At 37.9% G+C, this 115,343-nt stretch carries 113 protein-coding genes and 1 pseudogene (2 of these 114 cut by a window edge); 78 read left to right on the top strand and 36 right to left on the bottom strand.

What is annotated here, in order from left to right; all coding sequences use genetic code 11:
* The 5 genes in view from lysS to ATCC51562_RS08150 are tightly spaced (at most 13 nt apart) and all read left to right on the top strand, a layout consistent with a single transcriptional unit that may run on beyond the window.
* A protein-coding gene (gene lysS / locus ATCC51562_RS08170; RefSeq protein WP_235044201.1) for a lysine--tRNA ligase crosses the window boundary here: on the top strand, positions 1-504 show its 3' portion. 1,005 nt of this gene lie to the left of the window's left edge; 504 of the gene's 1,509 nt are visible here — the last part of the coding sequence; its start codon lies beyond the left edge, outside the window; its stop codon occupies positions 502-504.
* Positions 501-1,745 carry a serine hydroxymethyltransferase gene (locus ATCC51562_RS08165; protein WP_021091587.1) on the top strand — a complete coding sequence of 415 codons (1,245 nt, stop codon included), beginning with the start codon at positions 501-503 and terminating at the stop codon, positions 1,743-1,745. Before lysS ends, ATCC51562_RS08165 begins: the two co-directional genes overlap by 4 nt.
* A complete protein-coding gene (locus tag ATCC51562_RS08160) occupies positions 1,745-2,287 on the top strand; it encodes a DUF1882 domain-containing protein (RefSeq protein ID WP_021091718.1) in 543 nt (180 codons plus the stop codon). The genes ATCC51562_RS08165 and ATCC51562_RS08160 overlap by 1 nt, the downstream gene beginning before the upstream one ends.
* Positions 2,288-2,300: 13 nt before the next feature.
* Positions 2,301-3,146 carry an SPOR domain-containing protein gene (locus tag ATCC51562_RS08155; protein WP_021091873.1) on the top strand — a complete coding sequence of 282 codons (846 nt, stop codon included), beginning with the start codon at positions 2,301-2,303 and terminating at the stop codon, positions 3,144-3,146.
* Positions 3,143-3,931, top strand: a complete 789-nt coding sequence (locus ATCC51562_RS08150) for a shikimate dehydrogenase (RefSeq protein ID WP_021091794.1) — start codon at positions 3,143-3,145, stop codon at positions 3,929-3,931. Before ATCC51562_RS08155 ends, ATCC51562_RS08150 begins: the two co-directional genes overlap by 4 nt.
* Positions 3,932-4,052: 121 nt before the next feature.
* On the opposite strand, the gene ATCC51562_RS08145 is transcribed toward ATCC51562_RS08150, so the two are convergent.
* On the bottom strand, positions 4,053-5,108 hold the full coding sequence (locus tag ATCC51562_RS08145) for a TRAP transporter substrate-binding protein (protein WP_021091622.1): 1,056 nt from the start codon (positions 5,106-5,108) through the stop codon (positions 4,053-4,055).
* A gap of 90 nt (positions 5,109-5,198) precedes the next feature.
* On the opposite strand from ATCC51562_RS08145, the gene pyk reads away from it, so the two are divergent.
* Positions 5,199-6,650 (top strand): pyruvate kinase, encoded by a 1,452-nt coding sequence (pyk, locus tag ATCC51562_RS08140; RefSeq protein WP_035167580.1) that lies wholly within the window; start codon positions 5,199-5,201, stop codon positions 6,648-6,650.
* Between the two features lie 645 nt (positions 6,651-7,295).
* On the opposite strand, the gene dnaJ is transcribed toward pyk, so the two are convergent.
* Complete coding sequence (dnaJ, locus tag ATCC51562_RS08135; protein ID WP_021091609.1) at positions 7,296-8,438, bottom strand: molecular chaperone DnaJ; 1,143 nt, start codon at positions 8,436-8,438, stop codon at positions 7,296-7,298.
* A 122-nt stretch (positions 8,439-8,560) separates the two neighbouring features.
* On the opposite strand from dnaJ, the gene ATCC51562_RS08130 reads away from it, so the two are divergent.
* The 10 genes from ATCC51562_RS08130 to ATCC51562_RS08085 all read left to right on the top strand — a co-directional run bounded on the left by ATCC51562_RS08130 (position 8,561) and on the right by ATCC51562_RS08085 (position 16,958).
* Complete coding sequence (locus ATCC51562_RS08130; protein WP_021091583.1) at positions 8,561-9,232, top strand: response regulator transcription factor; 672 nt, start codon at positions 8,561-8,563, stop codon at positions 9,230-9,232.
* Positions 9,229-10,485 (top strand): ArsS family sensor histidine kinase, encoded by a 1,257-nt coding sequence (locus ATCC51562_RS08125; RefSeq protein ID WP_021091798.1) that lies wholly within the window; start codon positions 9,229-9,231, stop codon positions 10,483-10,485. Before ATCC51562_RS08130 ends, ATCC51562_RS08125 begins: the two co-directional genes overlap by 4 nt.
* Complete coding sequence (recR, locus tag ATCC51562_RS08120; protein WP_021091796.1) at positions 10,482-11,054, top strand: recombination mediator RecR; 573 nt, start codon at positions 10,482-10,484, stop codon at positions 11,052-11,054. The genes ATCC51562_RS08125 and recR overlap by 4 nt, the downstream gene beginning before the upstream one ends.
* A gap of 85 nt (positions 11,055-11,139) precedes the next feature.
* Complete coding sequence (trpD, locus tag ATCC51562_RS08115) at positions 11,140-12,744, top strand: anthranilate phosphoribosyltransferase (protein WP_021091690.1); 1,605 nt, start codon at positions 11,140-11,142, stop codon at positions 12,742-12,744.
* On the top strand, positions 12,744-13,355 hold the full coding sequence (locus tag ATCC51562_RS08110) for a phosphoribosylanthranilate isomerase (RefSeq protein ID WP_021091776.1): 612 nt from the start codon (positions 12,744-12,746) through the stop codon (positions 13,353-13,355). Before trpD ends, ATCC51562_RS08110 begins: the two co-directional genes overlap by 1 nt.
* On the top strand, positions 13,348-14,529 hold the full coding sequence (gene trpB, locus ATCC51562_RS08105) for a tryptophan synthase subunit beta (RefSeq protein WP_021091571.1): 1,182 nt from the start codon (positions 13,348-13,350) through the stop codon (positions 14,527-14,529). The genes ATCC51562_RS08110 and trpB overlap by 8 nt, the downstream gene beginning before the upstream one ends.
* The gene (gene trpA / locus ATCC51562_RS08100; RefSeq protein WP_021091580.1) at positions 14,522-15,271 is read left to right on the top strand and encodes a tryptophan synthase subunit alpha; all 750 of its coding nucleotides are present in this window, start codon (positions 14,522-14,524) and stop codon (positions 15,269-15,271) included. The genes trpB and trpA overlap by 8 nt, the downstream gene beginning before the upstream one ends.
* A 78-nt stretch (positions 15,272-15,349) precedes the next feature.
* Positions 15,350-15,769, top strand: a complete 420-nt coding sequence (locus ATCC51562_RS08095) for a chemotaxis protein CheX (RefSeq protein ID WP_021091594.1) — start codon at positions 15,350-15,352, stop codon at positions 15,767-15,769.
* The gene (gene fliN / locus ATCC51562_RS08090) at positions 15,766-16,083 is read left to right on the top strand and encodes a flagellar motor switch protein FliN (RefSeq protein ID WP_021091807.1); all 318 of its coding nucleotides are present in this window, start codon (positions 15,766-15,768) and stop codon (positions 16,081-16,083) included. Before ATCC51562_RS08095 ends, fliN begins: the two co-directional genes overlap by 4 nt.
* Complete coding sequence (locus ATCC51562_RS08085) at positions 16,080-16,958, top strand: hypothetical protein (RefSeq protein WP_021091809.1); 879 nt, start codon at positions 16,080-16,082, stop codon at positions 16,956-16,958. The genes fliN and ATCC51562_RS08085 overlap by 4 nt, the downstream gene beginning before the upstream one ends.
* Before the next feature lie 60 nt (positions 16,959-17,018).
* Here ATCC51562_RS08085 and ATCC51562_RS08080 read toward each other — a convergent pair whose 3' ends face one another.
* The 14 genes from ATCC51562_RS08080 to ATCC51562_RS08015 all read right to left on the bottom strand — a co-directional run bounded on the left by ATCC51562_RS08080 (position 17,019) and on the right by ATCC51562_RS08015 (position 29,150).
* On the bottom strand, positions 17,019-18,467 hold the full coding sequence (locus ATCC51562_RS08080) for a Ppx/GppA phosphatase family protein (protein WP_021091680.1): 1,449 nt from the start codon (positions 18,465-18,467) through the stop codon (positions 17,019-17,021).
* Between the two features lie 2 nt (positions 18,468-18,469).
* A complete protein-coding gene (locus tag ATCC51562_RS08075; protein WP_051288452.1) occupies positions 18,470-19,687 on the bottom strand; it encodes a sensor histidine kinase in 1,218 nt (405 codons plus the stop codon).
* Between the two features lie 38 nt (positions 19,688-19,725).
* Entirely contained in the window at positions 19,726-20,397 is a 672-nt protein-coding gene (gene hsrA / locus ATCC51562_RS08070; RefSeq protein WP_021091657.1) for a homeostatic response regulator transcription factor HsrA, read from the bottom strand.
* Positions 20,398-20,473: 76 nt separating this feature from the next.
* Entirely contained in the window at positions 20,474-20,800 is a 327-nt protein-coding gene (locus ATCC51562_RS08065) for a dihydroneopterin aldolase (RefSeq protein ID WP_021091633.1), read from the bottom strand.
* Complete coding sequence (gene plsY, locus ATCC51562_RS08060; RefSeq protein ID WP_021091785.1) at positions 20,797-21,408, bottom strand: glycerol-3-phosphate 1-O-acyltransferase PlsY; 612 nt, start codon at positions 21,406-21,408, stop codon at positions 20,797-20,799. The genes ATCC51562_RS08065 and plsY overlap by 4 nt, the downstream gene beginning before the upstream one ends.
* A gap of 58 nt (positions 21,409-21,466) precedes the next feature.
* Positions 21,467-23,755 carry a helicase HerA domain-containing protein gene (locus ATCC51562_RS08055; protein WP_021091857.1) on the bottom strand — a complete coding sequence of 763 codons (2,289 nt, stop codon included), beginning with the start codon at positions 23,753-23,755 and terminating at the stop codon, positions 21,467-21,469.
* An 8-nt stretch (positions 23,756-23,763) separates the two neighbouring features.
* Positions 23,764-24,846, bottom strand: coding sequence for a PilZ domain-containing protein (locus ATCC51562_RS08050; protein ID WP_021091808.1), 1,083 nt, complete (start codon positions 24,844-24,846; stop codon positions 23,764-23,766).
* 122 nt (positions 24,847-24,968) lie between these two features.
* The gene (locus ATCC51562_RS08045) at positions 24,969-25,568 is read right to left on the bottom strand and encodes a peroxiredoxin (RefSeq protein ID WP_021091673.1); all 600 of its coding nucleotides are present in this window, start codon (positions 25,566-25,568) and stop codon (positions 24,969-24,971) included.
* A 236-nt stretch (positions 25,569-25,804) separates the two neighbouring features.
* Positions 25,805-26,812 carry a beta-ketoacyl-ACP synthase III gene (locus tag ATCC51562_RS08040; protein WP_021091552.1) on the bottom strand — a complete coding sequence of 336 codons (1,008 nt, stop codon included), beginning with the start codon at positions 26,810-26,812 and terminating at the stop codon, positions 25,805-25,807.
* 3 nt (positions 26,813-26,815) lie between these two features.
* Entirely contained in the window at positions 26,816-27,805 is a 990-nt protein-coding gene (gene plsX, locus ATCC51562_RS08035) for a phosphate acyltransferase PlsX (RefSeq protein ID WP_021091654.1), read from the bottom strand.
* A 3-nt stretch (positions 27,806-27,808) separates the two neighbouring features.
* On the bottom strand, positions 27,809-27,955 hold the full coding sequence (gene rpmF / locus ATCC51562_RS08030; RefSeq protein ID WP_002942540.1) for a 50S ribosomal protein L32: 147 nt from the start codon (positions 27,953-27,955) through the stop codon (positions 27,809-27,811).
* A 12-nt stretch (positions 27,956-27,967) separates the two neighbouring features.
* Positions 27,968-28,327, bottom strand: coding sequence for a hypothetical protein (locus ATCC51562_RS08025; RefSeq protein ID WP_021091843.1), 360 nt, complete (start codon positions 28,325-28,327; stop codon positions 27,968-27,970).
* Positions 28,328-28,343: 16 nt separating this feature from the next.
* On the bottom strand, positions 28,344-28,757 hold the full coding sequence (gene ndk / locus ATCC51562_RS08020) for a nucleoside-diphosphate kinase (protein ID WP_021091826.1): 414 nt from the start codon (positions 28,755-28,757) through the stop codon (positions 28,344-28,346).
* Positions 28,758-28,865: 108 nt separating this feature from the next.
* The gene (locus tag ATCC51562_RS08015) at positions 28,866-29,150 is read right to left on the bottom strand and encodes an NADH-quinone oxidoreductase subunit I (RefSeq protein WP_021091598.1); all 285 of its coding nucleotides are present in this window, start codon (positions 29,148-29,150) and stop codon (positions 28,866-28,868) included.
* Between the two features lie 174 nt (positions 29,151-29,324).
* On the opposite strand from ATCC51562_RS08015, the gene uvrA reads away from it, so the two are divergent.
* Positions 29,325-32,153 carry an excinuclease ABC subunit UvrA gene (uvrA, locus tag ATCC51562_RS08010; protein ID WP_021091553.1) on the top strand — a complete coding sequence of 943 codons (2,829 nt, stop codon included), beginning with the start codon at positions 29,325-29,327 and terminating at the stop codon, positions 32,151-32,153.
* A gap of 57 nt (positions 32,154-32,210) precedes the next feature.
* Here the strand turns inward: uvrA and ATCC51562_RS08005 are convergent, their stop codons facing one another.
* Positions 32,211-33,383 (bottom strand): O-antigen ligase family protein, encoded by a 1,173-nt coding sequence (locus ATCC51562_RS08005; RefSeq protein ID WP_021091732.1) that lies wholly within the window; start codon positions 33,381-33,383, stop codon positions 32,211-32,213.
* An 86-nt stretch (positions 33,384-33,469) separates the two neighbouring features.
* On the opposite strand from ATCC51562_RS08005, the gene ATCC51562_RS08000 reads away from it, so the two are divergent.
* The 3 genes from ATCC51562_RS08000 to ATCC51562_RS07990 are packed head-to-tail and all read left to right on the top strand — an operon-like array spanning position 33,470 to position 36,306.
* A complete protein-coding gene (locus ATCC51562_RS08000) occupies positions 33,470-34,498 on the top strand; it encodes a glycosyltransferase family 2 protein (protein WP_021091628.1) in 1,029 nt (342 codons plus the stop codon).
* Positions 34,499-34,501: 3 nt separating this feature from the next.
* Positions 34,502-35,551, top strand: coding sequence for a glycosyltransferase family 4 protein (locus ATCC51562_RS07995; RefSeq protein WP_021091697.1), 1,050 nt, complete (start codon positions 34,502-34,504; stop codon positions 35,549-35,551).
* Positions 35,548-36,306: a polysaccharide deacetylase family protein gene (locus ATCC51562_RS07990; RefSeq protein WP_021091761.1), complete on the top strand. Its 759-nt coding sequence runs from the start codon at positions 35,548-35,550 to the stop codon at positions 36,304-36,306. The genes ATCC51562_RS07995 and ATCC51562_RS07990 overlap by 4 nt, the downstream gene beginning before the upstream one ends.
* Before the next feature lie 8 nt (positions 36,307-36,314).
* On the opposite strand, the gene ATCC51562_RS07985 is transcribed toward ATCC51562_RS07990, so the two are convergent.
* From ATCC51562_RS07985 to waaC, 8 genes are read right to left on the bottom strand one after another with little or no spacing between them, the layout of a single operon-like run.
* A complete protein-coding gene (locus ATCC51562_RS07985) occupies positions 36,315-37,100 on the bottom strand; it encodes a glycosyltransferase family 25 protein (protein ID WP_021091636.1) in 786 nt (261 codons plus the stop codon).
* Positions 37,093-37,599, bottom strand: coding sequence for a hypothetical protein (locus ATCC51562_RS07980; protein WP_021091611.1), 507 nt, complete (start codon positions 37,597-37,599; stop codon positions 37,093-37,095). Before ATCC51562_RS07980 ends, ATCC51562_RS07985 begins: the two co-directional genes overlap by 8 nt.
* A complete protein-coding gene (locus ATCC51562_RS07975) occupies positions 37,599-38,396 on the bottom strand; it encodes a polysaccharide deacetylase family protein (protein ID WP_021091546.1) in 798 nt (265 codons plus the stop codon). Before ATCC51562_RS07975 ends, ATCC51562_RS07980 begins: the two co-directional genes overlap by 1 nt.
* The gene (locus ATCC51562_RS07970; protein ID WP_021091840.1) at positions 38,393-39,466 is read right to left on the bottom strand and encodes a glycosyltransferase family 4 protein; all 1,074 of its coding nucleotides are present in this window, start codon (positions 39,464-39,466) and stop codon (positions 38,393-38,395) included. Before ATCC51562_RS07970 ends, ATCC51562_RS07975 begins: the two co-directional genes overlap by 4 nt.
* 4 nt (positions 39,467-39,470) lie before the next feature.
* Positions 39,471-40,532, bottom strand: coding sequence for a putative lipopolysaccharide heptosyltransferase III (rfaQ, locus tag ATCC51562_RS07965; RefSeq protein ID WP_021091871.1), 1,062 nt, complete (start codon positions 40,530-40,532; stop codon positions 39,471-39,473).
* Positions 40,529-41,233, bottom strand: coding sequence for a glycosyltransferase family 2 protein (locus tag ATCC51562_RS07960; protein WP_021091563.1), 705 nt, complete (start codon positions 41,231-41,233; stop codon positions 40,529-40,531). Before ATCC51562_RS07960 ends, rfaQ begins: the two co-directional genes overlap by 4 nt.
* Positions 41,227-42,120, bottom strand: coding sequence for a lipid A biosynthesis lauroyl acyltransferase (locus ATCC51562_RS07955; protein WP_021091665.1), 894 nt, complete (start codon positions 42,118-42,120; stop codon positions 41,227-41,229). The genes ATCC51562_RS07960 and ATCC51562_RS07955 overlap by 7 nt, the downstream gene beginning before the upstream one ends.
* Positions 42,113-43,087: a lipopolysaccharide heptosyltransferase I gene (gene waaC, locus ATCC51562_RS07950; protein WP_021091621.1), complete on the bottom strand. Its 975-nt coding sequence runs from the start codon at positions 43,085-43,087 to the stop codon at positions 42,113-42,115. The genes ATCC51562_RS07955 and waaC overlap by 8 nt, the downstream gene beginning before the upstream one ends.
* Positions 43,088-43,150: 63 nt before the next feature.
* Between waaC and ATCC51562_RS07945 the strand changes: the two genes are divergently transcribed.
* Positions 43,151-44,182 (top strand): 3'-5' exonuclease, encoded by a 1,032-nt coding sequence (locus tag ATCC51562_RS07945; RefSeq protein ID WP_021091648.1) that lies wholly within the window; start codon positions 43,151-43,153, stop codon positions 44,180-44,182.
* Positions 44,183-44,254: 72 nt separating this feature from the next.
* Here ATCC51562_RS07945 and ATCC51562_RS09755 read toward each other — a convergent pair whose 3' ends face one another.
* The 7 genes from ATCC51562_RS09755 to mraY form a co-directional block, all read right to left on the bottom strand.
* A complete protein-coding gene (locus ATCC51562_RS09755; protein ID WP_021091701.1) occupies positions 44,255-44,797 on the bottom strand; it encodes a hypothetical protein in 543 nt (180 codons plus the stop codon).
* A 9-nt stretch (positions 44,798-44,806) separates the two neighbouring features.
* Positions 44,807-45,367 (bottom strand): hypothetical protein, encoded by a 561-nt coding sequence (locus ATCC51562_RS07935; RefSeq protein ID WP_021091835.1) that lies wholly within the window; start codon positions 45,365-45,367, stop codon positions 44,807-44,809.
* A 379-nt stretch (positions 45,368-45,746) separates the two neighbouring features.
* Entirely contained in the window at positions 45,747-45,929 is a 183-nt protein-coding gene (locus tag ATCC51562_RS09630; protein WP_021091560.1) for a hypothetical protein, read from the bottom strand.
* 90 nt (positions 45,930-46,019) lie between these two features.
* A complete protein-coding gene (locus ATCC51562_RS09475) occupies positions 46,020-46,376 on the bottom strand; it encodes a hypothetical protein (RefSeq protein ID WP_021091589.1) in 357 nt (118 codons plus the stop codon).
* Between the two features lie 9 nt (positions 46,377-46,385).
* On the bottom strand, positions 46,386-49,928 hold the full coding sequence (locus ATCC51562_RS09470) for a glycoside hydrolase family 19 protein (protein ID WP_021091881.1): 3,543 nt from the start codon (positions 49,926-49,928) through the stop codon (positions 46,386-46,388).
* Between the two features lie 144 nt (positions 49,929-50,072).
* Complete coding sequence (gene murD / locus ATCC51562_RS07920) at positions 50,073-51,290, bottom strand: UDP-N-acetylmuramoyl-L-alanine--D-glutamate ligase (RefSeq protein ID WP_021091735.1); 1,218 nt, start codon at positions 51,288-51,290, stop codon at positions 50,073-50,075.
* An 8-nt stretch (positions 51,291-51,298) separates the two neighbouring features.
* The gene (gene mraY / locus ATCC51562_RS07915; RefSeq protein WP_021091573.1) at positions 51,299-52,363 is read right to left on the bottom strand and encodes a phospho-N-acetylmuramoyl-pentapeptide-transferase; all 1,065 of its coding nucleotides are present in this window, start codon (positions 52,361-52,363) and stop codon (positions 51,299-51,301) included.
* A gap of 79 nt (positions 52,364-52,442) precedes the next feature.
* Between mraY and gpmI the strand changes: the two genes are divergently transcribed.
* The 6 genes from gpmI to argS are packed head-to-tail and all read left to right on the top strand — an operon-like array spanning position 52,443 to position 58,654.
* Positions 52,443-53,906, top strand: coding sequence for a 2,3-bisphosphoglycerate-independent phosphoglycerate mutase (gene gpmI / locus ATCC51562_RS07910; protein ID WP_021091831.1), 1,464 nt, complete (start codon positions 52,443-52,445; stop codon positions 53,904-53,906).
* A 4-nt stretch (positions 53,907-53,910) separates the two neighbouring features.
* Positions 53,911-54,672 (top strand): flagellar biosynthetic protein FliR, encoded by a 762-nt coding sequence (fliR, locus tag ATCC51562_RS07905; protein WP_021091844.1) that lies wholly within the window; start codon positions 53,911-53,913, stop codon positions 54,670-54,672.
* Between the two features lie 57 nt (positions 54,673-54,729).
* Positions 54,730-56,178, top strand: coding sequence for a hypothetical protein (locus ATCC51562_RS07900; protein ID WP_021091839.1), 1,449 nt, complete (start codon positions 54,730-54,732; stop codon positions 56,176-56,178).
* Positions 56,179-56,790: a guanylate kinase gene (gmk, locus tag ATCC51562_RS07895; RefSeq protein WP_021091851.1), complete on the top strand. Its 612-nt coding sequence runs from the start codon at positions 56,179-56,181 to the stop codon at positions 56,788-56,790.
* A gap of 50 nt (positions 56,791-56,840) precedes the next feature.
* Positions 56,841-57,062: a twin-arginine translocase TatA/TatE family subunit gene (gene tatA / locus ATCC51562_RS07890; RefSeq protein WP_021091616.1), complete on the top strand. Its 222-nt coding sequence runs from the start codon at positions 56,841-56,843 to the stop codon at positions 57,060-57,062.
* Between the two features lie 8 nt (positions 57,063-57,070).
* A complete protein-coding gene (argS, locus tag ATCC51562_RS07885) occupies positions 57,071-58,654 on the top strand; it encodes an arginine--tRNA ligase (RefSeq protein ID WP_021091767.1) in 1,584 nt (527 codons plus the stop codon).
* A gap of 91 nt (positions 58,655-58,745) precedes the next feature.
* Here argS and ATCC51562_RS07880 read toward each other — a convergent pair whose 3' ends face one another.
* A complete protein-coding gene (locus ATCC51562_RS07880; protein WP_021091856.1) occupies positions 58,746-59,675 on the bottom strand; it encodes a sugar transferase in 930 nt (309 codons plus the stop codon).
* A gap of 103 nt (positions 59,676-59,778) precedes the next feature.
* On the opposite strand from ATCC51562_RS07880, the gene ATCC51562_RS07875 reads away from it, so the two are divergent.
* Complete coding sequence (locus tag ATCC51562_RS07875) at positions 59,779-60,762, top strand: YeiH family protein (RefSeq protein WP_021091762.1); 984 nt, start codon at positions 59,779-59,781, stop codon at positions 60,760-60,762.
* Here the strand turns inward: ATCC51562_RS07875 and nadD are convergent.
* On the bottom strand, positions 60,746-61,627 hold the full coding sequence (gene nadD / locus ATCC51562_RS07870) for a nicotinate (nicotinamide) nucleotide adenylyltransferase (protein WP_021091818.1): 882 nt from the start codon (positions 61,625-61,627) through the stop codon (positions 60,746-60,748). The two genes, ATCC51562_RS07875 and nadD, sit on opposite strands and share 17 nt — an antisense overlap.
* Before the next feature lie 79 nt (positions 61,628-61,706).
* Here nadD and gap point away from each other — a divergent pair, with 79 nt between their 5' ends.
* From gap to ATCC51562_RS07690, 37 genes and pseudogenes are all read left to right on the top strand, one after another.
* On the top strand, positions 61,707-62,705 hold the full coding sequence (gene gap, locus ATCC51562_RS07865) for a type I glyceraldehyde-3-phosphate dehydrogenase (RefSeq protein WP_021091599.1): 999 nt from the start codon (positions 61,707-61,709) through the stop codon (positions 62,703-62,705).
* 16 nt (positions 62,706-62,721) lie between these two features.
* Entirely contained in the window at positions 62,722-63,921 is a 1,200-nt protein-coding gene (locus ATCC51562_RS07860; RefSeq protein ID WP_021091836.1) for a phosphoglycerate kinase, read from the top strand.
* 3 nt (positions 63,922-63,924) lie between these two features.
* Positions 63,925-64,605 (top strand): triose-phosphate isomerase, encoded by a 681-nt coding sequence (locus ATCC51562_RS07855; protein ID WP_021091551.1) that lies wholly within the window; start codon positions 63,925-63,927, stop codon positions 64,603-64,605.
* 318 nt (positions 64,606-64,923) lie between these two features.
* The gene (fabI, locus tag ATCC51562_RS07850; protein ID WP_021091726.1) at positions 64,924-65,742 is read left to right on the top strand and encodes an enoyl-ACP reductase FabI; all 819 of its coding nucleotides are present in this window, start codon (positions 64,924-64,926) and stop codon (positions 65,740-65,742) included.
* Positions 65,743-66,118: 376 nt separating this feature from the next.
* Positions 66,119-66,184 (top strand): annotated as a pseudogene (locus tag ATCC51562_RS10005) (hypothetical protein); the annotation flags it as partial.
* A gap of 19 nt (positions 66,185-66,203) precedes the next feature.
* The gene (locus ATCC51562_RS09860; protein WP_021091841.1) at positions 66,204-66,395 is read left to right on the top strand and encodes a DUF2625 family protein; all 192 of its coding nucleotides are present in this window, start codon (positions 66,204-66,206) and stop codon (positions 66,393-66,395) included.
* Between the two features lie 513 nt (positions 66,396-66,908).
* The gene (locus ATCC51562_RS07840) at positions 66,909-68,918 is read left to right on the top strand and encodes a TonB-dependent receptor domain-containing protein (protein ID WP_021091639.1); all 2,010 of its coding nucleotides are present in this window, start codon (positions 66,909-66,911) and stop codon (positions 68,916-68,918) included.
* Between the two features lie 127 nt (positions 68,919-69,045).
* Positions 69,046-70,392 (top strand): FAD-dependent oxidoreductase, encoded by a 1,347-nt coding sequence (locus tag ATCC51562_RS07835; protein WP_021091876.1) that lies wholly within the window; start codon positions 69,046-69,048, stop codon positions 70,390-70,392.
* Between the two features lie 38 nt (positions 70,393-70,430).
* Positions 70,431-71,108 carry a DUF4272 domain-containing protein gene (locus ATCC51562_RS07830; protein WP_021091830.1) on the top strand — a complete coding sequence of 226 codons (678 nt, stop codon included), beginning with the start codon at positions 70,431-70,433 and terminating at the stop codon, positions 71,106-71,108.
* A 45-nt stretch (positions 71,109-71,153) separates the two neighbouring features.
* The gene (locus tag ATCC51562_RS07825) at positions 71,154-72,212 is read left to right on the top strand and encodes an NAD-dependent epimerase (protein WP_021091852.1); all 1,059 of its coding nucleotides are present in this window, start codon (positions 71,154-71,156) and stop codon (positions 72,210-72,212) included.
* 9 nt (positions 72,213-72,221) lie between these two features.
* The gene (locus tag ATCC51562_RS07820) at positions 72,222-72,800 is read left to right on the top strand and encodes a DNA-3-methyladenine glycosylase I (RefSeq protein WP_021091793.1); all 579 of its coding nucleotides are present in this window, start codon (positions 72,222-72,224) and stop codon (positions 72,798-72,800) included.
* Positions 72,800-73,648: a DNA ligase gene (locus tag ATCC51562_RS07815; protein WP_080658763.1), complete on the top strand. Its 849-nt coding sequence runs from the start codon at positions 72,800-72,802 to the stop codon at positions 73,646-73,648. Before ATCC51562_RS07820 ends, ATCC51562_RS07815 begins: the two co-directional genes overlap by 1 nt.
* An 80-nt stretch (positions 73,649-73,728) precedes the next feature.
* Entirely contained in the window at positions 73,729-74,712 is a 984-nt protein-coding gene (gene galE, locus ATCC51562_RS07810) for a UDP-glucose 4-epimerase GalE (protein WP_021091678.1), read from the top strand.
* 8 nt (positions 74,713-74,720) lie between these two features.
* On the top strand, positions 74,721-76,043 hold the full coding sequence (locus ATCC51562_RS07805) for a UDP-glucose dehydrogenase family protein (protein WP_021091709.1): 1,323 nt from the start codon (positions 74,721-74,723) through the stop codon (positions 76,041-76,043).
* Entirely contained in the window at positions 76,040-76,480 is a 441-nt protein-coding gene (locus ATCC51562_RS07800) for an ecotin family protein (protein WP_021091756.1), read from the top strand. The genes ATCC51562_RS07805 and ATCC51562_RS07800 overlap by 4 nt, the downstream gene beginning before the upstream one ends.
* Complete coding sequence (locus ATCC51562_RS07795) at positions 76,477-77,709, top strand: nucleotide sugar dehydrogenase (RefSeq protein WP_021091615.1); 1,233 nt, start codon at positions 76,477-76,479, stop codon at positions 77,707-77,709. Before ATCC51562_RS07800 ends, ATCC51562_RS07795 begins: the two co-directional genes overlap by 4 nt.
* An 8-nt stretch (positions 77,710-77,717) precedes the next feature.
* Positions 77,718-79,844: an STT3 domain-containing protein gene (locus tag ATCC51562_RS07790; protein WP_021091825.1), complete on the top strand. Its 2,127-nt coding sequence runs from the start codon at positions 77,718-77,720 to the stop codon at positions 79,842-79,844.
* Positions 79,844-81,361 carry an MATE family efflux transporter gene (locus ATCC51562_RS07785; RefSeq protein WP_021091739.1) on the top strand — a complete coding sequence of 506 codons (1,518 nt, stop codon included), beginning with the start codon at positions 79,844-79,846 and terminating at the stop codon, positions 81,359-81,361. Before ATCC51562_RS07790 ends, ATCC51562_RS07785 begins: the two co-directional genes overlap by 1 nt.
* Positions 81,362-82,123 carry a glycosyltransferase family 25 protein gene (locus ATCC51562_RS07780; protein WP_021091773.1) on the top strand — a complete coding sequence of 254 codons (762 nt, stop codon included), beginning with the start codon at positions 81,362-81,364 and terminating at the stop codon, positions 82,121-82,123. It abuts the gene before it with no gap.
* Complete coding sequence (locus tag ATCC51562_RS07775) at positions 82,124-83,056, top strand: glycosyltransferase family 2 protein (protein ID WP_021091850.1); 933 nt, start codon at positions 82,124-82,126, stop codon at positions 83,054-83,056.
* Positions 83,053-84,111, top strand: a complete 1,059-nt coding sequence (locus ATCC51562_RS07770; RefSeq protein ID WP_021091664.1) for a glycosyltransferase — start codon at positions 83,053-83,055, stop codon at positions 84,109-84,111. The genes ATCC51562_RS07775 and ATCC51562_RS07770 overlap by 4 nt, the downstream gene beginning before the upstream one ends.
* Positions 84,108-85,151, top strand: a complete 1,044-nt coding sequence (locus ATCC51562_RS07765; RefSeq protein ID WP_021091716.1) for a glycosyltransferase — start codon at positions 84,108-84,110, stop codon at positions 85,149-85,151. The genes ATCC51562_RS07770 and ATCC51562_RS07765 overlap by 4 nt, the downstream gene beginning before the upstream one ends.
* Positions 85,148-86,272, top strand: a complete 1,125-nt coding sequence (locus tag ATCC51562_RS07760) for a glycosyltransferase (protein WP_021091801.1) — start codon at positions 85,148-85,150, stop codon at positions 86,270-86,272. The genes ATCC51562_RS07765 and ATCC51562_RS07760 overlap by 4 nt, the downstream gene beginning before the upstream one ends.
* Positions 86,265-88,364 (top strand): STT3 domain-containing protein, encoded by a 2,100-nt coding sequence (locus ATCC51562_RS07755; RefSeq protein ID WP_021091677.1) that lies wholly within the window; start codon positions 86,265-86,267, stop codon positions 88,362-88,364. The genes ATCC51562_RS07760 and ATCC51562_RS07755 overlap by 8 nt, the downstream gene beginning before the upstream one ends.
* A 2-nt stretch (positions 88,365-88,366) precedes the next feature.
* On the top strand, positions 88,367-89,482 hold the full coding sequence (pglA, locus tag ATCC51562_RS07750) for a N,N'-diacetylbacillosaminyl-diphospho-undecaprenol alpha-1,3-N-acetylgalactosaminyltransferase (RefSeq protein WP_021091606.1): 1,116 nt from the start codon (positions 88,367-88,369) through the stop codon (positions 89,480-89,482).
* Positions 89,475-90,080, top strand: a complete 606-nt coding sequence (pglC, locus tag ATCC51562_RS07745) for an undecaprenyl phosphate N,N'-diacetylbacillosamine 1-phosphate transferase (RefSeq protein ID WP_021091777.1) — start codon at positions 89,475-89,477, stop codon at positions 90,078-90,080. Before pglA ends, pglC begins: the two co-directional genes overlap by 8 nt.
* Positions 90,067-90,657 carry a UDP-N-acetylbacillosamine N-acetyltransferase gene (pglD, locus tag ATCC51562_RS07740; RefSeq protein WP_021091699.1) on the top strand — a complete coding sequence of 197 codons (591 nt, stop codon included), beginning with the start codon at positions 90,067-90,069 and terminating at the stop codon, positions 90,655-90,657. Before pglC ends, pglD begins: the two co-directional genes overlap by 14 nt.
* Positions 90,658-90,705: 48 nt before the next feature.
* Complete coding sequence (gene pglE, locus ATCC51562_RS07735) at positions 90,706-91,797, top strand: UDP-N-acetylbacillosamine transaminase (protein ID WP_021091815.1); 1,092 nt, start codon at positions 90,706-90,708, stop codon at positions 91,795-91,797.
* Complete coding sequence (gene pglF / locus ATCC51562_RS07730) at positions 91,798-93,579, top strand: UDP-N-acetylglucosamine 4,6-dehydratase (configuration-retaining) (protein ID WP_021091823.1); 1,782 nt, start codon at positions 91,798-91,800, stop codon at positions 93,577-93,579. It begins immediately after the preceding gene.
* A gap of 16 nt (positions 93,580-93,595) precedes the next feature.
* Complete coding sequence (gene hisH / locus ATCC51562_RS07725; RefSeq protein WP_021091733.1) at positions 93,596-94,207, top strand: imidazole glycerol phosphate synthase subunit HisH; 612 nt, start codon at positions 93,596-93,598, stop codon at positions 94,205-94,207.
* Positions 94,207-94,917: a 1-(5-phosphoribosyl)-5-[(5-phosphoribosylamino)methylideneamino]imidazole-4-carboxamide isomerase gene (hisA, locus tag ATCC51562_RS07720; protein WP_021091592.1), complete on the top strand. Its 711-nt coding sequence runs from the start codon at positions 94,207-94,209 to the stop codon at positions 94,915-94,917. Before hisH ends, hisA begins: the two co-directional genes overlap by 1 nt.
* A 63-nt stretch (positions 94,918-94,980) precedes the next feature.
* Positions 94,981-95,346 (top strand): chemotaxis response regulator CheY, encoded by a 366-nt coding sequence (locus ATCC51562_RS07715; RefSeq protein WP_002939933.1) that lies wholly within the window; start codon positions 94,981-94,983, stop codon positions 95,344-95,346.
* Positions 95,346-96,179: a 50S ribosomal protein L11 methyltransferase gene (locus ATCC51562_RS07710; RefSeq protein WP_021091545.1), complete on the top strand. Its 834-nt coding sequence runs from the start codon at positions 95,346-95,348 to the stop codon at positions 96,177-96,179. Before ATCC51562_RS07715 ends, ATCC51562_RS07710 begins: the two co-directional genes overlap by 1 nt.
* Positions 96,172-98,097, top strand: coding sequence for an ATP-dependent zinc metalloprotease FtsH (gene ftsH, locus ATCC51562_RS07705; RefSeq protein ID WP_021091790.1), 1,926 nt, complete (start codon positions 96,172-96,174; stop codon positions 98,095-98,097). The genes ATCC51562_RS07710 and ftsH overlap by 8 nt, the downstream gene beginning before the upstream one ends.
* Before the next feature lie 2 nt (positions 98,098-98,099).
* Positions 98,100-98,726 (top strand): phosphatidylserine decarboxylase, encoded by a 627-nt coding sequence (locus ATCC51562_RS07700; protein WP_021091662.1) that lies wholly within the window; start codon positions 98,100-98,102, stop codon positions 98,724-98,726.
* Positions 98,719-99,450 (top strand): CDP-diacylglycerol--serine O-phosphatidyltransferase, encoded by a 732-nt coding sequence (pssA, locus tag ATCC51562_RS07695; RefSeq protein ID WP_021091822.1) that lies wholly within the window; start codon positions 98,719-98,721, stop codon positions 99,448-99,450. Before ATCC51562_RS07700 ends, pssA begins: the two co-directional genes overlap by 8 nt.
* A 146-nt stretch (positions 99,451-99,596) precedes the next feature.
* Complete coding sequence (locus tag ATCC51562_RS07690) at positions 99,597-101,111, top strand: 2-isopropylmalate synthase (protein ID WP_021091757.1); 1,515 nt, start codon at positions 99,597-99,599, stop codon at positions 101,109-101,111.
* A gap of 815 nt (positions 101,112-101,926) precedes the next feature.
* Here ATCC51562_RS07690 and ATCC51562_RS07685 read toward each other — a convergent pair.
* Positions 101,927-102,577 carry a ThiF family adenylyltransferase gene (locus tag ATCC51562_RS07685; protein WP_021091744.1) on the bottom strand — a complete coding sequence of 217 codons (651 nt, stop codon included), beginning with the start codon at positions 102,575-102,577 and terminating at the stop codon, positions 101,927-101,929.
* Positions 102,567-103,343: a 5'/3'-nucleotidase SurE gene (gene surE / locus ATCC51562_RS07680; RefSeq protein WP_021091778.1), complete on the bottom strand. Its 777-nt coding sequence runs from the start codon at positions 103,341-103,343 to the stop codon at positions 102,567-102,569. The genes ATCC51562_RS07685 and surE overlap by 11 nt, the downstream gene beginning before the upstream one ends.
* 100 nt (positions 103,344-103,443) lie before the next feature.
* On the opposite strand from surE, the gene lpxB reads away from it, so the two are divergent.
* The 13 genes from lpxB to pheA form a co-directional block, all read left to right on the top strand.
* Positions 103,444-104,478 carry a lipid-A-disaccharide synthase gene (gene lpxB, locus ATCC51562_RS07675; protein WP_021091687.1) on the top strand — a complete coding sequence of 345 codons (1,035 nt, stop codon included), beginning with the start codon at positions 103,444-103,446 and terminating at the stop codon, positions 104,476-104,478.
* 3 nt (positions 104,479-104,481) lie between these two features.
* The gene (gene greA / locus ATCC51562_RS07670) at positions 104,482-104,967 is read left to right on the top strand and encodes a transcription elongation factor GreA (RefSeq protein WP_021091879.1); all 486 of its coding nucleotides are present in this window, start codon (positions 104,482-104,484) and stop codon (positions 104,965-104,967) included.
* Positions 104,968-105,030: 63 nt separating this feature from the next.
* On the top strand, positions 105,031-105,822 hold the full coding sequence (locus ATCC51562_RS07665; RefSeq protein ID WP_021091714.1) for a UDP-2,3-diacylglucosamine diphosphatase: 792 nt from the start codon (positions 105,031-105,033) through the stop codon (positions 105,820-105,822).
* Positions 105,822-106,775 carry a chemotaxis protein gene (locus ATCC51562_RS07660; protein ID WP_021091802.1) on the top strand — a complete coding sequence of 318 codons (954 nt, stop codon included), beginning with the start codon at positions 105,822-105,824 and terminating at the stop codon, positions 106,773-106,775. The genes ATCC51562_RS07665 and ATCC51562_RS07660 overlap by 1 nt, the downstream gene beginning before the upstream one ends.
* 8 nt (positions 106,776-106,783) lie before the next feature.
* Complete coding sequence (locus ATCC51562_RS07655) at positions 106,784-109,138, top strand: chemotaxis protein CheW (RefSeq protein ID WP_021091649.1); 2,355 nt, start codon at positions 106,784-106,786, stop codon at positions 109,136-109,138.
* Between the two features lie 9 nt (positions 109,139-109,147).
* Positions 109,148-109,645 (top strand): chemotaxis protein CheW, encoded by a 498-nt coding sequence (locus tag ATCC51562_RS07650; RefSeq protein WP_021091642.1) that lies wholly within the window; start codon positions 109,148-109,150, stop codon positions 109,643-109,645.
* Positions 109,646-109,653: 8 nt separating this feature from the next.
* Positions 109,654-110,280 carry a phosphoserine phosphatase SerB gene (serB, locus tag ATCC51562_RS07645; protein WP_021091786.1) on the top strand — a complete coding sequence of 209 codons (627 nt, stop codon included), beginning with the start codon at positions 109,654-109,656 and terminating at the stop codon, positions 110,278-110,280.
* A gap of 6 nt (positions 110,281-110,286) precedes the next feature.
* Positions 110,287-111,279 carry a transaldolase gene (locus ATCC51562_RS07640; RefSeq protein ID WP_021091614.1) on the top strand — a complete coding sequence of 331 codons (993 nt, stop codon included), beginning with the start codon at positions 110,287-110,289 and terminating at the stop codon, positions 111,277-111,279.
* 117 nt (positions 111,280-111,396) lie between these two features.
* Complete coding sequence (locus tag ATCC51562_RS07635) at positions 111,397-111,933, top strand: 50S ribosomal protein L25/general stress protein Ctc (protein ID WP_021091684.1); 537 nt, start codon at positions 111,397-111,399, stop codon at positions 111,931-111,933.
* An 11-nt stretch (positions 111,934-111,944) separates the two neighbouring features.
* On the top strand, positions 111,945-112,493 hold the full coding sequence (pth, locus tag ATCC51562_RS07630; RefSeq protein WP_035167574.1) for an aminoacyl-tRNA hydrolase: 549 nt from the start codon (positions 111,945-111,947) through the stop codon (positions 112,491-112,493).
* Positions 112,490-113,554: an LptF/LptG family permease gene (locus ATCC51562_RS07625; protein WP_021091700.1), complete on the top strand. Its 1,065-nt coding sequence runs from the start codon at positions 112,490-112,492 to the stop codon at positions 113,552-113,554. Before pth ends, ATCC51562_RS07625 begins: the two co-directional genes overlap by 4 nt.
* Before the next feature lie 55 nt (positions 113,555-113,609).
* Positions 113,610-114,833, top strand: coding sequence for a diaminopimelate decarboxylase (gene lysA / locus ATCC51562_RS07620; protein WP_021091562.1), 1,224 nt, complete (start codon positions 113,610-113,612; stop codon positions 114,831-114,833).
* Positions 114,817-115,343: the beginning of a prephenate dehydratase gene (pheA, locus tag ATCC51562_RS07615; RefSeq protein WP_021091791.1), read on the top strand. 553 nt of this gene lie beyond the right edge of the window; only the first 527 of its 1,080 coding nucleotides appear in the window; the start codon lies at positions 114,817-114,819; the stop codon falls past the right edge of the window. The genes lysA and pheA overlap by 17 nt, the downstream gene beginning before the upstream one ends.

The raw sequence follows: 115,343 nt of genomic DNA, 5'->3' as shown, positions 1-115,343 counted from the left end.
GACAAAGATAAAATTTTAGCAAAACTAAGAGCTGATGGCCTTGAAGCAAATGAGAAGCTTGATCTTGGTCACTTACAGGCTGAGCTATTTGATAACTACGTGGAGAGTAAGCTTATACACCCAACTTTTGTTATTGATTATCCGATTTCGATCAGTCCACTTTCAAGAAGAAGTGACGCAAATCCTGATGTGGCTGAGAGATTTGAGCTATTTATCGCTGGTCGTGAGCTAGCAAATGGCTTTAACGAGCTAAACGATCCAATTGATCAATACAACCGCTTTAAAGCTCAAATCGATGCTAAAAATGCAGGCGATGACGAGGCACATGAGATGGATGAGGACTATGTAAAAGCCCTAGGATACGGCATGCCACCAGTTGCAGGTGAGGGTATAGGCATCGATAGGCTTGTTATGCTTTTAACTGATAAAAAATCAATACGTGATGTTGTACTCTTCCCAGCGATGAGGCCACTTAAAAATGAGATAAAGGAGAATGAAAAATGAGTTTGCAAAGCTATGATAAGGACATTTACGATCTAGTAAATTTAGAGTTAAAACGCCAATGTGATCACCTTGAGATGATCGCTAGTGAAAATTTTACATATCCAGAAGTTATGGAAGTAATGGGTTCAATCCTAACAAACAAATACGCTGAAGGTTATCCTGGCAAGAGATATTATGGTGGCTGCGAATTTGTAGATGAGATCGAGCAAATAGCGATCGATAGATGTAAAGAGCTTTTTGGATGTGAATTTGCAAACGTTCAACCAAACTCGGGCTCTCAGGCGAATCAAGGTGTTTATGGCGCTTTACTTAATCCAGGCGATAAAATTTTAGGCATGGATCTAAGCCATGGTGGACACTTAACACACGGCGCGAAAGTCAGCAGCTCCGGCAAGACGTATGAGAGCTTTTTCTATGGCGTCGAGCTTGATGGCCGCATAAACTACGATAGAGTCATGGATATCGCAAAGATAGTAAAACCAAAGATGATCGTTTGTGGCGCAAGCGCATACACAAGAGAGATCGAGTTTAAAAAATTCCGTGAGATAGCTGATGCTGTTGGGGCGATACTTTTTGCAGATGTTGCTCATATCGCTGGTCTAGTCGTAGCTGGTGAGCATCAAAGTCCTTTCCCATACTGCGATGTCGTAAGCTCAACTACGCATAAAACATTAAGAGGCCCAAGAGGCGGTATCATTATGACAAATAATGAAGAGTATGCTAAGAAGATAAATGCCTCTATTTTTCCAGGCATCCAGGGCGGACCACTAGTTCATGTTATCGCAGCAAAAGCAGTTGGCTTTAAGCACAACCTTAGCCCTGAGTGGAAAATTTACGCTAAACAAGTAAAAGCAAATGCTAAAAAATTAGGCGAAGTGCTAATAAAAAGAGGTTTTGACCTAGTGAGTGGTGGTACCGATAACCACCTAATTTTAATGAGCTTTTTAAATCGCGAATTTAGCGGTAAAGACGCTGATATCGCTCTTGGAAATGCTGGAATAACGGTAAATAAAAATACAGTTCCAGGCGAGACAAGAAGTCCATTTATCACAAGTGGTATACGTGTTGGTAGTCCTGCGCTTACGGCTCGTGGCATGAAAGAAGCTGAGTTTGAGCTAATAGCAAACAAAATAGCTGATGTGCTAAGCGATATAAACAACACATCTTTGCAAGAGAAGACAAAAGCTGAGCTAGTCGAACTTGCTCATAAATTTATAATCTATGATAAAGCGACATTTTGATGCAAAGTATTGATACGGCACTTATAAAGATTATTACAACTCACTACTATATCAAGCGTGATACGATCGTTAATAAAATAGAATACAGAGGCAAAATTTTCTTTGATAAATTTGAAAAGATAAATGAGCCACTGACCTATAATATTATAAAAGAGCATGAAGAGGGCAAAGCTGTTATCGCACACTCTTTAATAAATGCATACGATAAAGTTGAGAATATAGTCTTTGACTATAACGGCAGAACCCCAGATAGATTTTGGCATAAAGCACAGCTTCTTTTAAGAGAAGAAGGGTTTATAAATTTTACAGCCTACGAGAGTAGGACACCAGGGCATCTGCATCTTTATGTGCATAAAGGTCACACTACGCTAAATGAGGCTTGCCAGCTAGCAAATATGCTCAACGCAAAGCTTTCACAGAAGTTGCCTAAAGAGTGGAGGATGTTTCCTAATATCGATATGCCAAAAGAATTTAACATACTAACTTTACCTTATAAACTCTATCAAAAAGAGCGCGGGGCAAGTTGGTCAAAATATATGTAATTAAGGATAAAAAGTGGAAAACGATGAGTTAAAAGATATTCTTTTAGAAAGAGATGATGACGCAAGAGGATTGAAGCTAAAAAAACTTCTTATATTTATAGCAGCTCTTATTATACTTTTTTTGATTATTGTAGTGGCTATGAAGCTAGTAAATTCAAGCGATCCTTCACAAGCTCAAAATGAAGCTGATTCAAGACTAGTGCTTCCTCCAGTACCAGCTGAGCAACCAGTAGATAGACAAGCTCCGATAGCTGATACAAATTCAGACAATAAAAAAGGCGATACACAGCTTTTTGAGCAAGTACCGATCGTGCCTGAAAATAAGCAACAAGATGAATTTGAAGATATGATCAAAAAGCTAAAAGATAAAGAAAACAATAAGCCTGTTTCTAAAACTGAAGAGCCAAAAGAGATAGTTAAGCCTATCGAAAAGCCTGCTGAAATACCAGCAAAAAAAGCTGAGACAAAGGTAGATACTTCAGTTAAAAAAGTCGAAAAAGTAGTAGCTACTGATAAAAAGAGTGAGGCAAAACCAGCTAAGACTGAAAATAAAGTAGATAAAAAGATTGAAAAAAAGGCTGAAACCAAAATAGATAAAGCAGACAAAAAAGCTGAAGTAGCTAAAAGTGAACCTGCTACAAAAGGCTCTTACGTTCAAGTATTTGTGACTAGTAAATTTAATCCAAATGCTGAATATATGAAGAAGATCGCTGCTAAGGGATATAGCTACAAGACTATAAAAGTTGGTGAACTGACTAAAATTTTAGTTGGCCCATTTGATGAAAAAACGCTTCAAAAAGCAGTAGGTGATATTAGAAAAGATATCAATAAAGACGCTTTTATCTTTAGAGCAAAATGAAAACATTTGCAGTCTTTGGAGATCCAATAGCTCACTCGGTATCTCCGAGGCTGCACAACAAAGCCATTGCAGACCTGGGCTTAAAAGCACTTTATACAAGAGTCTTGCTAAAAGATGGCAGCGAATTAATCAATAAATTTAAATCCTTAAAATTAAACGGTGCAAACGTAACACTTCCACATAAAGAGTGGGCTTTAAATTTAGCCGATGAAGCTTCAGATATAGCTCGTAAAATAGGCTCTGCAAATACTCTTGTGCTTAAAAATGATAAAATTTATGCTCACAATACAGATGCGCCTGGGTTTTTAAAAGCAATAAAAAATTTTAAAGATGTAAGAAAAGCAATTGTCCTTGGAGCAGGCGGTACTGCAAATGCCATAACTTATGCATTAAGAGAACAAGGCGTTGATGTTTGCATACTAAATAGAAGCAAAGATAGGCTTGAGAAATTTAAAGATGAGTACAAATGCTTTAGCTGGGATAACTACGAAGAGCAAAAATTTGATCTAGTCATTAACTCGACCTCTGCTGGCCTAAAGGATGATTTTTTACCAGCACCTAAAGAAATTTTAAAAAGCATTTTTAAAGATGCTAAATTCGCATTTGATGTGATTTATGGTAAGCAAACACCATTTTTAGAAATGGCCAAGCAAAGCAGCCTTGGTGTAAAAGATGGCGCCGATATGCTTTTATATCAAGCGGTCTTAGCACTAAATTTATTTTTTAATAATACACTTGATGAATCAAAGATCGAGCGCTCAATGAGAGAAATTTTCTATCTATAATAGCCACCAGTATTTATTTTTGTAAAAATTTATGGCTTGTATAAAAACGTTTCGATTAAAATTTTTATTGAAAGTAATTAGAATAAATATAAAAAGCAGGGAAAATCCCTGCTAAATTTTACTATTCATTTGTTTTGATATAAGCGTAGTCTGAAATTTTAGTCCATTCTCTTGCTTTTTTAAGGAAGGCTCTTTGAGACTCAACGATCTCTTTAAATAATGGATCTTTAGCACTCTCTTCATCTAGTAATTCATTTGTAGCTTTTTTAAGAGCTGCGATTACTTCTGGAGGGAAAGATTTTACTTGGATGTCTGGATACTCGCTCTTCATTTTATCCCAGTACTCGACGTTTGAATAAAATACTTTTGTATTTGCATCTCTTGCTACTTCGGCTGCAGCTGCTTCAAAGATCGCTTTTAGATCATCTGGAAGTTTTTCGTATGATTTTTTATTAAAGAAAAATTGAGTTTCACCGTTTGGCTCTTGCCAGCCTGTGTAGTAGTATTTTGCCACTTTATGAAAGCCAAGTGCCATGTCATAAGCTGGGCTAACCCATTCGACTGAGTCAATCGTTCCCATCTCAAGAGCCATGTAAAGCTCACCAGTTGGGATAGTGTTAATGTTAGCGCCAAGTTTAGCGTAAATTTCACCACCAAAGCCCGGAATTCTTATCTTTAAACCTTTGATATCATCTAGTGATTTTATCTCTTTTTTAAACCAGCCACCCATTTGCATGCCGGTATTTCCAGCTCTAAAAATTTTGATATTGTATGGATCGTAAACTTTTGCCTCAAGCTCCTTACCACCGCCAAATTCATACCAAGCTGTTTGCTCGTCAGTATTCATCATAAATGGTGTTGCTGTAAAAAATATAGTTTTAGCATCTTTGCCTTTATAATAATAGCTACTTGTGTAGGTAATGTCGTATTGACCGCTTTTAGCAAAGTCAAGCATTGCAAAAGGCGATTTATGCTTTGATGGATAATCAATCCTTAGCTCAAGTCTGCCATTACTCATCTTTTCAACTTTATCCTTTAGCTCTTTTGGTACATCACCAAGCACTGGCATAGTGCTCTCCCATGAGCTAGCAAGCTTTAGCTTATAAACTTTATCATCTCCCATAGCAACGCAAGCAACAGCTGCTAGACCAAGAGACGCTAATAAAAATTTATTCATATCTTCTCCTTTAAAATTTTGACTATTATACAAAAATTTACATTATTAAAATGTGTTATAATCGCAAAAATCAAATTTATGGGGCATAAAATGATAAAAAAGACGAAAATCGTAGCTACTTTGGGGCCAGCAAGTGATAATGAAGAGACAATGGAAGCGATGGTAAAAGCAGGTGTTAATGTCTTTCGTTTAAATTTTAGCCATGGGACACACGAATACCATAAATCAAACATTGACAAGATAAGAAATATAGAAAAAAAGCTAAATAAAAGAATAGGAATTTTACAAGATATCTGTGGTCCAAAGATCAGAGTTGGCAAGCTTAGTGAGCCATTTTATCTAAAGGCTGGCGACGAACTAAGCATATACGCAGAGGATATTGTTGGTGAAAAAGTGGAAAAAGGAATTTATAAAGTAAGCCTAAATCAGCCTCAAATTTTACCTATGCTGAAAGTTGGCGAGTATGTCTATCTCTATGATGGTTCTATAAGAGCAAAGGTTGTCAGCGAAGGCAAAGAAATAGTAAAAACTATCATTGAAAATGATGGAATTTTAAACTCAAATAAAGGCGTAAATTTCCCAAATACAGCCCTTGGCATCGAGATCATCACGCAAAAAGATAAAGAAGATATGAAATTTGGCGCAAAACATGGCGTAAATTTTGTAGCCATTAGCTTCGTGCAAGATGCAAATGACGTAATAAAGGCAAAAAATATCTTAAAAGAATTTGGCTCAAGAGCTGCTGTTTTATCTAAGATCGAGAAATTTGATGCGGTTGAAAATATAGACGACATCATTGCAAAGAGTGATGGCATCATGGTAGCTCGCGGCGATCTTGGCATAGAAGTGCCATTTTATAAGGTCCCAACTATCCAAAAGCTTATCATCAAAAAAGCAAATGCAGCAAGCAAGCCAGTCATCACAGCAACCCAGATGATGCTAAGCATGGCAGAGCATGAGACTGCCACAAGAGCAGAGATCAGTGACGTGGCAAATGCCGTGCTAGACGGCACTGATGCTGTTATGCTAAGCGAGGAGAGTGCGATCGGTAAAAACCCAGTCGCAGTCGTGGAGGCGATGAGTAAAACGATCATCCAAACTCAAAGCATCTATCCATATAATAAATTTGATGAGTTTGACTTTTTTGACGAGACTGATATGGTGGCAAGTAGTGCCGCATCTCTTGCTGTTCGCATAAAAGCAGATGCTTTAATCTCAATCACTGGCTCAGGAAAATCGGCTATAAAATTAGCTAGAAACCGCACAAATATCGATATCATCGCAGTCGCTCACGATGAGCAAACAGCGCACATGCTTACCCTTGCTTGGGGTGTTACGCCAGCACTTGTACTAGAAAAAACAAAGCTTAGCTCACTTTTGGCAAATGTCATGAAAAAGGCGTATGAAGAGGGATATGTCGAACACGATAAGACTTATCTTGTCACAGCCGGTCATCCTACGGGCGTTGAGGGTAGCACGAACCTTATACGCATTATCAGACGCGATCAGCTTGATTATTATTTGGAGCTTGCAACTGAGTAAATTTATATACTCTCTTGCAAATTTTAAAATTTTGCTTGCTCGTAAGAATTGACTGCTAAGATTTGTTCTTGCTTTTTGCTTGGCTCAAATCTTAGAGCCGAAATTACTCGCTCATGAAATTTTAAAATTTGCCTGATGCCTACCTAATATAACAAAGCAATTTTGCAAATTTTAAAATCTTACTCGCTCATCTTAGCAGACTACTAAATTTAGGCCGCACTTCGTTTGGCACTAAATTTATAGCCGTGATATGCTCGATAATAAATTTTATAATTTGCTGGAAATTTAATATAACGCATGCAGTGCGTTAGTACTGAGACATGCCACTTCTAACGTCGTCGGGGTTAGGGGATTGTTAAGGGGGAAGGGAGCGACTTCGTAATTCAAGCCTCTTCTCCCCCTTAACAAAAGAAACAAACATTTAAATTTAACTAGATTGCTTTGTAAATTTTAAAACTTTCATTCACTCGCAAGAATTGACTGCTAAAATTTGGCTTCACTTACCGCTTAGCTCAAATTTTAGAGCTGAAATTACTCGCTCATGAAATTTTAAAATTTGTGTGAAATTTACTTGTAAAAATTAGGATATATAAAATTTATTTTGAAAGAATTTGTGACGCAAAATTTAACGTCACAAATCTAAATTTATTTTTTCTTTTTGCCTTTTGGTTCATCGCCTTTAAACCAGCTTTTTATCTTATCAAAGACACTTTCATCGGTATTTGATTTGCCTGATTCTATGCCAAAGCTAGCTTGAAGCTTATTTAAAAGCTCTTTTTGCTCGTCGCTTAGTTTTTCAGGCGTTTGAATAGAAATTTGTGCTACTAGCCTACCTTTTTTGCGCGAATTTACGCTTTTAATACCTTCATTTTCAAAGATAAATTGCTGCTTATCTTTTGCTCCAACAGGTAGTTTTAGCTCAGTTTCTCCTCGAAGAGTTGGAATTTTTATGCTTTCGCCAAGTATAGCTTGCGTGAAAAAGACAGGAATTTCTAGATAAACATCGTCGTTGTGACGAATAAAATGCTTATCTTCTTTTACGTTTATACTTACATAAAGATCGCCTTGAACGCCGTTTGTGCCGATATTGCCTTTGCCAGCTACTCTCATTCTCATACCGCTATCAACACCTTCAGGGATGGTAATCTTTACAGTTTGTTGCTGGATTTTATAAGCTTTTGCGTTACAATCAGGGCATGGCTCGCTTATTACTTCACCGCTTCCGTGGCAATATGGGCACTCTTGGACGATATTCATAAATCCATTTCCGCGTGTTATTCTGCCACTCCCGCCACAGTGCTGGCAAGTCTTACTCTTGCCATCTTTACTGCCGGTTGCATTGCATGTTGGGCAAGGTACTTTTTGATCAAATTTTATCTCTTTTTCGCAACCAAAAATAGCTTCGTTAAACTCCAAATTTATAGGAATTTCAAGATCGGCTGAGTATTTTTCTGAGTATCTTTTTCTCTGCCTAGAACTACTTGTAAAACCGCCACCAAAAAATGAGTCAAAAATATCTGAAAGATCAAAATCGGCACTAAATCCGCCACCGCTACCAAATCGACCCTCAAGGCCTTCTTTGCCGTATCTGTCGTAGATAGAGCGTTTTTGTTCGTCGCTTAAAACTTGATAAGCTTCATTTATCTGTTTAAATTTTAGTTCAGCCTCTTTGTCACCAGAATTTCTATCTGGGTGATATTTCAAAGCAAGTCTTCTAAAGGCTTTTTTGATCTCATCTCCGCTTGCATTTCTTGAAATTTCAAGGATTTCGTAATAGTCAAATTCCACATTTTTCCTTGTTAATTAAGCTTATTTTAAATATGGGATTTTACCCAAAAAAGTTTAAATTTAAAAAAGAATTTACATTTTTGCCGTATAATCTCTACTATTTTTAATAAAAAGGATAATTCATGGTTAATGTTTTAATGATAGAAGACGATCCAGAATTTGCACAAATTTTATCTGAATATCTTGATAGTTTTAATATAAAAGTTACGAATTTTGAGGACCCTTATTTAGGGCTTAGCGCTGGGATAAAAAACTATGATTTGTTAATACTTGATCTTACTTTACCGGGCATTGATGGGCTTGAGGTTTGTAAAGAAATTCGCCAAAAATATGACATCCCTATCATCATAAGCTCAGCTAGAAGCGATATTAGTGACAAGGTTGTTGGACTTCAGCTTGGTGCTGATGATTATTTGCCAAAACCATACGATCCAAAAGAGATGTATGCTCGTATCACAAGTCTTATAAGAAGATATAAAAAGACAAATGAAGTACAAGAAGAGGTCGTTGATAGCGCATTTAGGATCGATGATAAACGTCACGAAATTTACTTTAACAATGAGCCATTAGCTCTTACTCCAGCTGAGTATGAAATTTTAACTTATCTCATTAAGCAACACAGCTTTTCAGTATCACGCGAACAGCTAGTTTATAATTGCAAAAGCCTAAAAGATAAAGATTCAAAGAGCTTAGATGTTATTATCGGACGCCTCAGATCAAAAATCGGTGATAGCTCAAAAGCCCCAAAACATATATTTTCTGTAAGAGGCATAGGATATAAGCTTATCGGATGAAATATTCCATAACTACGAAGATAACTATTATCTTTGCCATAGCTTTCTCACTGATGTGCTTGCTCTTTGTAACTTTTGCAAACATTCAGCAAGAAAGCGCTTTAGAAAAGCTAAAGGATAGACAAATAAGTGCGATGAACTATCTTGTCGCACTCTATGAACGTGGAAATCCCCCAAGAGATTTAGAACATTATTTTAAAAATTTTTACTTAGAGTATGTTGGAAATAAAAATTTAGCCACTTCAATAGCCACAAATGGAACTGTTGTTTTTACGCAGCACACGCCTCTTGGAGTGGTGCAATCGGTTAATTATAAAGGCGATTTGTATTTGCTTATTAAAAACCCATCTTTTCAGCTACTTCTTGAAAGTAATGATGCAAGACACGTAAATGATCCGCTTTGGGTCGCATTTTTGATAGTTTCAGCCCTTCTCATCTCACTTTATGTTTCTGTTCTTAGAAGTCTTTCACCACTTAGAAGGCTTAGTAAAGATATCAGAAAATTTGCCAGTGGAAATATGGAAATGGCGATGACGGCTAGGCTAAATGAAAACGAGCAAGATGAGATCGGACAAGTCGCTGTTGAGTTTGATAATGCTGTTTGCAAGATCAGAGAGCTCATCCGCTCAAGGCAGCTATTTTTGCGCGCGATTATGCATGAGTTAAAGACTCCTATTGGCAAGGGCAGGATCGTCTCTGAGATGGTCGCAAATGAGACTCAAAAGATGAGACTCATCAATGTATTTGAGCGACTTGAGATGCTGATAAATGAATTTAGCAAAGTTGAACAGCTCCTTTCTAAAAGCTACGCATTAAACTATCAAGAGTGCCATTTCTCACTCATTTTAGAGCAGGTGCAAGATATGCTCATGCTTGATAAATTTGAAGAGCGAGTGAGCTGCGATATCAGAGACGACGTGATATTGAGAGTGGATTTTCAGCTTTTTAGTTTGGCGATTAAAAATTTGATAGATAATGCCCTAAAATACGCAGAGGATAAAAAGGCTATTTTGATTTGCGATAGCGAATTTATAGCGGTTAAAAATTTAGGCAAAAAGCTAAATCACCCGATTGACTACTACAAACAAGCCTTTGTGCGTGGCGACAAGGTAAGTGCAGGAAGCGGTATGGGGCTTGGACTTTATATCATCGAGCAAATTTGTCAGATGCAAAAATTTGAGCTTGTTTATGACTATGAAGACGGCTATCACGTCTTTAAAATTTTACTTAGATCAAAGGCAAAGCGAGCATGAAAAGAGGCTTAGAAAAATTTAACGAGCTAACTGAGTCTTTTGCAAAGCTTCCTGGTGTTGGTAAAAAATCAGCCGCAAGGTTTGCCTATTTTGTCTGCATGCAAGATAGCTTTGCAGGGCTAAGGCTCGCTCAAAATATCGAAGATGCGGTTAGATTTATCAAGCGCTGTGAGCGTTGTGGCGGGCTAAGTGAAAATGAAATTTGCGACATTTGCAGCGACGAGAGCAGAGACAGTGAGGTCATCTTACTGGTTGAGAGCCCAAAAGATATCCTAGTCTTTGAGCAAAATGGCATCTACAACGGCCTTTACTTCGTGCTTGACGAGATCGACGAGGATGCCATAGAGAGGCTACGAAATGCGATCAAACAAAATGGCTCAAAAGAGGTCGTCTTTGCCTTTACGCCAGGGTTAAATTCAGACGCACTTATGCTTTACGTCGAGGATAAGCTAGGGATGAGTGAAATTTCATTTAGTAAGATCGCCCAGGGCGTGCCAACTGGCGTAAATTTAGAAAACGTCGACATGCTTTCACTTTTAAAAGCCTACGAAAGCCGTACAAAAGCCTAATTAAACTTTCTTTTAGTTATAATTTTGCCTAAATTTATAGAAATTTAGCCAAGGCTCAACCGCTGCTAAATTTAAAGGATATAGGTTGATTTTACTCATAGATAATTACGATAGTTTTGTTTTTAATGTCGAGCAATATGTAAAAGAGCTTACAGATGAAGAGGTTAGATGCGTTAGAAATGACAAGATCACGCTTGATGAGATCAAAAAACTAAACCCAAGCAAGATCATTTTAAGCCCAGGACCAAAGCACCCAAAAGATAGCGGAGTTTGTTTAGAAATTCTAAAAGCCGACCTTGGCGTGCCAGTGTTTGGAATTTGCCTTGGACATCAAGCTATAGGGCTTAGTTTTGGCGCAAAGATAAAAAGACTAGATGACCCACTACACGGCAAAACCTCGTTTATTGACGTGAAAAACAAAGAGCCACTTTTTGCTGGGCTGCCTGAGCGCTTTGAGGTTATGCGCTACCACTCGCTCTATGTCGATGAGCTCCCAGCTAGCTTAAGCGCTGACGCTATAAGCGATGACGGCGTAGTAATGGCACTTAGCGTAAAAGATAAGCCGATCTTTGGCATCCAGTTTCACCCTGAAAGCTACTTCACACAATACGGCAAAAAGATCGTTGAAAATTTTGTAAATTATAAGGCAAAAGATGAAGTAAAAGAGCCTAAGATCCGCTCACTTAAGCCATATCTTATCAAGCTTCAAGAGAATATCCCGCTTGATGATAGCGACTTTGAGCAAATTTGCGAGATAATAGCCAGTAAAGAGTACGAGATCATCCAGCTCTCAGCCCTTTTGGTGCTAATTAGCGAAAAGAGCCTCTATCCAAAAAGCCTCGCTGCACTTGTAAAAAATATCCTAAAATACTCGCAAACTTACCGCGACGACACGCCTATGATCGATCTTTGCGGCACTGGAGGCGATGGCTTTAAGACGATAAATATCTCAACCACGGTGGCATTTATTCTTGCAAGTCTTGGCGTAAAGGTCGCAAAACACGGCAACAAGGCAGTTTCAAGTAAGTCTGGCAGCTCTGATGTGCTTGAAATTTTAGGCGTAAAAAGTGAAAAATCACTGGCAAAACAGCGCGAAAATTTAGCTAGTAAAAATTTAGCCTTTTTCCATGCACCATTTTTCCATCCGCTAGTTGGCGAGGTGAGAGAAGTGCGCCAAAGACTTGGCATAAGGACCGTATTTAACGTGCTTGGACCGCTATTAAATCCAAATTTAAACCTTACAAATCAGCTAGTTGGCGTCTATCATAAGCCAGTGCTAAAACTCTACGCCCAGACGCTTAAGATCCTTGGTAGAAAGCACGCTTTGGTCGTTCGCGGCGATGACGGACTAGACGAGATCACGCTTTGTAGCGAAACAAGCGTTGTGGAGCTAAAAAATGGCGAAATTTTTGAGTACAGCATCACGCCAGAGCAGTTTGGCTTTAAAAGAGCGCTTCACAGCGATATCGAGGGCGGCACGCCTGAAGAAAACGCCAAAACCTTGATCCACACGCTAAAAGGCGAGGAGCAGGGGGCGAAATTTGACATCGTTGTCTTTAACGCGATGTTTGCGCTTTATGCAGCTGATGGCGCAAAGAGCCCAGACGAGGCCAAAAAAATGGTGCTAGAGGCGATAAATTCTGGCAAGGCGTATAAATTTTATGAAGAGTTTATAAAGGCACAAGTGTAATGGCGCTAGTTAAAATTTGTGGTATCAAAACGCTAGATGAGGCGAGTGCGGTTTGTGCTTTGGATGTTGATTTTATTGGGTTAATATTTGCTAAAAGTAAAAGAAGGGTTGAGCTAAATTTAGCTAGGCAGATAGCGAAATTTGCTCACAGCAAGGGCAAAAAAGTAGTTGGCGTTTTTGCTTTGCAAAGTGAGTGCGAGATAATAGAAATTTGCCAGTTTGCTGGTCTTGACGTAGCTCAGGTGCATGGAGTGGTAAGTGAAAATTTAGAGGCAAATTTAAAAGATATGGGGCTTGAGATTTGGCAGGTTTTTAGCGTGAAAGATAGCTTGCCAGAGGTTGATTTTAAGCATTTTGACATGGCGCTTTTTGACTGCAAGGGTGAAAATGCCGGTGGAAATGGCATTAGCTTTGAGTGGGAAATTTTAAAAGAGGTCAAATTTAAATTTGGTATGGCTGGGGGCATAGGCGAGCACAACATAAAAGAGGCGCTGAAATTTAGACCATATCTAGTCGATATCAACTCAAAAGTCGAGGACGAAAACGGCATAAAAGATGCGCAAAAGATAGAGAGAATTTTAAAGATCATAGGTGAGGTAGAAGATGAATAGTAAGGCGTATTTTGGAAAATTTGGCGGGCAGTTCGTGCCTGAGACGGTGATGTTTGCCCTTGATGAGCTAGAAAATGCTTATGAGAGCATCGCAAAGACAAAAGAGTTTAAAGATGAGCTTGATGATCTTTTGAAAAACTACGTTGGCAGGCCTAGTCCGCTCTTTTTTGCAAAGCGCCTAAGCGAGCACTACGGACATGAAATTTACCTCAAGCGCGAGGATTTGAACCACACGGGTGCGCATAAGATAAATAACGCCCTAGCTCAAGCGTTGCTTGCTAAAAAGATGGGTAAAAAGAAAATTTTAGCTGAGACTGGAGCTGGACAGCACGGTGTGGCAACAGCGACTGCAGCAGCACTTTTGGGCCTAGAGTGTGACGTATATATGGGCGCAACAGATGTGGCTAGACAGCAGCTAAATGCCTTTCGCATGCAGCTTCTTGGTGCAAAAGTGGTGAGCGTAGAAGACGGCTTAAAAACACTAAAAGAGGCGACTACAGCGGCCATACAAGCGTGGGTAAATGAGATAGAGAGCGCATTTTACGTCATTGGCTCAGCCGTTGGCCCGCACCCATATCCAAAGATCGTGCGTGACTTCCAAAGCATCATCGGCACAGAAGCAAAAGCTCAGCTTGCAAAGTATGGTAAAAAGGCCGACTACGTCATAGCCTGCGTTGGTGGCGGCAGTAATGCTATTGGCATTTTTAGTGCGTTTTTGGACGATGAGAGCGTAAATTTGGTAGGTATCGAGGCCGGCGGCCTTGGCATAGAGACGCCTTATCACGCAGCTACGCTTAGCAAAGGCAAAACCGGCATCATCCACGGCATGAAAACTACGGTTTTGCAAGATGAGTATGGCATGATCTCGCCAGTTCACAGCATCTCAGCAGGCCTAGACTACCCAGGCATCGGCCCAGAGCACGCCCACCTAAACGACATCAAAAGGGTAAAATATGAAGCTGTAACTGACGATGAGTGCATAAATGCCTTGTATTTTCTAAGCAAAATGGAAGGCATCATCCCAGCCATCGAGAGCGCGCACGCACTGGCGTATCTGGAGAAGCTTTGCCCAAAACTTGATAAAAAAAGCGTCATCGTCGTAAACGTCTCAGGCAGGGGCGATAAGGATATAAACACAGTTATCGGCTACGAAAAAGGAAAAATTTATGGATAAGATCAAAAGCGCATTTAACGGCAAAAAAGCAAACATCGGCTACATCGTGGCTGGATATCCAAGCCTAGAAAAAACGAAGGATTTTTTAGAAAATTTAGATGAGAGCACGCTTGATCTAGTTGAGATCGGCATCCCTTACTCTGACCCGCTGGCTGACGGAAAACTCATCGCGCAAGCTAGCTTTGAGACGGTACAAAACGGCGTAAATACGGACGTTGTCTTTGATATGCTTGAGAGTTGCAAGGCAAAAGTGACAAAGCCACTTGTATTTCTGGTTTATTACAACATCATCTTTGCTTATGGTGTTGATAAATTTCTAAAAAGATCAGTTGAGGCTGGAGTTAGCGGCTTTATCGTTCCGGATCTGCCTTGCGAGGAGTGCGAGGAATTTGCTCTAAAGTGCAAAGAGCTAAATTTAAGTCTCGTGCCACTTATCAGCGTTACATCTGGTAGTAGAGCGGATGGAATTTTAAAATTTGGCTCAGGATTTATTTACGCTCTTGGCGCGATAGGCGTTAGTGGCTCAAAAAGGGCTGATGAAGATAGGATAAAAAATTTGGTTCTAGAGCTTAAGAAAAAGAGCGATCTGCCAGTAGCTGTGGGCTTTGGTATAAAAAACAAAGATGATGTTAATGAAGTAAAAAAGTATGCTGATGGAGCAATAATAGGTACGCAAATAGTTAAGCTTTGTGCCGAATTTAGCGGTGAAAAGCTAGTAAAAGAGATAGATAAACTCTTTTAAAATGCTTAATAAATTTATAGCTAATTTAGTAAAGCCAAAGTATAATTGAAAATGCATTTCAAGTCTTAAGGAAGAGATATGAGAAAAGTTATAGATGAAGCTACAAGCTATCTTTGCGAGGATACTTTAGGGCTAGATTTAGAGTTTGGCAAGAGTCTGGGCAAAGGATTTTACGGAGCTAGCATACCAGTCTATAAGGGCAAAAGCGAGTATCATTTTTACCTATTTTTTAAAAAAGATACTTTGAAAATTTTCATGAATACCTTTTTTGGTCACGAAGATGTTGATGGTGGTGATCTAGACGATCTTTGTAAAGAGATAGCAAATCAGATCATTGGCAAAGCTAAAAATTTACTAAATGAAAAAGAGCCAAATGCTTATAAGCTTGGAACGCCTGAATTTTTAGGCGAAGTTGAAAATTTTGGCATCAAGCTAAAAGAGAAATTTGTATATAAAATAAAAAATAGAACATTTCAAATAGGCTACGACATACAATGAACGACGAGAGTGCGATAGAGACGCTAGAGCAGCTAGGGCTTTTTAAGAGCTATGACGAGCTTATGGATATAAGCGTTGATTTTATAGCTGAACTAGGAACTACCACGGTTAGTATAAACGAGCTTTTGAAATTTGAAGCTGGTTCGGTCATAGACCTTGAAAAGCCAGCTGGTGAGAGTGTGGAGCTATATATAAATAATAGAATTTTTGGAAAAGGCGAAGTAATGGTTTATGAGAAAAATTTAGCCATCAGGATAAATGAAATTTTGGATTCAAAGTCAGTTATTCAGTACTTCAAAAAAGAACTTTTATGAAATTTATACTATTTTTCTTACTTTTTGCAACTCAAATTTTAGCTTCAAATCTATTAACTTACAATATCTATGAACGTGCTGATAGGGTTGATATTATGCTTAGCTTTGATGCACCTTATGAAGGAAATATCTTTCAAAAGCGCGAAAAAGACACAACATCTTTGATATTAAATTCGCTAAATTACGATCAAAGTGCTAGCAAAGACATAAACTCAAAGATTATTCAAGAGCTTGAGATAGAGCCAAAGCAAAACTCACTTGTCTTAAATTTGCGCTCAAATGATGCTATTATCGTAAATGCTTCAAAGACGACTGATAGTTTTGGGCTCCGCATTCGTGTAACTTTAAAAAATGCAAAACCTCAAATACAAAATATGCCTCAAGCTAGTGCAAAAATAGAGACCCCTAGCACTCCAAAGATGGATGAAGAGCCTATGTTAAATATAGACTCAAGGTATTTTATAGTTTTAAGTGTGCTTATTGTGCTTCTTGTATTTTTATATGTATTTAAAAGATATATTACTTCAAAGAGTAATGATTTTGGCGGATTTAAAGCACCTAGAAATCAGTCTCAAAATGATACAAAATCAATGAACTGGCTACTTAAAAATCAAAATAGTAACGTTAATATAATATATGAAAAGTATCTTGATCGCACGAATAAACTAATGCTATTAAGCTATGAAAATAGGCGTTATTTAGTGATAGTTGGTAGCTCAAATGTAATGCTTGATAGCTTTGGTGAAGACAAGATACAAAACGAGCAGGATTTTGCTATATTTTTCGAAGAGAACAAGAAAAAACTAAGTTCATTTTTAGAAGAGCGAAAAAATAGCTTGAATAACTATAAAGATAAAATGAGCGGAGAATTTTAGTAGTTTTAGCTAAAATTCTCATCCAATTTAAATTTTATGCGTTAAAGCTAGTTTCAAAATCTATACAAACGAAATAGCAAAAATTTCAGGTTTTGTGATCTTTTTTATCTCTTCTTTTGCTATAGCAAATTCTTTTGCACCTTCTATTTTTAGCGTGTGTCCACTAAATTCGAAGTTTAAATTTAGCCTTTCACAGGTTAGATCAAGTGCCTTTGCAAGTGAGAGCATAAAACTCAGCCATCTTATACACTCGGCTTTTGGAAGTAAATTTTTATACCGTTCAAATTCATAGATATTTTTCTTTCCGTTTGTGCCAATTACTACTGCAATCAATGCTTTTTGTTCATGTGAAAAGCCATAATTTAAGGCATTTAGGACTATATAGGCTGAGTTTTTATGATCGCCATAAAAGCCAATCTCTTGACCTACATTGTGAAGTTTTGCAGCAACTAAAAGCACTTCAAGATAGTTATCGCTTAGACCGTGAAGCTTTTTTAATACCATAAATATATCTTTTGCATATCTTGTGACCGATTTATTGCATGATAATATAAAACGATCTTGCAAACTTTTGATACTTGGATTAAAATTTTGCGGAAATTTAAGGCTAGGACGTAAAAAATCTTTTAAGAATACTCCCTCTCTTACACCAACCCCGCTTGTTATAATATTTTTGGCATTTAGAGCTTTGGCAAGGGCCAAAAAGATATGTGCACCCTCTCTAATGGTGTCGTATCTGTCTTTTTTAATAGGAAATTTATTTAGTTCAAGCACGCTAACATTTGCGATGCTCTCGATATAGGCTTGCTCGTCGCTAAGCTTGTAGCAAAAGCCATGCAGTGATGAGAGCGGATATAAATTTTTGCTCATTATGGCAGATGATATCGCTCTAAGAGAGCCACCAATAGCAATTATGTTTTGGCATTTAAATCGCTCATCTATCTGTTTTGTAACTTGCTCTAAAAATTTTGGCAATTTATTTAAGTTTTTTTTATCAAAAAAAAGCTCTTTTAACCTAACTGTGCCAATGTCAAGCGAGAGCGTATCTGTTATTTTGCCTTTGCTTATTCTGGCAAGTTCAGTTGATCCGCCACCGATATCGATAGTGACGCATTCATCGATATTATGGAGTAAATTTTTGGCTGCGATCGCACCAAAAGTAGCCTCTTCTTTGCCGTCAATGACTTTTAAATTTATACCAAGCTTTTTTCTTAAAAGAGAGATCAAAACATTTGCGTTTGGAGCGTCCCTAAGCGCTGAAGTACCAACACATAAGACTTTATTGCATTTGTAGCTTTTTATGATATTTGAAAATTCGCTAAAGGCCTTTAGCGCTTTTTCCATTGAGCTTTCGGATATTTCATTGTTTGAGCCATATCCACCTTCGCCTAGACGCACTTTTGTTTTATATTCAGCTAGTATAAAAAACGCTAAGCGTGACGTTCTCTCAAATATCGCCATTCGCATAGAATTTGAGCCAAGGTCGATTACTGCGGTTCTTTTTGCCATTTTTATCCTTTTATATTTAAAACTAGGCTTGCGACTGCACCGCTTCTATCATTTCTATTTTTAATGTCTACTTCGCCACCAAGAGCCTGCGCTGCACCTTTAGCTAGAAACAACCCAAGCCCAGCACCACCTTTGTCGCCGTATCTTTTAAATGGAGCAAATAAATCTTTACTCTCATCTATACCTATTCCCTCGTCTATTACTTCGATGATAAATTTATTTTTTATGAGCTTAGAGCTAATCGTAATGGTGCTATTTTTTGGTGAAAATTTAATGGCATTTTGAACAAAATTTTGCACAATGTGAGTTAGCAAGCTAGTTTGTATTTTTAGATTTAAAATTTCTGGTTTTAGGTCTAGTTTTATATTTTTTTCATCATTTTTCGTAAGTATCTCATAGTTTTTAGCAAGTTTTTTTAAAAATCCTATGACATCGGTATTTACTGGCTCTTCAAACTGAGCTCCCTCTTGGCGACCGATCTCAAGTATAGAACTTATCATCGCATTCATGCCGTTTATAGCTTCATTGTTTGATTTTAGAGCCTCGATATATTTTTCGCTCTCGCGTGGCTTTAAAAGCGTAACTTCATTTTTTGTTTTCATTACGGCCAGCGGTGTTTTTAACTCATGTGCCACGCCTACAAAAAGTTCTTTTTGGTATAAGACAAATGTTTGGATACGAGAGATTAGCCTATTTATGCTCTGTCCAAGTGGTAAAAACTCATCTGGTAGACTTTTTATATCGATCTCATGAAGAAATTTTTCGTCTAAATTTGTAAGCTTGTGACTTAAAATTTTTATAGGTATTAAAAGCATTCTTGATAAAAATAGTGCATAAAAAAGCACCAAAAGTATCGCTGATACATTTACGATTATAATATCTATAAAAATTTCTTCTACTATATGAGCTTGAAGTGTAGTATCTTTTTCCAGGCTTAAATAACTGCTTTCATCAAGCTTTGTTATTAAAATAGTTTTACTTTGATCCTTTGATTTTTGCGTTACGATATATGTTTCTTTATCTTGTGGCTCGTCTGTTTTTATCGTTGCTAGGGTTTTGTTCGGATTTTCTATCGTAAATGTTTTTGAATTTAAAGGATTGAAATTCTGAGGATTTTTTTTATAAGCTTCTGCTTGATAGTTTAGCTCATTAACTACACTTTGAAAAACGGTAACCCTTATATAGTGATAAAGCATTACCGAAATAACTACAATTAGCATCATAGCACCAGATGCTAATTGTAGTATAAATCTATTCCTTAGGCTTTTTTGGGAAAACAAAATCTATATCCGCGTCTTCTAACAGTTTCAATTGTTGAAATATTTAGTGGTTTATCCATTTTTTGGCGGATTTGGTTGATAGCGACTTCAATAACGTTTGGAGTTACAAGCTCTGGCTCTTCCCAAATAGCATCAAGTAGTTGTTCTTTAGATACGATCTGATCTGAGTGTCTTGCAAGGTGAGTTAGGACTTCAAAAGGTTTACCCTTAAGCTCAATATCACGACCCAAATATGTGATTTTTTCCTCATCTGGATTGATGATGAGCTCATCGATTTTTATAATATTTGTGCCACCAAAGCGTAGTCTAGCTTCAAGTCTAGCTACTAAGATATCAAAATCAAATGGCTTTTTGATATAGTCATCAGCGCCAGCTCTAAGTGCTTTTATTTCGCTTTCTTTGTCATCTTTTGCAGAAAGAACTACAACTGAAGTGCGTGGAGATTTGTGTTTGATGATATTTATAAGATCTATGCCATCGCCATCTTGAAGCATCCAATCAGTCAAAACTAGATCGTAATTTCTGATACCTATATAGTACTCAGCATCTTTAAAATTTTCAGAGCTATCAGTTTGATAGCCAAACTCTTGCAAACCCTCAGCAATCGTCTTATTTAGCGTCACTTCATCTTCAACTATTAAAATACGCATTTTGCTTCCTTAAACTAAAATTTATGGGCGATTGTATCATAAATTAAGCAATATTTCAAGATAGTTTAATAAATTTTTAAAAAATAGTGTTTATTTTTGCTCCAACAACTGCGTTTGGTAAAATTTCAGTTTTTAAAATTTCCATTTTAAGGCTAGTTAGTGAGCTAAATTTCTCTTTTAATGCTTTACTGGTTTCTTCAAGAGACTCTTCAACGCTTTGAAACTGTCTTTCATTATAAAAATTTTTAACAAAGTCAATAATTAAAACATAATCAATAAAACTAGTTGAGCAAATTTCTAGATTCATTTGCACCTCTTGCTTAGCGACTCGCTCAAAATCAAGCATTCCGATGATCGTTTCAAATTTATAATCTTTAATGATCGTCGTCATCTCGCTTTTCATACGACTTTTTTCTCCTTGCCAGATATTAAGCGAACGATATTTGGTATGTGTTTATAAACCACCAAAAATGCGATGATTAGTATCGGAGCGTGTGTATAGATTTCATCTAGTTCTGGGTGGATTATAAAGCTTGATGCTATGAGAGCTATCAACGCGCAAAGTGAGGCTAGAGAGCTTATCTTTAAAAATTTACCGACCAAAAACCAAACAGCTAGAGCGATAATGATCTCAACTGGCAAGAAAAATGCGATTACTCCAGCTCCAGTTGCGACTCCTTTGCCGCCTTGAAAGCCCAAAAATATAGAAAAACAATGTCCAGCCACGCTTAAAACCGCCATCGTCCAAAGTACACTTTGACTAGTTCCTAAATATGAAGCGATAATAAGCGGCAAAACGCCTTTTAAAACATCACAGACTATCGTTAAAATGGCTAGTTTTTTGGCTAATTTTGGATCTTTTTGTTTTAAAACTCTTAAAACATTTGTTGCGCCAATGCTCTTGCTACCTTCGTTTTTTATATCAACATGCCCAAAAATTTTTGCAAGAATAAGGCCAGATGGAATGCTTCCAAGCAAATAACTAATGGCATAAAGTATTAAATTTTGCATATTTTACCTTTTAAATTTAACAGAAATGATAGTAAAAAAATACTAATTATTTTATAAATCATCTCCACAAAAGTACGACTTTCTCGTCATAGATATCGCTTTTCTTTGGTGAAATTTGCGTTTCATTTATCGTGATGTTTTTAACATCATTTGCTTCTTTTAACGCATCACACTCTTGTGCAAATTTCTCTTCAAGTTCGCTAATGGCTAAATTTATGTCATTTACGCTTTGCTCGCTAAGCTTGACGTCACTTCGCTCTTTTAAGACTCTATTTGCGCTTCTTGCGCTTGATGCGATTTTGCCTGCATTTTGACGAGATAAAAGCTTGTTGCCAAATATCGCTCCAAGTATGCTAGCGCCTATATTTATGGCAGCATCAAGCCCACTTGTGGTCATCTCTTTTTGCTCTTTATCAAGCTTTGCTAGAGCCTTGTTTAACTTGTCTTGTAAGCTTTTTCGCTCTTTTTCAAATTTTGCTGTGAGTTTTGCGGTTTGTTCTTCTAAAATTTCATTGCACCTATCTTGAAGCCTGATATAAAACTGCTCCTTTGTTTCATTGTTTTTTGAATAAATTCCCAATGCCTCAAAGGTATTAAATTTAAAATTTCTATACAGATACTCTTTAAAATCTTTTTGGATATTGTCAAAATTTTTAGCTTTTAAAATGAAATTTGGCACGGCTGCAAAGCTTGCGCCACTTGGCTCATTTTCGCTTGCATCAACATGCAAGCCTTCGCTAGCCTCATCCCAGTTTGGCTCATTATCATTTTCATTTAGCTCATAAAGATAGCTTACTTCATAAACGCTATCGATACCTTTTTTGATGTCATAAATTCTCACCTTCGCACTTGCAAATAAATTTGGCGTGAGGCTTTTTGAGTTAGCATAAAGCTGCGTGATCTCATTTGAGATTATGGGCTTTATACTAAATTTCATCTCGCTTTTATCCACGCTTTGAGTGCTTAAATTTTCTTTTTTATCTTTCATCAAATTTGAAATTTGCTCGCGGCTTAGCGGGCCTTTTAGATAGCTTAATGCCCACCGTGTCGAAATAACGCTTAGCCCATCTTCATTTATATTTTTAACTAAAAAATTTCTCTTAGCTAAATTTGATATGAGGCTTTCTAGTGAGGCTTTATCTAAATTTGAGCCAGAGATACCGCTTAATCCGTCGATCACACGGGCTTTGTCCTGGGCTGTTTGGAGGCGGCCGATAAACCAAGTACCGATGTTGCTAAGGCCTTTATAGTCAAGATCGACTGGGTTTTGTGTGCTTAAGACGCAGCCAAGACCAAATGCACGAGCTTGCTTTAAAAGTGTGAGCATAGGCGTTTTTGATGGAGGATTTGCATTTGGTGGGAAAAATCCAAAAATTTCATCCATATAAAGGATCGCTCTAAGTGAGCTTGTGCCCTCAGTACCGCGCATCCACGCGATGATCTCGTTTAGCAAAAGGGTAACAAAAAACATCCTCTCGGCGTCATTTAGGTGTGAGATCGTAAAGACATTGCACTTTGCCTTGCCGTTTTCGTCAAATAGCATTTTTGAAATTTCTAGTCTAACGCCCTGCGTCCAGCCTTTAAAGCTTGGGCTTGCGATGAGAGCGTTTATCTTCATGGCAAGCTTTAGGCGCTCACTGCTTGGATAGAAGGTATCGACATCAAAAACGCCTATCTTTTTAAAAGGCGGATTTGCGATGAAATTTATGAGCTCTTCGATGCTGACATCTTTTTGCTCTTTAAATTTAGTATCAAATATGGTTGAGATGAGAAGCTGTTCTTTTGAGTTCATGTCCTCGGAATTTATACCTACAAGAGATAATACCGAGGCTGCAAGCGAATTTATATAGTTGCTAAAAATTTCTTCATCAGTGATATTTGGGCAGGCAAAGTCGCTAAGTAGCGCTACGCCTATGCCAGCTGAGCTTTTTGGTGTGTAGATGTTAAAGTTTGCGCTTTCTTTTAAAATTTTTACTCGCTCAAGATCTTGAAAGCTCGACTCTATGCCATTTCTCCAAAGCTCGGCCTGAGCAGCGGCAAATTCTTCTACACTTTGACCTTTGTTGGCCGCTTCTGCTTCATCTATGTATGGTAAAAAATCCTCCGACCTCATCTGCGGAAAGGTGAGGGCTAAATTTGTGATATCGCCCTTTGGATCGATGATGATAGAGGGGATGTTGTCTATGCAGGCCTCTTCTAAAAGCGTGATGCCAAGGCCTGTTTTACCGCTACCTGTCATGCCGATGATGGCTGCGTGGGTGGTTAGATCCTTATTTTTATAAAAAAATGGCTCTTTATCTTTTAGTCCGATATAAAAAAGTTTTAAATTCTCTTGTATTGTTTTCACTAACTGCCTTATTCGTATAAATTTATACGTGAGCGAAGCTCATCAAGCGTCTCTTTTATGCGCTTTTGCGTAAAATCTTTTATAGTTTCATCATCATCAATAAGCTTCATGCAGTATCTGATATAGCCTTTATATGCCAGCTCTGTAACAAGTCTTAGTTTTAAAGTCACGTTTTTTACTTTATCTGGCGCGATTGAGATATCAAAGGTCGCTTCTAGTTCTTCTCCATCTTGAAAATTTGTAGTTTGCGGGCTTAATACACTTATACCGCCTTCAGAAACATCATAAAGGCTACCTTCGATCTTATCTTGTTTGCCTTTGATAATAGTTTTGGTAAAACGATTTGGCAAGATACGTTGGAATTTTCTTTTATATGCGTACATCGTTGTATTTCGTAAGAAATTTGAAAGAGTGACGCCTTTATTGACGATATTGTAATTAACAATATCAGCACATAGTGGCTTTGAGAAAAAGCTATTTGGCAAAATAAAACCTTTGCCGTCTTGTTTCATAGCTAAAATTTGCATCATATCCACGCGAAAAACGACACTATCTTCTTTAACTTCTAAAATTTCAGCCTCATATTTTATATTTAATCCATCATATAAATTTAAAAGCTCTGGCCTTACCTTGGCTTTTTTCATACGAGTGAATGTATTGATCGGATCTTCATAAAAAAATGTTCCGGTTTCAATCATGTCTTTTACATTTGTTTCTTGCTGGTCTTTAACGTCACATAAAATTTCTTTGATTCTTGAAACGGCATTTACGAAATAGCCTACGAAGGTGCTATTGTCGCAAGAGTGACTAAAATTTAAAGTCAAATTTAAAAGTAGAAAATTGATTAATTCGTCTCTTGCATTTGATTTTGGTATTAGATTATTTAAATCATCTTGTAGCTGTGTAGCATTTGGCTTTTGAATAAGCAGTGTATCAAAGATATTTTCAAGACAAATTTTTACCTGATCGTGCGGTACGATAAACGTTAGCTGTCTACAAAATTTGATACCGTCATCGATAAATTTATCTCTTAATTTAAGTATGCTATCTTCGCAATTTATTACAAGCTCTTGCCTGCCTTTAAAATCCATGTAGTCTCCGGAATGTTATTGATTAAAGCCAAGGCTATGATATAAAAAGTTATATTAAAAAAGTATTTAAATTTATTTGGAGGAGAAATTTCTAGGTAAAGATACCTAGAAATTTCTATTAATTATAGTTTGCCTTCGTTGTGTGAAAGGTAGTCGGCAACACCTTCAGTGCTTGGTTTCATACCAGCATCACCTTTATTCCAACCAGCTGGGCAAACTTCGCCGTGCTCGTTTGTAAATAGCATAGTATCAACCATTCTTATCATCTCATCGATATTTCTGCCAAGTGGAAGATCGTTTATAACTGCGTGGCGAACAGTGCCGTCTTTATCTAGCAAGAAACTACCGCGAAGCGCTACACCAGCATCTTCTAGAAGTACGTCAAATCCGCGAGCTATTGATTTTGTCATATCAGCTACGATAGGGAAGCGAACTTTACCAATACCGCCTTTATTTACCGGAGTCTCTTTCCATGCAAAATGTGAAAATTGGTTATCGCATGAAACTGCGATAACTTCGATACCACGTGACTTGAACTCGTCATATCTTTTGTCAAATGCGATAATTTCGCTTGGGCAAACAAAAGTAAAATCCATTGGATAGAAAAATACAACTGCGCCTTTCTCACCAATATTTTTATAAAGATTAAAATCATTTACAATTTGATTGTTTCCTAAAACTGCTGCAGCTGTAAAATCAGGTGCTTTTTTTGTTACTAACATTTGTTCTCCTTAATAATAAATTTTATTGATTGCAAAATTATATCTATTCAAAATTAAATTTAGTTTAAATATATTTTAGAAATTTTTGTGTAGTAAATTTAGTGTTATTGGTAAAAGCAGAAAATGGATTTTGTTAAAAGTTGTAAAAATTTAAATTTTTAAAAATCTATTGATGAGAGTATTTGAAAGAAATTAGTAAAAGCGTTGCTAAAAATTTAGAAGATTACTTGCTATAATTATTGCAAATCGCTAAAATTTTTTCCGCCAAATTTTAGTATCGCTGATCCCCATGTAAAGCCGCCACCAAATGCGTCAAGAAGCAAAACTGAACCATTTTTGATGCGTCCATCTTCATAGGCATCATTCATAGCCATTGGAATTGAAGCGGAGCTTGTATTGCCATATTTAGCAACAGTCAAGACACATTGCTCATCTTTAAAATTTAATCTATTTTTTACTGCATCTATTATTCTTATATTTGCTTGATGAGGTATAAAAAAATCGATATCTTCGCTTTGCATTTTATTTGCATGCAGAATTTCTATTACGCTTTTGCTAAGTGTTTGAACTGCTATTTTAAAAACTTCATTTCCACTCATATGGATGAAATTTAGTCTATTTTTTAGTGTTTCCTCGCTGGCTGGAAATACACTCCCGCATCCTGGAGTTATTAAAAGTTCAGCTTGCTTACCGTCACTTGCTGTATGGATATCGATGATCTCATTTTCATTACCACTACTAATTACAGCTGCACCTGCTCCATCACCAAATAGTATACAAGTGCTTCTATCTGTATAGTCAACAATAGAGCTTAATTTTTCGGCTCCGATAATTAATACGTTTTTTTTGGCACCGCTAATAATGAGAGAATTTGCAAGCTCCAAAAGATAAATAAAACCGGTACAAGCCGCACTTATATCAAATGCTGTAACTCCATAATTTAGACCCAAATTTGCAGCTATTTTGCAAGCGGTAGATGGCATACAAAGATGATCTGGAGATATTGTAGCACAGATGATTGCATCGATTTGAGATTTATCAAGTCCTGAGCGTTTTATAGCTAATTCACCAGCTTTTGTACCAAGGTCACTTGTTGTTTCGTTAGTTGCAATATGCCTTTGTTCGATACCTGTTCGCTTTACTATCCATTCATCACTTGTTTCAACCATTTTCTCAAAGTCAAAATTTGTTAGAATTTTTTCTGGAATGTAAGAAGCGATAGAAATCAGTGAAGCTTTTGGCATATTTTACCTTGCAAAGTGCGAAAGTTCTTCTTCGATAACTTTATTTATATTTGAATTAGCAAATTTTATTGCTTGAAAAATTGCATTCTTTATAGCTTTTGAATTGCTTTTGCCGTGACTTATGATAACACAACCATTTACACCAAGAAGCGGTGCACCGCCATATTCGTCATAGCTAACCTGCTTTTTAAGTGTCTTAAAAACTTTTCTCATGAGTACAGAGCCAGCTATAGCAAGAGGTGATTTTTTAATTTGTTTTTTGATAATTTTACCTATAGCGTCTGCAACGCCTTCGCTAGTTTTTAAAAGAATATTTCCCATAAAACCATCACAAACCATTACATCAATACTACCATCAAAAATTTGGTTGCCTTCTGCATTACCAACAAAGCTATCAAGCCTAGAAACTAATTTAAAGGCTTCTTTGCTAACTTCATTGCCTTTGCTCTCTTCTTCGCCATTTGATAAAAGACCAACTTTTGGCTCTTTTCTACCTAAAATTTCTTTTGCATAGGCCTCACCCATTATGGCAAATTGAAACAAATGCTCGCTTCTACAATCAACATTTGCACCAACATCTAAAACTAAAGTCGCAGATTCTTTTGAATTTGGCATAAGTGTTGCAATTGCTGGACGAGAAATATTTTTTAGTCTACCAATTCTTAGGGTAGCTAAACTCATAGTTGCACCACTATGACCGGCAGAAACTACAGCATCAACTTCCTTATTTTTTAAGAGTTCAATTGCTTTGTAGATCGTACTATCTCTTCTCTTAAGTGCATCAGTCGCACCATCTGCCATCGAGATAACTTCGCTAGCTTCTAAAAATTCGATATTTTTTAAATAAGATTGTGGAATGAGTGGTTTGATGACATTGCTATCGCCAACTAATACAGCTTTAAATTCTGTCTCTTTTAGTGCATCAATAACACCAGATATTATAGGATCTGCACCAAAATCACCACCCATAGCATCGATAGCAATGCGAATCATATTTTAATATTCACCTGTAGTTTTGTTTATGCGGTGAGGCATTTTCCAAGAACCATCTTTGTCTTTTACAGGTACTGGAAGTGTAACTTTATAATGTGTTCTACGTTTTGCTGCACGAGAATGACTCACTCTTCGCTTTGGTACTGCCATTTTTACTCTCCTTTATAAATTTTTACATTTTTCACAATAGAAATAATCACTTTTAAAAGCTTCTAACTCGCTCTCAAAGACTTCTTTTAAATTAATATTGCCATCAAAAAATTCCATCGTATCGCTAAGCTCATTTTCGCTATCTTTATAAATACCGTCACTTAAATTTAGCTCTACATCTTGATCGATAGGTAGCATAAATACTTCACCGCATCGATCGCAAACATAATTTATATTCCCTTTTATTTTACCTTGGCATTTTACCAAAAAAGGGTCTTTTCTTTTTAAAATTCCAATAAAAACTAAATTATCATTTCCTACTAGCTCAAAGCTTATATCTTTGTTTGCTATTTTAGAAAAAGATATAATCAATTTTCTTGACCTAAAATTAGCAAATTTCTCTTGAAGCAAAGAAGAAATTTATTTCATTCACAGCATTTTCTAGGCTATCGCTTCCGTGAACCGCATTTGCATCAATACTATCGGCAAAATCAGCTCTTATAGTGCCAGGAGCTGCTTCTTTTGGGTTAGTTGCACCCATTAGCTCGCGGTTTTTAGCAACTGCATTTTCGCCCTCTAAAACCATAACCACAACTGGCCCGCTTATCATAAATTCGACTAGATCGTTGAAGAAAGGTCTATCTTTATGAACTGCATAAAATGCTTTTGCATCGCATTTGCTAAGTTGGATTTTCTTTGCAGCTGCGATTCTTAAGCCGTTACTTTCAAATCTATCTATAATTTTTCCAACAACATTTTTCTTAACAGCATCAGGCTTAATAATAGAAAGTGTTCTTTGCATAAATTTTTCCTTAAATCTAGGTTATTTAAATTGAAGTTGGCAATTATATCAAATAAAGCTTAAAAATAAAATAGGCTCAAATTGAGCCTAAAATTTATAAATATAAATTTATTGAATAACTGGAATAGAGCCATTGCGTGCATCAGCACCGATCTGATCGCGAGAAGGTTGTCCTGCTACAACAGCATCCCATACGATACAACCGTCAGTTGGACAGGCAGATGCACAGGCTGGCTCATCATTATAACCTACGCACTCAACGCATTTATTTGAATAAACATAGTATGTATCTGCTCCAGTTGGGTTGTCGCTATCATCAACGATAGCTGAAACTGGGCATTCATCAATACATGAACCACAGCTTATACATATATCAGTTATTTTTACAGACATTTTTTCTCCTTAGGTTAAAATTTGGCGTAGAATATCAAAAAAAGCTGAAAATGATATAAATAAGCCCTTAAATTTAACTACAATCTTAAATTTTAGAAAAACTACTTTATAAATCTTTTATCACTTTTAGACTAAATTTACAGATTAAAATTTTAAAAAGGTTGTATAAATTTAATGAACGATATTATTGAAATAACTGGCGCAAGAGAACATAACTTAAAAAATATAAATCTTAAAATTCCAAAAAATAAATTAGTAGTTTTTACCGGTCTTAGCGGAAGCGGCAAGAGCACGCTAGCCTTTGATACGCTTTATGCTGAGGGACAAAGAAGATACATGGAGAGCCTTAGTAGCTACGCTAGGCAGTTTCTAGACCGTGTAGGTAAGCCGGATGTCGATAAGATCGAGGGTTTAACGCCTGCTATCGCGATCGATCAAAAGACCACCTCTAAAAACCCTCGCTCAACGGTCGGTACGATTACAGAAATTTATGATTATCTAAGGCTTTTGTACGCAAGAGTCGGCGTTCAGCACTGCCATAAATGCGGCAAACCTATCTCAAAAATGAGTGCGAGCGACATCATAAATGAAATTTCAAAGCTCCCACTTGGCGCAAAAGTGATCATCTATGCGCCGCTAGTTCGTGAGAAAAAGGGCACATGGGCGGATTTGATCGAAAATTTACGCCAAAAAGGCTTTGTAAGGGCACAGATAGATGGCGTAGTGGTGAGGCTTGACGAGGAGATCGAGCTTGCAAAAACAAAAAAACACACGATAAAGGTTATCGTTGATAGGATCGCTATTGATGAGCAAAATCACGAGCGCCTTGCAAGCGACGTAGAAAAGGCACTAAATGAGAGCTTTGGAGAGGTCGAGATAGAGATCGCAAATGCCGATGAACTGGGCTTAAAAGAGAGCTTTATACATTACAGCGAGCACATGGCTTGTTTTGATTGTAAAATTTCATTTACTCCGCTTGAGCCGCTTAGCTTTAGCTTTAACTCGCCAAAGGGTGCTTGCGAGCACTGCGATGGACTTGGCATAAGATATAGCCTAGATATGAGTAAGATCATCGATGAGGAAAAGTCGATAGAAAACGGCGCGATCAAGCTACTTTATGGCTATAACATGAGCTATTACTATAAATTTTTACTTGCTTTTTGCGAGCAAAATGGCATCGATATCAAAAAGCCATATTACGAGCTTAGTGAAGATGAAAAGAGGCTCGTTTTATATGGTAACGTCAAGGATGTTGAGTTCTTTTGGAAGCGAAACAAACTGCTTAGAAAATTTGATGGAGTGGTTAAAATTTCACATGGGCTTTTGAAGGACTACAAGGACTTTGACGAGTATATGAGTGAGAAAATTTGTGACGCTTGTAAAGGCCACAGACTAAAACCTCAAAGCTTAGCGGTCAAGGTCGCTGGCCTTGGGCTTGGTGAAATTTTAGATATGAGCATAGAAAACTGCACCGCTTTTTTCTCGAATGAGAAAAATTTCGCCTATCTTAGCGACTATGATAAGGCGATCGCAAAGCCTATCTTAAAAGAGATCAACGAGAGGCTTTTCTTTTTGTATGACGTGGGGCTTGGCTATTTGTCACTTGGACGTGATGCTAGGACGATCAGCGGTGGTGAGGCGCAGCGTATCAGGATCGCGAGTCAGATAGGAAGCGGGCTAAGTGGCGTCATGTACGTGCTTGATGAGCCAAGCATCGGTCTACACGAGCGTGATACGCTAAAACTCATAAAAACACTTAGAAATTTACAAGCTAAAGGCAACTCTGTAATCGTTGTCGAGCATGATAAAAAAACGATAGAAGAGGCTGATTTTATCGTAGATATCGGCCCTGGAGCTGGTAAATTTGGCGGTAACGTTGTTTTTGCTGGTAGCTCAAAAGAGCTTTTAAGATCAGACACTCAGACCGCCCTATATATAAATGGTAAGAAAAAGATCGACTATCAAAAAAATAGAAAAGCTGAGAAGTGGCTCGAAATTTCAAATGTAAATATCAATAATATCTCAAATTTAACCGCGAAATTTCCACTTAGAAATTTAGTTGGTATCACTGGCGTTTCAGGATCTGGCAAGAGCTCGCTAATACTTCAGACCTTGCTTCCAGAGGCGCAGGAACAGCTAAATAGAGCTAAAAAAGTGAAAAAGATAGCTGGGGTAAATTTAAGTGGACTTGAAAATTTAGACAAGGTGATCTACCTCGATCAAAGCCCTATAGGCCGCACTCCACGCTCAAATCCGGCAACATATACTGGTGTGATGGATGAGATCAGAAATTTGTTTGCGCAGACTAAAGAGGCCAAGCTTAGAGGCTATAAAATAGGGCGCTTTAGCTTTAATGTCAAAGGTGGACGCTGCGAGAAGTGCCAAGGCGAGGGTGAGATCACGATTGAGATGCACTTTTTGCCTGATATTAACGTAGTTTGTGACGTTTGTAATGGCGCTAGATACAATGCTCAAACCTTAGAAATTTTATACAAGGGCAAAAACATTGCCGAGGTGCTAAATATGAGCATTGATGAGGCGGTTGAGTTTTTCAAGGCTGTGCCAAAGATCGCTTCAAAGCTCACCACGCTGCAAGACGTAGGGCTTGGCTACATCACACTTGGGCAAAATGCAGTCACACTTAGTGGCGGCGAGGCGCAGCGCGTGAAGCTAGCAAAAGAGCTTAGTAGAAGTGATACCGGAAATACGCTTTACATCCTTGATGAACCAACGACGGGGCTTCATTTTGCCGATGTTGATAGGCTAGTAAAGGTGCTAAATCACTTAGTTGATCTTGGAAATTCAGTCTTTGTGATCGAACATAATATGGATGTTATCAAAAACTGCGACTATATCGTCGATATGGGGCCAGAAGGCGGTGCAAAGGGCGGTAAAGTGATAGCGTGCGGCAGTGTAAAAGAAGTAGCTAAAAATTATAAAAAAACTGGTAGCTACACTGGAGAATTTCTAGCACAAGAGCTTGAGGAAATGAAGAAAAAGTAGAAATTTAGCTTAACCGTTTCTTTGTAAAATTTGAAACGGTTGAGGCGTGTTGGAGCGTTAGCTAATTTTTAAGGTCGATTTTTCATCTATCGCACTTAAAGCCAGAGCCCAAAATAGTAGCATTAAAAGGGCATTTTCATGGTGAAATGTTGTATTTGCAAGTGAGATTATATTATTAGCCATGAGCATTAAAAGGGCAAGAAAAACTATGCTATTTTGTCTAAAATTTTTAATAAATTTTATAAAGAGTGATAGTTGAAATACCAAATATGCAAGCAAGGCAACGATGCCCTTTTCTGTTAAAAATGTTAAAAAGGTATTGTGTGCGTGACTAACATGAACTTCAACATTGCCTGGAAAATATTTTGTTATATCAATGATCTTAAACTCACCAGAACCTATCCCAAATAAAGGGTGTTCTAACCACGTATAAAATGCGCTAGCAAAGATCGGATATCTAGTCTCTGATCCAGTAACTCCCTTTGTTAGTTGACTATACAATCTTTCATCTTGAGTGATATTTGTTGATATATATATATAAGAAATAGCTATTACACTAAATAAAATCATCAAGCCTAATAAAAATTTTATTTTTATCTGTTTATTTAAAATTTCAAAAAGCAAGTAAGTAAAAATAATGATTGGTAAAAGATACATTGTAGCTCTAGAGCCAGCTATCATTATTCCAAGGACGCAAATTCCGGCAACACTTATGCCTATATACTTTTCAAAAATTGCTTTGCTATTTATCGAAACTAATGCTACACAAAAAACTAGTAGCATAAAAATAGCACTATGATTTACGTGTCCTATTGATTTAAGCTCAAAAAGCGCTAAAGGATCATTTGAAGTGAATTTTTCTACACAAGCAGGGATAAACGCGGCAATAAAACCGGTAAATAAGGCAAAAAATAAAAATTTAAAATTTATTTTTTCTACACCGACACCTCTGGCTACAAAGAAAAATAGCATACATCTTAGCGGATCAAGCGCTCTTGATACAGAAACTCCATTTATAAGACAACTTATAAAAGTAGCCAAAACAAAGATAAAAAGTGAGATATTTATGAGATCAAATTTAAATTGCCTTTTTTCTCTGACGCAAATATAAATTCCAGCCAAGACGAAAAGTGTGAGTGAAATTTGCTTTAAGCCCTCAGTTACTGGTAGCGTAAATAAGACAATAACTAAAAAAAGATTGTAGAGCTTAGAGGCAATGTCGTTTTTCATGCAGATCCTTTAAATTTTAAATGGGCATTTTATCATTGCTGAACTAAAAATAATATACAATTAAACAAAAATTAAAAGGAAGTATCGTGCCTGATGTGAAAATAAGCTTTGTAGTGCCTGTTTTTAACAAAAAAGAGCACATTAGGGATTGCTTAAATTCGCTTATATCTCAAGACATGGATGATATTGAGATTATAGTTATTAATGATGGAAGTACTGACAATACGCTAGAAATATTAGAAGAATATAAAGATAAAATAATATTAAAAACAAAGAGCAATGCCGGTGTTAGTGCTGCCAGAAATGACGGTATATTGCTAGCTAGTGGCAAATATACTATCTGTGTAGATGCTGATGACTATGTGGAAAAAGATTATGCTTCATGCGTTTATGATATCGCAGAAAAATTTGATGCCGACATAGTGATAACAGATATGTGTAAGGTCTATGATTATAAAAAGCTCTTTTTGAAGGATTTTGAGACAAAAGAGGATGGCGTAATCGATAAAAACGAGTATCTAAAAAGGCTTTTAGCCTCAAGGCACAACAAAGTCTTGCATAATGCGGCAAACAAGGCGATTAGGACTAAAATTTTAAAAGAAAATTTATTTCCAGTTGGGATCACGCAAGCTGAAGATTTTCACACTGTAGTGAGAAATGTTATCGCTTCAAAAACTCTTGTAAAGCTAAATAAGACTTTTTATTGCTATAAGATAGGAAACAACAACACTGCTGGCTTTGAAAAATTAAAAGCTGTGATGGATCATAAATTTGTTTATGATGACATAATCTCAATTTTAAAAAACAAAAATTTAGCTCTTGAAATGGTGCCAGATCTAGAGCTTAGAAAGATAAAAAGCGTCTATATGCCAGCTATTTTGGCAAGACCAAATCTAAAAAATAGTAGCTATGTAAAGGCACTTGATCTTTTTTATGCAGATATTGATAGCATCATAAGCTCAGCTGGTTTTTCAAAGCTTAGATTAAAACAAAGAATTTTGCTTAAAGTGCTAAAAAATATAAAATCGTACGAAAATGTATCAAAAATTTTAAAAATCTTTAATACAATAAATGGCTTTTTGTCAAATAAAAAAATGAAAGAATTTAAAGAGTAGAAAATGATAAATATACTTGAGCTTGAAAGCTCTCTTGGATTTGGCGGACAGGAACACCGCACTCAGCGTGTAATAAATGGACTAGATAAGAGCAAATTTAAAGTTTTTTATGGGCTAAATCCTGGCTCAAAAAGCTTTGAGAAACAGATCGAGTGCGAATTCGTTGAGTTTAATCTCAAAAAGTCTTTTAATATCTTTGAAATTTTAAAAATTTGCAAATTTGTAAAGCAAAATAATATAAAAATCATCTCAACTCACTCAGGTAAAGATGGCACCATTGGAGCGATTGTTGGTAAAATTTGTGGCGTTAGCGTGGTTCGTACTAGGCATTTACAGCTGCCTATAACATCGTCCTTACCTTACAACCTAAGCACAAAAGTGGTCGGCGTTTGTGACTCAGTTTGCGCTGATCTTATCAAAAGAGGCGTCAAAAAAGAGAAGGTGTTAAAAATCTACACTGGCATCGATACGCAAAAATATACGCCAGAATTTAAGATAAATATGAAAAAAGAATTTGGCTTAAATGACGACGTAGTTGGAATTTGCATCGTTGCAGTGTTAAGAGCTGCTAAAAATCATAAGCTATTAATCGATGCATTTAGCGAGTTAAATTTAGAAAAGTCAGCCCTTTTTATTGTAGGTGATGGCCCGCAAAATAAAAATTTACACGAATATATAAAAGATAAAAAAAATATCTTTATGCTTGGCAGCAGAACCGATGTGAGCGATTTTTTGGGCTCACTTGATATCTGTGTGTTACCTTCAGAGATGGAGGCTATCGGTGGAGCGCTGCTTGAGGCATCTTCGTGCAAGCTAGCTACTATTGGAAGCGATGTGGGCGGACTTGGCGAGGCGGTAAGTAATGGCAAAAGCGGATTTTTATTTGAAAATGGCAACAAAGAGGAGCTAAAGAAGGTGCTCGAAAGGCTCATTTTGGATGAAAATTTAAGAAAACAGATGGGTGAGTTTGGCAGAGAGTATGTAAAAGAGATATTTAGTATCGAAAAAATGATAGAAAATACTCAAAATTTATATATGGAACTTGCAAAATGAGCGTAACAGTTTTAATGTATCATCATGTGCTTGAAAAGAGTGGGTTTATTGCAAGTAGCGTAGATGAGTTTAGAGATCAGATGAAATTTTTAGCTCAAAATGGCTACAAATCGCTAAGTTCGGCCGAGTTTGTGGCATATAAAAAAGGTGAGCTTAGTGTGCCAAAAAAGAGTGTCTTTATCACATTTGATGATGGCTGGAAGGATAATTTTGTCTACGCATATCCTATTATCAAGGAATTTAATCTTAAAGCGACTATTTTTCTAGTTGCTGGCTGGATAGAGCAGGCGAGTAGAAAAAGTGGCGAGTTTATAGAGTTAGATCATAACGAATACAAAAATGCTGCACCAACTAGACCTGAAGATGTATTTTTAAACTACGAGGAAATAGCAAAGATGAAAGAGTGCTTTGACTTTCACTCGCATACTTATACGCATTTTGATGATTATTTTGGTATTTGTGAAATGAAAGAAAATTTTACAAAATGCAAAGAATTTATATATAAAAATTTTGGCTTTGATGACAAGCTACTTTGCTGGCCAAGAGGTAAATTTAATGATGAGCTAAAAAATGTGGCAAAAAGCGCTGGCTATGAGGTATTTTTCACAACAAAGCGTGGGATAAATAAACCCGATGGTGTGCTTGATGATATAAGGCGAATAGCGGTAAAAAAAGATGCAAACTGGCTAAAAAAGACACTATTTATCTATCAAAATGACTTTTTAGGCTCACTATATTCAACACTAAAATCTTAAGAGAAATTTTACTTTGTAAAAATTCTCTCATTTTTAGCTATATGTTTTTCATAAAATCTTGAAATTTTGTATGAGAAATTTTTATTATATTTTTTAAAAAGAGAATTTATCTTCTCTTTTTGCTTTCTTTGGTTTTCCAAGCTAGAGTAGCCTAGCTCCTCTGGATGAGAAAAGATGTTGCTAAAGTACATTTTTATATCAGTGTTTTTTAAGATTGCCTCCCATTTATCGGCTCCGTAAAGGCCATCTTTGTAAAAATCAAGCAGAGCTTTTGCACTCTTTCTTGTTAGAATGTAAGCAGCCGTTCTATATATACTAGCGTATGAGTATGGTGAGATAAGATATAAATTTTCTTTTATTTTTTTACCAAAAGCACGAAATCTACTATTTAATCCATCTTGCACACCGCATATCAAAATGCTATCACTACTTATATCTTTGCATAGCAAAAAGGCCTCATCTATTAATTCGTCATTTCCAATAACATCATCCTCTAATATTAAAGTAAATTCCGCGTTGCCTTGTAAAAAATCCTCATAAGCTTTTATGTGTGACATTGTGCATGCTAGCTCACCTGGTGTCGCAATTAATGGCGGTATCTTAAATTTATAATCTTCATTGCAAGATTTTAATAAGCAATCTATCATGGCACTGTAATACTCATTGACACTAAAATTTTTAGCATCAACCGCATCTATTATTTTAAATTCATCATATCTTTTAAATTGTCTTTGTAAATTTTGCCTTCGCTCTTCATCTCTTTTTAATGATATTACATAGAGGGGATTATTCATTTTTTGCTCCAACTTTTAAGTCAAATTCTAACTTGACTTTATATGCAAGGCCTGCTAGATCAAGCTCTTTTTTGTTTATATGCTTTTGGGTGTTGATTAAATCGTCACTAGAATTTCTTTTATAAATTCCAGCGATTCGAGCTTTTTCATCAGCATTTAAAACACAAAGAATGTCGCATTTACTTATACGTAAAAGTGGATTTGCGCTTACGTATATTACGACTTTTACAAACGGCATGATAAATTTAAAGAATGGCTTTAGTTCATCTTGATGATCGCTTTTGATTTTTATCTTTGGACGAGCTATAAATAAATTTAGACTCATTACATCATCATCGATTACAGCGATTTGATAAGGTTTAAAGTTTTTAAATCCATTTTTTCTAATTTGCTTTGCAAGTGTGCTTTTGCCACTGCCGTGAAGCCCAGTAAGAGCGATTAAGGCTCGTTTTTTATCTTTTAAAATTTCTTTACAAGCCTCGTTTAATGCTTCAAGCATTATTTATAGCCTCTATTTCTAAAATTTGAATATAAATTTCCTAGCACTGGTGTAGAATAGATAAAAAGCTTCTTTTTGATCCTAAAAATGTAGTCACTCTCGCTCTTTGCATTGTTTGATATATCGATACGTCTTATCTTAAATTTATCATCTCCTGCGCAAAATCCGCCATCTATCACGCTAAAAGCAAAGTCATAATACTCTCTCACAATTTTTAGTGAAAGCTCGTTAAAGTGCCCTTTGGGGAAGCAAAATCCAAATTCTTTTTTTTCAGGAAATAGCTCTTTTATTTTGGCAAGTGAGCTAGAAAATTCCTCTCTTAATTTTTCTTCATCGTTGCTTTTGCAGGAAAAGTGGCTCGCTGTATGGCTATCAAACTCAAAAAGCCCGCTCTCTTGCATCTGCCTAATCTCGTCTAAATTTAAAAAATACTCCGCGTCTTTATCATAATCGATCTTTTTATGTTTTTTAAATGCAAAGTCGTAATCTTGCCTTTTAAAATCCTTGATCTTATCTGTTATCAAAAAGCACACAGCTGGGATATTTAGCTCTTTTAGGATAGGAAATGCAAATTTATAATTATCAAAATATCCATCATCAAAAGTTAGTAAAATGCTCTTTTTTGAAGCTTTTGTTCGGCCACTAGCTATATCTTTAAACTGGCTGTAGTTTATAAATTTATAGCCCTCATCTAGCGCCATAAGAAGTGCTTTTCTAAATAGCTCTGGTTTAATGGCAAAGTCGTTTTCATTGTTATTGCAGTGATGCATCGTTAGCACGCAAACTGGGTAGTTCATTTTTGCTCCAGTAAATTTTTAATAGCCTCTTTTAGCGCCTTATGGCTAAAGTTTTCATCCACAAATTTAAAGGCATTTTGTGAGTAAATTTTGGCTTTTTCAGGCTCATTTATCAGCTCTAAAATGCACTCTTTTAGCGAAATTTCATCTAAATTTCTAGCACAAAGCCCACGCTCTTTATCTTTAACTAGCACGTTCATCGGCGCGTTGTCATAGACCACGACTGGCACTTTTGAACTCATTGCCTCAAGTAGGACTGTACCAAGCCCCTCAGAGTGCGAAGCAAATACGTAGATATCAAAGCTTTTTATGATGTTTGCCGCGTCATTTCTAAAGCCAGTAAAGATGATCCTGTCTTTTTCATCAAATATAGAGGCGATCTGCTCTTTTGTGCCGTCGCTAATGTTGCCAGAAAAAACAATAGTCGCATCCTTTGTCTTTAAAATTTCTTTTGCGGCACTTGCAAAGTCAAAGACACCTTTTTTGCGGTAAAGAGAAGTAAATGTACCGATTACTAGCTCATTTTTAGCGATCTTAAACTCATCTCTAAAAGTGCTTTTTGTGCTATCAATCTTTTCAACATCAACCGTGCTTGGCATAAAAAAGAGCCTATCTTTGCTAACGCCGATGCTTAGCAGGTACTCTTTGACACTATCTGAGATGTATAAAATTTTATCAAATAGTCTTTTGTGCATTAGTTTTGAAAGAAAGCCTTTTATAGGAAAAAGATTATGCCTTTCCTTGTAAAATTTAACGCCCCTTTTGCGGTAAAAAAGCCCAGCTATGGCCCCAACCCAGCTATCAGTAGAGCCATGTGTGATTACGATATCTATCTTGTTTGAGCTTATCGCTTCGCAAAGTGCTGGTACGCTTTTATGAAAATTTTTCTTATTCATCTCTTGTGCTATAACACTAAAGCCTTCTTCTTTTGCAATGCTTTCTATCTGAGAGTTTGGATTACAAAAAAGTATGACATTGTGACCCATCTCACGCATAAAACGCATCTCGTTTAGCGTCTTATTTTGCTCGCCACCCCAGTTAAAAAGTGTCTGCGTGTGAAGAATATTCATCTGCCTATCCTAAAATTTCTTTTATTTTGGCTTTTATCTTTGGCATTTCGTCGCTAAAATCCATCAACGTTTTTTCTACACCATGCTTTACTATGCCTTCTTTGTCGCAAGGCACAAAGTCCCAGTCTTTTTGATAAACAGTGTGTTTGCCCATGCTTTGTATACCATTTTGGGCCGTGTAGCCATTTTCCATGAGCGAGTTGTCCCACGGTCCCCACTCAAAAGCGTTACTTGGGCCAAAAAAGGCGATCACAGGTACGTCGTTTGCTGCGGCTATATGCATGATAGCAGTATCGACGCCGATAAAAAGGCTTGAATGCTTTGATAGGGCGATCGTTTGTTTCAAATTTAGCTTGCCACCTAAATTTATAGGCTTACTCTTGCAAATTTTTAGCACGCTTGCTAGCTTTTCTAGCTCATTTTCTTTATTATCACTTGTTAGCACGACCTTTACACCAAGCTCATTTTTGCAGTAGTCTATGAGCTCTGCCATGCTCTCATCATTTGCGCATTTAAACATCCAGCGGCTTGTTAGATGCATATGTACAAAGCATTTTGGTAAATTTAGATGCTCTACGCTTTCGTCTGAAAATACGCTCACCTTTTTATTTATTGGTTCAAACCCCAAAGCCCTTAAAGCGTTTAGATTATGATCGATCGTATGTGAAAAATTTTCGTAGTATTTCGCCTTAACGTTTAGAAGTTTATTTATTGATTGATTTTTGCCAAGAAAGCCTACTATTTTTTTGATCTTTGCATATTTTGAGATGATGATGCCGCGATCTCCCGTGGTTGTTTGCACAGCCATATCGTATTTTTCTTTTTTGATGGCTTTTATAAATTTTATTTCAGTAATTAGTTTTTTAAAAAAGCCAGAATTTGCACTTTGTCTATCGTAAATGTGGATTTTGTTTATGTAAGGATTTCCTTCTATCATCGCTTCTGTGCCTTTGTTTAGGGCAAAGTCGATGGTTGCGTCTGGGTAGTAGTGGTGCAAATTTTCAATGAGCGGCGTGGTTAAAAGTACGTCGCCGATATTTCTAAATTTAATTACAAGTATTTTCATTTTATATATTTCCAAAATGTGTACTGAGCGTAAAGTCTAGCGATAACATAGCCCGCAAAGCCCTCTTTAAAGCCGCCTTTTAGCACATAAAGCTTAAAAAATGTCCACGCTGGGCTTGTTAGAGCTTTAAATAAATTCTTTTTTGCGCCCATGCTTGAGTAGCGATTTTGCTTAGCGATAAACTGCTCGATGCTCTCATATGCATAATGCAAGAAGTGATTTTTAAGCGCTCCAAGCTTTTGTGAGTCATCATTTAAAATGACCTTTTCATGCACGGCTCTGCCATCAAATCCGGCAAAATTTTTGTTAAAAAGCCTCACTGTGTAGTCTGGATAGAGTCCCATATTTTTGATCGCTTTGCCAAAGAAGAAATTTAGCCTAGCTACGTTGTAAGCCATAAATTTTGGCTCTTTTAGCGTACTGATGATCTCATCTTGAAGCTCATTTGTGATCACCTCGTCGCTGTCAAGCACAAAGATCCACTCATTTTTAGCTAGATCCACGCCCTTTTGCTTTTGCGCGCCAAATCCAAGCCAAGTTTGCTCGTGAAATCTCACGTTGATAAAGCCATCACAAATTTGCCTTGTGCTATCTTTTGAGCCGCTATCAACCACGATGACCTCATCAGCAAAATTTGTACTTTCTAGCACTTCTTGCAGATGTTTTTGGCTGTTAAAAGTTAAGATAACGACACTTAGCATTTATACTCATTTTCGTAAAATCTCTTAAATCTTTGGTGAAACCAAAAGTATTCTTCAGGCCTTGCTCTAACCATCTCTTCGCACGCGCTGCACTGCATTTGCGTTACTTTTTGCACTGCCTCTTCTTTGTTAAATTTATTTATATCAATGGCTGGCGAAAAGCAAATTTCACTTATATTTTCATCTTTTTGATAGATAAATGCATTAATTATTAGGGCGTTTGTTTTTTGAGCTAGCACGCTCGCAGCCGGTGTGTGAAGTACATCTTTGTCAAAAAATTTCACCTTTATGCCATCTTTTGGAGCGGTATTTTGATCGACTAAAATTCCCACTATTCGCCTAGCTTTTAGCGCTTTTAAGATGTCTTTTGCGCCGCCATCTTTGTCAATGAGCTCCACGTCAAACTGCGATCTATTTGCACTTAAAATTTTATCCATACTTTTACTATCAAGCTTTCTGCCAAGCACTGAGACTGCACCGAAGCGAGCAGCCATTGCTAAGCTAAAAAGCTCCCATTGTCCAAAATGCGCGGTCGTCACGATAATCGGACGATCAAGCTTAAGTGCTTCAAGCAGATTATGTTCATTTTTAAAGCTAACTTTTTCAAGCACTTTTTGCTTTGTCGTGTTTTGATTTAGGATGAAATTTATACCAAGATATTTTGCGAAGTTGTAGTAGCATTTTTTAGCGATCTCAAGTTTCTCTTCCTTGGTTTTTGACTCACCAAATGCAAGATTTAAATTTGTCATAACGATATGAAATCTCTTTTTTTTAAGTTTCATAAACGCAAACGCTAAAAATTTGGCAAGCAAATCTCTAAGTGAACTAGGCAGTAAAAATATAAAAAATTTTAAAGTATAAAAGCCAGCCAGATAGAGTCTATCCATTTAGCAGCCTTTTTGCGAAATTTGCAACCGTTTCTGGGAAAATTTCTCTTATGCAAAAGTCGTTTTTATCGATACTTCTGGCATCTATTTGCTTACCCATATCTATAACTAAATTTTTATCCGTGATGTAAGCATTTCTGTGGCTTGGACGGTTGCCAAAAAGTGTGATAGAAGGCCTATTTATCGCCCAAGCAAGGTGCGTTAAGCCACTATCGTTGCCAATTACTAAATCACAGCTTGCAATGAAGCTTATCATCTCTTTTATGTTAAGTTTTTCAAGTAGCTTTGCTAAGGTGCCTGAGATGATCGCCTCAGCCCTTACTTTCTCGCTCTCACTTCCGTAGCAAAGATAAATTTCACATCCATCAAGTAGTCTAATCACGTCTTTAAATTTGTTATAAATTTTGCTCTCTTCGCTTGCAAAGGCAGCGATTAAAACGCGCTTTTTACCACTTTCATTTTTATAAATTTCACTTACTTCAAAGCAAGGTGCTTTTTCTAAAATTTCACTTGCTTCAAAGCTAAAATTTAGAGCAAAAGCCACAAGCGCTAAATTTCTAATGATTATATTTTCATTGTAATCAATTTTAAATTTATATCTATAAAGCCTAGCCGCGATCTTTTCTTTGACACTTTCTCTACTAAAGCCATAAGTTTGCTTGCCTATTATTTTTGCGACGACGGCCGATTTAAAAAGTCCTTGCAGATCGATCACTTTGTCAAATTTACCAAGGGTTTTTAGTATCTTGTAGCTTTGTTTAAAGCTTTGTTTAAGCGGTAAAACGACTAGCTCGTCGATAAGCGGATGATCTTTTAAAAGGCTTGCAAAACGGGCATCAATTAGCCACGTGATATGGGCATTTGAGTAGTGCTTTTTGATAAACTGAAGCACAATAGCTGCATGCACGATATCCCCAAGAGCGGAGAGTTTGACGATGGCTATTTTTAGTTGATTTTTGTTTTGCATTGATCACTTTAGATATAAATTTTTGGTATGATTTTAAAAAAAAATGCTTAAAAAAGGGCTAAAATGGCGAAAAGTTACATCTGTGTCTTTGACTGCGAAACGATACCTGATGCAAATTTGATAAGAAAAATTTATGGCATTGATGGGAGCGATGAAGATGTGAGCGTGCAAGCGATGGCGCTGCAAAAAGAGGCCAGTGGGAGTGAGTTTTTGCCTGTGATGTTTCATAGAGTAGTCGCAATCTCTGCTGTTATGGCTGATGAGTACGGCAAATTTTTAAAAGTTAGCACGATGGAGGGCAAGGATGAGCGCGAGATCATCGCTAAATTTTTAAAATTTATAAATGATTATAACCCAAGGCTTGTTAGCTTTAATGGCCGTGGCTTTGACCTGCCGATGCTAATGGTACGTGCGATGCGCTACAACCTAAACGCGGCGGCGTATTACGAGAGCGAAAACAAAGAGCTAAATAAAAACAAATGGGAAAATTATAGAGCAAGGTATTCGCCTAAATTTCATCTTGATCTGCTTGATTTTATAAGCGATTTTGGAAGCGTAAGAGGGCTAAAGCTTGATACACTTTGTGCTAGCTTAAATTTACCTGGCAAGTACGACGTGCACGGCGATCAAGTGCTTGAGCTATACTATGCAGGCGAGCTTGATAAGATCAACGAATACTGCGAAAGTGACGTGCTTAATACCTACTGGCTTTTTTTAAAATTTGAGCTTTTACAGGCAAATATCTTGCAAGATGACTATATAAATCACCTAAACGTGATGAGTGAATTTCTAGCCAAAAACTGCGCTCACAGAGGATACACTGAGGTCTTTTGCACTGCGATAAGTGATGAGCTAGCTAGACTTAATGGCAAGCTTGATTACGAGATAAAGATCCAAAAAGAAGACGATGAAGAATTTGATGATTTTAGTGATCTTGACGGCACAAAAGATACGCCAGAGCAGCTAAATGAGCGTTTGGCAAGACAAGGGCTTGATGGGCTTTTAAAAAAAGCTAGCGAGGTTGTGTCAGCTACAAAAAAAGATAAGAGTTTTGCCGAAGAGAAACTACCTGAAATAAATTTGGACGAAGAGTAGAAATTCTACGCTTTTAGGCTGTAAAATATCTTTTGCTACTCTATGGAATTAATATCCTGATCCGTGGGAATATCACGGGTACTCAAATCCAAATTCATACTCTTTTAAAACTCTATTAGAAAAGATGAATTTCTCGTAGTAGAGTGGCATATCAAATTCTTGTAAGAGTTTGCTTTCATTTTGCTCAGTGATGTAGGTGACAATAGAGGTGGCATTTTCTTCTTGCAGCTCGTTTGGCTTACCTAGCTTCTTTAAAATTTGCTCTTGTTTGTCACCAAGTTTGATACCAGAATTTGTAGTGAAATCTTTTATTTTGCTGGAATTTATATAATCTTTAGTCAAATTTTTATCAAAAAATTTTACATTTATCCTTTGGACCTCACCGCTACCACCACAACAAAAATCGAGCGTCATTATCTGTGTTCTTGATAAATTTATGAAGCTTGCCTTTTCGCCATCTAAGAAATATTTGATTTTTTTAGATGATAAATTACTTGTAGGTAAAATTTTACCTACTTTGATTTTGTCTATGCTTGTTGTGCGCGGTAAATTTTCACTAGCTGTTAAATTTAGAAAACCTAAAATTAGAGATAGTATTAAAAAATGTCGTATCATGTTATTCCTTTACTGTAATTTTTTTGGAGGCTTAGAGTTATTTGGATTATTTTTTATGTTAATAGTAGCATGAATACTCTTTTTGTGTTTTAATAAATTTTTCATAATTTCTTCAAACTCCAAAAGCTCTTTTTGGGTGCCAGTAACTCCAATACAACCAAGTGTTCCTTTGTTGTTACCATCGGGATGAATTCTTAGAAGTGATCTTTCAGTTTTAAATTGTGGATTTAGGTTAAAACTAAAACCTACTCCATGAATATTCATACCAGGATTATAATCTTTGTCTTTTCTTCTGTTTCTATATGTATCAACTGTATATTCTCCATTTTGTGGAGCGCCGCTTCCAAATCCACCAGCTACCATTGTAATGGACAGTATAATGTCATCATTTTCTTTTAAATATAAAAGTCCATTTCCCATTTTACTATTTTCCATTGTTCCCTCGATTAATATGTTGTATATCTTATTATTGACATCAACCCCACCCCCCTTATCCCCATCTTTCCACATACCTTTATCTACTCTAGTTAAACTCTTTGATTCATTAAAAGAGTTAATAAATTTATCCATAATTCTCTTTACTTAATAAATTTATACCAAGCTTATCATCTTTATCTGCATTGGACTGATTATTACTAGAGCTCTCTTCTTTTGCATAAATTTGATAGCTCTTATTTGTATTCTCATCACTTTTTAGCTCTTTGCTTAGCTTACCATCTTCGTTTTCAATGATGAGATTATTTATTGTTATAGTCTCTATATTTTTATAGACTATTATTGATATTTATTTTTCAATTTCTTGTGAAATTTATCAAAGCTCGTGTATAGCCTTTTATCTATTTCTTTAAGTTTGGATAGGAATTCTTCTTATTCTATCTGTTGTAAATCATCGCTTTTCAAAATAGTTTTTCTTACTTAAAAATGTTCAAATACATTTTTCTACGAGACATTATGTCGCCATAAATTTCATATATGTAGTTTGAATTTTTAAATTTATTCCCATCAAGCGCTCATTTACATTATTTTTTATTGGTGTTGATTTTGATAAAATTTCTAAACTTTTGGTATTTCTTTTATTTACCCAAAAATAACCACCATTTGTACAATGTATGTCACCCTCACATTCGAACATCGGAATAGCTATTAAAATTTTTCATTTTCATAGTAATATTCTATTTCTTCGGCTTTAAAAAAAGTAATTACAAAATCATGCACGCTAGCCCTATTTATCAAATTTTAAGTATTTACTATCACAATCTTCAAAATGATTATACTCGTTCATAGAGTTTCCGTAGTTTTGTATGACTATGCTACCATTTTCATACATCCCGTCAATCTTTTTAAATTTTATATAAAATTCACCTTCGCCATTGCTTTTTATGCTTGATATATAGCCTTGTGATTTTGTCTGATTATTATCAACTATCTTGTAAAAATACTTTGCCTTATTAGTATTTTTCGTTATTTCTATTGAAATATTACAAGGCTCATTCTTGTAAAACCCAGTTAAATTTATATCTTTTGCGTAGGTGCTGCATACTATAAATAACAGCATTACTAAAAATCGTATTTTATTCATTTTCTACTCCTAAAATTGTATTAATTTTTTTCTTCTTTTTATAATGATGTCTTTCGCTTTTCCGTTTGGTAATTTTAAATAATCTTTTGTTAGCTCAAGGTATCTTAAGCGACACTCATTTGATTCAGAGTTATTTAAATTGGCATATTTATAAACAGCATCGTGAATATTCCATACTTTACTGCTTTTAATAGAGTAGTTATTGTCTTCTAGATTATTAAAACTATCCCTCAAACATTCAATTGTTGAATGCATTTTGAGTAACTTATTTTTCCTATCACTAAATCCATTAAAACCTCCATTTATTCTATATGTAATATAAATTAAATCATCATCGTCAGCCATATTATTCAAATTAACATTTAGGTGTTTAGCCCAATACCATCCAGCTGAATCTACAGCATATTGTTTTTCTTCTAACTTAGTATTATTGCTTCCATCTGTGAAATTAATACCCTTGTAAGAACCATATGCGGTATAATTTTTTCTTCCAGTAATTTGAATTAATCCTCTACCTTTGAAGCGTTTTCCATCTCCTGGCTGAGTATTTCCCAAATCCTTTCTACCTTCATATGCTGAACCGTCCGCGATTTCCTTTAAGTATACAAATTCTCCAGACTCATGTCTTATTTGTGCTAGGAAGTGTATTTTTCTTTTGCAAGTGTTAATATTATATTCTTTCATAGTAGAATTAATGTAGTTTAAAAAAATATTTGTGTTGTCTTCACTGACCCCTAATTTAATTAATTCTTCTTTTGATATATTTCTGCCGCAAAGACAGCTTTCTCTCATCTTTATCCTAACCCCCTCATCCCCATCTTTCCACATACCTTTATCTATTCTAGTTAAACTCTTTGATTCATTAAAAGAGTTAATAAATTTATCCATATTCTCTTTATTTAATAAATTTATACCAAGCTTATCATCTTTATCTGCATTAGACTGATTATTAGGGCTCTCTTCTTTTGCATAAATTTGATAGCTCTTATTTGTCTTCTCATCACTTTTTAGCTCTTTGCTTAGCTTATCATCTTCATAGATATTTATCTCATTTGATGAGATATCTTTACTTATATATAAGTAATTATCATTTTTTATTAAAGCATCGTCTTTATTATCACTAAGATTTAATTTAGCATCAAATGTCTTCTCTTTTATAGCATGCTCAAACTCATATATAACTAGCTTATCGTCTTTAAATTTAATATATAGAGGTATCTTTATATCTATTCTTATATGATTTTTGCCATATCTTGTAAAAAACTTAAATTTATCCTTATCACCTTCAAGATATGCAAAAAATACTATAGTATGACCACCTTGTTTTAGTTTATCTAGATCATCTTTTTGTATAACATCTGAAATTTTAAATGTTATCTCTTTACCCTTTTGATCTTTTAAGCCTACTACATCTTTTGGATTTGATTTGGATAGCTCATCATACTCTTTACTATTTATTACCTTATATCCCCAAAGTATCTCTTTATATCTCTTACTACCTTTTTCTTGTTTATATATAGCCTTTAAGCTTATTGGCTCATTTGTCTTAAATGGATACTCACTATCAGAGATTACATTTGTTATATGATCTGTTATATCTCTTAACGAGACCTTATTGCTATAGCAAAAGTTAGAACTACTCTTATCTTGATATCCTAAAGATATTACAGCTGTATCAGTGTGAGCATGAATATCTTTAGTGCTATAAACTTTACTTAGATCACTTGAATAAAGTATAAATTTAGTATCTCCTTTATTCTCTTTGTCTATTGGGATATTAAATGTAGCTGTATATGAGTTTTTGATATCCGAGTCTTCATTTTTTACTAAAGATATACTCTCATATATACTTTTATCAAAGCAGTGATGAAGATATATCTTATCTATATCTTCACTTACCTCACCATCTTCGTTTTCAATGATGAGATTATTTATTGTAAGAGTAAGACCTGAACTTGATGCTGATGTAGGTACTATATTATTGCCATGAGCTAGACGAAGCTTTATATCAAACATAGCTGAGTCTTTATCATCTCTTAGGGTAAAGTTATTCTCTTTAGCAAAATTTAATAAAGAGAAATTTAGGTGTTTGTTGTTAGACGTTTGGTCTTCAAAGTACTTCATACTTATAGCGCCATCTTCTAGTTTATACTCTATATCATCGCTATTTTGCTTTATGCTAGTAAAGGTAGCACCATTTATCTTATCTTCTTCATTTTTGTTTTCTTGATAAAGTATTACCGTATCTTTGCTCTTTGCATTTTTAAATTTTATCTCTTCATTTTTACTATCTTCATAAGAGTCAAATTTAAAGTCAGTAAGTAATAGCTCGCATAAATTCACCTTGCCATAGTTTGGCCTACTAGAATTTAGCTCTTTTGGGTTTAGCTCACTGCAATCAAATGGAGTCTGACTAGCTAGTACGACGGTAAATTCGCTCTTTTTAGGTTGAAAGACTCTAATAGGAGTTGTCATCTTCCTTGGACATAGTAAGAGTATATTTTCTTGTTTATAAAATTCCTCCTCTCTTTGTCTTAAGAGCTTATTTATTCTTGAAGTGTTTGAAGCATTTGAGCTGATTAAATTTACGCAGTATATATTTTCAAGGTTAAAGGTCTTTGTACTTTGAGCGCTTAATAAAGAATTTATCTTTGTAACAAATGGCTGAAATAATGCCTCACATTTTGATGTATCTGGTGCGTTTAAATTTGATCCATTTTCTTGAAGCTTCATAAATTCTAAATGAGTGACGTTTTGGATAATCTCTTTATTGTTTTGATTTTTTGATTTATATTTTGCTTTGGATATATTTAAATGGCTAAAAACATCTATACACTCGGTAAAATTAACATTTTGTTCATCACTTTCATAAAGTCCAAACTGATTTGAAATTTTTTCTCGTAAAAGAGATGTTTTATTATTTGCTTCATCACCAAAGCTTTCATATGCTAGCCAAAACCAGGCCTTAAAACGATTTTTGCTTTTGATGTAGCTTGCTAGGGATGGATCAATATTACTTTTTTTGTTGATATAAAGAAGTGCTAAAAGCGCGACATGCTCTCTTGAAATTTGGCTGTTTTGTGTATCTGAAGTGAGCGAAACGGCTTGTAAATTTTTAAGCGGAGAGTTGTTTAATTTTTGATTTATCTCTTGGATTAGTGGCGTAAGCTTTTGCTCCAAGATAGCATTTAGCTGATCTTCTGAGCTAAATTCAAACTCAGGCAAAGTATCGGCACCTCCAGACTTTGCATAAGCCCCTTTTGCGGCATCATTTATCTTTTTAAAAAGTTCATCTGTATTTATCTTTTCTATGGTAGTCTTACTGGTGGTGTTAGCAATAGTTTTCTTGACATCTTTTATGACTTTTTCTTTGTTGTTTTTATAAATTTGAGCACAAATAAGCTCTATATCATCTTTTAGGCTAAAACCATATCCAATAAGTAGTTTGTTGTTAGATATAAATGGTCTGCTTATGTCATTGTCATATGAAAATTTTATAATATCTATTAAATTTCTTTTAAAATTTACATCATTTCTGGGCGTTAGAGGCATTAAACTTCCTTGGAAATTTTTGCTAAATATTAGCACAAACTTAAAAAGTATTCAACAATAAAACTTTATAGTAAAAATTTATGTCAAAAACATAAATTTGCATGTTTTTATTTTTGACAAGGCTATTTAAAAGGGCTTGTAAATTTAAAGCACCTTTATAAACTCTTTAAATTTATCGCCTCGCTCGGCATAGCTCTTAAACTGATCAAGGCTCGCAGCTGCCGGGCTAAGAAGTGCTATCTCGTTGGTCTTTAGCTCTTTATTTATCTCATTTACAGCATTTTGTAAAAAATCGCATTTTAAAGCCGGTATGCCAAATTTAGTCGCTAATTTCATGAGTTTGTCACTATTTGAGCCAATGGCGTAAATTTTTACTCTTAAACTCTTTAAGCCTTCAAAAAGTGGCGTCATATCAACACCCTTATCATCGCCACCAAGTATTAGATGTATGAAATGATCTTTGTAGCGTTTAACGGCTTGTATGCTTGCGTCTATGTTAGTCGCTTTTGTGTCATTGACCCAGATTCTGCCATTTTTATCGCTAAATTCTTCAAGCTTATTTGCCTCGATGACGAAGGTATTTAAAAGCGCGACATCGCAGCGGTCAAATAAAATTTTCTCTACCGCAAGTGCTAGCAACGCGTCAAGTAAAAATGGCGTTTTGAAATTTATATCATCTACGCTTACACCGCAAAATTTAGCCAGATCGCTCTCGTCTTTGTAAGCAATCACTTTTGCCTTTGTTGGCGTATTGGCGTAAATTTCAGGCACTATCGCCACGCTACTTTCGCTCATGCTAGCAAGCGGCTTTAACTTAGCCTTTTCATACTCACTCATGTTACCATGCCAGCTTAGATGATCTGGAGTGATCGGCAAAAGCACGTAGATACCAGGTGTAGCGTGATTTGTGTAGTGAAGAGTGAATGAGCTAGTCTCAAGTATCCAAATTTTAGCGTGCGGATCTAAATTTGCTAGTGCGATACCAACATTACCGCCCATGACTGAGCCCTTGCTATCTAGTAGGTGCTGTGTCATCTTGGTTGTCGTAGTCTTGCCGTTTGTGCCACTTATCCAGATATTAAATGGCAGATTTTCTTTATAAATTTCATAAAAATAGTCATACTCGCTTACCAAATTTCTAGCTTCTTTAATAAGCTCGTGATGAGGCGGGATGCCTGGACTTGGTATCTCTAGGCCGCTTTTTGCTGGATCAAATTCGCTAACTGGCAAAAGAGCATTGCCAAACTCGTCCTTAGAAATTTCACTAAATTTATCATCATAGATATCCCAAAGACCGTCTTTTGTAAAATTTTTAGCGATAGCCTTTGTCGTGCCACCATAGCCAAATAGCGATTTTCTCATGACTTTCCTTATCTGATCTTTAGCGCAGTTAATGCGATTAGATTTGCTAAAAGTGCGATGATCCAAAAGCGAACGATGATCTTATTTTCCGCCCAGCCTTTTATCTCAAAATGATGATGTATGGGCGCCATGAGAAAAATTCTGCGTTTGAAAATTTTAAAGCTTCCCACTTGTAAGATAACGCTTAGGGTTTCAACGACAAAGATGAGGCCGATGATGATGAGTAAAATTTCGTTTTTTGTCGCAACGCCCATAAAACCGATATATGCTCCAACGCTTAAGCTACCGCTATCGCCCATAAAGACTTCAGCTGGATGGCAGTTAAACCATAAAAAGCCCATCAATGAGCCAATTAGGGCTGAAGAGACAACAACGCTTTCACCAACGCCTATGATCTTTGGCAAGAGTAAATATGAGCTAAAGACAGCGTGTCCGCAGATATAAGCAAAAACGCCAAGTGTCAGAAGCGAAAATATAGATGGCACAGTAGCTAGCCCGTCAAGCCCGTCTGTTAAATTTACCGAATTTGAAGCAGCGACTATGACTAGTGTCCAAAAGAAAATGGCAAAAATTTTTAAATCTAAAATAGGTTGTTTAAAAAAAGGTAGATAAAACTCGGTGCTAAGCTCATGACTTGCATATAAAAAAACAGAAATTACAAAGGCTATTAAAAACTGAAAAAAAAGCTTTGCTTTTGGGCTTAGGCCGGCGTGGTTTTTTGCTCCTAAAATTTTACTGTAATCGTCCTTGTAGCCAAGCAGCGTAAAGCAAACTAGGCAAAAGAGAGATGTTAAGACAAATGCGTTATCAAGCCTTGCACAAATTATCGTGGAAAGTACGGCTGTAAAGACAAAAACAAGTCCGCCCATGGTCGGCGTTTTGGCCTTTTTTTGGTGAGTTTGTGGGGCAAGCTCGTAGATAGGCTGGGCGGCGTTTTTTGCCTTTGCCCAAGTGATAAATTTGGGCATCAAATAAGTTGTAAGTGCAAAAGCGATGAAAAAAGCGATACCAGCACGGACGGTGATGTATTGAAAGATATTAAAATTTAAAATTTCATAGATATAGTAAAACATGAGAGCCTTTATTTTTAAAAAAAGCAATTTTAGTATAATGGCCTTAAAAATTATCTAAAATTAAGGATAAATTTTCAAAATGAGTCAAAAAACTATTTTAATAATAACTGATGGTATTGGATTTAATAAAAGCGGTAAATTTAACGCATTTGAGGCGGCTAAAAAGCCAAATTACGAGAAATTTTTTAAAGAAATTCCAAACTCGCTCATAAAAACCTCTGGAAACGCTGTGGGACTACCTGAAGGGCAGATGGGAAACAGCGAAGTAGGGCATATGTGCATAGGAAGCGGACGAGTTTTGTATCAAAATTTGGTCAAAATTTCACGCAGCTTCGCTGATGGCTCTATAGCAGAAAATGAAGCCTTAAAAGCTCTTTTTAAAAAGTGCAAAAAAATTCACGTCATAGGGCTTTATAGCGATGGTGGCGTGCACTCTCATATGGAGCATTTTAATGGTATGTGTGAGCTTGCTAGCAAAAATGGCTGCGAGGTTTTTGCCCACGCTATAACTGACGGACGCGACGTTAGCCCAAATAGCGGCATAAATTTCATAAAAAGCTTAGAGGCTAAATTTAAGGTAGCTACCGTTTGTGGAAGATTTTACGCGATGGATAGAGATAAACGCTGGGAGCGCGTAAAAGAGGCCTATGATAGCTTGGTAAATGGAGCAAATTTAAGTAGTTTAACGCCAAGTGAGTATCTGCAAAAAAGCTACGATGAGGGCGTGACTGACGAGTTTGTAAAGCCAGTAAGCTTTAATGGCTTTAAAGGCATAGGCGAAGATGACGGCGTGATCGTAATAAATTTTAGAAATGATAGAGCAAGAGAAATTTGCCAGGCTCTGGGCGAAGAGAAATTTAGCGAGTTTGAGCGACCTTTTGCTATCAAAAATCTAATCACCATGACCGAATACGACGCAAATTTTAATTTTGAAGTGCTATTTAAAAATGAAAAGATAAAAAACACTCTAAGCGAGGTCATAGCAGCGGCTGGACTAAGGCAGCTTCACACGGCTGAGACTGAAAAATACGCCCACGTAACATTTTTCTTTAACGGTGGCATCGAGGAGTTAGCCAGCAACGAAACAAGGGTGCTTATCCCTAGCCCAAAAGTAAAAACCTACGACGAGAAGCCAGAGATGAGCGCTGCAGAGGTTTGCAAAGCCGTGCTAAAGGGTATGGATGATGAACAAGACTTCATCGTGGTAAATTTCGCAAATGGCGATATGGTAGGGCACACTGGAAATTACGAGGCCGCTATAAAGGCAGTAGAGGCAGTAGATACGGCTCTTGGAGAAATTTACGCTAAAGCAAAAGAGAAAAACTATGCGATGATCATCACGAGCGATCACGGAAACTGCGAAGAGATGCGTGATAGCAGCGGTGAGCTACTGACAAATCACACGACCTATGATGTCTTTTGTTTTGTGATGGCTGATGGCGTAAAAAAAGTAAAAAATGGCGGTCTAAACAACATCGCGCCTAGTGTTTTAAAGATCATGGGGCTTGAAATTCCAGCTGAGATGGACGAGGCGTTAATATAAAATAATGGAGCTAGTCGAGTTTTTTGGAGCAGATAAAGTCATAACTTTCATGCTCCTTTTTGCACGTCTTAGCGGGCTTATTGTATTTTTTCCATTTTTTTCTCACAATCAAATCCCACTTAGCGTAAAAACTTTACTAGTTTTTGCCCTTTGTATCGTGCTTTTTCCATTATCTCACACCCATGAGCACGCTATAAATTTTTTGATCATGGAAATTTTAAGTGAGGCCATGCTCGGACTTTGTGCTGGACTTTTGCTAAATATCGTTTTTGCCATACTTCAAATGGCGGGCGAGCAGATCTCTATGATTATGGGTTTTTCGATGGCTTCAGTGCTTGATCCGCAAACTGGTACAAATTCGCCAGTGATCGCAAATATTTTAAATTTTATTGCACTTCTTGCATTTTTGATGCTTGATGGGCATCATTTGATATTACAGTTTTACTCCACTTCACTTTCTGCTATACCGCTTGGAGATTTTTATCCAAGAAGCGGTGTGATGAGCTACGCCCTAAAGCTCTTTGGTAATCTTTTTATGTTTGGATTTGTTCTGGCTTTTCCTATCATCGCACTTTCTATACTTTCAGATGCTATTTTTGGCATGCTTATGAAAACTATGCCACAATTTAACCTATTAGTTGTTGGCTATCCTATTAAGGTAAGTATCGGTTTTTCGGTTTTGATAGCTATTTTAGCTGGCATTATAAAAATCATAACTGATATGATGGTGCAGATTTTAAACGATATGCCAGCACTATTTTTTTAAGTAAATAGCAATGAAATTTATCATAAAATACAGCCTCAAGCTCTTCAAGGAGGGATCATGAAAGTTGCACTTGTAAACAAAAACCCAGCAGTTTCTCGCCTTATAACGTTAAGTTTAAATAAGCTAGGCATAGAATATAGCGAATTTGACGATGTTAATAGTGTTGGCGATCAATTTGATTATATTATCATCGATAGTGATATGGATAGCAGCGATGTTAATTTAAATCAAAAGATAATGTATCTAGCACCTAGAGGCGGCGAAAAGCCTGATTTTGCTGATGTTATGCTTGAAAAGCCCTTTTTACCAACAGAATTTATTAGTTTGTTTGAACAAAACAAAGATACTGACAATGATAAAGAACTTGAGCTTGGATTAGATGAGCCTGCAAATTTTAATGACTTTGACGAAAGCAATAAAAACTTTGATGATTTAGAAAATTTTGAGCTTCCAGAAATTGACATGGGACTTGAAAATTTAGCAAAAGAAAAAGAAGATGATAAGGCAGATAAATTTGATAACGAGGCTTTAGACGATGAGTTTTTAAAAGAGGAGCTAAGTGAACTAGAGGCCGAGGATTTAAAGGATAAAGATATTAGTTTTGATGAAACAGACACTGAACTTATAGATGATGATATGATAAATGACATAGCTAGCAAATATATGGCTGATTCAGAAGATATAGATAAATCCTTAGAGCAAAACAATGAGCTGCCTGTGATAAAAGAAGAGCATAGCAATGACTTTGATGAGCTTAGTTCGCTTGTAGATGAGATAGATGATATGGGCGAGAGCGACTTGGCGGATGAAGAGGCGAAAAACGAGCTTGATAAAATGGTCGAGCAAAATTCTCAAAATTTAGAAACTACTGAGCTTAGTGAAGACTTTGTAGATGATATAAGTCAAAGTAAAAAAGAGCTCAGCGAGATCGAGTCTTTGGATAAAGAGCTAAACGAAGAAGCTAGCGAAGATAGCGAAAATTTTGATGAGCTAGAGACTGATTTTGGTAGTGATGAAAATTTTGGGCCTGAAAGCAGCGAGGCAAATTCGATAGATGAAGCTAGTCAAAATTTAGAGGAAGATATAGATAAAGAATCTACCAAAGAAGCAGAGGACATTTCTTTGGAAGAAGATATAGACCTTGAAAAAGAGCTAGACAAAGAAGATCATGAAGAAATTTCTGAAGAAGTCCTTGCTCAAGAAGATCTAGGTGTGGTAGATGAGACATTTGAGGAAGAAAATTTTAAAGAAGAAATGTTAGATAGCCCAAATTTTGATGTAGCGTCTATTGAGGAAATAGATGAAAATACGATGCAAGCAGCATTTGGATTAAATAATGCACCACAAACTAGCTCATGCGATGAAACAAAAATCGATGCTGACTATAAAGAAGAGCTAACCAAAAAGATCACAAAACACGTCCATGAGTCGTTAAATGAAAGCTCGCTAAGAGATGTGCTAAAAGATATGAACATAAAGATAAATATAAGTTTTGAGGAAAAGTAGTTGCAAGGACAAATTTTAGTAGTTTCTGGACCTAGTGGAAGTGGGAAAAGTACGCTTTTGGGTCGTCTTTTAAAGGAAGAGAAGGATCTTTATTTTTCTATTTCAAGCACGACAAGGGCAAAAAGAGAAGGTGAAGTCGATGGAGTGGATTACTATTTTATAAAAGAAGATGAATTTAAAAGCGGCATAGAAAAGGGCGAATTTTTAGAATGGGCGCAGGTGCATAAAAACTATTATGGAACGAGTCTAAAGCCTGTTTTAGCAGCACTTGAAACTGGGAAGATAGTTATATTTGATATCGACGTACAAGGCTTTCACATCGCACTTGAAAAATTTAGAAGCTACATAACTTCAGTTTTTATCACAACTGCAAATAAAAAAGAGCTTAAAAAACGCTTGAAAAACCGCGGAACTGATAGCGACGAAACGATAGAAAATCGCCTAATGAACGCAGTTGGCGAGATGGAGCACATCTTAGAATATGATTATTTTTTGGTAAATGATGACATTGAAAAGAGTTATAAAGGCCTAAAATCAATTCTTAGAGCGATGAGGTTAAAAAGCACGAAAATAGATCTAAGACGCGTTATTGATGAGTGGATAGATTGCTAGAAATTCAGGAATTTATGATAACATTTTGAAAAATTTATTGAGGAGAAAAAATGGGTTCTTTTAGTATTGGTCACTGGCTAGTTGTTTTAGCGATTATTGTTTTACTTTTTGGAGCAAAGAAGATCCCAGAACTTGCAAAAGGACTAGGCAAAGGCATAAAGACTTTTAAGGCTGAGATGGAGGATACAACCCCTGAAAAAAGTGAGAAAGTCGAGCATAAAGAAGAGAATGCCGATAGTCAAAAAATAGAAGAAACAACTAAAAACGCATAGGTTTAGAGTTGAAAAATAAAATAAAAGCTGAAATTTCAAAGGTTTTAGAGCGTGAATTTGTGCTTGAAAAGCCAAAGGATAAAAATTTAGCCCACTATGCTACGCCACTTTTTAGTCTAGCAAAGGAGTTAAGAAAGTCACCGGCTATGATATCTAGCGAGTTTGCTGATAAATTTAGTGATAGCAAAATAGTTGAAGCTAGTGCAGTAAATGGCTACTTAAATTTCAAGCTAAAAAGCAAGTTTTTAGATGAAATTTCAAAGCAAATTTTGCTAGACAGCGAAAATTTTGCAAAAGAAGATGTGAAAAAAGATAGCTATTTAATAGAATACATCAGCGCAAATCCAACTGGACCACTTCACATCGGACATGTTAGAGGCGCAGTTTACGGCGATACTTTGGCAAGACTTGGCAAAAGACTTGGCTATGCTATCTCAACAGAGTACTATATAAACGACGCTGGTAATCAAATCGACCTGCTTGGTACTTCGATATCGCTTGCGGCAAAAGAGCAGCTTTTTAACGAAAATGTCGTCTATCCAGAGAAATACTACCGAGGCGATTATATTTTAGATATTGCTAAGCTTGCAAATGAGAAATTTGGCAAGGAAATTTTTTATGACAAGAGCAGAAACCTTGAGCTTGCCGAGTTTGGCAAGGATATCGTACTTGAGATCATCAAAAAAGATTTAGCAGATGTTGGGATATTTATAGAGAGCTGGGCTAGTGAGAAAGCTCTTTATGATGGCTTAGAGCCAACTATAAATAAGCTAAAACGTTCAAATCAAATGTATGAAAAAGAGGGCGCTACTTATATCGCTTCAACTACACTTGGCGACGATAACGATAGGGTTGTGGTTAGAAATGATGGTAGACCGACATATCTAGCTGGCGACATTATCTATCATAACGCTAAATTTGAGAAAAATTTCGATCACTACATAAACATTTGGGGTGCAGATCACCATGGATATATAGCAAGGCTAAAGGCTGCGATAAATTTTCTTGGATACGATGAAAACAAGCTTGAAGTGATACTTATGCAGATGGTTAGCCTGCTAAAAGATGGCAAGCCATACAAGATGAGCAAGCGTGCTGGTAATGCTGTGCTAATGAGCGATATCGTAAGTGAGATCGGTGCTGAGGCACTTAGATTTATCTTTATAAGCAAGGCAAATACGAGTAGTTTGGAATTTGATGTGGATGAGCTTAAAAAAGAGGACAGCTCAAATCCTATCTTTTATATAAACTACGCTCACGCTAGGATAAATCAAATCTTCACAAAGGCTGAAAAGAGCGTTTGTGACGTGATAAATGCAGACTTTGAATGCTTAGATGAAAATGCTAAAAATTTACTTTTTGAAGCGCTAATCTTGCCTGAAATTTTAGAGGATGCTTTTACTTCAAGGCAACTTCAAAAGATCCCAGACTATCTGAAGTCGCTGGCTGCTAGCTTTCATAAATTTTATAATGAAAACCGTGTGGTTGGAAATGAAAACGAAGATAGCTTACTAAAAGTCTTTGCAGTCGTTGCTATCTCGATAAAAACAGCATTTAATATAATGGGAATTACAGCTAAAGATAAGATGTAGAATTTGCATTTATTTTGGCTAAAAGCAACAAAATTAAATTCGAAAAAAGGTTTATTTAAAAATATCTCAAACTCATAATGCTCTTGAGAATTTAAACACCTTTTTTCTCAAATACAATCGCAATAGTTTTTACTATGATCTTTATCTCCAACCAAAGTGACCAATGCTTTATGTAGTAAAGATCATACATTAGTTTTTGTTTGGCGTCGTGTGTATTTGAGCCATAAGGGTAGTTTACCTGCGCCCAGCCAGTAATCCCTGGGCGAACGATGTGGCGTTCGTTGTAGTAAGGTATCTTTTTTTCGTAGTCATGAACTAATATATCCCATTCTGTACGCGGACCTATTAGGTGCATATCGCCGCGAAATACATTGATACATTGAGGTATTTCATCTATTCTAGTCTTACGCATAAATTCGCCAAATTTAAATACTCTTGTGTCGTTTTTTTGAGTATATGGGTTATGTTCTGAGTTTTCGTACATCGTTCTAAATTTATAGCACTTAAATATTTTAGTATTCAGCCCAACCCTATTTTGCAAGAAGTAAAGGCTGCCAGGGGACTGCTCGTCTATCTTTTTCTTTACGTAAAATTTAAGCACAAAAAGTATCACAAGAAGCAGTGAGCAGCTTGTATAGTCTATCACGCGTTTTAAGGCGTATTCAAGGGCATTATAAGGCTTTATGTCGTTTAAAAAGTTTAAATTTTCGCCATTTTCTGGGATATAACATTTGTGCAGATAAATTTCTAAAAAATTCTCTACATTTAGAAATTTTATCTTTTTATACTTCGTTTTAAACTGCAAAAGCGTGAGAAATCTCACCAGTTTGCCATCAACTGGCTTTGCGGTGTTTAGTACGATCAGCCTTTGATCACCTGATTTTATGAGATTTTCTAGTGCGCTTCGCAAGGCTTTTGCGTCGCTATTTTCATGGGATAAAAAATTTACTTGACCAAATTTCTTTCTAAGCTTTTCTAGTTCTAAGCTGGTAAAAGCATATTTTTCGCCAAGGATGATCATAGTCCTATCCCTTTATCTTTATTTTAAATTTGCATTATAAAATTCGTCTAATTATACCCAAACGTGCTAATTGCATTTTTAAAAAATAGATTAAGGTTAAAATATGTCTCGTAAAATTCTTGCTGCGCTTGTTCTAGCGCTGATTTGCACCGTTTCTTTTACGCTCTCAAACACGATTTTGGCTAAATTTCACACTAGCCCGCTTATCATCTCCATCGTTTTAGGCGCCATTTTTGCAAATCTTTTTACCAAGCAGACTCAAATTTTAAAATCAAGCGGCATCGTAGCGATCGCTGGGAAGCAAATTTTAAGACTTGGCATCATACTTTTTGGCTTTAATATAAGCCTTAGCGAGATCGCAAGTGTTGGCACCATTGGCGTGATATACGCAGCTTTTATGGTCTTTGCAACCTTTTGCTTTGCGCTTTTTGTGGCCAAAACCTTGGGGCTTAGCAAAGATAGTGCCGTGCTCATTGGCTCAGGGGCTAGCATATGCGGCGCAGCTGCTGTCATGGCTACTCAAAATGAGATAAAAGCAGACGCAAACAAGCTTGCTATCGCCATTTGCACGGTGGTGCTCTTTGGGACGATTGGTATGTTTATCTATCCATTTATCGCTAAATTTCTAGCTCTCACGCCACGCCAAACTGGCTTTTTTATCGGTGGCTCACTTCACGAGGTAGCCCACGTAGTTGCAGCCTCAGCAGCATTCGACAGCGCAGCTAGCAGCACCGCTGTCATCATAAAAATGCTTCGCGTCATCATGCTTGTGCCATTTTTGTTTTTGCTAAATTTCTTAAATTTAAGCCAAAATAGCGGTGGCTCGAAGCTAAAGAGCATACCTTGGTTTGCACTATTTTTCCTAGTGGCGATCTGCGTTAGATCTCTGCCATTTTTCCCTGAAAATTTGGTGCAAATTTTAAAGCTAGCAGCTAGTATCTGTCTTTGCGTCGCGATGTGTGCATTGGGGTTTGGGATAGATAGGAGTATATTTAAAGCGACGGGCAAAAAGCCATTTTTGCTAGCATTTTTTATATTTTTATGGCTTATTTGCTCTTCGCTTGTTCTTGTTAAGACTCTTTGCTAGTTTTTAGCTTTTGCAAAAACTCTTCGATGTTGTATTTTGCTCGATAAGCTGGGCTTAAAAGATGTATCAAAATGTCGCCAAGGTCCATCACAATCCAATCAGGCGAACTCTCCGTACCTATAAATTTTTCTCCAAGAGGTTTAAGCTCCTCTTTTAGATCCTCGCTCAGTGAGTAAGCGTGTCTCTCGCCAAGTGTTGTGGCGATAACTACGGCTTTTACGAAATAATCATCTCCACTCATATCAAACACTTGTATCTCTTCAGCCTTTTTTGCGTCTAAAACCTTAACTATACTTTCGGTGCGCTCTTGCATCGATCTCTCTTGCATTTTGTATCCTTGGTAAAAATTTATGATTTCATCTTTTATCTCGCTAGGCAACTCATCAAGCCCCTTTTGGTGCCTGATCTGCGACGAGCTAACGTCCACGTGCACGTCCATTTTTTGTAGATTGCGTGGAATTTCTATGTGATTGCGCTTGGCGATCACAAAATGCACTAAGCTTTTAAGCTCCTCATAGCCGTGCCACTTATCAAGCGTGGCTAGGTGGTCAGCGCCTATTATGAGATAAAATTTTTCTATCTTGAATTTCTCATACAAATACTTGACCGTCTCGATCGTAGGCACTGGGCGAGCTAAATTTATCTCATAGTCTGAGATCTCGACCTTCTCTAGGCCGCCCCAAATTTCTCTTATCCACTTTAGGCGAAGCTCTGGTGGAGCTGAAAATTCACTCTTAAAGGGACTTATAAAAGTTGGCATTATGATGAGCTTGTCGATATCAAGGCTACTTAGTGCCATTTTCACAATGCTATCGTGTCCTAAATGAACCGGATCAAAGCTCCCGCCAAAAAGTGCTAACTTCATCTATTAAAGTGCCTTGTTTATATTTGTTTTAAAATTCTTTTTTGTAGAATTAGGCGTAATTATATCAAAAGGAGCTAAGATGTCAGTTAAAGTAGCAATAAACGGCTTCGGGCGTATCGGCAGATGCGCTGCTCGTATTATTTTAGAGCGAGAGGACGTTGAGCTTGTCGCTATCAACGACACGGCGACGCGCGACATGACGCGCTATCTGCTCAAATACGACAGCGTGCACGGCGAATTTAAGCAAGACGTTAAGGTGATAAGCGACGATTTTATAGAAGTAAACGGCAAAAAGATAAGAGTTTTTTCAACAAGGGATCTAAACGAGCTAGGCTACGCAGACTGCGGCGCGGACGTGGTTTTGGAGTGTACGGGCAAGTTTTTGACCACTGAAAAATGCGAGCCCTATCTCGCCCGCGGCATCAAAAAAGTCGTCATGAGCGCTCCGGCAAAAGACGACACGGCGACGTTTGTAGTCGGTGTAAACGACGATAAATACGCAGGCGAAGCGATCGTCTCAAACGCAAGCTGCACCACAAACGGCCTAGCGCCCGTCGCAAAGGTGCTAAACGATAAATTCGGCATCGTAAAAGGGCTCATGACTACGATCCACGCCTATACAAACGGACAGAGCCTAGTAGACGTAAAAGCTAAAGACTTCCGCCGCTCGCGCGCTGCGGCTCTAAATATCGGGCCTACGACCACCGGAGCCGCAAAGGCGATCGCAAAAGTACTTCCCGAGCTAAACGGCAAGATGCACGGTCAAGCGGTCCGCGTACCTGTCGCTAACGTCTCTATGGTCGATCTAACGGCGGTTTTAAAAAAGCCTGCTAGCAAAGAGGAGATAAACGAGGCGTTTAGAGCGGCTGCTGAGTCGAATTTAAGGGGAATTTTATTCGTCGATGACGATTATAGAGTTAGCAGCGACTTTTGCACGAGCGCATACAGCAGCATCGTAGCGAGCGATACTACGCAGGTCATCGCGGGTGATATGGTGAAGGTCTTTGCGTGGTACGACAACGAGTGGGGCTACTCGACAAGGCTCGTCGATCTAGCCAAGATCGTGGCTATGAAATAAATTTAAAGGGCTAAAAATGAGTGAAATTTTATCGATCAACGACCTTGAGCTCGGCGGCGCGAAGGTATTTGTTAGGTGCGATTTTAACGTGCCGATGGACGAGTTTTTAAACATCACCGACGACCGCCGCATACGCTCGGCGATACCAACTATCCGCTACTGCCTCGATAACGGCTGCAGCGTGGTTTTGGCTAGCCACCTAGGACGTCCCAAAAACGGCTTTGAGGAGAAATTTTCGCTGCGAGGCGTGGCAAAGAGGCTTTCAAGGCTACTTGATAGAGACGTGATATTTGCCGAGGACGTCGTCGGCGCGGACGCCAAAGCCAAAGTCGCCGCGCTAAAACCGGGCGAAATTTTGCTTCTTGAAAATTTACGCTTTGAAAAGGGCGAGACCAAAAACGACGAGGCGCTAGCCGCCGAGCTCGCTAAATACGGCGAATTTTACATAAACGACGCGTTTGGCGTCTGCCACAGGGCGCACAGCTCAGTCGAGGCGATCACTAAATTTTACGACGAGAAGCACAAAGCGGCGGGATTTTTGCTACAAAAAGAGATAAATTTCGCTCAAAATCTCATCAAACACCCTGCGCGCCCGTTTGTCGCGGTCGTTGGCGGCAGTAAGGTGAGCGGCAAGCTGCAAGCCCTGCACAACCTGCTTCCGCGCGTGGATAAGCTGATAATCGGCGGCGGTATGGCGTTCACGTTTTTAAAATCTCTCGGCGAAAATATCGGAAATTCGCTGCTTGAAGAAGAGCTCATCGAAGATGCAAGGCAAATTTTACAAAAGGGCAAAGAGCTAGGTGTGAAAATTTACCTACCAGTAGATGTCGTCGCTGCTCAGACATTTTCGGCTGACAGTGCCGTAAAATACGTCCCAGCTCAAGAGATCCCAAATGGCTGGATGGGACTTGACATCGGACCAGCGTCTATTAGACTATTTAAAGAGGTCATCGCCGATGCGCAAACCATCTGGTGGAACGGACCTATGGGCGTTTTTGAGATGGATAAATTTAGCAAAGGTAGCATCAAAATGAGCCACGCTATCATCGACACACACGCGACAACCGTCGTTGGCGGTGGCGATACGGCTGACGTGGTCGAGCGTGCGGGAGACGCCGACGAGATGACATTTATCTCGACTGGCGGCGGTGCTAGCTTGGAGCTAATAGAAGGCAAAGAGCTGCCTGGCATAAAGCCGCTTAGAAAAGAGGAGTAGGTCTTGAAATTTCTAGCGAATTTAAAGTGCAATCACACGAGAGCGAGCTTTGCTAAATACGCTCAAATTTTAGATGCAAATTTAAGCTCAAACGACGACGTGACGGTTTTCCCTCCGTTTAGCGCGCTTGATCTTGCGCCTCATAAATTTAAACTCGGCGCGCAAAATTTCTACCCGTGCGAAAGCGGCGCTCACACTGGCGAGATCGGCAAGGCGATGCTGGACGAGTTTGGCGTAAAAAGCGTGCTGATCGGGCACTCCGAAAGGCGCGAGCTTGGTGAGAGCGAGGAGCTTTTGCGCGCTAAATTTGACTTTGCCGTAAAGGCGGGCTGGCAGATCGTCTACTGCATCGGCGAAAATTTAAGCGTAAACGAAGCGAGCGGCACGAAGGAATTTCTGGCCGAACAGCTAAAAAATATCGACCTTGGCTATAAAAATTTAGTCATCGCCTATGAACCGATCTGGGCGATAGGTACGGGCAAGAGCGCGAGCGCAGAGCAGATAGAGGAGATTTTAAATTTCATCCGCGAGCAGACGAGCGCTCCGCTACTTTACGGAGGCAGCGTAAACGCCGCAAATATCGGCGGGATAGCGGGTATAGCAAACTGTGATGGAGTATTAGTAGGTACGGCGAGCTGGGACGCCTTTGGTTTCTTGGAACTTATTAGCGCGTTATCTCGCTGACGTCTTTAAATGATTTTGTAAATTTTGCCCTACGACAGGCTACATGCCTAGTCTTGGGACGAAATTTACTGCGAAACATTTAAATCCGCTTAGCGATATTTCCGCTTGTCGATTTACGTTCAGAATTTGACGTTTTGTTAAATTTGGATTGCAAAATTTTAAGTCACTTAGTCAAGGCAAAATTTAAAAATAAACAGAGTAAGCATATAGTTTTTGAGTATTGCTTTTAAATTTTTAATGAAAGATAAATAATTCTGCTTGTAGCTGTAAGCTTGTGAAGTAGAAAAAGTTAAGTAGCTTTAATAAAAAGGAGAACAAATGATACTAAAAGGCAAAAAGGGCCTCATCGTCGGCGTTGCGAACGCCAAGTCAATAGCTTACGGCATCGCCGAAGCTTGTTACGCCCAGGGTGCGCAGATGGCGTTTACCTACCTAAACGACGCTCTTAAAAAGCGCGTAGAGCCGATTGCAGAGGAGTTTGGTAGCAAATTTGTTTACGAACTTGATGTGAATAATCAGGCACATTTAGATGGGCTTGCTGGTCAAATCAAAAAAGACCTTGGCGAAATCGATTTTGTTGTGCATGCAGTGGCTTACGCACCAAAAGAAGCGCTTGAGGGCGAGTTCGTAAACACGACTAAAGAGGCATTTGATATAGCGATGGGCACTAGTGTTTATTCGCTACTAAGCCTTACTCGCGCGGTCCTACCGGTGCTAAAAGAGGGCGGTTCGGTGCTAACTCTTACATACCTTGGCGGACCAAAATTTGTGCCACACTACAACGTCATGGGCGTTGCAAAAGCGGCACTTGAAAGCTCGGTTCGCTACCTAGCGCACGACCTTGGCGCTAAAAATATCCGCGTAAATGCGATCAGCGCAGGCCCAATTAAAACGCTTGCTGCAAGCGGTATAGGCGATTTTAGGATGATTTTACGCTATAACGAAGTAAATAGCCCGCTAAAACGCAACGTCACTACCGAAGACGTCGGCAACAGCGCGATGTATCTGCTTAGCGACTTAGCTAGCGGCGTAACAGGCGAGGTTCACTACGTAGACTGCGGCTATAACATTATGGGCATGGGCGACGTGGCTACCGACGCTGAGGGCAACACGATCCTAGCTTGGGATGCAAAATAATCTACTAATATAAATTTGGCGGGGTGACTCGCCAAATTCTTCTTTTAAATTTCACCAAATTTACTGCAAGGGCAGACAATATGAGCTTTAGATGAGCTTATAGATACAAATAGTCCAGGCTGGGCACTGATAAAAGAGTGACTAAAAGAGGACAAAAACGATTATGAAAATTTTGTCTTGCGATGAGAGCAGGGCGCAAAGCGAGCTTTTAGGACTTTAGGTAGCTACTTGCTCACCGATGGGAGCGCTTGTTTATGGGTGTGGTGGCATCGTGATGAATGGAGGTTAGCTGCGCGTGCTTGGCTCAGGATGCGAACAGATGAAGTGCAAAATTTACAGCTTTAACCTTGGCAAAAGCTTTAGCGAAGCAGGCTAGATGCCTAGAAATTTGCTCGTGGCAAACGATGTTTTGTATAAATTTTTCGTGATAAACGGCGGTGCCTTTGGTGGCAAAGCCGGCAATGTCTTTTACTGCATGCCAGACAAGCGGCAAATGGGAAGATGCGCAGCTTGGCTACTCGCAGTTTTTATACTGGGCGATATGCGGCGATATATCTAAATTTTACGAGCTTTATCGCTGGGATGGCTGGTCTGAGGATGTAAGAAATTTTAGCCTTGATAGGATGATATTTGTGCTACCGCCGATACTTTAGCAAGACATCAACAAAAAGATATGAAAAAAGGATGTTATTTGCATGAATGAGTATTTCAATTTTGCTTTGAAGAGCGTCTAATAAATTTGCATGATACTTCTATTAGATCCAGGAGTTTTGCTCTATTTTATTTAAAATTTATAAAAATTATTCATAAACTACTTTAGAGTGTTTATAAAAACAATTCTGAGCGCTAAAAAAGTAAAATTTATTTTAGATTTCTTAAGCCTCTCTTGATAAAAATTATCTACAAAATTTAAGAGTTTTTATACTTGTAAGAAATTTTCTGTTAAAAATTAACCTTATTTGCTACCTTGATAAAATTATATAATTTCGTCCTTTATCTCAATATTTAATTAATTTATTAGATAATTAAAATTTAAAAATAGTTTGTATTTTTACTAAAAAACTCAAAAATTTATCCAAAATTTATACTTAAAATTATAATATTCAATCTCAAAATTATGTTATAAAATTAAAATAGCAACTTTAATAACCAAATTAGGAGAAAATATGAGATTTAAAAGCTTATTTAAACTCTCTCTTGCAGCAAGCATAGCAGTTTGTGCAAATGGGGCAGACGAGAGCGTGCTAAGCGGAGTTGAGGTAACAAGTAGCAGTGGCGGATACGGCGTTGATGACATCAAAATTTCAACCAGAAATGCTGGCCTAGTAAAAGACGTGATGAGAGATATTCCTGGGGTTTATGTAGGCGGAACAAACGGCATGAATCAAAAAATTTACATGAGGGGCGTTAGTGACCGCGGTCTAAATATCACGATAGATGGCGCAAAACAAAACGGAAATACATTTCACCACAACGCTGACTTGCTGATCGATCCAGATCTTATAAAAGCTGTTGATGTCGAGGTTGGCTCAAGATCAGTGGTAAACGGCTCAGGTGCACTTGGCGGTTCGGTCGCCTTTAAAACGGTTGATGCAAAAGACTTGCTAGAAAGTGGCGAGATCATCGGCGCAAAGATAAAGACAGGATACGCCTCAAATAACAGCGAATTTTCTCAAGGCCTTATGCTCTTTACCGCACCAGTTGAAGGGCTTGATTTTATAGCTGCTATTAATCACAAGGGCTACGACTACGGCAAAAGCGGCAACAAAAGAAAGATAGGCGGCGACGGCAACGACCTTAGCTATCTTTTAAAGCTTGGTTACAGCTTCCTTGATGCGCATAGAATTTCTATCTCAAGAGAGCATAATGAATTTAAAGGCATGTATCCAATGAGAGCTGAGTTTGGTAGCTGGTATAGCGATTCAAATGCTGTTGATAATCGTAAATATGAGCGAGATACGACGACGCTAAAATACGAGTATAAACCAAGTGATCTTCTAAATTTAGATGTAACGGTATACAACACTGAGCATAAAAAAGATGATCCAGTCTTAAAAATTTTAGGCGTAAAAACAAACGGTATAAACGCAAAGGCTAAAAGTGTAGTAGAGACCGGTGCTTTGACACAGACGTTTAGATACGGCGCTGAGTTTTACCAAAGTAAAAATTTTAACAAGCCAAATAATCACTATCCTGAAAAAGTAAATAACTACTCAATCTATGCAGAAGATGCGCTAAATTTTAGCTCGCTAACTGTTACTCCAGGTATCAGATACACTCGCCACGAGCTAAAAAGCTACGATGGTAGAGCTGGAAATGTAAAGAGCTACACCTATAAATTTAATGAATTTACCCCAGCACTTGCACTTGATTATGAGATACTTAAAGGTCTTAACGCTTTTGCAAGCTATGCAAGAGTCTTTAGAGGGCCTGATGTCATGGAGTCTATGTATGCTAGTAGAGCAAAAAATTTTGAAGCAAATAAAGATCTAAAAGCAACGACTGGTAATAGCTATGAAACTGGTCTTAAATATCATGGCGATATAAATGAAGCTAGCTCATATAGCTTATCTGCAAAATACTTCATGACAAAATATAAAAACTTAATCGTAGATAACAGCTCTTATAAAGTTGGAACGCCGCCAAATGAAATAACTATATACAGACGTATAAACGCTGGTGGGGCTGATATAAGCGGTGTCGAGCTACTTGCAAGGCTAAATTTAGATGCACTCAGTCTAGCAGCTAGCTACACTCACCAAAAGGTAAAATATAAAGATAGGGTCGCTAAGGCAAGCGGCGGCTACTACACCTCAAACGTCATCGGCTACCGCGATCAAGGTGATAAATATACGTTTAACGCCGAGTATGCATTTTCTAGCATCGATACGCTAATAGGCTACAACCTAATCTACTTCGCTTCAAAAAATACCATATCAGCTGGCAATAGTGAAAACGTCAAGATACCAAGCTATGCAGTTAGCGACATCTATGCTAGCTATACGCCAAGTAGCGGTAAATTTAAAGGGCTAGAGATAAATGCTGGAATTTATAACCTCTTTAATAAAACTTATGCTTCGCAGTCTCAAAGAATGGCTGATTATACAGTCAATCCAAACTATGTGGACTGGGAGCCAGGTAGAAATTTCAAGGTAAACGTATCTTATAAATTTTAACTTCAAGGCAAGGTGAAAGCCTTGCCAAATTTCTCTTTTATATAAAAATTCTAGCTTTTTTCATAATGCTGTTTGTTTTAAAATTAATATAGTATCATTTTGGCGACTAAACTTTTTGGGAGAAAAAATGAGGCAGAAGCACTTTGAAGTGGTAATTGTCGGAGCAGGCATTAGTGGGACGGCGCTCTTTTACGAGTTGGCTGCATTTAGCGATATAAAAAAGGTCGCACTTTTAGAAAAATATGACGGCGTAGCTACTCTAAATTCAAACGGCAAAGGCAACTCACAAACCATTCATTGTGGCGATATCGAGACAAACTACACGCTAGAAAAGGCAAAAAAAGTCTCTCGTGTGGCAAATATGCCAGTAAAATATGCTCTAAAATACAATCTTGATGGCAAATATATGTTCGCTCATCAAAAGATGGCACTAGCTATCGGAGATGCCGAAGTAGAGCGCATGAAAGAGAGATATGAGAGTTTTAAAGAGCTTTTTCCTTATCTTGAAATTTATGACAAAGAGAAGTTAAAACAGATCGAGCCAAATGTCGTTTTTGACGCAAATGGTAATGAGAGGCCAGAAAACATCATCGCCATAGGCACGCAAAATGGGCAGTTTACGACGATGGACTTTGGTGGCTTAGCAAACTCACTTGTGCAAAATGCGCTAAATTTAGGCGCAGATGGCTACGAGATCAGTCTAAACTCAGAAGTAACTGATATAAAAAAGGCAGGCGATACATTTCACATAAAGATAAATGATGGCGAAGTGATCACTGCAAACTACGTCGTAGTAGATGCTGGAGGACACTCGCTATTTTTGGCTCACAAAATGGGTTACGGGCTTCATCTTAGCACACTGCCCGTTGCTGGAAGCTTTTATTTCGCAAAAAAACGCCTACTAAACGGCAAAGTCTATATGGTACAAAACGATAAGCTGCCATTTGCCGCTCTTCACGGCGATCCAGATATCCTAGCTAACGGAAACACTCGCTTTGGACCAACAGCTCTAGTCATACCAAAACTAGAGAGATACCACGGCTGTTCAAGCTTTTTTGACTTTTGTAAATGCCTAAAATTTGATAAAAATGTCTTTGAAGTCTTTAAAAATCTCTTAAAAGATAGCGACATCAGATCTTATATTTTAAGAAATTTCTTATTTGAAGTGCCATTTATCAATAAAAAAGAATTTGTAAAAGACGCTAGAAAGATCGTGCCAAGCCTAAGTGAAAACGATCTGAGCTATGCTGTAAATTTTGGCGGCGTAAGGCCACAAGTTATCGACCGTAATAAAAAGTGCCTTGAGCTTGGCGAGGGTAAGATAAGCACAGGCGAGGGCATAAGTTTTAATATGACTCCAAGCCCTGGGGCTACGAGTTGCTTTGAAATAGCAAGAACTGATATGATCGAAGCCTGTAAATTTTTAGGTAAAAATTTTAACGAAGAGAAATTTAATGCCGAGTTTTTTGGATAAAAATGGGAGTGTTTGATATTTTTTAAAAGGGTGCGGATATGCCAAAAACAGCGCAACAAAGAAAAGATGAGAGTATAAAAATTTTAAAAAAAGAGGGTGTGGCTGTGCTTGAGAGTCTGCCACTAAGGTATGACAATAGTGAAGTTACGCCAAGAAGCGTTGATGAGATCATTGCTCGTGCGGTTTGCTCATTTACAGCGATCATGTGTGCTTGTACGATCCGCGACAATGGCCACCTAAGTGAAGATGAGATAGCCTGGGCTAAAGACTTTTTGGGCGATTTTTATAATGACCTAAGTGTAAAAGAAAAAGAGGTCGTAGAGGGAAGGGCTGATATAAATTTGGCCGTAAATATGGGCTGGAAATATGAGTCGCTTTGGATCTTGCTTTGGGCACTTGGCATAGCTGAAGATATCGGTGAGATGGATAAAATTTGCGACTGTGATTTTGTGATGGATGTCTTTAGAGAGGGTGGGCTCAAAAACCGCTCAAAACCGCGCAGTTTGGATGAAATTTTAAGCAAACTTGACCTAGTTTATCGCTATCACTGGGCGTGTGTAGATGCTAGGATAAACGGCAAAAAGGTTGCTGGACTTGACGAAGAGGTCGTTATGGAAAGACGTGCAGGGCTTGAGTGGCTATGTTGCAAAGGGCAAGAAAATGATGACATAAAGTCTGAATTTAACACCTGGGACCACCCTGATCTAAATACGTAAATTTACATTTTTGCACTAAAATAAGCCAAAAATGAAAGGAAAAATATGAAAATTTTAGTAACTGGAACAGCTGGATTTATAGGATTTCATCTTGCGAATGCCCTTGTAAAAAGAGGCGATGAGGTCGTTGGATATGACGTGATAAACGACTATTACGACGTAAATTTAAAGCTCTCGCGCCTAAAAACGGCTGGTTTTGAGACTAGCGAGATAGATTATGGTAAGCTGATCGCCTCAAAAACGCATCCAAATTTAAAATTTATAAAAGCTGATCTTGCCGACGAAAAGACGATGAAAGAGCTTTTTGCCAAAGAAAAATTTGACGTAGTGGTAAATTTAGCCGCACAAGCTGGCGTTCGCTACTCGCTTATAAATCCAAAAGCCTACATCGACAGCAACATCACAGGCTTTGTGAATATCCTTGAGTGCTGCCGCCACAATGAGATCAAAAACCTAGTCTATGCAAGCTCTAGCTCGGTTTATGGACTAAATGAGAACATGCCATTTTCTACGCACGAGGCGGTAAATCACCCTATAAGCCTCTACGCAGCGACTAAAAAGAGCAACGAGATGATGGCACATACTTATAGCCATCTATTTAACGTGCCAACGACTGGACTTCGCTTTTTTACGGTGTATGGACCATGGGGACGCCCTGATATGGCGCTATTTTTGTTTGTTGATGCAGCGCTTAAAGATAAGAGCATCGACGTCTTTAACTACGGCAAGATGAAGCGTGATTTTACCTATGTGGATGACATCGTAAAGGGTATCATTAAGTGCATCGACAACCCTGCTAAGCCAAATCCGGCTTGGGATGCAAAGCACCCAGACCCTGCTACTTCAAAAGCGCCGTTTAAGGTCTATAATATCGGTAACAACAGCCCAGTCGAGCTCATGGACTACATTAAGGCGGTTGAGATAAAGATTGGCCGTGAGATCAAGAAAAATTTTCTCCCACTTCAAGCGGGCGACGTGCCAGCGACATTTGCTGATGTGAGCGATTTGGTGGCTGACTTTGACTACAAGCCAAATACAAAAGTAAACGACGGCGTGGCTAAATTTGTCGAGTGGTACTGCGAGTTTTACGGAGTTGAGATTTAAGGGACGCAGATGAGGCGATGTGAATGGGCAAAAGGCGAGCTTGATATAGCTTACCACGATAACGAGTGGGGCAAAGTCGTAAAAGAAGATAGAAAATTTTTCGAAATGATAGTTTTGGAAGGCTTTCAGGCGGGACTTTCGTGGCATGGAGTGCTTCAAAAAAGAGAGGCTATGAGAGAGGCGTTTGATGGCTTTGATCCAGAGAAGATCAAGTTTTACGGCGAGGCTGAAATAGCGAAATTTATGCAAAATGAGAGGCTGATCCGTAACAGATTAAAACTAAAATCACTTTCTGCAAATGCCATTGCATTTTTATCCGTAACGCAAGAATTTGGCAGCTTTTATGACTATTTGTGGGGATATTTGTTAAGAAAATTTGATCCCAAATTTGACGGCAAGCAGATCATAAATCACTATCAAGATATCAAACAAGTGCCAACCACTACGCCGATTTCTGACTTTGTGGCAAAGGAGCTAAAAAAGCGAGGGTTTAAATTTCTAGGCTCTGTTAGCACCTATGCATTTTTGCAAAGTGTGGGCGTTGTAGATGATCATATGGATTATTGTTTTTGCAAGGCAAAAGCTTGATTAGAATAATTTTTGCGGTTTTAGTCCTTTTAAATTTTGCATTTTCTCTTGATTTATTGCGCCTTAGCGAGTATAAAGATCAAAATGTCAGTGGCTGGCTAGCTAGCGAGAAGCTTGATGGCGTGCGTGCCTACTGGGATGGAGAGAATTTACTCTCAAGACAGGGCAAAAAGCTAAATGCACCGCTAAGTTTTACTAAAAATTTTCCTAAATTTGCGCTCGATGGCGAGCTTTACGCAAAGGAGCTTAAATTTGAAGAAATTCAAGCAACAGTGATGGATAAGTTGCCCGATGAAAAAGCGTGGGGCAGGCTTAAATTTCACATTTTCGACGTGCCTGAGGCAAGTGGTAGCTTGCTTGATAGGCTTGAAGTTTTGGCTAAATTTCTAAAAAATGAGCCAAATCACAATTTAATCATAATAAAACAGATAAAAATGCGAGATAACGCTCAATTTTTGAAATTTACTGAAAGTATCATCGCAAAAGGCGGCGAGGGAGCAGTGGTGCGTGAGCCAAATGCACCGTACGAGCGAAAAAGAAGCAAAAATGCACTAAAATTTAAAAAATTTAAAGATGCCGAGTGTGAAGTAATCGCTATAAATAAAGGCAGCGGTAAATATTCAAAAGCTGCTGGCTCGCTCACTTGCAAGGCGCTTGGTGGCAAAGATGACGAAGAAAAAGCTGGCGAGCCAAAATCTGGCACTATCTTTAAAATAGGCTCAGGACTAAGCGACGAGCAGCGCACAAATCCCCCAAAGATAGGCTCTATCATCACATATAAATTTCAAAATTTAACCTCTAATGGCAAGCCAAGATTTCCAATATTTTTAAGGGTTAGAGAAGATTAAAATTTATTCAAAAGCCTTGCTTTACTTTTGCTTTACCCTATTTTTGATAAAATTAACCACTTTTTACGAAAGGCTTAAACTTGAAAATTTTAGTAACAGGTGGTGCTGGATACATCGGCAGCCACGTAGTAAAAGCACTTTTAAAGCAAGGCAATGATGAGATAACCATCATCGACAATCTCTGCAAAGGCTCACAAAAAGCACTTGAGGCACTCCAAAAGATAGGAAATTTCAAATTTATAAACGCAAATTTAGAGGATGATCTAAGCGAAATTTTCGCAAATGGCAAATTTGATGCGATCATCCATTTTGCAGCGTTTATCGAGGTTTTTGAGAGTATGAGCGAGCCGCTAAAATACTATCTAAACAACACCGCAAATGTCGCAAGGGTGCTAAGATACGCAAAAGCTTACAATGTAAATAAATTTATATTTAGTTCAACTGCCGCAGTTTACGGCGAGCCAGACGTGGCAGAAGTTAGCGAAACAACGCCTACAAATCCGATAAATCCATACGGCAGAAGTAAGCTTATGAGTGAGCAGATCATCAAAGATTATGCCTCTTCAAATGAAAATTTTAAATTTGCGATTTTACGTTACTTCAACGTGGCAGGCGCGGACGAAGAGGGGTTAATCGGTCAAAACTATCCAAATGCCACGCACCTTATCAAGGTGGCTGTGCAAACTATACTTGGCAAGCGTGATAGCATGGGCATTTTTGGTGATGACTACGCGACAAAAGATGGTACATGCGTTAGAGACTACATTCACGTTAGTGACCTAGCAGATGCTCACATTAGCGCACTAGAGTATATTGGTAAAAATGGTAGCGAAACTTTTAACGTAGGATACGGCAGAGGATTTAGCGTAAAAGAGGTTATTGAGACCGCAAAAAAAGCGAGTGGGGTAAATTTTAAAGTATTAAATGCGCCAAGAAGGGACGGCGACCCAGCTATTCTTATCTCAAACGCAAGCAAACTGCGCTCGCTAACAAGCTGGAAGCCAAAAAGAGACGATCTAGCGCTCATCATAAAAACTGCCCTTGAGTGGGAAAAGAAAATTTAAGGACAAGCATGAAAGTAGCAGTAATCGGAACTGGATATGTTGGGCTAGTAAGTGGTGCATGCTTTGCCAAAATGGGTAACAGCGTGATCTGCGTCGATGTCGATGAAAAAAAGATCGAGGCACTAAAAAACGGCGTCGTACCGATATATGAGCCAGGGCTTGCTGATATCGTGAGCGAGTGCTACAAAAACGGCTCACTTAAATTTAGTACGCAGATAACCGAGGCGCTAGAGCATGCAGATGTGTTATTTATCGCAGTTGGCACGCCTATGGGCGCTGATGGGCAGGCGGATTTAAAATACGTTCTCTCGGTGGCAAAATCGATCGGAGAAAATTTAAGCAAACCGCTAATCGTAGTCGATAAATCAACCGTCCCAGTAGGCACTGGAGCCAAGGTGCACGAGGTGATCGAGAGTGAACTTAAAAAGAGAAATGTAGAGGTTAAATTTGAAGTAGTCTCAAACCCAGAGTTTTTAAAAGAGGGCGCGGCAGTTGAGGACTTTTTAAAGCCAGATCGCGTAGTTATCGGGGCTAGCAGCGAGTGGGGCTTTAGCGTGATGAGAGAGCTTTATGAGCCATTTATGAAAAATCACGACAGGCTCATTTGTATGGATGTAAAGTCAGCCGAGATGACAAAATACGCTGCAAATTCGATGCTGGCAACCAAAATAAGCTTCATAAACGAGATAGCAAATATCTGTGAACGCGTGGGCGCTGATGTAAATTTAGTAAGAAAAGGCATCGGCAGCGACTCAAGGATCGGTTATAGCTTTATATATCCCGGCTGCGGATACGGCGGCAGCTGCTTTCCAAAAGACGTCGAGGCGCTTATATACACCGCTAGACAAAACGGATTTGAGCCAGAGCTTTTAAACGCGGTCGAGTCAAGAAATAAGGCTCAAAAAAGAGTGCTATTTGATAAAATTTATAACTTTTTTGGCGGCGATCTAAAGGGCAAGACGATTGCACTTTGGGGGCTTGCATTTAAGCCAAATACCGATGATATGAGAGAGGCTAGCTCGATAACATTGATAAAGCTTTTAGACGAAGCTGGCGCGAAAGTGGTGGCGTATGATCCAAAATCAAGCGAAGAAGCTAAAAAATATATGCCAAATTTAGATGTAAAATACGCTAAAAATAAATATGACGCTCTTGATAACGCCGATGCTATGGTGCTTGTAACCGAGTGGAGCGAGTTTAGATCGCCTGATTTTATGGAGATCAAAGAGAGGCTAAAAAACGCCGTTATATTTGACGGACGTAACCAATACAACGCTAAAGCTTTAGCCGAGCATGGATTTAAGTATTTTCAAATCGGAGTAAAGGCATGAGAAAATTTTTACTTTTTATCGCAGCTTGCATGCTTCCCTTTGCACTTTTAGCAGGCGAAAATGCGCCAAAAACCGAGGAAAATATTTTTGAGCTACCTATTTCAAAGATGCCGCCTGATTATTTTAAATACGAAGTCGCTTTTTTTAAAGATATAGAAATCGACTGCAACTTCGCCTTTTTGCTCGGCGGAAAGCTTGAAGAAAAAGAGGACGCGCGCGGGATTTATTACGAATTTAGCGGCGGGGATGAGCTAGCACAAACGATGATGCTATGCAAGGACGGAAAGAAAAAGAGGCGGGTTTATTACGAATTCACTAAAATTTTACCAGGCATTAGCCCTATTAGAATCATAACTCCAAAAGGTGTAAGTGCGGAAATAAGAATGTATGAACGCGTAAAAAAGATAGAAGCAAAAAAAGAAAGGAAAAGTAAATGAAAATAGCAGTAGTAGGACTAGGATATGTTGGACTTCCACTTGCAGCAGCTTTTAGCGAAAAGTACGAAGTAGTAGGTTTTGATGTAAATGCAAAACGTATAGAAGAGCTTAAAAGTGGCTATGATAGAACGCTTGAACTTAGTAACGAACAGATGAAAAAAGCGATCGATAATGGCATGAAATTTAGCTTAAATTTAGATGATATTAGAAGTTGCAACTTCTTCATCGTGACCGTCCCGACTCCGATAGATAAGAACAAACGCCCTGATCTAACTCCAGTCGTAAAAGCAACCGAGAGCGTGGCAAAAGTGCTTAAAAAAGGCGACATCGTTGTTTATGAGAGCACCGTTTATCCAGGCGTTACAGAAGAAATTTGCGTGCCACTTCTTGAAAAAAGTGGGCTTAAATTTAACAAAGATTTCTTCTGCGGCTACTCTCCAGAGCGTATAAATCCAGGTGACAAAGAGCACACTGTAACTAAGATCAAAAAGATTACAAGTGGTTCAACCCCAGAGATCGCTGATAAGGTCGATGAAATTTATCGCTCGATCATCACAGCTGGCACTCATAAAGCTTCAAGTATCAAAGTAGCCGAGGCTGCAAAGGTCATCGAAAACACTCAGCGTGACATAAACATCGCCTTTATAAACGAGCTTGCGATGCTGTTTGAAAAGCTTCATATCAACACCATTGACGTGCTTGAAGCTGCAGGTACTAAGTGGAATTTCTTAAATTTCCGCCCAGGTCTAGTTGGTGGTCACTGCATCGGCGTAGATCCATATTATCTAACTCACAAAGCTCAAGAGGTAGGCTATCATCCTGAAATGATCCTAGCAGGCCGCCGTATCAACGATGACATGGGTAGATACGCAGCTGATCAGGTTATAAAACTAATGATAAGAAAAGGCGTGCTTATCAACAAAGCTCGCGTGCTTGTTCTTGGTATGACATTTAAAGAAAACTGCCCAGATATAAGAAATTCTCGCGTTATAGACGTAGTTGATGAGCTAAAAGATTTTGGCTGCAAGGTCGATGTGACCGATCCTTGGGCTGATAGCACTGAGGTAAAACACGAGTACGGCTTTGATCTAGTAAAAGAGTATAACCTAAACGACTACGACTGCATCGTGATCGCCGTAGCTCACAATGAGTTTAAAAAGCTAAATTTAAAAGGCCATTTAGTTTACGATATAAAAAATATCTACCCAGAGGCTGATGCTAGGCTGTAAGGAATTTAGTGCACAAAGTAAGCGTAAATTGTAAAGTTTTACTTATATTTCTGGCTGCTTATCTGTTTGGATTTGCGGCCAGGATGCTCTGGGTATTGTGGGCAAAGGATATGCCAGAGTTTTACTTTAATGGCGAGTTTATGCTTACAACAAATGACGCCTATTATTACGCAGAGGGTGCTAGAGATATGCTGGCTGGCTTTAATCAGCAAAATGACTTTAGCCCCTTTAATCACCCAATCTCAACCATAGTTTTTTATATTTGCAAAATTTTTCCTTTTAAGATCGAAAGCGTGATATTTTACATGAGCGTCTTTTTAGCTCCTCTTATCGCACTTCCAGTTATTTTGATATCAAATGAGTTTAAGGCTCTTAGGGTAGGGGCTGTGGCAGCGTTTATGAGTGTTATCTTGCCAAGCTATCTTTCAAGGACATCGCCTGGATATTTTGATAGCGACATGTTAAATGTCACATTTGCGCTTTTTATCATCTATTTTTTGATCAGGCTTTTAAACACAAATGAACAAAAATTTATCGTTTTGCCTGGAGTCTTTGTGTCGCTTTATCTTTGGTGGTATCAAAGCTCATATGCACTTATTTTAAGTATTTTCTTTATGCTTTTACTATATACGCTAGTTTTTATGCGAGATAGATTGCAAAATTATCAAGCGATATTTTTTATATTTATAAGCATCGTAAGCTCAAATGTTTTTACTAAAGATCCACTAATAGCAAATAAAATTTTGATTTTTAATTTAGTAGTTATTGCTTTATTTTTCTCTCTTTTTTGCAAATATAAAAATTTACTCTCGGCTAGAAATTTAGCCATTTTTCTTACTTTAATGCTAGCTGCTTTTATCTATTTTGGTGGTTTTGATTTCATCACTTCAAAAATAGGTATTTATGTTTTTAAAGGCAATGAAATTCTTAGCGATAAATTTCACTTTATAAATGAGTATAATTTCATCAGCGAAGTAAAAAGTGCTAGTCCTTTGTATTTTATCTATTTCATGTCGGGAAATATTCTTATATTGCTGGCAGCTATTATTGGATACTTGCTACTTTGCATGAAATTTCGTCCATTTTTGCTTACTTTGCCAATGCTTGGACTTGGACTCCTCTCTTTCTTTGGTGGAGTTAGATTTGTTATGTACGTAACACCACTTGTTGCGCTTGGTTTTGGGTATTTTTTGCATTTTTTTTTAAATTTATTTGATCTTAGAAATTCCATTAAAAATTTGTCATTTTTGGTTTTTGTCGTAGCCGCTCTTGCTATAAATTTAGATTTTGCTTATTCATATAGGCCAAACACTGTAATTAGCCGTGATGAAGCAGTAGCACTTGATGTGCTCAAAAAGGTCACAAAGCACGATGATTATGTATTTTCATGGTGGGATTACGGATATGCAATAAGGTATTTTGCTGATGTTATGACTTTAAACGATCCTGGTAGGCAAGGTGGCGAAAATAATTATTTTGTTAGCCTTGCTTTGAGAAAAGATGAGGCATTTTCGGCTAGACTTGCAAGAGTGGCAGTTACGTATAATGACATCTCACTTGAGCAAAATGTAAGGCCAATAGATAAAATTTTAAAAGACTACAACACAAGCGATATAAATACTTTTTTAAGTCAGCTTGAAGGCGAAAATTTTACTCTGCCAGCTGCAAAAAAAGAGGTTTTTTACTATCTTGTGCCAAATATGATTGACATCGCACCAAATATCTTTAGATATAGCTATATTGACGTCGTAACTGGTAAAAGGCAAAAAGAGGATTTTTATCATGTTAGTGCATTAAATGGCGTTAGCGAAGCTGGTATCGACCTTGGAGATGGTTATACTTTGCCTACAAATGATCAAAAATTTATCATACATAACGGTGAGAAAATAGCCGTAAAATCATTTTATAAGGTAAAAGGTGCTGGAAGAGATTTGCGAATAGATGAAAAAATCATAGATGAAAACGCCAAAATTTATGTGGTTTTTTTGGAAGATTATGCGCGGATATTGTTGCTTGATGAAAATGCTTTTAACTCATCTTTTGTGCAGCTTTTTATATTTGAAAAGGCTGATGATAGATACTTTGAGCCATTTGTCATTTCAAATGGTGTAAAAATTTATAGGCTGAAAATCTAATGCTAATCAATCTAATAAGCTCGATCGTCGTTTTTGTCGTATCAATGGGCATAAATTTCTTTCTTACACCATTTATCTTAAAAAGCCTTGGCAACGAGGCATTTGGCTTTGTGGGGCTTAGTAACGCCATCGTAAGCTACGCAGCAGTCGTGAGCGTGGCGATAAACTCGGTTAGTGGGCGCTTTGTCGCTCATGCGTGGCACAAAAATGACCTAAGCCTTGCAAACACCTACTACTCATCAGTGCTTGTTGTAAATATCTTTTTTTGCGCCGTTGTCGTGGTGCTTAGCTCTGTTTTCATACTAAATTTGCAAAGCTTTTTAAATGTCCCTGAAAATTTACTCTTTGACGTGAGAATGACCCTTGTTTTTTACTTTATAAATTTCTGTGTCGGCCTATTTAACGGCGTTTTAACGGTCTGCGCTTTTGTGACAAACAAGCTCTATTTACTCTCCATCAGAAACGCCATCTCAAGCGCGATCCTAGCGATCCTTATCGTGGCGCTCTTTTTCTTTTTTAAGCCGTTCATCTCATACATCGCCATTTCAGCGCTAGTTGCTAGCCTTTTTGTCTTTTTTAGCACCATTTTTATGTCAGCTCGCATCACGCCAGAGCTAAAATTTAGCTTTAGCAAATTTGATTTTTCTAAGATCAAAGAGCTTTTAAGCTCTGGTATTTGGAATAGTTTTAATGCGCTAAATCGCATACTTTTAACTGGTATGGATCTTTTTATCTGCAACATTTTCGTAAATGCAAACGCGACCGGCCTTCTTTCTGTCGCCAAGGCCGCCCCTATCATACTTGAGAGCTTTGTAGCGCAGCTTAGCGGTATCTTTGCACCAAAATTTGTCGAGCTTTACTCTAAAAATTTGATCACTGACCTCATAAATGAGGCTAAATTTTCAATGAAGGTGATCGCCTTTGTGATGAGTGCTCCGGCAGCATTTTTTGTCGTTTTTGGGCTTGATTTTTACACGCTTTGGTTACCTTTTAAAAGCCAAGACGAGGTCAAATTTATCTACAATGTCTCGATGATCACGCTTGTGCCCATTGTATTTATAAGCTTTGTTTTCTCGCTTTTTAACCTTGATAGCGCGACAAACAAGCTTCGCCGACCAGCCATTGCCAACACTATCCTTGGCTTTAGCACGATCATAGCGCAGATAGCACTGCTCAAATTTAGTGGCTACGGCGTTTATGGCATCGTTGTCGTCGCAGCCATTTTTTATAGCATAAGAATTCTTGGCTTTGACCTTATAAATGCTGCTTTAAATTTAGAGGTGAAACTCACCACTTTTTACGGGGTTTATTTTAAAAATTTAGCCGTTTTTGCGCTCTGCGTGCTTGCGATGTTTGCCTGCAAGGACTTTGTGAGCTTGGATAACTGGCTAAAATTTGCTATCTTTGCTGCGATCTACGCCGGCGCAGCTTATATTTTGGGATTTTTTTTGTTTTTTAATGCCTTCGAGCGAGGCATAGTTTGGCGTAAAATTTTAAAAAAATTTAAAAGGTTTTAAATGAATGAAATTTATTTGATCTCTTTGGCTAAAGATACCAAAAGGCGCGAGCTTTTGCAGCAGAAATTTAGCTCTTATGATAGCTTTAAGCTAATAGACGCAGTCGATGGCAGGGAGCTAAATGCAAGGGAGTACTACAAGATCATTTCGCCATCATTTAAAGCTTACGGCAAGGTTTTAAGCCCAGCAGAGATTGGCTGTTCGCTCTCGCATGTGAAAGCCTACGAGGCGTTTTTGGCAAGCGAGGCAAAATTTGCCCTCATCTTTGAAGATGACGTGATAGGCGATAATCAGGCCATAAAAGAGGCCTTTTTGGCAGCTAGCAAGATGCCTGAAAACAGCGTGCTCATATGTGGCATGCAAGATGGGCTGGAGGGTAGGTTTAGCGCCTTTGGCAAAAAGGTGGATACTAGCCTAAGTAAGCCACTATGGCAGGTCTCAAAGCACTCATTTTCAAGCATTTATAGAGCAGGGGCTTATGTGCTAACTAAAAAAAGCGCTAAAAATTTGCTAGAAATCCACAAAAATGCGCTTTGCACGACCGATATTTGGGACTATTTGCTTGGTGTTAATGATATGCAGATGTATTTTTGCGATCTCTTTTCGCATCCAACTGATCTTAGCGGCTCAAACATCGAGGGAGAGCGCCTTGAGAGGGGATACAGCGCAAATTTAAAGGCTTATATAAAAACATTTAAATTTATACTTTTCTCAAGGCTTGAAAAGCTTCAAGGCTATGAGAGAATTTTTAAAAGGGGCTAGATGAGCGAGCCATTAATCAGCATCGTAACCGCAACTTATAAGCGTCCAGAGCTTTTACAAAAGGCCATAAAAAGCGCTCTAGCTCAAAGCTATAAAAACCTAGAGATCATAGTAACAGATGACGGCGATGACGAGAGTGTGAGTGAAATTTGCAAGAGTTTTAACGACACAAGGATCAAATTTGTAAAAAACACCGCTCACAAAAAGAGCCCAAATGGCAATAAAAATAATGGCTTTGACAACGCAACAGGCGAGTTTGTCTGCTTGCTTGATGATGACGATGAGCTAATGAGCGAGGCGATTGCTGAGTGCTATGAAATTTTAAAAAGCGGCGAGTATTCGTGCGTTTTTGCAGACGCGATCTGCGAAAAAGATGGCGTGATGACCGAGGTGATGGCTGGTAGAAGCCCATATGGCAAGAGTGGGGCGATGAGTAAGGTCGATTATCACTGCGGACGGATAAATGGTGAGTATTTTAAACTTTTTTCGCGCGAATTTATAGACGGCTTTAGGTTTGATGAGAGCAGTTTTGGCGGCGAAAATGAGCTTTACATCCGCTTTTTTGAAAAAAATGTTTTTTATCTTAAAAAGCCACTTTACATCTACCGCATCGCAAGAAGCGATAGTGCTACGCTAAATGCCGGCAAGCACGCGTTAAACGTTGCAAACGCTTACATTAAAACAGCAAATTTGCACTACGATATCGCTATCAAAAACGAGCCAAAATTTCTAGCTATGCAGTATAAAAATGCCGCTTACTACGCCAAAATCGCTGGCGAATATGGCCTGATGTTAAGGTGTATCTTTAAAAGCCTTAGTATTAAATTTAGCAAAGAAGCGTTTATTTTCTTGCTACTTAGCCCACTTCCAAGTGGCATTTTGCCGGCACTCTCAAAGCTTAGAGTAAAAATCAAACAAAGGTTTGGCGTATGAAGATTTTATTTGTCACATCAACGCTTAGAAGTGGTGGTGCGGAGCGAGTTTGCGCGGTGATCGCGTCAAGATTTAGCATGGATCACGATGTAAGCCTTGTTAAATTTGACAAGGACGAGCCATTTTACGAGCTGGCAAGCGGGGTGAAGCTCATAAATTTAGGCGTTGGGGCTGATGAGCTTGGCTTTGTTGGAAATTTAAAAAAGAGAGTTTTAAAGGCGCTTGCTTTAAGAGCACTCATAAGAGAGGGCAAATTTGACGCTGTGATATCCTTTTTAGACGCCGTAAATACCTTGGTTCTCTTTAGCTCAGCTGGGCTAAAAACGCCTATAGTCATAAGCGAGCACACAAACTATCTTGCGCCAAAAAGAGCTATTTTTAAGGTGCTAAGACGCCTTAGCTATCCATTTGCAAACGCACTTAGCGTCTTAAGCGACGAGGATCTAAGCTACTACTCTAAATTTTGCAAAAATGTGATGAAAATTTACAACCCACTCTTTGAAGAGGTGCGAAGTGAGAGCTTTGATAAAGAAAATTTAATCATCTTTGTTGGCAGGCTAAATAAGATAAAAAACTGCGAAATGTTTGTAAGAGTGGCTGCAAATTTAAAGCAAAGTGGCTATAAATTTGCTGTCGCTGGAGATGGCGGCGAGAGGTCAAATTTAGGAAATTTAGCTAAAAGCTTGGGCGCTGATGTCCAGTTTTTAGGCAATGTAAGCGACATCGCCTCGCTTTATAAAAGAGCAAAGGTGTTACTCTCTTGCTCAAATTTCGAGGGTCTTGGAAACACCTTGATAGAGGCGATAAACTATGACTGCGTGCGGGTTGCGACGAGAACTAGCGGGGCAAAAGAGCTTATAAAAGATGGCTTTGATGGCTTGCTTTGCGAGATAAATGACGCTGATCAGATGAGCAAAAAGCTTGCAAATTTGATCCAAAATGAGGCAAAAATGGGTGAATTTGCTAAAAACGCAAGAGCTAGACTTGATGAGTTTAGCGTGGAGCAAATTTATAAAAAATGGCTGGAGCTTTTAAGGCTTGGAGGTGTGAAGTGAAAATTCTTTTTGTCATCGCCGCACTTAGAAATGGCGGAGCCGAACGCGTGCTAAACGTGCTTGCAAACGAGCTTTGCAAAGACAATGAGATCACTATCGCTCTTCTTGAAGAGGACCTTGGGCTTTATAAATTTAGTGAAAAGATAAATATCATAAACCTTAGCGTCACTGGCTCAGGGCTCGCTTTAAAATTTAAGAAAATCCTAGCCCTTAGAGCGCTTTTTAAAGAGCAAAGGGCTGATCTGATAATGAGCTTTATCGACTGGACAAACGTCGCTTGCGTGCTGGCAAATGCTGGGCTAAAGAGCAAACTAATAGCAACTGAGCATCACGAGCACAGCTACTTAAAAAGCAAAATCGCAAGCGCTATGCGTGATATTAGCTACCGCTTTGTAGATGGCTTAAGCGTGCTAAGTAAAAGCGACTACGACTACTATAAATTTGCCAAAAATCGCGAGGTCATCCACAACCCACTTTTTATCGACGTGCCTGAAATTTGCGAGAAGCAAAATGTCATCTTAAGCGTGGCAAGGCTGGAGGCGGTAAAGGGCTATGATCTCTATTTTGAGGCACTTAGCAAGATGGGTAAGAGCTTGCTTGATGGCTGGGAGATAAAGATCGCAGGCAGTGGCAGGCAAGAGGCCGAGCTAAAGCAAATGGTGTTAAATTTAGGGCTTAACGTCAAATTTTTAGGCCATATGAGCGATGTTAGCAAGCTTTATAGCGAGGCAAAAATTTTCACTCTTTGCTCAAGAAGTGAGGGGCTTTCAAACGTGCTAATAGAATCGGGTGCCTTTGGCTGCGCTAGACTAAGTAGCGACACCGTGGGCGCAAGAGAGCTTATAGATGACGGCACGAACGGGCTTATCTTTAAAAATGGCGACGCAGATGATCTAAAAGATAAGCTTGAAATGCTTTTAAAAGATGAAAATTTAAGGCAAAAACTAGCAAAAAACGCTAGAGAAAGTGCAAATTTATTTAGCAAAGAAAATATCATCAAGCAGTGGCGAGAATTTATCAAAAAGGTTGTTTGTAAGTGAAAAAATTAGCCGTTTTTTTATACTCGATGGGACCTGGTGGGGCTGAGCGAAATGTGGCAAATTTACTGCCATTTTTAGTTAAACGTTATGAAGTTCATCTCATCTTAATGAGTAAGGTCATCGCCTACGAGATCCCAAGCGAGGTGCAAATCCACTTTATAGAAAATAGCGACCCTTACGAGAGCGGACTAAAGAAGCTTGCAAGGCTCTTTTTAGCGATGCCAATGCTTGCCTTTAAGTATAAAAAACTTTGTCAAAACTTAGGCATAGACATGCAGTTTGTGCTGATGAACCGCCCTTGTTATATCGCTTCAATAGCTAGAATTTTGGGCTTTAAAAAAAGGCTAGTTATCAGCGAGCGAAGCTGTCCGTCTATCCTATACAAAAACGATCTAAGCGGCAGAGTTAATAAATTTTTGCTCACTCATCTTTATAAAAAGGCTGATCTAATCCTCGCAAATGCAGCTGGCAATAAAGAGGATCTGGTGCAAAATTTTGGCATGAGCGAGGACAAAACAAAGGTGCTTTATAACGCCCTTGATCTAAAAACTATAAATTTGCTAAAAGATGAGCCACTTGAGGATGGTTTTAGGCCATTTTTCATAAACATCGGCCGCCTTGATAGCGGTAAAAATCAAGCCATGCTAATAAAAATAATAGCTTCGATTAACGACCCTCGCGCTACGCTTGGCATTTTGGGAAAAGGGCCTTTAAAGGATGAGCTGCAAAATTTGATAGATAAATTTGATGTGGGCGAGCGAGTAAAGCTTCTTGGCACTGATAAAAATCCATTTAAACATATAAAAAATGCTTCTTGCTTGCTTTGTGCTTCGCGTTTTGAGGGCTTTTCAAATGTCCTTTTAGAGGCACTAGCGTGCGAAAAAACTATCATCTCAACCGAGCATAAAAGCGGTGCGAAGGAGCTTTTGGGCGAGAGTGAGTTTGGTATTTTGGTACCAGTTGATGACGAAAATGCGATGAAAGAGGCGATGATAAAGGTGCTTAATGTGCCTGAAATAAGGCAAAATTTTGAAAAGGTTGCGTATAATCGGGCTAAATTTTTTGATAGTGAAAATATAGCGAGCAAGCTTATAAATTTTTTGGAAAATCCTAATGAATAGAAATTTATTTTTTAAAAATTACTCTTTATACTTGATGATATTTGTCGCGGTCCTTTTTGGCATGGTTTGTAGGCTCTACTGGGTCTTTTGGGCAAGTGAATATCCAGTATTTTTCTGGAACAACGAGCTAATGATCAGTACAAACGACGGCTACGCATTTGCCGAGGGCGCAAGGGATATGCTGGCTGGCTTTCACCAAGAAAATGATCTTAGCTACTACGGCTATCCGCTCTCGACGCTTACTTACTGGATCGTGAAATTTCTGGGCGTCAAGCTTGAGACGGCGATGATTTATATGAGCGTATTTTTCTCATCGCTTGTGGCTGTGCCAGTTATCTTAATCGCAAATGAGTATAAGCTAAAATTTGCTGGCTTCATCGCTGCACTTCTTGCGGTGGTCGCAAATAGCTACTACAACCGCACTATGGCAGGATACTACGATACTGATATGCTCATCATCCCACTTAGCGTCTTTGTCGTTTGGGGACTTGTTAGAGTACTTGAGAAAAAGGACGCAAAGAGCTTAATAATCGCGCCTCTTAGCGCACTTATTTATATGTGGTGGTATTCAAGCGCTTTTTCGCTTATTAGTATTTTAACTGGGCTATTTTTACTTTATACGCTCGTTTTTGATAGGAAAAATCCACTTTTTTACCATGAAATTTCACTGCTTTTACTTGCTATTTCGAACCTTGATCTATCGCTTAAATTTGCCCTAGTATTTGCACTTTATGCACTTTGTCTCTTTAAAAAAGAGGTGATAAATTTAAAATTTGCTCTTGGTGTTTTGGTTGTTGTTTTTGCTGTTTTTGTCATTCGTGGCGGACTAAATCCGATTATTTTTCAGCTTAAATTTTACGTCTTTAGAGATGCGCCTGAAGTTGGCGGCATGAGCTTTCACTTTTTTAATGTCAATCAAACCATCCAAGAGTCAAGTATCGTTGATTTTACGCTATTTTGCGAGAGGATCAGCGCAAATGTCATCACATTTTTGATCTCGCTTGCTGGCGTTGCTCTTTTTTGTTTTAAAAACCGCTCATTTGCCGTCTCGCTTGGCATGCTAGCACTTGGCTTTTTGGCATTTAAAAGTGGCCTTAGATTTACCATTTACGCTGTGCCTATCATGGCGCTTGGCTTTGGCTATTTAGTGGAATTTATACTTTCAAATTTAAAGCTAAAAGGAGCGGTGCTAAATCTTGCGAGAGCTTTTATAACCGTGCTTGCTCTTACTCCAGCGCTCATTCATATCTATGGCTACAAAGCTGAGCCAGTTTTTGTGCACAAAGAGGTTGAAATTTTAAATAAGCTAAAAGGCATCGCAGGACGCGAGGACTACGTGGTTGCGTGGTGGGACTATGGATATCCGATCAGATATTACAGCGATGTTAAGACGCTCATTGATGGTGGAAAGCACCTTGGACGCGAAAATTTTGCCGTGAGTTTTGCGCTTGGAAGCGATGAGATGAGCTCGGCAAATATGGCAAGGCTTGATGTTGAGTACACAGAGAGAAATTTCAAGGAGCGATTTAACGGCAACTTGGCTCAAATTTTAAAAGAAAGAAACACAAGTATTGATCAGTTTTTTGGTGATATAAAAGAGGCAAATTTTAGCTTGCCAGCAAAGACAAGGGATATTTATTACTATCTTCCAGATAGGATGCTTGGTATTTTTCCAACCATTTTGCAGTTTAGCAAGATCGATCTAAAAAGCGGTAAAAATTTAAACAATGGCCTTTTTATCGTCACAAGAGCGATCTCTCAAAATGAAAATGGCATTAGACTAAATGGTGGATTTACGCTCACAAGTGATGTCACAAATTTAATCTATGATGGCAACATCTTGCCTCTTAAATCTTTCATAGAGACTGATTATAATGAGGCTGGCAAGCTAAATGTCAAAGAGTATAAAAATAACGAAAGCTCAAATATTTCTGTCATTTTTATGAGAGATTATGGTAGGTTTATCATCCTTGATGAAAGTATTTTAAATAGCGCATACATCCAGCTTTTTGTGCTTGAAAGGTACGATCCAAAAATTTTTGAGCCAGTCATACTTGATGGGGCGGCAAAAATTTATAAATTAAAGAGGTAAAAATGGCAAGGATAGGGTTTTTAAGCCACGCTGATATGAGTATACACTTTTTTAGACGCCCTATAATGCAGGCTTTAAAAGATATGGGGCATGAGGTTTTTGCTATCGCTCCAAAAGGAAATTTTACTGATGAGCTTGCTAAAAGCTTTCACTCTGTCACTTACGAGCTTGACAAAGCCAGCTTAAATCCGCTAACAGTGATAAATAACTCCAAAAAACTTTCTCAAATTTTGGGCGAGCTAAATTTAGACCTGCTGCAAACTGGCGCTCACAAGTCAAATGTATTTGGTACGTTTGCCGCTAAAAACGCTGGTATAAAGCACGTGATAAATTTGGTTGAAGGTCTTGGTAGCTTTTATATCGATGATGATCTTAAGACAAAGGCTGTGCGTTTTGTCATGGAGAGCCTTTATAAGCTCTCTTTTGCAAAAGCCGATGCTTGCGTGTTTGTAAACGATTCGGACGCTGATTATATGATTTCAAAAAATTTGATAGATAAAAGCAAAGTTTGCCGCATAAAAAGTGTCGGTGTTGATACTGCTAAATTTGACCCAGCTATCACGCAGGAGGCTGATCTTGGCGATAAAAAGGTGATTCTCATGATCGCAAGAGCTATGTGGCACAAGGGTGTTCGAGAATTTTACGAGGCAGCTGAAATTTTAAATGGCTACAAAAACTGCGAATTTGTCTTTGTGGGCGAGGGTTTTGCTGGTAATAAATCAACCGCAGATGAAAGCTTTTTAAAAGGTGGCAAGGTGCGATATCTTGGCGCTAGAAACGACATACCACAGCTTTTAAAGGCTTCTTACTTGCTGGCACTCCCTAGCTATAAAGAGGGCTTTCCAAGAACGGTTTTAGAGGCGATGAGTATGGCTAAAGCAGTCGTTGCTAGCGATGTGACAGGCTGCAACGAAGCAGTAAAGGATGGCTACAACGGGCTTTTATGCAAAGTAAAAGACGCAAATGATCTTGCTGACAAGATAAAAATTTTGCTTGATGATGAGGAGCTTTGTGCTAGACTTGGTCAAAATGGCAGGGACTGGGCAGTTAGCGAGTTTGACGAGAAGCAAATCGCAAAAAGATATATAGAAATTTATAGGAAATTTATAGATGTATAGAAATTTTTTAAAGAGGGTGATTGATATTTTGGGGGCTTTGTTTTTGCTCATTTTAACGTCACCTATCATCATAGCAACGGCGATTTTTATCTATTTTAAAGTAAGCCGTGATGTTATTTTCACGCAGGCAAGACCAGGTCTTAATGAGAAAATTTTTAAAATTTATAAATTTAAGACGATGAGCGATGAGCGTGACGCAAATGGCGAGCTCTTGCCAGATGAGCAGCGTCTTGGTAGATTTGGTAAGCTAATCCGTTCGCTTAGCCTCGATGAGCTACCACAGCTATTTAACGTGCTAAAGGGCGACATGAGCTTCATTGGGCCAAGGCCGCTTTTAGTTGAGTATCTGCCTATTTATAACGAAACGCAAAAGCACCGCCACGACGTACGTCCAGGTATCACAGGGCTAGCGCAAGTAAATGGCAGAAACGCCATAAGCTGGGAGAAAAAATTTGAGTACGACGTCTATTACGCTAAAAATTTAAGCTTTATGCTTGATGTAAAGATTGCCTTACAGACCATCGAAAAGGTGCTAAAACGAAGTGGCGTCAGCAAAGAGGGGCAGGCTACGACGGAGAAATTTAATGGCAAAAACTAAGAAAATTTACATCTACGGAGCAAGCGGTCACGGGCTAGTCGTAGCTGACATCGCTAGAAGCAACGGCTATGATGAGATAGTTTTTTTAGATGATGCTAGTGAGTGTAAATTTAGCCCAGAGCTTGAAAAAGCAGACATTATAATAGCTATTGGCGAAAACAAAACAAGGCAAAAGATCAGCCAAAAGGTCGAGGCCGCTGGCTTTGAGATAGTAAATTTGATCCATAAAAGCGCGGTTGTGAGCGAAAGTGCCGTGATAGAAAAAGGCGTAGTTGTCATGCCAAATGCCGTTATAAACGCAAAAGCTCACATAAAAGAGGGCGCTATCATGAATTCTGGCGCGGTGATAGAGCATGAGTGCGTGATAGGTAAATTTGCTCACATCAGCCCAAATGCAGCCCTTGCTGGAAACGTTAGCGTGGGCGAATTTACGCACATAGGTATCGGCTCAAGCGTCATTCAAGGTATAAGCATTGGCAAAAACTGCATCATCGGTGCTGGAAGCGTGGTTGTTAGAGATATAAAAGATGGCACAAAGGCTTACGGCGTGCCAGCATGCGAGCGCGCTAAGATATAAATTTAAAAATAAGTGCTAAAATCGCCAAAAAATCACGAAAGGGATGAAATGGATAGGGTTTTTTTATCTCCACCAAATATGAGCGGAAAAGAGCAAGAATATATAAAAAAAGTTTTTGAAAGTAACTATATAGCGCCACTTGGCGAGTATGTAAATAAATTTGAAGAAAGTATAAAAAACTACACCGGAGCAAAAGATGCTCTTGCACTAAGCGCTGGAACGGCGGCACTTCACCTAGCACTTCGCGTCCTTGGCGTAAAAGAGGGCGACTTTGTACTGGCTTCTAGTTTTACTTTCATGGCTTCAGTCTCGCCTATACTTTATGAAAAAGCAACTCCAGTCTTCATCGACTGCGACGAGAGCTGGAATTTAAGCCCAGAACTACTTAAAAAAGCGATCTCAAATTTACCTAAAAAGCCAAAGGCATTAGTCGTTACTCATCTTTACGGACAAGCTTCAAAGATGAAAGAAATTTGTGAAATTTGCCAAAATGAGGGCATCGCTTTGGTTGAAGATGCAGCTGAAGCACTTGGCGGATTTTACGGCGGTAAGGCGCTTGGCACATTTGGCGTGATGGGCGCATATAGTTTTAACGGCAACAAGATCATCACTACTTCAGGCGGCGGTATGCTAGTTGGCGACAAGGAATTTGTAGAAAAAGCTAGATTTTATAGCACTCAAGCTAGAGAGCCTTTGCTTCACTACGAGCACAAAGACTATGGCTACAACTATCGCTTAAGCAACGTATTAGGTGCTATTGGCGTGGCTCAGATGGAAATTTTGGAAAAAAGAGTCGAGCAAAAGAGAAAAGTCTTTGAAATTTATGAAAAAGAGCTTGTCGATATTTTAGAATTTATGCCAGAACTGCCAAATTCTCGTGGTAACAGATGGCTCACAACTGGCGTTTTTGCTAAAAAAGATGCACATTTAAAAGTTATCAAAGCACTAGCTGATGAAAATATTGAGAGTCGCCCACTTTGGAAGCCTATGCACTTGCAGCCTGTATTTAATGGTGCATTAAGCTTTGTCGATGGATATAGCGAAGATCTATTTTCAAGAGGAATTTGCTTGCCAAGTGGCAGTGATATGAGCGAGCAGACACAAGAAAGAGTAATAAAAATAGTCAAGGAAAATGCGTAAATGTTTCATGCAACAAAGTTAAAAAGGCTCGTATTTTTCCTTCTTGGCGATGTTTTTATATTTATCTTTTCGATATATGCGGCTTATCTTTTAAGGTTTAACGCCGACATCCCAGATATCTACGTGCAAGGGCTTTTTGTAACGGCTGGATTTTTGATCGTATTTAAGCTCTTTTTTATGTGGATGTTTAAAATTTACAAGGTACCGTGGAGGTTTTTTGGATTAAACGAAGCAAGAAAAATTTTCCTAGCTCACGTTTGCTCAGCGGTTTTATTTACGATCGTTTTTTTTATCATTCAAGATTTTTTAAATCCATACCCAAGAAGCGTTATTTTCATTGATCTTCTTATTTCATGCTTGCTCGTTGGGCTTTTAAGAATTTCAAAACGCATGGTGCTTGACTTTTCAAATAGACCTCACAAAGGTGAGCCTTGTATTGTTATAGGTGCAACGTCAAAAGCGCTTCACGTCTTGCGTGGCTTAAAACAAGGTTATCTTGACTACTACGCGGTTGGAGTGGTAGATGGCAGGAGCGATCTTGTTGGCACTTATTGTGATGGATTTTTAGTGCAAGATAAAAAAGAGATACCAAGCCTTATAAAAGATTATGATGCAAAGACTGCTATCATCGCGCTTGCATTAGATCAAGATGAGCTTCAAGCTCTAGTTGATGAGCTAACTGGATATGGCATAAGAGATATGAAACTCTTTTCGCTTATCGAAAATGAGCCGATCAAAGATATCTCGATCGAAGATTTGCTCGCTAGAAAGCCAAAAGATTTAAACCCAGAGGCTATTTCAAATTTCTTAAAAGATAAAAGAGTGCTTGTCACTGGAGCTGGCGGTAGTATAGGAAGCGAAATTTGTAAGCAGTGTTTGAAATATGGCGTAAGTGAGCTTGTAATGGTTGAGCACAGCGAGTTTAATCTTTATAAAATAGGCGAAGATACAAAAGATAAAAGAACTGTTAGTAAGCTTGTAAATATCACAAATTTAAAAGATTTTGAAGAGGTTTTTGAAGAATTTAGACCAGAGATCGTCATCCACGCTGCGGCCTACAAGCACGTGCCACTTTGCGAGCTAAATCCTCGCTCAGCAGTTGAAAACAACATCCTTGGTACGAAAAATGCAGTCGATCTTTCAAAAAAATATGGTGTTAAAAAATTTGTCATGATCTCATCAGACAAGGCTGTGCGTCCAACAAACATAATGGGTACAACTAAGCGTGTTTGTGAGCTTTATGCACTAAATTCAAACGAAGCAGGTGTATGTGAGATAGTTTGCGTGCGCTTTGGTAACGTCCTTGGCTCAAGCGGATCTGTTATACCTAAATTTAAAGCACAGATCGCTGCAAATAGGCCACTAAGCGTCACGCACCCAGAGATTACAAGATATTTTATGCTCACATCTGAGGCGTGTCAGCTAGTCCTTCAAGCAGCCTCTATCGCAAAAGGTGGAGAGCTTTTCGTACTTGATATGGGCGAGCCTGTTAAGATAGTTGATCTTGCTAAAAAGATGCTTCTTCTTTCAAATAAAGAGCATCTGGGTATAGAATTTGTAGGTCTTAGACCAGGCGAGAAGCTTTATGAAGAGCTGCTTATCAACAAAGATGACGTTCAAACTAAGTATGAATCGATCTTTGTGACGCATTCAGAGCCTTACGATTTAGCGCTTTTAAACTCGCAGATAAGTGAGCTTTTACAGCTTGAGGATAATGAGATCGCACCTGCGCTTAAGGTTATCGTGCCTGAGTTTAATCATGCGCTAAATTTAAAAGGCTAATTAAAGGCAAAGAACAATGATAGCGATAATTGACTATGGGGCCGGAAATATCAAAAGTGTGATAAATGCTTTCGATTTTCTTGACAAAAAATGTGCCTTAGTAAGTAAGCCCGAAAATTTAAAGGAGTATTCGCACATTGTTTTACCAGGCGTTGGAGCTTTTGGTGAGGCGATGAAGAAACTAAAATTTAACAGCATGGATGAAGCGATAAAAGAAGCTGTGAAAAGTGGAAAAGCCTTTATAGGAATTTGCCTTGGTATGCAGCTTTTATTTGAGCGAAGCTTTGAGTTTGGCGAGCATGAGGGACTCTCTCTTTTGCCTGGTGAGGTCGTAAAATTTAATGAAGCTAATTTCGATAAACCATTAAAGATACCCCATATTGGTTGGAACGCTTTGGAATTTAAGCAAAATAGTCCATTAAATTTAGGACTAAAAGAGCTTGAGTATTTATATTTTGTACATAGCTATCATGTGATTTGTGATGATAAATTTGCACTGGCAAAGACGACTTATGGATATGAATTTACAAGTGCGGTTTGGCATGAAAATATCTTTGGCTTTCAGCCTCATCCAGAAAAAAGTCATGAAGCTGGACTTAAAATTTTAGAGAATTTTGCGAGGTTATGATGGAAATTTTTCCAGCGATTGATTTAAAAGAGGGACAAGCGGCTAGACTTAGCAAAGGTCTTATGCAAAGTGCAAAAATTTATAGCAACGAGCCAAGTGAACTTGCTAAGAAATTTGAAGATTATGGCGCAAAATGGCTTCATGTGGTTGATTTAGATGGTGCATTTGCTGGAGAGACGATAAATTTTAAAACAATTGAAAAGATTACAAAGGCTACAAATTTAAGCGTCCAAGTGGGTGGTGGCATAAGAGATGAAGAGCGAATAAAACGCTATTTAGACCTTGGAGTTAGTAGAGTGATCCTTGGCTCAGTAGCTCTTAGAGATCCAGAATTTACAGCAAAAATGGCTGAAATTTATAGAGTTGTAGTTGGCATTGACGCAAAAGATGGCTATGTGGCCGTGCAAGGTTGGGGTGAGATCTCAAATATAAAAGCAGTTGATCTTGCAAGAAAATTTGCAGATGTTGGCGTGGAAGCTGTGATTTGCACCGATATTAATAAGGATGGAATGCTTGGCGGAGTCAATGTTGAGTTTAGCTTGCAAATAGCTAGAAATAGCAAGCTTGAGACGATAGCAAGTGGTGGCGTGAGTGATATAAATGATATTTTGATGCTAAAAGCCACAAATGAGATTAGTGGCGTAATAGTTGGGAAAGCCTACTATGAGGGGTTGCTTGACCTAAAAAAGGCCTTTAAACTACTTAGATAGCGTTAAAGCTTTTATAAATTTAAATTAGCTAGAATAGGGCAATTTTTACTAAAAGGATATTATGTGAAGATTTTGGTTGTAGATGACAGTTCAACAATGAGAAGAATCATAAAAAATACTTTACAAAGGTTAGGACATCAAGAAATTCTTGAGGCTGAGCACGGTCTTGAGGCCTGGAATATCTTAACTCAAAACGAAGGTATCGAAGTTCTTATCACTGACTGGAATATGCCTGAGATGAATGGTCTTGAGCTTGTTAAAAAGGTAAGAGCAGAGCAAAAGTATGTTGATATGCCTATCATAATGGTAACAACAGAGGGCGGAAAAGCCGAAGTTATAACAGCTTTAAAAGCAGGTGTTAATAACTACATCGTTAAACCTTTTACGCCACAAGTTTTAAAAGAGAAGCTTGAAGACGTTCTTGGTTAATGAAAGATAAATTCTACGAATTAAGCATAAAAACATCAAATTTTTATGATGAAATTTTAGAGCTAGTTTTCTCTTTTGGAGTCACCTGTGTTGAAGAGCTAGATCACGAGATCATTATCAGGGAAGAGTATGATCTAAAAGATATAGCTTGGGGTATCGAAGAGTATGTAAAAGGGCTCTCTAGTGTTCGTAAAATTTCAAATGATTTAAAAATTTCTCTTAATTTAAAAGAAAATAAAGACTGGCTAGGTGAATATAAAAAGGCAGTTAAACCTATTTTGGTTGATAAAATTTATGTTAGGCCTAGCTGGGAAGAGCCACTTAATGGCGTAACAAATATCATAATCGACCCAGCTCTAGCCTTTGGCTCAGGGCACCATGAAAGCACAAATTCTTGCTTGCAGCTTTTACAAAAATATGCAAAAAGTGGCAATACTACTTTAGATGTAGGTTGTGGAAGTGGAATTTTAAGTATCGCCTTGGCAAAGCTTGGCTGTAAGGTCGATGCTTGTGATACAGACGAGCAAGCTACACAAAGCTCACTTAGCAACGCCGAGTTGAATGAGGTTAAATTTAATAAAATTTGGACAGGCTCTATCGCAAATTTAGAGCAAAAATATGACATTGTCGTAGCAAATATCATCGCTGATGTCATTTTTATGCTCTCAAATGACTTAAAAAAATCGCTTAAAAAAGGCGGCTACTTGGTATTGTCAGGAATTTTAAACAAATACGAAGATAGGATTAAAGATACATTTAAGGATTTGGAGCTAATTGAGATAAAACAAAGTAACGATTGGAGTAGCTTTGTTTATAAGGAAATAGATGAATAACCAAAATAATAACCAAAACAATGGCAATAATAACGGTTTTTTTAATAAAAATCCTATTTTCATTTTTGCCATTTTTGCAATAGTTATAGTTTTAGCTTTTAGAAGCTTTAGTGGAGACGGACTAGGTGGCTCTTTTGGGCTAAATAGCAATGCTCAGAGTAAAATGGTAGCTTATTCTGAGTTTAAAGATATGTTAAAAAATAAGCAGCTAAATGAGGTTGCTATCTCGGAAACTACCATAAAAGGCATAGGTAGTGACAAAACTATCTATCTTGCAAAACGTATAAATGATCCAACGCTCATTGGTATACTTGAGCAAAATGGCATAACTTATAGCGTTTATAGCGAAAATAACTGGTTTGGTGATCTTATATTTTCATGGATCATCCCGGTATTTATATTTTTTGCTATTTGGATGTTTATTGCTAGTCGTATGCAAAAGAATATTGGCGGTGGCATACTTGGCATAGGAAGTGCAAAAAAACTTATAAATTCTGAAAAACCAAAAGTTAAGTTTGATGATGTCGCAGGTGTCGAAGAGGCAAAAGAAGAGGTTCAAGAGATAGTTGATTATCTAAAAAGTCCTGATAAGTATCTAAGACTTGGGGCAAAAATTCCAAAAGGAATTTTGCTAGTTGGCCCTCCGGGCACAGGCAAAACGCTTCTTGCAAGAGCAGTTGCGGGCGAGGCTAGTGTGCCGTTTTTCTCTATGTCAGCATCAAGCTTTATAGAGATGTTTGTCGGCGTTGGCGCAAGCAGAGTTAGAGATCTTTTTGAAAATGCTAAAAAAGAGGCTCCAGCGATTGTTTTTATAGATGAGATCGATGCGATCGGTAAAAGTAGAAATTCTGGTCCAATGGGTGGCAACGACGAGAGAGAGCAAACGCTAAATCAGCTTCTTTCTGAGATGGATGGCTTTGACGCGGATAAGTCGCCAGTTATCGTTATAGCGGCTACAAATAGACCTGAAGTTTTGGACGCTGCGCTTTTAAGGCCAGGTAGATTTGATAGGCAAGTGCTTGTTGATAAACCTGATTTTAAAGGACGCTGCGACATCTTAAAAGTTCACATGAAAGATGTAAAGATTGGCAAAGATGTAAATATCGAGGATATCGCAAGGCTTACTACTGGTTTAGCAGGTGCTGATCTTGAAAATATCATAAATGAGGCTGCACTTCTTGCAGGACGTAAGTCAAAGACTTTTGTTGAGCAGGCCGATCTTGTGGAGGCTGTTGAGAGATCGATTGCTGGACTTGAGAAAAAGTCTCGCCGCGTAAATCCAAAAGAAAAAAGGATCGTCACTTATCATGAGTGTGGTCATGCCTTGATAGCTGAGCTAACAAAAGGTGCAAAAAGGGTAACAAAAGTCTCAGTCGTGCCACGTGGTCTTGCGGCACTTGGCTATACTCTAAACACGCCTGAAGAGAATAAATTTATGATGCAAAAGCATGAGCTGATAGCAGAAGTAGATGTACTTTTGGCCGGTAGAGCAGCTGAAGAGGTGTTTATTAAAGAAATTTCAACCGGAGCTAGCAACGACCTAGAGCGTGCGACTGATATCATAAAAGCTATGGTTAGTATGTATGGTATGAGCGATGTTGCCGGTCTTATGGTACTTGAAAAGCAACGTGCTACGTTTTTAAATGGTGGTCAAAGCATCAAAGATTACAGTGATAAGATGGCTGAAAAGGTTGATGAGTTTGTAAAAACGCTTCTTCATGAAAGATACACAGCTGTGCTTGGTTTGCTTGAAATTTATAAAGGTGCTATTGAAAATATGGTATCAGCACTTTATGAAGAAGAAACAATCGAAGGAAAAAGAGTTAGAGAGATTATTAAAAACTATGAGATCGAAAATAGTCTAGAGAGTAGGCTTGTAGAGACCGAAGAAGACGAAAAGAGTAAAAAAGAGGAATAAAAATGAGTGGCTATATCGCGAAAGCAGGATATAAATTTATATTATTTTTTCTAATTTTATTTGTTTTATCTTTGCTATTTGGGATTTTGCCACTGCTTTTTGCTATTTTACTTTTTTTGGGACTTTATTTTTTTAGAGATCCTGAAAGAGAGCCATTTTCTGATGATAAATTGGCTTTACTATCGCCGATTGATGGCAAGATAAAAGAGATCAGTGCTTCAAATTTTGACAATAATGAAGTAGCTAAGATCGTCATAAAAAAATCTTTTTTTGATGTTGGTACATTAAGGGCTGTAAGTGATGTAAAAGTAGCTGAAATACGCAAAAGACATGGCTTATTTTTGTGTCAAGCTATGAAAATTTCAGAATTTTTAAATGAAAGAGCGATTATTCGCTTTGAAAAAGAGAATATAAAATTTGTTATGAAAATTATAGCTGGAGCTTTCAGTCGAAGTTTAGAAATTTCAAATGTTACTAGCCTGAAAGCATCTAGAAAATTTGGTTTTTTAGGAAGTGGTGAGGTGATTTTATACCTACCAAGAGATACTAAAATATGTGTAAGCGTCGGAGAAAGCGTAAAGGCTGCTTCACTTTTGGGATATTTTGAAGAGGGAAAAAGAGATGAATAACATACAAAAGATGCAACTAATGTATATCTTGCCAAATTTATTTACAGCAGCTAGTGCTTTTTTGGGTGTTATTAGCATTATTTCATCTATTCAAGGCAACTATTTTAAAGCCATTATTTATATAATCTTATCGCTTATTTTAGATGGACTTGATGGACGCGTGGCTAGACTTACAAAGACAACTAGTAAATTTGGGGTAGAGTTTGATAGCCTTGCAGATCTTGTTGCTTTTGGTGTAGCGCCAGCTATTTTATTTTATTTGACTATTGGTAAAAATTTTGGCAGATTTGGAGCGCTTATAGCTGCTATGTTTGTGGTTTTTGGAGCTATTAGGCTTGCTCGTTTTAATGTCACTACTGGTACATATGAGCCAAATGTTTTTATCGGACTTCCTATTCCATCAGCAGCTATTGTGAGCGTACTTTGGGTTGGAATTTATATCGACTATACTTTTTTAGAGGGATTTGAGTGGTGCTTGATGCTACTTGAAGCTACTTTGGCAGCTTTAATGGTTAGCAACATCCGCTATCCAAGCTTTAAAAAAATAAATTTAAAACAAACCCACGTGATAAGAATTTTAGTAGCTCTTGTAGTTGCGTTTTCGATGCTTTATCTATATCCATTTGAAAGCGCGACTTTGGTTATGAGCATCTATATGCTTTATGGTATAGTAAGAGCTACTATAATGTTTAGTAAAAATTCCAAAAAAAAGGAGAGCGAATGAGCGAAAATGGCGTCATAAAATCACATAAATTTTTACCAAAAATCGAAATCAAAAACTCTCTACTGCTGCTACTTAGGTAGCAAATTTTTCTTTACTTAACTCATCAAATTTAAAATTTAAATATAAAAAATAAAAAAAGGACAAAAATGGATAAGAATAAAATTATAATCTTTGATACAACTTTAAGAGATGGCGAGCAAAGCCCTGGTGCATCGATGAATACAGCTGAAAAACTACAGATCGCACTTCAGCTTGAAAGGCTTGGCGTGGATGTTATGGAAGCCGGATTTGCTGCAGCAAGCCCAGGGGATTTTGATGCGGTAAATCAAATAGCAAAGCAAGCCTCAAATATCACGGTTTGCTCTCTTGCACGTGCAGTTGAGCGTGATATTAAGGCAGCTGGCGAGGCATTGGCTCCAGCTAAAAATAAGAGAATTCATACATTTATAGCGACAAGCCCAATTCATATGGAGTACAAGCTAAAAATGAGCCCAGATGAAGTAATAAAACGTGCAGTCGAGTCTATAAAATACGCAAAAACCTTTTGCGATGATGTGGAGTTTAGCTGCGAGGACGCTTGTAGAAGTGAAATGAGCTTTTTAAAAGAAATTTGTGATGCTGCTATAAATGCTGGTGCAAAAACTTTAAATATCCCTGATACAGTTGGTTATTTATATCCTGAAGAGATAACTGCTCGCATTAGTGAAATAGTAAAATTTGTAGGCGATAGAGCAATAATCTCTGTGCATAATCACAATGACTTAGGTATGGCTACGGCAAACTCGTTAGCGGCTATAAAAGCTGGTGCAAGGCAGGTTGAAGGTACAATAAATGGCATAGGTGAGCGTGCTGGAAATGCTGCGCTTGAAGAGATCGTGATGGCTATCAAAACCCGCCAAGACGTCTTTGCTCCATTTTATACAGACATTATTTCAAAAGAAATTTATCCAACTTCAAGACTGATTGCTAGTATTATAGGCATTGAGCCTCAACCAAATAAAGCTATCGTTGGTAAAAACGCGTTTGCTCATGAAAGTGGCATACATCAAGACGGCGTGTTAAAGCACAAAGAGACCTATGAGATAATTAGCGCTGAGAGTATAGGCCTTGAGAAAAATTCTCTTGTTTTAGGTAAGCATAGTGGTCGCCACGCGTTTAAAGATAAGCTTGCTAGCCTTGGATTTGACCTTGATAGCGATGCTCTTAATAAGGCATTTGAAAAATTTAAAGAGCTAGCTGATAAGAAAAAAGAGATATTTGATGATGATATCAGAGCTCTTGTAGCTGAAGAGATTACAAAAATTCCACAAGCTTATGAGATCACGGCCCTTCTTCAAAGTAGTGGCGGAAGCCTTGCAAGTGCTTCAATTAGCATAAAACACAATGATGAGATCATCAGTGACTCAGCTCTAGGAAATGGTACCGCTGATGCGATATTTAAGGTAGTTGATCGTATTAGTGGCATTAGTGGCACACTAAAAGACTATAAAGTGGCATCTGTTTCCCAAGGTAAAGACGCACTTGCTAAGGTTGATGTAAAGGTCGAGTTTGAGGGCAAAACGGCTGTAATAGGCCATGGACTTGACATAGATACTATGATGGCAAGCGCAAAAGCCTATGTTGGCGCGCTAAATAGCTACCTTCGCATACATAAAAACTAAAATTTTAGCTGGCTGTTAAAATTGCAGCTGGCTACTTTAAATTTAATCCAAAAACTATATAAATTTTTAAAATTCAAAGTCTTTATTTAAAAAATAGATTTTTTACTATCTTTGCAAAATTTAAAATCTTACTCACTCGCCTTAGCAACTTACTAATTTTAGGACTCATAAACATTCGCCACTAAATTTAGAAGCGTGATATGCTCGCTTGTAAATTTTAAAATTTGATAGGGTTTAGACCGCATGCAGTGCGAAGTACTAGCACATGCCCCTTGAATGTGCGAGGGGGTGGATTAAAAAAGGGGCAGGAGGGGGATAAGGGGTGGACTTCGTGTCTGCCACGCAGTTGCGAGCCTGAGAAGTAAAATTAAGTCCCCTTGCCTCTCTTTCGAATAAAAAATTGCAAATTTAATCAAGCCGTCTTTGCAAATTTTAAACTTTCATTCACTCGTAAGAATTGACTACTAAATTTTGTATGATACTTCCATAAAAATCAAAGAGAATTTACCTTGTCTTGTTTAGTTTTTCTCTTTTGATTTTATAAAATTTCCATAAGCCCCTGTTACTAAAATAAGCGATTTCCACGCTGTAGCCAAGATTAGGGCTTATGGGTTAATGTTTTGATTAAAAGTCTTGGCTTCGCTTACCGCTTATCTCAAATTTTAGAGCCGAAATTATTCGCTCATAAATTTTAAAATTTGCTAGATTCTCATCTTGGATTGTTAAATTCGTGTTTTGTAGAGCTGGCTACTAAATTTATATCCACAAAATGCCAGCTCTAATTTGAAATTTTACTCGAAGAATAAATTCTTGACTTACTGTCCAACTATTTTTTTAACAGCCAGTGAAGCTAAATTTAGTCCAAAGCAAGCAGTCACGCCCATGAAACTTCCAAGTGGCTTGCAAAGTGGCTCTTCTGTTGAAAAGACCACGTCAAATTTACCGCTAAAGCCTGATCTTTTGAGCTCATATCTATATTTTCTAGCTAACGGATCGACCGAGGTTTTCCATACGCTAGCCACCTTTATCTTGGTTGGATCGATCCTTTTTGCACCGCCCATCGAGGCTATAAATTTGCTAGGATCTACCGCATTTGCAAGGGCGATCTTGGCAGTGATATCATCGATCGCATCGATCACCACGTCAAATTTACTAAAGTCAAATCCAGCGACAAACTCAGGCGTGATCAGCGTCTGCATAGGCGTGATGCAAGGATAAATTTTGGCAAACTCCTCCACCTTTATGCCGCCCACGTTTTCGCTGTAAATTTGGCGGTTTTGATTTGTCACATCAAAGATGTCTTTATCGATTAAAGTGATGTGCCCAACCCCGCTTCTAGCAAGCGCATCTACGCACATCCCACCAACGCCTCCAGCTCCACAAACTAGCACTTTTGCGCTTTGAAGCCTGCTAAAACCATCCTCACCAAAGAGCCATCTTATCCTTGTAAATCTATCATTTTGCATCAAATTTCCCCTTTAGGCTCTCCAAGCTCTCATATGAAGTCATATTTAGTTTTATGGGCGTTATCGTGGCAAAGCCCTCATTTACCTTGCTGATGTCACTTGGCTCGCCTTTTTCGTATTCAAGCGCAGCGTTTCCAAGCCAGTAGTACTCGATACCTCTTGGGTTGCGATTAAGCGTAGCATGCGTGGCGTAGGTGCGTTTGCCAGCTGGGACGACGGAGTAGCCTTTGAAATTTTTGCTAGTTACAGCCGGAATATTTACATTTAGAAATTCTCTTTGATTTAGCGAAATTTCACCCTCTAGCACCTTTGATACGATAAATTTCACCACCTCTTTTGCTAGCTCAAAGCCAAGTTCATTTAATGAATTATTTGCATAAAACTGCGAAAAGGCGATACTTCTAATGCCTTGCAAAACGCCCTCCATCGCCGCTCCGCACGTGCCAGAGTAGGTTATATCTTCGCCTAAATTTGCTCCGTGATTTATGCCACTTATCACTAGATCTGGCTTTTTATTATAAAGTGCGTGAAGTGCTAGATAGACGCAGTCACTTGGCGTTGCGTCGTCAAGTTTAAAAAAGCCATCATCAAGTTTTATAAACCTAAGAGGCCTTGTGAGTGTCAAAGAGTGAGCGCAGGCTGATTTTTCAGAACTTGGAGCTACGATCGTGACATTTACGCCATCTAGCTCGCTTAAAGCTTCTTTTAAAGCAAGTAAGCCAGTCGCCTCAAATCCATCGTCATTTGTTATCAAAATTTCTTTCAAATTTTATCCTTTAGAGGCTTGGATTTTATCACAGCTTTCTTAAAATTTTAAAGAATTTTTGCGTATAATGCCCCCAAAAAGACCTGATGAAAGTGTGTAAATGAAAATTTTAGTCTCCGCTCTTGAGCCATCAGCAAATTTGCATTTAAAAGAAATTTTAAAAAATTTTGAGGGCGAATTTGAGCTAATGGGAATTTTTAGCGAAGAGCTTGGCACGCCATATATGAAAAGTAGCGAGTTTTCAGCGATGGGTTTTGTCGAGGTTTTGCCGCTCATCTTTAAAGCCAAAAAGGCGATGAAAGTGATGAGCCAGATGGCAAAAGAGGTTGATGCAGTGCTACTTATCGACAGCCCAGCCTTTAACCTGCCGCTTGCAAAGACGATAAAAGAGGCTGGGGTAAAGGCAGCCGTGACATACTACATCTTACCCCAAGTTTGGGCGTGGAAGCCAAAAAGAGTGAGTACGGTTGAAAGGTACTGTGACAACCTAGCTTCGATCTTGCCATTTGATGCGAAATTTTATAGTCGCTCAACCTATGTGGGACATCCTTTGATGGATGAGATAAAGCTTAAGAAAACTAGCCTAAGTGGTAGCGGCAAAGTGGCGTTTTTGCCAGGCTCAAGAAGGTCAGAGATTTCAAGGCTTATGCCAGTTTATAGAGAGCTTGCTAAAAAGATAGAGGCTACGAGGCTGCTTGTCGTGCCACCATTTTTGCTTGATAAAGTGGATGAAATTTATGGCGATGTGAGTGATTTTGATATCGTCTCAAATACGCCTGAAGCCTTGTATGAGAGCGACTTTGCCTTTGTTTGCTCAGGTACGGCTACTCTTGAAGCAGCGCTCATTGGTACGCCATTTGTGCTAGCATATAAGGCAAAAGCAATAGATATTTTTATAGCTAGAAAATTTGTAAAGATCAAGCACGCAGGACTTGCAAATATAATGTTTGACTTCATGGGCAAAGAGCCGCTTCATGAGGAGTTTATCCAAGAGTTTGCAACGGCTGAAAATTTATTTAGAGCTTATGAAAGCTGCGATAGGCAAAAATTCTTAAAAGGTTGCGATGAACTAAGGACTTATTTAGGGTATGGCAGCAGTAAAAATGTAGTAAAAATTTTAAAAAATATGGAGTAAAAAATGAGTGAACCAATGACAATGCACGGATATGAGAAGATAGAAGCTGAGCTAAAGGATCTAAGGCTGGTGCAACGCCCTCAAATCGTAACTGAGATAGATATCGCAAGAAGTCACGGTGACCTAAAAGAAAATGCTGAGTATCATGCAGCAAAAGAGAAGCAAGCCTTTATAGACGCTAGGATCGCAGAGCTAAGCGCGCTTCTGGCAAATGCTGAAGTGATCGATCCAAGTAGCTACGAGCACGATAGAGTTAGGTTTGGCTCAAGTATTACGATAATGGACGAGGAAACCGAAATAGAGCATACATATACGATAGTTGGCATTAGTGAAAGCGACATCGACAAAGGCTATATCTCGATAAACTCACCTCTTGCAAAGCAGCTTTTGGGCAAGGCCGAGGGCGATGAAGTGGTGCTAAATTTACCAAAAGGTAGAAGCGACGTTGAGATTGTAAAAATTTGCTATAAGCCTATAAAATTTGACTAAAAAGATGATGCAAAGAGCTAGAAACTGCTTTTTGGCTCTGCTAATTTTTAATTAAGGCAAAATTTGAGCGAATATCTATATGCCCCCATTATAAAAGAAGGCGCGATCTTTATAGCTGATGCGCATGAAAATGTAAACCGAAATGGCTTTTTAAAATTTTTAAGAGCCATTGATAGCGGGGAGATCAAAGAGCCGCCACAAATTTTTTTGTTAGGCGATATGTTTGACTTTCTAACGGGCGAGGGCGAATACACAAGAGAATTTTACGCTGAGCACTTAAGCCTTATAAATAAAATTTCACAAAAGGTAGAAATTTTTTACTTCGAGGGCAACCACGATTTTAGACTTTCAAATTTATTTAATAAAACAAGAGAAATTTGGGATAAGCGTGAGATGCTGCGCTATAAAAGCGTTAGGGTTTATGATATTTACGATCAGCCAGCAAATTTTAAGACGATCAATGAAGAGCACGTTCAGATCGCACATGGTGATATATTTTTACCTTTTATAGATAAATATGCACTTAGGTTTTTGCGCCTTAGATGGTTTTTAAAATTTATGAATGCTTTGGATAAATTTTTAAATTTTAAAATATCGAAAGCGATACTAGCCAAACTTACCAAGAAAAATTTAGACTATAAAATTCCTAATTTTAAGGAGCTAATGAGCAAGCATTTACAAGGATATGAGGCCGGTATAGCGATAGAAGGACACTATCATCAAGGCGAGCAATTTAACATTTACGATAAGTTTTATATAAATTTACCTTGTTTTGCATGTGAGCAAAGTTATTTTGTTGTAGAATACGCCCAGCAAAAATTAAATTTGCTCAAAATGAGTTTGAAAGGACATTGATGTTTGGAGATAACGTACTAAAAACGGACTCAAACGAGATGGAACTTGTTGATTTTCGTATCTTTAAAAAGACCGAAAACAAAGTATATGAAGGAATATACGGAGTCAATGTCGCAAAGGTGCGGGAGATCATTAAGATGCCAAATCTTACAGAGCTTCCAGGCGTTCCTGAGTATATCGAGGGAATTTTTGATTTAAGGGGTGTGGTGATCCCTGTCATAAATTTGGCAAGATGGATGAATATTATCGAGCCAACCGAAGGCGTAGTTATAAAGCCACGTGTTATTATTGCTGAGTTTAGCGGTATTTTGATCGGTTTTATCGTCCATGAGGCAAAAAGGATCAGGCGTATAAGCTGGAAAGATATCGAGCCTGCAAATTTTGCTTCAGGTTCTGGCGCTTTAGATAAAGGCAAAATAACAGGCGTGACAAGAATAGAAAATGATGAAGTTTTACTTATCCTTGATCTTGAAAGCATAGTAGAAGAGCTTGGAATTTACTCGCCAAAGATCGAATTTGATGTAACAGACGATCAAAAGTTAAAAGGTGCTGCTTTGGTTTTAGATGATAGCTCGACCGCTAGAAAACTAGTAAAAGATGCACTTGAGAAGATGGGACTTAGCGTGGTTGAGGCTAAAAACGGCGTTGAGGGCTTGGAGAGAATGGAAGAGCTTTATCAAAGATATGGAGATAACTTATCAAGAGAGCTTAGAGTTATCTTAAGTGATATCGAAATGCCACAGATGGATGGCTACCGCTTTGCTTCAACTCTTAAAAATGATGAAAGATTTAAAGAAGTACCAATAGTATTTAACTCCTCATTGAGTAATGATTTTAGTGAAATCAAGAGCAAAGAAGCTGGTGGTGCGGCGTATCTTACAAAATTTGATGCGAGCATATTTTATCAAGAAGTGCTAAAAGTTATTGAAGCACATTCTAAATCTGCAAAATGAGGTGAAACATGGATGATATGAAAGAAATAATGGAAGACTTTTTAATAGAGGCTTTCGAACTTATTGAGCAGATAGATCACGACCTTGTTGAGCTTGAGTCAACCCCTGAAGATTTGGAATTATTAAATAGAATTTTCCGTGTTGCTCACACAGTAAAAGGTAGCTCAAGCTTTTTAAATTTTGATGTTTTAACAGAGCTTACTCACCATATGGAGGATGTTTTAAATAAAGCTAGAAAAGGCGAGCTAAAGATCACTCCAGACATTATGGACGTAGTTCTTGAGTCAGTCGATATGATGAAAGGCTTGTTAAGTAGCATTAGAGATCATGGAAATGATACAGCTGCTGGCATTGATATTAAAAACATTTGTGCAAGACTTACCCAAATTTCTGAAGGTGAGGCTCCAGCAGCAGCTCCTGAAGCTCCTGCCACACCGGTAGCTGAGCCAGCATCAGAACCGGTAAAAGAGCCAGAGCCAGCCGCGCCTGCCGAAGAAACACCAGAGATAAGTGATGCCGAGCTTTCAAAACTAAGTGATTCAGAAGTTGAAGCAGAGATAGAAAGACTCTTAAAAGTTAGAAAAGCTGAGGATCAAGCAAGGCGTGCTTCAAAAGGTATAGCTCCAAAATCTCCTAGTGAGATAGCTCCGGCTGCAAGTAGTACTTCAGCTCCAGCTGCAAAAGCAGAGAGTAAAGAAAAGGATGGAGATAAAAAGGTCCCAGCAGCAAGCAGCGGTGCAGTAGCGCAGGAACAAACTATACGCGTTGAAGTAAAAAGACTTGACCACTTAATGAACCTAATTGGTGAGCTTGTTCTTGGTAAAAACCGCTTATTAAAAATTTATGATGACGTGGAAGAGAGATATGAGGGTGAGAAATTCCTTGAAGAGCTAAATCAAGTAGTTTCAAGTCTAAGCTTAGTGACTACTGACATTCAGCTTGCCGTTATGAAGACAAGAATGCTACCAATAGCAAAAGTCTTTAATAAATTCCCACGTATGATACGCGATCTTAGCCGCGACCTTGGTAAGCAAATCGATCTTGAAATTTCAGGTGAAGAGACTGAGCTTGATAAGTCAATCGTAGAAGAGATCGGCGATCCACTAGTGCACATCATCAGAAATTCATGCGATCACGGTATCGAGGATCCTGAGACAAGAAAGGCAGCAGGTAAGCCAGAAAAAGGCCTTGTTCAGTTAAAAGCTTACAATGAAGGCAATCATATCGTTGTTGAGATAGTTGATGATGGTAAGGGTTTAGATGCTGACATGCTTAAATCTAAATCGATAGAAAAAGGCATCATCACTGAGCGCGAAGCTGATGCGATGAGCGAAAAAGAGGCATTTGGTCTTATCTTTAGACCAGGATTTTCAACTGCAGCAAAGGTTACAAACGTATCTGGCCGTGGTGTTGGTATGGACGTTGTTAAGACTAATATCGAAAAACTAAACGGCATCATTGATATTGAAAGTGAAGTTGGAAAAGGCACAGTTATGAAGCTTAAAATTCCACTAACACTTGCGATTATTCAGTCACTACTTGTTGGAACTCAAGAAGAATTTTATGCTATTCCACTTGCTAGCGTTCTTGAGACTGTTCGTGTGCCGATTGATGATATCTACACGATCGATGGCAAAAATGTACTAAGGCTAAGAGATGAAGTTTTATCTCTTGTTAGACTTTCTGACGTATTTGGTGTAGAAAAAGCTTTTGATGGTGGAGATCAAACCTATGTCGTAATAATCGGTGTTGCTGAAGCAAAACTAGGTATTATCGTCGATACTTTGGTTGGACAAGAAGAGATTGTTATTAAATCAATGGGCGATTATTTACAAAATATCCCAGGTATTGCTGGTGCTACTATTAGAGGTGATGGTCGTGTGACATTGATTATCGATGTTGGTGCTATGATGGAGATGGCAAAAGATATAAAGGTAGACATTAGGGCCGAAATAGAAGATAGCACAAAAGCAAAGGAAAAACCAAGCGATTATAAAGTCTTGATAGTTGATGATTCAAAAATGGATAGAACTATCATGCAAAAAGCGCTTGAACCAACTGGGGTAACAATAATAGAGGCCACAAATGGTGTTGAGGCATTAAACATCGTAAAATCCGGAGAACACTCTTTTGATGCGATTTTGATAGATATTGAGATGCCAAGAATGGATGGATATACACTAGCTGGAGAAATTAGAAAATACTCTAAGTACAGAAATTTACCACTTATTGCTGTTACATCAAGGACGTCAAAAACAGATAGATTGCGTGGCGTAGAAGTTGGAATGACTGAGTATATTACAAAACCATATTCAGCCGAGTACTTAGAAAATGTCGTTAGAAAGAATATAAAATTAGCTTAGGGGTAAGGGATGAACAATAAACTAAATCAAGTTTTAAGCAAACAAAAGCAGCAAATGAATGGAACTGAGCTAAAAAATAACGAAGATATAGTTCAGCTAGTAGGATTTGTTGTCGGTGAGGAGGAGTACGCAATACCTATTTTAAATATCCAAGAGATAATCAAACCTATTGAATATACACGTGTTCCTAGTGTGCCTGATTACGTTCTTGGAGTGTTTAACCTACGTGGAAATGTTATTCCGCTTATTGATTTGCGTAAGCGTTTTTCACTAAATGTCACAAAACAAAGCCCAAGCACAAGATATATCGTTATGAAAGATGCGGATAATATCGCTGGCTTTGTGATAGACCGCTTGACGGAGGCTATCAGAATAGACCGTAACAGGATCGATCCGCCACCAGAGACTTTAGTAAAAGACAAAGGCATGATTTATGGTATCGGTAAGCGCGACCAAAATATCCTTACGATATTGAAGGTCGAAAGCCTTTTAAAACGTGATTTTTAGGGTATAGCTTGATAAAACTTTGTGTTTTTGACTTTGACTCTACAATAATGGACGGCGAGACGATAGATATTCTCGCCGCCGCTAATAATGCTAGTGAAGAAGTAGCCAATATAACTAAGCGTTCGATGAACGGTGAGCTTGATTTTTTTGAAAGTCTTACAAAAAGAGTAAAATTTTTAAAAGGATTACCACTTTTAAAAGTAAATGAAATTTGTAAAAATTTACCCATTATGCCAGGAGCTGGCGAGCTAATAGAAGCTTTAAAACAAAAGGGTATTAAAGTTGTGGTTTTTAGCGGTGGATTTCACAATGCAACCGATGTAATGCAAAAAAAACTTAATTTTGATGCAAATTTTGCAAATATCTTGCATCATAAAGATGGAATTTTAACAGGCAAAGTTGGCGGAGAGATGATGTTTGGTAGTTCAAAGGGGGATATGATTGACCGCTTATGTGGACTATTAAATTTAGGTAAGGACGAGATAATGTGCGTTGGAGACGGGGCCAATGACATATCGATGTTTAGAAAGTGCGATCTTAGCATTGCATTTTGTGCAAAAGATATCTTAAAAAAAGAAGCGACACATTGTGTTGATGTTAAAGACTTGCGTGAAATTTTAAAATTTATAAGGTAGAAATTAATGTATGACAACGAAGCTAAATTCTCTCTTTGGTGTGATTTTATAGAGAGAAATTTTTTACAAAGTGAATTTAACTCTTTATTGGAAAATAATATTATAAACGGTGCTACAAGCAACCCAGCTATTTTTAAAACAGCGTTTGCTTCACCTGCTTATAAAAAGATCATAGAAACTAGCAATAAACGCCACCCAAAAGATCTTTATGAAATTTTAGCTACTCAAGATATAAAAATCGCCGCATGTAAAATGTTAAAAAATTATGCAAATGGCGATGATGGCTTTGTAAGCATTGAGGTTGATCCAAATTTAAGTGATGATACAGCCGCAACGATAGAAGAAGGTATCAGGCTTCATAATCTAATATCAATGCCAAATGTTATGATAAAAATTCCAGCTACAAAAGATGGCTATGAGGCGATGAGTGCGCTTATGGCAAGGGGGATTAGCGTAAATGCTACGCTTATATTCTCACCAGATCAGGCTAAAAACTGCCTTGAAGCATTTAAAGAAGGCAGTAAGGCTTATGCAAGTCGCTTTATAGATACCACTATGCCAAAAGGTGTGATAAGTGTTTTTGTAAGTAGATTTGATAGAAAGCTTGATGAGGTTATGGCTGCAAAGAGCTTGCCAACTGGACAAGTCGGTATAATGAATGCTGCGAATATATACCACCTTATTGAAGATTTTGGACTAGAAAATGTAAGAACACTTTTTGCAAGCACAGGCGTAAAAGGTGGTGGTTTAAGAGGGGATTATTACGTTAGAGAGCTAATGTATAAAAATTCTATAAATACAGCACCATTAGAGACGATAAAAGAATTTATAAAAGAAAAAGCAGAGGCAAAAAATGTGCCTAGTAAAGAAAATATCTCAAGCTTTTTCCAGATTATAAAAAATAATGAGATAGATATAAATGTCGTTTATAAAGATTTATTAAGCGATGGTTTAAAGCAGTTTGTATCAGCATTTGATGATATTATGAAATCACTTTAGACAAAGAAGTCCAAGCTAATACACAAACAGTAAAAGTGATCATTATTAAATAAGCTTTATGTGAAATTTATAAAGCATTGGATAAAATCAGCACCTATTTTTTATGAAAGGAAAACGATGTTAGAGGGTATCGTTAGAGAGAGTATCGGTAAGAAGTCTGCAAAGGCTTTGAGAAGAGATGGTTATCTAATCGCCAACATTTATGGCAAGGGATTAGAGAATGTTGCAGCTGCTTTTAAAGTAAATGACTTTATTAAAGAGGCACGCAAAAAAGAGAGCCTTGCTTTTGATGTAAAAGTAGGCGGAAAAGTTTATAATGTCGTTATTGTTGATTACCAAAGAGATGTTGTTACAAGCGATCTTAAACACGTAGATCTAAAAGTAGCACTTCCAGGCGTTTTATCAAAATATATGATCCCAGTTAAGCCAGTTGGAACACCTATTGGTCTTAAAAATAAGGGCGTTTTGATCCAATCAAAAAGACGTCTTTGCGTAAAATGTACAGCTGAAAATTTACCAAATTCATTTGACGTTGATGTAAGCAAACTCGACATCGACGATACTATTTTGGTTCGTGATATCACAGCTCCTAAAGGCGTTACTATTGTAGACGCTGACCGTGTTGCGGTACTTGGAGTTATTAAAGCTAAATAAAAAGGGCTTTTGTGACACTAATAGCGGGGCTGGGAAATCCTGGCTCCAAATATGAAAACACTAGACATAATATAGGTTTTATGCTTATAGATCTCCTAAAAGACTCAAATTACAAAGATGTTAGCTCAGCCAAATTCCAAGGCGAAGTTTTTAAATTCAATGACATTATCTTGCTAAAACCAACAACCTTTATGAACCTCTCGGGACAAAGTGTAAAAGCGGTCAAAGATTTTTATAAACCAGATAGAATAATCGTAATACACGATGACCTTGATCTTGGTTTTGGTGCGGTTAAATTTAAAAAAGGCGGCAGTAGTGGTGGGCATAACGGCATAAAATCGATCGATGGACTAATAGGCAATGACTACGAAAGGGTGCGTGTTGGCATTGGGCACCTTGGTGATGCTAAAAATTTTGTTCTTGGAGAGTTTAGTGATGAGGAGAAAAAGGCTTTAGATGAAATTTTAGCCTACACAAAACATGCAGTTTGTGAGCTACTAAAGAGCGACATTAACGAAATTTCGCAAAAATTTACGATAAAAAAAGGTCTTATCAAATGAAATTATACGCCAGATACGTTGGCTGGGTCTATATAAAATCTTTTCTTATCGTATTTTTAGCGCTTGAACTATTTTATGTTGGTATCGATCTACTTACAAATTTAAAAGATCTGCCACCATCTGCAAACCTTCAGCTCCTTTATGTTGGGCTTACATCGCTTAGCGCTATTGGCTATGTTTTACCACTTTCGCTCATTTTTGCACTCATTATTTTACATGTAAATATGGTTCGCTCAAACGAGCTAATCAGTTTTTATGCGCTTGGTATTAGTAAAAATAGCTTAATTTTTTCACCATTTTTTATTGCACTTTTTATAACTATTTTTTATGTTGGCTTAAATTTTACTCCATTTGCCTATGCACACGACTATCAAAAAAGCATCGCTAAAAATACGGCTTTCTCAAAAAGCACAAATGATTCGTTTTTAAAATTTGAAGGCAAATTTATCTACATAAAAGAGCTAAATTCTGTGAATCAAATAGCAAATGATGTTAGAATTTTTGAGATAAATGGCACAAATTTACTCTCAACTACATTTGCAAATCATGCTAATTTTAAAGACAATGAGTGGATTTTAAAAGATGTTAATCAAACCCTTTTACCTCAAATTTTAGAGCTTGGTGAAGCTGGTTTTAATAAAATACAAAGCGAGAACTTAGATGCACTAAAAGGCTTTAAACCAAAGAGTATTGAAAGCGCTGTTAGTGTTGAAAACTCAAAATTTAATATCCCAGATGCGATAAATTTTATAAAGACATTTAAAAATGAAGGCATCGGCCTTGATAGCGCAAAAACAGCTTTTTACAACCTTGCTATCGCACCATTTTTTGCACCATTTTTGTTGCTCATTTTTTACTATCATTTGCCTGTAACTGGTAGATTTTTTAATCTTGCACTTTCGACTTTTATCTTTGTTGTGATAACTCTTGTCGTTTGGGGTCTGCTCTTTATTCTTGTAAAATTTGCACAAACTTCTGTGATTTTGCCAGAAATCGGCATAGTTTTGCCAGTTATTTTACTTTTGGTATACGCCATTTATCTCATAAAATCGCATCGTTAAGCCAAATTTTGGCAAGCTTTTTGTAAAATCAAGCCATTTTAATAAAGGCTATTTTATGGATTTTAAAGAGCTTGCAAATAGATACAAAACCCCACTTTACGTTTATGATTTTAACTACATAAAAAGCCGCTATGAAGCACTAAAGAATGCATTTTTTGCTAGAAAATCTCTCATTTGTTATGCGGTGAAAGCAAACTCAAATTTAAGTGTTTTGAAATTTCTAGCTGATCTTGGAGCTGGATTTGATTGTGTTAGCATTGGTGAAGTAAAAAGAGCGTTTTTAGCAGGTGCAAAGAGATATCAGATCATTTTTAGCGGTGTTGGCAAGAGCGATGATGAGCTAAAAGAGGCTTTAAAAAATGAGATTTTACTCATAAATGTCGAGAGTTTTGCTGAACTTTTAAGACTTGAAAAGATCGCAAAAGGGCTAAACTTAAAGGCAAGAATTAGCATTAGGGTAAATCCAGGTGTCGATGCAAAAACTCACCCATATATCTCAACAGGACTAAATGAAAATAAATTTGGCGTTGATGCTGAAACAGCTAAAAGAATGTACATCCACGCTAAAGCTTCAGACTCTCTTGAACCAACTGGTATACATTTTCATATCGGCTCTCAGCTAACATCACTTAGCCCGATAATCGATGCTGCAAATATCGTTAGTGAGCTTTTAAGAGAGCTAAGAGCACTTGAGATAGATATCAAATTTTTCGATGTTGGCGGCGGACTTGGCATCATTTATAACGATGAAAAAGAGATAAATTTATATGACTATGCACAAGGAATTTTGGGCGCACTAAAGGGTCAAGACGTAACTATCGTATGCGAGCCAGGACGCTTTATTGTGGGTAATGCTGGCTACTTTGTCGCAAGCGTTTTATATGAAAAATTTAATGGCAAAAAGAGATTTGTTATAACTGATGGTGCGATGAATGATCTTATTAGACCAAGCCTTTATGGTGCTCACCATGAAATTTTTGTTTGTGGCAAAGATAAAAATTTAGGCCCATGCGACGTGGTTGGTCCAGTTTGTGAAAGTGGCGATTTTTTAGCAAAAGATATAGAGTTGCCAGAGTGCGATAGTGGCGATATTATCGTGGTAAAAGGTGCTGGAGCTTATGGTTTTAGTATGAGCTCAAACTACAACACAAGAAACAGAGCCGCTGAGGTTTGCGTGCTTGATGGCAAAGATAGGCTGATAAGAAGACGCGAGAGCTTTGAGGATGTCGTGGCACTTGAGAGAGAATTTTTGGAGAGCGCTGATGCAAGAGCTAAATGAGCTTAGAAAAGAGATCGATGCGATCGATGATCTCATCTTAAATAAACTAAATGAAAGGATGATTTTAGTTGAGCAAATCGGCAAGCTAAAGCAAACTAGCGGAACGCCTATATATCGTCCTGAACGCGAGCGAGCTATCATAAACCGACTAACTAGTCTTAGCAAAGATAAAGCTTTAAATAAAGCTGCTATTGAAGCCATTTATCTTGAAATTTTTGCTGTGAGTAGAAATTTAGAAATGCCTCAAAAGATCGTATATCTAGGACCTGAGGGCACTTATACGCATCAAGCAGCACAGAGTAGATTTGGTGCGATGAGTTCATATTTGCCACTTGCGACCATCGAGGCGGTTTTTACAAAGCTAGCTCAAAAAGAGGCAAAATACGGCGTTGTGCCTATTGAAAACAACACCGAAGGCGCTGTTGGCGCTACGCTTGATTGTTTGAGCAAATTCAGTGATATAAAAATAGTTGCTGAGCTTTATGTGGATATCCATCACAGCTTTGTTAG

This window comes from Campylobacter concisus ATCC 51562 (genome assembly GCF_000466745.1).
GTDB lineage: Bacteria > Campylobacterota > Campylobacteria > Campylobacterales > Campylobacteraceae > Campylobacter_A > Campylobacter_A concisus_B.
Note: the sequence above shows the minus strand (reverse complement) of the source record. Positions and strands in the feature narration are given on the sequence as shown.

What these genes read in the sequence shown, in the direction of transcription:
- ATCC51562_RS08165 (WP_021091587.1), top strand. Translation starts at nt 501, where the DNA reads ATGAGTTTGCAAAGCTATGATAAGGACATTTACGATCTAGTAAATTTA.
- ATCC51562_RS08160 (WP_021091718.1), top strand. Translation starts at nt 1,745, where the DNA reads ATGCAAAGTATTGATACGGCACTTATAAAGATTATTACAACTCACTAC.
- ATCC51562_RS08150 (WP_021091794.1), top strand. Translation starts at nt 3,143, where the DNA reads ATGAAAACATTTGCAGTCTTTGGAGATCCAATAGCTCACTCGGTATCT.
- ATCC51562_RS08145 (WP_021091622.1), bottom strand. Translation starts at nt 5,108, where the DNA reads ATGAATAAATTTTTATTAGCGTCTCTTGGTCTAGCAGCTGTTGCTTGC.
- pyk (WP_035167580.1), top strand. Translation starts at nt 5,199, where the DNA reads ATGATAAAAAAGACGAAAATCGTAGCTACTTTGGGGCCAGCAAGTGAT.
- ATCC51562_RS08130 (WP_021091583.1), top strand. Translation starts at nt 8,561, where the DNA reads ATGGTTAATGTTTTAATGATAGAAGACGATCCAGAATTTGCACAAATT.
- ATCC51562_RS08125 (WP_021091798.1), top strand. Translation starts at nt 9,229, where the DNA reads ATGAAATATTCCATAACTACGAAGATAACTATTATCTTTGCCATAGCT.
- recR (WP_021091796.1), top strand. Translation starts at nt 10,482, where the DNA reads ATGAAAAGAGGCTTAGAAAAATTTAACGAGCTAACTGAGTCTTTTGCA.
- ATCC51562_RS08110 (WP_021091776.1), top strand. Translation starts at nt 12,744, where the DNA reads ATGGCGCTAGTTAAAATTTGTGGTATCAAAACGCTAGATGAGGCGAGT.
- trpB (WP_021091571.1), top strand. Translation starts at nt 13,348, where the DNA reads ATGAATAGTAAGGCGTATTTTGGAAAATTTGGCGGGCAGTTCGTGCCT.
- trpA (WP_021091580.1), top strand. Translation starts at nt 14,522, where the DNA reads ATGGATAAGATCAAAAGCGCATTTAACGGCAAAAAAGCAAACATCGGC.
- ATCC51562_RS08095 (WP_021091594.1), top strand. Translation starts at nt 15,350, where the DNA reads ATGAGAAAAGTTATAGATGAAGCTACAAGCTATCTTTGCGAGGATACT.
- fliN (WP_021091807.1), top strand. Translation starts at nt 15,766, where the DNA reads ATGAACGACGAGAGTGCGATAGAGACGCTAGAGCAGCTAGGGCTTTTT.
- ATCC51562_RS08085 (WP_021091809.1), top strand. Translation starts at nt 16,080, where the DNA reads ATGAAATTTATACTATTTTTCTTACTTTTTGCAACTCAAATTTTAGCT.
- ATCC51562_RS08080 (WP_021091680.1), bottom strand. Translation starts at nt 18,467, where the DNA reads ATGGCAAAAAGAACCGCAGTAATCGACCTTGGCTCAAATTCTATGCGA.
- ATCC51562_RS08075 (WP_051288452.1), bottom strand. Translation starts at nt 19,687, where the DNA reads ATGCTAATTGTAGTTATTTCGGTAATGCTTTATCACTATATAAGGGTT.
- hsrA (WP_021091657.1), bottom strand. Translation starts at nt 20,397, where the DNA reads ATGCGTATTTTAATAGTTGAAGATGAAGTGACGCTAAATAAGACGATT.
- ATCC51562_RS08065 (WP_021091633.1), bottom strand. Translation starts at nt 20,800, where the DNA reads ATGAAAAGCGAGATGACGACGATCATTAAAGATTATAAATTTGAAACG.
- plsY (WP_021091785.1), bottom strand. Translation starts at nt 21,408, where the DNA reads ATGCAAAATTTAATACTTTATGCCATTAGTTATTTGCTTGGAAGCATT.
- ATCC51562_RS08050 (WP_021091808.1), bottom strand. Translation starts at nt 24,846, where the DNA reads ATGGATTTTAAAGGCAGGCAAGAGCTTGTAATAAATTGCGAAGATAGC.
- ATCC51562_RS08045 (WP_021091673.1), bottom strand. Translation starts at nt 25,568, where the DNA reads ATGTTAGTAACAAAAAAAGCACCTGATTTTACAGCTGCAGCAGTTTTA.
- ATCC51562_RS08040 (WP_021091552.1), bottom strand. Translation starts at nt 26,812, where the DNA reads ATGCCAAAAGCTTCACTGATTTCTATCGCTTCTTACATTCCAGAAAAA.
- plsX (WP_021091654.1), bottom strand. Translation starts at nt 27,805, where the DNA reads ATGATTCGCATTGCTATCGATGCTATGGGTGGTGATTTTGGTGCAGAT.
- rpmF (WP_002942540.1), bottom strand. Translation starts at nt 27,955, where the DNA reads ATGGCAGTACCAAAGCGAAGAGTGAGTCATTCTCGTGCAGCAAAACGT.
- ndk (WP_021091826.1), bottom strand. Translation starts at nt 28,757, where the DNA reads ATGCAAAGAACACTTTCTATTATTAAGCCTGATGCTGTTAAGAAAAAT.
- ATCC51562_RS08015 (WP_021091598.1), bottom strand. Translation starts at nt 29,150, where the DNA reads ATGTCTGTAAAAATAACTGATATATGTATAAGCTGTGGTTCATGTATT.
- uvrA (WP_021091553.1), top strand. Translation starts at nt 29,325, where the DNA reads ATGAACGATATTATTGAAATAACTGGCGCAAGAGAACATAACTTAAAA.
- ATCC51562_RS08005 (WP_021091732.1), bottom strand. Translation starts at nt 33,383, where the DNA reads ATGAAAAACGACATTGCCTCTAAGCTCTACAATCTTTTTTTAGTTATT.
- ATCC51562_RS07995 (WP_021091697.1), top strand. Translation starts at nt 34,502, where the DNA reads ATGATAAATATACTTGAGCTTGAAAGCTCTCTTGGATTTGGCGGACAG.
- ATCC51562_RS07990 (WP_021091761.1), top strand. Translation starts at nt 35,548, where the DNA reads ATGAGCGTAACAGTTTTAATGTATCATCATGTGCTTGAAAAGAGTGGG.
- ATCC51562_RS07985 (WP_021091636.1), bottom strand. Translation starts at nt 37,100, where the DNA reads ATGAATAATCCCCTCTATGTAATATCATTAAAAAGAGATGAAGAGCGA.
- ATCC51562_RS07980 (WP_021091611.1), bottom strand. Translation starts at nt 37,599, where the DNA reads ATGCTTGAAGCATTAAACGAGGCTTGTAAAGAAATTTTAAAAGATAAA.
- ATCC51562_RS07975 (WP_021091546.1), bottom strand. Translation starts at nt 38,396, where the DNA reads ATGAACTACCCAGTTTGCGTGCTAACGATGCATCACTGCAATAACAAT.
- ATCC51562_RS07970 (WP_021091840.1), bottom strand. Translation starts at nt 39,466, where the DNA reads ATGAATATTCTTCACACGCAGACACTTTTTAACTGGGGTGGCGAGCAA.
- rfaQ (WP_021091871.1), bottom strand. Translation starts at nt 40,532, where the DNA reads ATGAAAATACTTGTAATTAAATTTAGAAATATCGGCGACGTACTTTTA.
- ATCC51562_RS07960 (WP_021091563.1), bottom strand. Translation starts at nt 41,233, where the DNA reads ATGCTAAGTGTCGTTATCTTAACTTTTAACAGCCAAAAACATCTGCAA.
- ATCC51562_RS07955 (WP_021091665.1), bottom strand. Translation starts at nt 42,120, where the DNA reads ATGGATAGACTCTATCTGGCTGGCTTTTATACTTTAAAATTTTTTATA.
- waaC (WP_021091621.1), bottom strand. Translation starts at nt 43,087, where the DNA reads ATGCAAAACAAAAATCAACTAAAAATAGCCATCGTCAAACTCTCCGCT.
- ATCC51562_RS07945 (WP_021091648.1), top strand. Translation starts at nt 43,151, where the DNA reads ATGGCGAAAAGTTACATCTGTGTCTTTGACTGCGAAACGATACCTGAT.
- ATCC51562_RS09755 (WP_021091701.1), bottom strand. Translation starts at nt 44,797, where the DNA reads ATGATACGACATTTTTTAATACTATCTCTAATTTTAGGTTTTCTAAAT.
- ATCC51562_RS07935 (WP_021091835.1), bottom strand. Translation starts at nt 45,367, where the DNA reads ATGGATAAATTTATTAACTCTTTTAATGAATCAAAGAGTTTAACTAGA.
- ATCC51562_RS09630 (WP_021091560.1), bottom strand. Translation starts at nt 45,929, where the DNA reads ATGTTCGAATGTGAGGGTGACATACATTGTACAAATGGTGGTTATTTT.
- ATCC51562_RS09475 (WP_021091589.1), bottom strand. Translation starts at nt 46,376, where the DNA reads ATGAATAAAATACGATTTTTAGTAATGCTGTTATTTATAGTATGCAGC.
- ATCC51562_RS09470 (WP_021091881.1), bottom strand. Translation starts at nt 49,928, where the DNA reads ATGCCTCTAACGCCCAGAAATGATGTAAATTTTAAAAGAAATTTAATA.
- murD (WP_021091735.1), bottom strand. Translation starts at nt 51,290, where the DNA reads ATGAGAAAATCGCTATTTGGCTATGGTGGCACGACAAAGGCTATCGCT.
- mraY (WP_021091573.1), bottom strand. Translation starts at nt 52,363, where the DNA reads ATGTTTTACTATATCTATGAAATTTTAAATTTTAATATCTTTCAATAC.
- gpmI (WP_021091831.1), top strand. Translation starts at nt 52,443, where the DNA reads ATGAGTCAAAAAACTATTTTAATAATAACTGATGGTATTGGATTTAAT.
- fliR (WP_021091844.1), top strand. Translation starts at nt 53,911, where the DNA reads ATGGAGCTAGTCGAGTTTTTTGGAGCAGATAAAGTCATAACTTTCATG.
- ATCC51562_RS07900 (WP_021091839.1), top strand. Translation starts at nt 54,730, where the DNA reads ATGAAAGTTGCACTTGTAAACAAAAACCCAGCAGTTTCTCGCCTTATA.
- tatA (WP_021091616.1), top strand. Translation starts at nt 56,841, where the DNA reads ATGGGTTCTTTTAGTATTGGTCACTGGCTAGTTGTTTTAGCGATTATT.
- ATCC51562_RS07880 (WP_021091856.1), bottom strand. Translation starts at nt 59,675, where the DNA reads ATGATCATCCTTGGCGAAAAATATGCTTTTACCAGCTTAGAACTAGAA.
- ATCC51562_RS07875 (WP_021091762.1), top strand. Translation starts at nt 59,779, where the DNA reads ATGTCTCGTAAAATTCTTGCTGCGCTTGTTCTAGCGCTGATTTGCACC.
- nadD (WP_021091818.1), bottom strand. Translation starts at nt 61,627, where the DNA reads ATGAAGTTAGCACTTTTTGGCGGGAGCTTTGATCCGGTTCATTTAGGA.
- gap (WP_021091599.1), top strand. Translation starts at nt 61,707, where the DNA reads ATGTCAGTTAAAGTAGCAATAAACGGCTTCGGGCGTATCGGCAGATGC.
- ATCC51562_RS07860 (WP_021091836.1), top strand. Translation starts at nt 62,722, where the DNA reads ATGAGTGAAATTTTATCGATCAACGACCTTGAGCTCGGCGGCGCGAAG.
- fabI (WP_021091726.1), top strand. Translation starts at nt 64,924, where the DNA reads ATGATACTAAAAGGCAAAAAGGGCCTCATCGTCGGCGTTGCGAACGCC.
- ATCC51562_RS09860 (WP_021091841.1), top strand. Translation starts at nt 66,204, where the DNA reads ATGTCTTTTACTGCATGCCAGACAAGCGGCAAATGGGAAGATGCGCAG.
- ATCC51562_RS07840 (WP_021091639.1), top strand. Translation starts at nt 66,909, where the DNA reads ATGAGATTTAAAAGCTTATTTAAACTCTCTCTTGCAGCAAGCATAGCA.
- ATCC51562_RS07835 (WP_021091876.1), top strand. Translation starts at nt 69,046, where the DNA reads ATGAGGCAGAAGCACTTTGAAGTGGTAATTGTCGGAGCAGGCATTAGT.
- ATCC51562_RS07830 (WP_021091830.1), top strand. Translation starts at nt 70,431, where the DNA reads ATGCCAAAAACAGCGCAACAAAGAAAAGATGAGAGTATAAAAATTTTA.
- ATCC51562_RS07825 (WP_021091852.1), top strand. Translation starts at nt 71,154, where the DNA reads ATGAAAATTTTAGTAACTGGAACAGCTGGATTTATAGGATTTCATCTT.
- ATCC51562_RS07820 (WP_021091793.1), top strand. Translation starts at nt 72,222, where the DNA reads ATGAGGCGATGTGAATGGGCAAAAGGCGAGCTTGATATAGCTTACCAC.
- ATCC51562_RS07805 (WP_021091709.1), top strand. Translation starts at nt 74,721, where the DNA reads ATGAAAGTAGCAGTAATCGGAACTGGATATGTTGGGCTAGTAAGTGGT.
- ATCC51562_RS07800 (WP_021091756.1), top strand. Translation starts at nt 76,040, where the DNA reads ATGAGAAAATTTTTACTTTTTATCGCAGCTTGCATGCTTCCCTTTGCA.
- ATCC51562_RS07795 (WP_021091615.1), top strand. Translation starts at nt 76,477, where the DNA reads ATGAAAATAGCAGTAGTAGGACTAGGATATGTTGGACTTCCACTTGCA.
- ATCC51562_RS07785 (WP_021091739.1), top strand. Translation starts at nt 79,844, where the DNA reads ATGCTAATCAATCTAATAAGCTCGATCGTCGTTTTTGTCGTATCAATG.
- ATCC51562_RS07780 (WP_021091773.1), top strand. Translation starts at nt 81,362, where the DNA reads ATGAATGAAATTTATTTGATCTCTTTGGCTAAAGATACCAAAAGGCGC.
- ATCC51562_RS07775 (WP_021091850.1), top strand. Translation starts at nt 82,124, where the DNA reads ATGAGCGAGCCATTAATCAGCATCGTAACCGCAACTTATAAGCGTCCA.
- ATCC51562_RS07770 (WP_021091664.1), top strand. Translation starts at nt 83,053, where the DNA reads ATGAAGATTTTATTTGTCACATCAACGCTTAGAAGTGGTGGTGCGGAG.
- ATCC51562_RS07755 (WP_021091677.1), top strand. Translation starts at nt 86,265, where the DNA reads ATGAATAGAAATTTATTTTTTAAAAATTACTCTTTATACTTGATGATA.
- pglA (WP_021091606.1), top strand. Translation starts at nt 88,367, where the DNA reads ATGGCAAGGATAGGGTTTTTAAGCCACGCTGATATGAGTATACACTTT.
- pglC (WP_021091777.1), top strand. Translation starts at nt 89,475, where the DNA reads ATGTATAGAAATTTTTTAAAGAGGGTGATTGATATTTTGGGGGCTTTG.
- pglD (WP_021091699.1), top strand. Translation starts at nt 90,067, where the DNA reads ATGGCAAAAACTAAGAAAATTTACATCTACGGAGCAAGCGGTCACGGG.
- pglE (WP_021091815.1), top strand. Translation starts at nt 90,706, where the DNA reads ATGGATAGGGTTTTTTTATCTCCACCAAATATGAGCGGAAAAGAGCAA.
- pglF (WP_021091823.1), top strand. Translation starts at nt 91,798, where the DNA reads ATGTTTCATGCAACAAAGTTAAAAAGGCTCGTATTTTTCCTTCTTGGC.
- hisH (WP_021091733.1), top strand. Translation starts at nt 93,596, where the DNA reads ATGATAGCGATAATTGACTATGGGGCCGGAAATATCAAAAGTGTGATA.
- hisA (WP_021091592.1), top strand. Translation starts at nt 94,207, where the DNA reads ATGGAAATTTTTCCAGCGATTGATTTAAAAGAGGGACAAGCGGCTAGA.
- ATCC51562_RS07710 (WP_021091545.1), top strand. Translation starts at nt 95,346, where the DNA reads ATGAAAGATAAATTCTACGAATTAAGCATAAAAACATCAAATTTTTAT.
- ftsH (WP_021091790.1), top strand. Translation starts at nt 96,172, where the DNA reads ATGAATAACCAAAATAATAACCAAAACAATGGCAATAATAACGGTTTT.
- ATCC51562_RS07700 (WP_021091662.1), top strand. Translation starts at nt 98,100, where the DNA reads ATGAGTGGCTATATCGCGAAAGCAGGATATAAATTTATATTATTTTTT.
- pssA (WP_021091822.1), top strand. Translation starts at nt 98,719, where the DNA reads ATGAATAACATACAAAAGATGCAACTAATGTATATCTTGCCAAATTTA.
- ATCC51562_RS07690 (WP_021091757.1), top strand. Translation starts at nt 99,597, where the DNA reads ATGGATAAGAATAAAATTATAATCTTTGATACAACTTTAAGAGATGGC.
- ATCC51562_RS07685 (WP_021091744.1), bottom strand. Translation starts at nt 102,577, where the DNA reads ATGCAAAATGATAGATTTACAAGGATAAGATGGCTCTTTGGTGAGGAT.
- lpxB (WP_021091687.1), top strand. Translation starts at nt 103,444, where the DNA reads ATGAAAATTTTAGTCTCCGCTCTTGAGCCATCAGCAAATTTGCATTTA.
- greA (WP_021091879.1), top strand. Translation starts at nt 104,482, where the DNA reads ATGAGTGAACCAATGACAATGCACGGATATGAGAAGATAGAAGCTGAG.
- ATCC51562_RS07660 (WP_021091802.1), top strand. Translation starts at nt 105,822, where the DNA reads ATGTTTGGAGATAACGTACTAAAAACGGACTCAAACGAGATGGAACTT.
- ATCC51562_RS07655 (WP_021091649.1), top strand. Translation starts at nt 106,784, where the DNA reads ATGGATGATATGAAAGAAATAATGGAAGACTTTTTAATAGAGGCTTTC.
- ATCC51562_RS07650 (WP_021091642.1), top strand. Translation starts at nt 109,148, where the DNA reads ATGAACAATAAACTAAATCAAGTTTTAAGCAAACAAAAGCAGCAAATG.
- ATCC51562_RS07640 (WP_021091614.1), top strand. Translation starts at nt 110,287, where the DNA reads ATGTATGACAACGAAGCTAAATTCTCTCTTTGGTGTGATTTTATAGAG.
- ATCC51562_RS07635 (WP_021091684.1), top strand. Translation starts at nt 111,397, where the DNA reads ATGTTAGAGGGTATCGTTAGAGAGAGTATCGGTAAGAAGTCTGCAAAG.
- ATCC51562_RS07625 (WP_021091700.1), top strand. Translation starts at nt 112,490, where the DNA reads ATGAAATTATACGCCAGATACGTTGGCTGGGTCTATATAAAATCTTTT.
- lysA (WP_021091562.1), top strand. Translation starts at nt 113,610, where the DNA reads ATGGATTTTAAAGAGCTTGCAAATAGATACAAAACCCCACTTTACGTT.